Origin of the sequence: Microbacterium sp. 22215, assembly GCF_052045655.1 — a bacterium.
Lineage (GTDB): Bacteria > Actinomycetota > Actinomycetes > Actinomycetales > Microbacteriaceae > Microbacterium > Microbacterium phyllosphaerae.
Genome location: NZ_JBQEPC010000008.1, coordinates 55,907 through 167,988 on the forward strand (window position 1 = coordinate 55,907; position 112,082 = coordinate 167,988).

109 protein-coding genes and 1 riboswitch (2 of these 110 running past the window's edge) are annotated in these 112,082 nt (G+C 69.0%); of the genes, 52 read left to right on the forward strand and 57 right to left on the reverse strand.

Features of this window, described 5'->3' with window-relative positions; genetic code table 11:
* A protein-coding gene (locus tag ACTJKH_RS13495; protein WP_210096041.1) for a FadR/GntR family transcriptional regulator crosses the window boundary here: on the forward strand, positions 1-602 show its 3' portion. It extends 76 nt beyond the left edge of the window; the window shows 602 of its 678 coding nt (coding positions 77-678); its start codon lies off the left edge, out of view; it ends in the stop codon at positions 600-602.
* Positions 603-718: 116 nt separating this feature from the next.
* On the opposite strand, the gene ACTJKH_RS13500 is transcribed toward ACTJKH_RS13495, so the two are convergent.
* Positions 719-1,381 (reverse strand): transaldolase family protein, encoded by a 663-nt coding sequence (locus tag ACTJKH_RS13500; RefSeq protein WP_440737342.1) that lies wholly within the window; start codon positions 1,379-1,381, stop codon positions 719-721.
* A 107-nt stretch (positions 1,382-1,488) separates the two neighbouring features.
* On the opposite strand from ACTJKH_RS13500, the gene ACTJKH_RS13505 reads away from it, so the two are divergent.
* The 5 genes from ACTJKH_RS13505 (at position 1,489) to ACTJKH_RS13525 (ending at position 5,857) form a co-directional block, all read left to right on the forward strand.
* Complete coding sequence (locus tag ACTJKH_RS13505; RefSeq protein ID WP_440737343.1) at positions 1,489-2,439, forward strand: ribokinase; 951 nt, start codon at positions 1,489-1,491, stop codon at positions 2,437-2,439.
* 18 nt (positions 2,440-2,457) lie between these two features.
* Positions 2,458-2,862, forward strand: coding sequence for a D-ribose pyranase (gene rbsD / locus ACTJKH_RS13510; RefSeq protein ID WP_440737344.1), 405 nt, complete (start codon positions 2,458-2,460; stop codon positions 2,860-2,862).
* A 1-nt stretch (position 2,863) separates the two neighbouring features.
* Positions 2,864-3,667, forward strand: a complete 804-nt coding sequence (locus ACTJKH_RS13515; protein WP_440737345.1) for a GntR family transcriptional regulator — start codon at positions 2,864-2,866, stop codon at positions 3,665-3,667.
* A gap of 145 nt (positions 3,668-3,812) precedes the next feature.
* Positions 3,813-4,778, forward strand: a complete 966-nt coding sequence (locus ACTJKH_RS13520) for a hypothetical protein (RefSeq protein ID WP_440737346.1) — start codon at positions 3,813-3,815, stop codon at positions 4,776-4,778.
* A 20-nt stretch (positions 4,779-4,798) separates the two neighbouring features.
* On the forward strand, positions 4,799-5,857 hold the full coding sequence (locus ACTJKH_RS13525) for a PLP-dependent cysteine synthase family protein (RefSeq protein ID WP_440737347.1): 1,059 nt from the start codon (positions 4,799-4,801) through the stop codon (positions 5,855-5,857).
* 52 nt (positions 5,858-5,909) lie between these two features.
* Here the strand turns inward: ACTJKH_RS13525 and ACTJKH_RS13530 are convergent, their stop codons facing one another.
* Positions 5,910-6,236 carry a hypothetical protein gene (locus ACTJKH_RS13530; protein WP_440737348.1) on the reverse strand — a complete coding sequence of 109 codons (327 nt, stop codon included), beginning with the start codon at positions 6,234-6,236 and terminating at the stop codon, positions 5,910-5,912.
* A 448-nt stretch (positions 6,237-6,684) separates the two neighbouring features.
* Between ACTJKH_RS13530 and ACTJKH_RS13535 the strand changes: the two genes are divergently transcribed.
* Both ACTJKH_RS13535 and ACTJKH_RS13540 read left to right on the forward strand, forming a co-directional pair.
* Positions 6,685-7,197, forward strand: a complete 513-nt coding sequence (locus ACTJKH_RS13535) for a glycine cleavage system protein R (RefSeq protein ID WP_440737349.1) — start codon at positions 6,685-6,687, stop codon at positions 7,195-7,197.
* Between the two features lie 11 nt (positions 7,198-7,208).
* Positions 7,209-7,652, forward strand: coding sequence for an N-acetyltransferase family protein (locus ACTJKH_RS13540; RefSeq protein WP_440737350.1), 444 nt, complete (start codon positions 7,209-7,211; stop codon positions 7,650-7,652).
* Positions 7,653-7,889: 237 nt separating this feature from the next.
* Here the strand turns inward: ACTJKH_RS13540 and ACTJKH_RS13545 are convergent, their stop codons facing one another.
* Positions 7,890-8,609 carry a FadR/GntR family transcriptional regulator gene (locus tag ACTJKH_RS13545; RefSeq protein ID WP_440737351.1) on the reverse strand — a complete coding sequence of 240 codons (720 nt, stop codon included), beginning with the start codon at positions 8,607-8,609 and terminating at the stop codon, positions 7,890-7,892.
* A gap of 165 nt (positions 8,610-8,774) precedes the next feature.
* Between ACTJKH_RS13545 and ACTJKH_RS13550 the strand changes: the two genes are divergently transcribed.
* The 4 genes from ACTJKH_RS13550 to ACTJKH_RS13565 are packed head-to-tail and all read left to right on the forward strand — an operon-like array spanning position 8,775 to position 13,241.
* The gene (locus ACTJKH_RS13550; protein WP_440737352.1) at positions 8,775-10,013 is read left to right on the forward strand and encodes an aminotransferase class V-fold PLP-dependent enzyme; all 1,239 of its coding nucleotides are present in this window, start codon (positions 8,775-8,777) and stop codon (positions 10,011-10,013) included.
* Between the two features lie 58 nt (positions 10,014-10,071).
* Entirely contained in the window at positions 10,072-11,385 is a 1,314-nt protein-coding gene (locus ACTJKH_RS13555) for an ABC transporter substrate-binding protein (protein ID WP_210096054.1), read from the forward strand.
* 3 nt (positions 11,386-11,388) lie between these two features.
* The gene (locus ACTJKH_RS13560; protein ID WP_210096055.1) at positions 11,389-12,339 is read left to right on the forward strand and encodes a carbohydrate ABC transporter permease; all 951 of its coding nucleotides are present in this window, start codon (positions 11,389-11,391) and stop codon (positions 12,337-12,339) included.
* A complete protein-coding gene (locus tag ACTJKH_RS13565; RefSeq protein WP_259161644.1) occupies positions 12,336-13,241 on the forward strand; it encodes a carbohydrate ABC transporter permease in 906 nt (301 codons plus the stop codon). The genes ACTJKH_RS13560 and ACTJKH_RS13565 overlap by 4 nt, the downstream gene beginning before the upstream one ends.
* Positions 13,242-13,369: 128 nt before the next feature.
* Here ACTJKH_RS13565 and ACTJKH_RS13570 read toward each other — a convergent pair whose 3' ends face one another.
* From ACTJKH_RS13570 to ACTJKH_RS13580, 3 genes are all read right to left on the reverse strand, one after another.
* Positions 13,370-14,383 carry an aldo/keto reductase family protein gene (locus ACTJKH_RS13570; RefSeq protein ID WP_440737353.1) on the reverse strand — a complete coding sequence of 338 codons (1,014 nt, stop codon included), beginning with the start codon at positions 14,381-14,383 and terminating at the stop codon, positions 13,370-13,372.
* Between the two features lie 53 nt (positions 14,384-14,436).
* The gene (locus tag ACTJKH_RS13575; protein ID WP_440737354.1) at positions 14,437-16,068 is read right to left on the reverse strand and encodes a DUF4407 domain-containing protein; all 1,632 of its coding nucleotides are present in this window, start codon (positions 16,066-16,068) and stop codon (positions 14,437-14,439) included.
* Positions 16,069-16,136: 68 nt separating this feature from the next.
* A complete protein-coding gene (locus ACTJKH_RS13580) occupies positions 16,137-16,715 on the reverse strand; it encodes a TetR/AcrR family transcriptional regulator (protein WP_440737355.1) in 579 nt (192 codons plus the stop codon).
* A 66-nt stretch (positions 16,716-16,781) separates the two neighbouring features.
* On the opposite strand from ACTJKH_RS13580, the gene ACTJKH_RS13585 reads away from it, so the two are divergent.
* A complete protein-coding gene (locus ACTJKH_RS13585; protein WP_440737356.1) occupies positions 16,782-17,423 on the forward strand; it encodes an NAD(P)H-dependent oxidoreductase in 642 nt (213 codons plus the stop codon).
* On the opposite strand, the gene rlmN is transcribed toward ACTJKH_RS13585, so the two are convergent.
* Entirely contained in the window at positions 17,372-18,661 is a 1,290-nt protein-coding gene (gene rlmN, locus ACTJKH_RS13590; protein WP_210096061.1) for a 23S rRNA (adenine(2503)-C(2))-methyltransferase RlmN, read from the reverse strand. The genes ACTJKH_RS13585 and rlmN overlap by 52 nt on opposite strands.
* Before the next feature lie 70 nt (positions 18,662-18,731).
* Between rlmN and ACTJKH_RS13595 the strand changes: the two genes are divergently transcribed.
* From ACTJKH_RS13595 to ACTJKH_RS13610, 4 genes are all read left to right on the forward strand, one after another.
* Positions 18,732-19,286 carry a ribosomal protein L7/L12 gene (locus ACTJKH_RS13595; RefSeq protein WP_440737357.1) on the forward strand — a complete coding sequence of 185 codons (555 nt, stop codon included), beginning with the start codon at positions 18,732-18,734 and terminating at the stop codon, positions 19,284-19,286.
* A 54-nt stretch (positions 19,287-19,340) separates the two neighbouring features.
* The gene (locus ACTJKH_RS13600; RefSeq protein WP_440737358.1) at positions 19,341-19,979 is read left to right on the forward strand and encodes a bifunctional 4-hydroxy-2-oxoglutarate aldolase/2-dehydro-3-deoxy-phosphogluconate aldolase; all 639 of its coding nucleotides are present in this window, start codon (positions 19,341-19,343) and stop codon (positions 19,977-19,979) included.
* Between the two features lie 149 nt (positions 19,980-20,128).
* Positions 20,129-20,716 (forward strand): ankyrin repeat domain-containing protein, encoded by a 588-nt coding sequence (locus ACTJKH_RS13605; protein ID WP_440737359.1) that lies wholly within the window; start codon positions 20,129-20,131, stop codon positions 20,714-20,716.
* A 7-nt stretch (positions 20,717-20,723) separates the two neighbouring features.
* Positions 20,724-21,473, forward strand: a complete 750-nt coding sequence (locus ACTJKH_RS13610; protein WP_440737360.1) for a sulfite exporter TauE/SafE family protein — start codon at positions 20,724-20,726, stop codon at positions 21,471-21,473.
* Positions 21,474-21,517: 44 nt separating this feature from the next.
* Here ACTJKH_RS13610 and ACTJKH_RS13615 read toward each other — a convergent pair whose 3' ends face one another.
* From ACTJKH_RS13615 to ACTJKH_RS13625, 3 genes are all read right to left on the reverse strand, one after another.
* The gene (locus tag ACTJKH_RS13615; RefSeq protein ID WP_440737361.1) at positions 21,518-22,351 is read right to left on the reverse strand and encodes an SDR family oxidoreductase; all 834 of its coding nucleotides are present in this window, start codon (positions 22,349-22,351) and stop codon (positions 21,518-21,520) included.
* An 85-nt stretch (positions 22,352-22,436) separates the two neighbouring features.
* Positions 22,437-23,198 (reverse strand): SDR family NAD(P)-dependent oxidoreductase, encoded by a 762-nt coding sequence (locus tag ACTJKH_RS13620; RefSeq protein ID WP_440737362.1) that lies wholly within the window; start codon positions 23,196-23,198, stop codon positions 22,437-22,439.
* 213 nt (positions 23,199-23,411) lie between these two features.
* Positions 23,412-24,068: a hypothetical protein gene (locus ACTJKH_RS13625; RefSeq protein ID WP_440737363.1), complete on the reverse strand. Its 657-nt coding sequence runs from the start codon at positions 24,066-24,068 to the stop codon at positions 23,412-23,414.
* 135 nt (positions 24,069-24,203) lie between these two features.
* On the opposite strand from ACTJKH_RS13625, the gene ACTJKH_RS13630 reads away from it, so the two are divergent.
* On the forward strand, positions 24,204-24,929 hold the full coding sequence (locus ACTJKH_RS13630; RefSeq protein ID WP_440737364.1) for a phosphotransferase: 726 nt from the start codon (positions 24,204-24,206) through the stop codon (positions 24,927-24,929).
* 75 nt (positions 24,930-25,004) lie between these two features.
* On the opposite strand, the gene ACTJKH_RS13635 is transcribed toward ACTJKH_RS13630, so the two are convergent.
* The 9 genes from ACTJKH_RS13635 to ACTJKH_RS13675 all read right to left on the reverse strand — a co-directional run bounded on the left by ACTJKH_RS13635 (position 25,005) and on the right by ACTJKH_RS13675 (position 34,830).
* A complete protein-coding gene (locus tag ACTJKH_RS13635) occupies positions 25,005-25,478 on the reverse strand; it encodes a hypothetical protein (RefSeq protein WP_440737365.1) in 474 nt (157 codons plus the stop codon).
* Positions 25,479-26,244: 766 nt separating this feature from the next.
* Complete coding sequence (locus tag ACTJKH_RS13640) at positions 26,245-26,718, reverse strand: hypothetical protein (RefSeq protein ID WP_440737366.1); 474 nt, start codon at positions 26,716-26,718, stop codon at positions 26,245-26,247.
* A gap of 3 nt (positions 26,719-26,721) precedes the next feature.
* Positions 26,722-27,891 carry a hypothetical protein gene (locus tag ACTJKH_RS13645; protein WP_440737367.1) on the reverse strand — a complete coding sequence of 390 codons (1,170 nt, stop codon included), beginning with the start codon at positions 27,889-27,891 and terminating at the stop codon, positions 26,722-26,724.
* A gap of 16 nt (positions 27,892-27,907) precedes the next feature.
* On the reverse strand, positions 27,908-29,023 hold the full coding sequence (locus tag ACTJKH_RS13650; RefSeq protein WP_440737368.1) for a hypothetical protein: 1,116 nt from the start codon (positions 29,021-29,023) through the stop codon (positions 27,908-27,910).
* A gap of 205 nt (positions 29,024-29,228) precedes the next feature.
* A complete protein-coding gene (locus ACTJKH_RS13655; protein ID WP_440737369.1) occupies positions 29,229-30,530 on the reverse strand; it encodes a hemolysin family protein in 1,302 nt (433 codons plus the stop codon).
* A 94-nt stretch (positions 30,531-30,624) separates the two neighbouring features.
* Positions 30,625-31,662: a TerC family protein gene (locus ACTJKH_RS13660; protein ID WP_440737370.1), complete on the reverse strand. Its 1,038-nt coding sequence runs from the start codon at positions 31,660-31,662 to the stop codon at positions 30,625-30,627.
* A gap of 257 nt (positions 31,663-31,919) precedes the next feature.
* Entirely contained in the window at positions 31,920-32,717 is a 798-nt protein-coding gene (locus ACTJKH_RS13665) for an energy-coupling factor transporter transmembrane component T family protein (protein ID WP_440737371.1), read from the reverse strand.
* Positions 32,717-34,174: an ABC transporter ATP-binding protein gene (locus ACTJKH_RS13670; RefSeq protein ID WP_440737372.1), complete on the reverse strand. Its 1,458-nt coding sequence runs from the start codon at positions 34,172-34,174 to the stop codon at positions 32,717-32,719. The genes ACTJKH_RS13665 and ACTJKH_RS13670 overlap by 1 nt, the downstream gene beginning before the upstream one ends.
* Entirely contained in the window at positions 34,171-34,830 is a 660-nt protein-coding gene (locus tag ACTJKH_RS13675; protein WP_440737373.1) for an ECF transporter S component, read from the reverse strand. Before ACTJKH_RS13675 ends, ACTJKH_RS13670 begins: the two co-directional genes overlap by 4 nt.
* Positions 34,824-34,933: riboswitch (TPP riboswitch) on the reverse strand. It overlaps the preceding gene by 7 nt.
* Before the next feature lie 82 nt (positions 34,934-35,015).
* Here ACTJKH_RS13675 and ACTJKH_RS13680 point away from each other — a divergent pair.
* Complete coding sequence (locus ACTJKH_RS13680; protein WP_440737374.1) at positions 35,016-36,572, forward strand: D-alanyl-D-alanine carboxypeptidase; 1,557 nt, start codon at positions 35,016-35,018, stop codon at positions 36,570-36,572.
* 140 nt (positions 36,573-36,712) lie between these two features.
* On the opposite strand, the gene ACTJKH_RS13685 is transcribed toward ACTJKH_RS13680, so the two are convergent.
* The 3 genes from ACTJKH_RS13685 to ACTJKH_RS13695 all read right to left on the reverse strand — a co-directional run bounded on the left by ACTJKH_RS13685 (position 36,713) and on the right by ACTJKH_RS13695 (position 41,944).
* Positions 36,713-38,956 (reverse strand): ABC transporter ATP-binding protein, encoded by a 2,244-nt coding sequence (locus tag ACTJKH_RS13685; RefSeq protein WP_440737375.1) that lies wholly within the window; start codon positions 38,954-38,956, stop codon positions 36,713-36,715.
* Entirely contained in the window at positions 38,953-40,680 is a 1,728-nt protein-coding gene (locus ACTJKH_RS13690) for an ABC transporter ATP-binding protein (protein WP_440737376.1), read from the reverse strand. Before ACTJKH_RS13690 ends, ACTJKH_RS13685 begins: the two co-directional genes overlap by 4 nt.
* Before the next feature lie 202 nt (positions 40,681-40,882).
* On the reverse strand, positions 40,883-41,944 hold the full coding sequence (locus ACTJKH_RS13695) for an enoyl-CoA hydratase/isomerase family protein (RefSeq protein WP_440737377.1): 1,062 nt from the start codon (positions 41,942-41,944) through the stop codon (positions 40,883-40,885).
* A gap of 121 nt (positions 41,945-42,065) precedes the next feature.
* On the opposite strand from ACTJKH_RS13695, the gene ACTJKH_RS13700 reads away from it, so the two are divergent.
* Positions 42,066-44,054, forward strand: coding sequence for an ATP-binding cassette domain-containing protein (locus ACTJKH_RS13700; protein WP_440737378.1), 1,989 nt, complete (start codon positions 42,066-42,068; stop codon positions 44,052-44,054).
* Between the two features lie 77 nt (positions 44,055-44,131).
* Here ACTJKH_RS13700 and ACTJKH_RS13705 read toward each other — a convergent pair whose 3' ends face one another.
* Complete coding sequence (locus ACTJKH_RS13705) at positions 44,132-44,581, reverse strand: hypothetical protein (RefSeq protein WP_210096077.1); 450 nt, start codon at positions 44,579-44,581, stop codon at positions 44,132-44,134.
* 145 nt (positions 44,582-44,726) lie between these two features.
* On the opposite strand from ACTJKH_RS13705, the gene ACTJKH_RS13710 reads away from it, so the two are divergent.
* Positions 44,727-46,130, forward strand: coding sequence for a DUF222 domain-containing protein (locus ACTJKH_RS13710; RefSeq protein ID WP_440737379.1), 1,404 nt, complete (start codon positions 44,727-44,729; stop codon positions 46,128-46,130).
* Positions 46,131-46,237: 107 nt separating this feature from the next.
* Here the strand turns inward: ACTJKH_RS13710 and ACTJKH_RS13715 are convergent, their stop codons facing one another.
* The 10 genes from ACTJKH_RS13715 to ACTJKH_RS13760 form a co-directional block, all read right to left on the reverse strand.
* The gene (locus tag ACTJKH_RS13715) at positions 46,238-47,560 is read right to left on the reverse strand and encodes a glutamate-1-semialdehyde 2,1-aminomutase (protein ID WP_440737380.1); all 1,323 of its coding nucleotides are present in this window, start codon (positions 47,558-47,560) and stop codon (positions 46,238-46,240) included.
* Positions 47,561-47,680: 120 nt separating this feature from the next.
* Complete coding sequence (gene hemB / locus ACTJKH_RS13720; protein WP_440737381.1) at positions 47,681-48,658, reverse strand: porphobilinogen synthase; 978 nt, start codon at positions 48,656-48,658, stop codon at positions 47,681-47,683.
* On the reverse strand, positions 48,655-49,446 hold the full coding sequence (locus ACTJKH_RS13725; protein ID WP_259161611.1) for a uroporphyrinogen-III synthase: 792 nt from the start codon (positions 49,444-49,446) through the stop codon (positions 48,655-48,657). Before ACTJKH_RS13725 ends, hemB begins: the two co-directional genes overlap by 4 nt.
* Positions 49,443-50,459 carry a hydroxymethylbilane synthase gene (gene hemC / locus ACTJKH_RS13730; protein ID WP_440737382.1) on the reverse strand — a complete coding sequence of 339 codons (1,017 nt, stop codon included), beginning with the start codon at positions 50,457-50,459 and terminating at the stop codon, positions 49,443-49,445. Before hemC ends, ACTJKH_RS13725 begins: the two co-directional genes overlap by 4 nt.
* Before the next feature lie 7 nt (positions 50,460-50,466).
* Positions 50,467-51,144, reverse strand: coding sequence for a hydrogen peroxide-dependent heme synthase (hemQ, locus tag ACTJKH_RS13735; RefSeq protein WP_440737383.1), 678 nt, complete (start codon positions 51,142-51,144; stop codon positions 50,467-50,469).
* A 102-nt stretch (positions 51,145-51,246) separates the two neighbouring features.
* Positions 51,247-51,528: a hypothetical protein gene (locus tag ACTJKH_RS13740; protein WP_210096084.1), complete on the reverse strand. Its 282-nt coding sequence runs from the start codon at positions 51,526-51,528 to the stop codon at positions 51,247-51,249.
* Positions 51,515-51,922, reverse strand: a complete 408-nt coding sequence (locus ACTJKH_RS13745; protein ID WP_440737384.1) for a phage holin family protein — start codon at positions 51,920-51,922, stop codon at positions 51,515-51,517. Before ACTJKH_RS13745 ends, ACTJKH_RS13740 begins: the two co-directional genes overlap by 14 nt.
* 1 nt (position 51,923) lies before the next feature.
* A complete protein-coding gene (locus ACTJKH_RS13750) occupies positions 51,924-52,346 on the reverse strand; it encodes a hypothetical protein (RefSeq protein WP_440737385.1) in 423 nt (140 codons plus the stop codon).
* 204 nt (positions 52,347-52,550) lie between these two features.
* On the reverse strand, positions 52,551-54,095 hold the full coding sequence (gene hemG, locus ACTJKH_RS13755; RefSeq protein WP_440737386.1) for a protoporphyrinogen oxidase: 1,545 nt from the start codon (positions 54,093-54,095) through the stop codon (positions 52,551-52,553).
* Positions 54,096-54,154: 59 nt separating this feature from the next.
* Positions 54,155-54,493: a metalloregulator ArsR/SmtB family transcription factor gene (locus ACTJKH_RS13760; RefSeq protein WP_440737387.1), complete on the reverse strand. Its 339-nt coding sequence runs from the start codon at positions 54,491-54,493 to the stop codon at positions 54,155-54,157.
* A gap of 66 nt (positions 54,494-54,559) precedes the next feature.
* On the opposite strand from ACTJKH_RS13760, the gene ACTJKH_RS13765 reads away from it, so the two are divergent.
* Entirely contained in the window at positions 54,560-55,465 is a 906-nt protein-coding gene (locus ACTJKH_RS13765) for an NAD(P)H-binding protein (protein ID WP_440737388.1), read from the forward strand.
* A 24-nt stretch (positions 55,466-55,489) separates the two neighbouring features.
* Here the strand turns inward: ACTJKH_RS13765 and hemE are convergent, their stop codons facing one another.
* Positions 55,490-56,512, reverse strand: a complete 1,023-nt coding sequence (hemE, locus tag ACTJKH_RS13770) for a uroporphyrinogen decarboxylase (protein ID WP_440737389.1) — start codon at positions 56,510-56,512, stop codon at positions 55,490-55,492.
* A gap of 61 nt (positions 56,513-56,573) precedes the next feature.
* Here hemE and ACTJKH_RS13775 point away from each other — a divergent pair, with 61 nt between their 5' ends.
* The 3 genes from ACTJKH_RS13775 (at position 56,574) to ACTJKH_RS13785 (ending at position 59,058) form a co-directional block, all read left to right on the forward strand.
* A complete protein-coding gene (locus ACTJKH_RS13775; RefSeq protein ID WP_440737390.1) occupies positions 56,574-57,881 on the forward strand; it encodes a glutamyl-tRNA reductase in 1,308 nt (435 codons plus the stop codon).
* A gap of 144 nt (positions 57,882-58,025) precedes the next feature.
* Complete coding sequence (locus ACTJKH_RS13780; RefSeq protein ID WP_440737391.1) at positions 58,026-58,448, forward strand: hypothetical protein; 423 nt, start codon at positions 58,026-58,028, stop codon at positions 58,446-58,448.
* Positions 58,449-58,485: 37 nt separating this feature from the next.
* On the forward strand, positions 58,486-59,058 hold the full coding sequence (locus tag ACTJKH_RS13785; protein WP_440737392.1) for an HhH-GPD-type base excision DNA repair protein: 573 nt from the start codon (positions 58,486-58,488) through the stop codon (positions 59,056-59,058).
* 121 nt (positions 59,059-59,179) lie between these two features.
* Here the strand turns inward: ACTJKH_RS13785 and ACTJKH_RS13790 are convergent, their stop codons facing one another.
* Together ACTJKH_RS13790 and ACTJKH_RS13795 are read right to left on the reverse strand one after the other, a co-directional pair.
* Positions 59,180-60,565 (reverse strand): glycine--tRNA ligase, encoded by a 1,386-nt coding sequence (locus tag ACTJKH_RS13790; RefSeq protein ID WP_210096093.1) that lies wholly within the window; start codon positions 60,563-60,565, stop codon positions 59,180-59,182.
* Between the two features lie 130 nt (positions 60,566-60,695).
* A complete protein-coding gene (locus ACTJKH_RS13795) occupies positions 60,696-61,385 on the reverse strand; it encodes a GNAT family N-acetyltransferase (protein WP_210096094.1) in 690 nt (229 codons plus the stop codon).
* Between the two features lie 90 nt (positions 61,386-61,475).
* Here ACTJKH_RS13795 and ACTJKH_RS13800 point away from each other — a divergent pair, with 90 nt between their 5' ends.
* Together ACTJKH_RS13800 and ACTJKH_RS13805 are read left to right on the forward strand one after the other, a co-directional pair.
* Positions 61,476-62,939, forward strand: coding sequence for a peptide MFS transporter (locus ACTJKH_RS13800; RefSeq protein ID WP_440737393.1), 1,464 nt, complete (start codon positions 61,476-61,478; stop codon positions 62,937-62,939).
* 67 nt (positions 62,940-63,006) lie between these two features.
* Positions 63,007-64,449, forward strand: coding sequence for an MFS transporter (locus ACTJKH_RS13805; RefSeq protein ID WP_440737394.1), 1,443 nt, complete (start codon positions 63,007-63,009; stop codon positions 64,447-64,449).
* Between the two features lie 24 nt (positions 64,450-64,473).
* Here the strand turns inward: ACTJKH_RS13805 and ACTJKH_RS13810 are convergent, their stop codons facing one another.
* The 4 genes from ACTJKH_RS13810 to ACTJKH_RS13825 all read right to left on the reverse strand — a co-directional run bounded on the left by ACTJKH_RS13810 (position 64,474) and on the right by ACTJKH_RS13825 (position 68,586).
* On the reverse strand, positions 64,474-64,869 hold the full coding sequence (locus tag ACTJKH_RS13810; protein WP_440737395.1) for a hypothetical protein: 396 nt from the start codon (positions 64,867-64,869) through the stop codon (positions 64,474-64,476).
* 42 nt (positions 64,870-64,911) lie between these two features.
* Positions 64,912-65,835, reverse strand: a complete 924-nt coding sequence (locus ACTJKH_RS13815) for a serine hydrolase (RefSeq protein ID WP_440737396.1) — start codon at positions 65,833-65,835, stop codon at positions 64,912-64,914.
* A gap of 179 nt (positions 65,836-66,014) precedes the next feature.
* Positions 66,015-67,979, reverse strand: a complete 1,965-nt coding sequence (locus tag ACTJKH_RS13820; RefSeq protein ID WP_440737397.1) for a M13 family metallopeptidase — start codon at positions 67,977-67,979, stop codon at positions 66,015-66,017.
* A gap of 49 nt (positions 67,980-68,028) precedes the next feature.
* The gene (locus tag ACTJKH_RS13825) at positions 68,029-68,586 is read right to left on the reverse strand and encodes a DUF1992 domain-containing protein (RefSeq protein ID WP_440737398.1); all 558 of its coding nucleotides are present in this window, start codon (positions 68,584-68,586) and stop codon (positions 68,029-68,031) included.
* Positions 68,587-68,675: 89 nt separating this feature from the next.
* Here ACTJKH_RS13825 and ACTJKH_RS13830 point away from each other — a divergent pair, with 89 nt between their 5' ends.
* Both ACTJKH_RS13830 and ACTJKH_RS13835 read left to right on the forward strand, forming a co-directional pair.
* Positions 68,676-69,995: an MATE family efflux transporter gene (locus ACTJKH_RS13830; protein WP_440737399.1), complete on the forward strand. Its 1,320-nt coding sequence runs from the start codon at positions 68,676-68,678 to the stop codon at positions 69,993-69,995.
* A gap of 117 nt (positions 69,996-70,112) precedes the next feature.
* Positions 70,113-70,304, forward strand: coding sequence for a hypothetical protein (locus tag ACTJKH_RS13835; protein WP_194762431.1), 192 nt, complete (start codon positions 70,113-70,115; stop codon positions 70,302-70,304).
* 30 nt (positions 70,305-70,334) lie between these two features.
* Here the strand turns inward: ACTJKH_RS13835 and ACTJKH_RS13840 are convergent, their stop codons facing one another.
* Positions 70,335-70,994: a TrmH family RNA methyltransferase gene (locus ACTJKH_RS13840; protein ID WP_440737400.1), complete on the reverse strand. Its 660-nt coding sequence runs from the start codon at positions 70,992-70,994 to the stop codon at positions 70,335-70,337.
* 70 nt (positions 70,995-71,064) lie between these two features.
* Between ACTJKH_RS13840 and ACTJKH_RS13845 the strand changes: the two genes are divergently transcribed.
* Positions 71,065-72,354, forward strand: a complete 1,290-nt coding sequence (locus ACTJKH_RS13845; protein WP_440737401.1) for an Nramp family divalent metal transporter — start codon at positions 71,065-71,067, stop codon at positions 72,352-72,354.
* A 97-nt stretch (positions 72,355-72,451) separates the two neighbouring features.
* On the opposite strand, the gene ACTJKH_RS13850 is transcribed toward ACTJKH_RS13845, so the two are convergent.
* On the reverse strand, positions 72,452-75,013 hold the full coding sequence (locus ACTJKH_RS13850) for a rhamnogalacturonan lyase (RefSeq protein WP_440737402.1): 2,562 nt from the start codon (positions 75,011-75,013) through the stop codon (positions 72,452-72,454).
* Positions 75,014-75,159: 146 nt separating this feature from the next.
* Between ACTJKH_RS13850 and ACTJKH_RS13855 the strand changes: the two genes are divergently transcribed.
* From ACTJKH_RS13855 to ACTJKH_RS13875, 5 genes are read left to right on the forward strand one after another with little or no spacing between them, the layout of a single operon-like run.
* On the forward strand, positions 75,160-75,462 hold the full coding sequence (locus tag ACTJKH_RS13855) for a hypothetical protein (RefSeq protein WP_210096104.1): 303 nt from the start codon (positions 75,160-75,162) through the stop codon (positions 75,460-75,462).
* 14 nt (positions 75,463-75,476) lie between these two features.
* The gene (locus tag ACTJKH_RS13860) at positions 75,477-76,109 is read left to right on the forward strand and encodes a metal-dependent transcriptional regulator (RefSeq protein ID WP_440737403.1); all 633 of its coding nucleotides are present in this window, start codon (positions 75,477-75,479) and stop codon (positions 76,107-76,109) included.
* Between the two features lie 55 nt (positions 76,110-76,164).
* On the forward strand, positions 76,165-76,974 hold the full coding sequence (locus ACTJKH_RS13865) for an HAD-IIA family hydrolase (RefSeq protein ID WP_056311519.1): 810 nt from the start codon (positions 76,165-76,167) through the stop codon (positions 76,972-76,974).
* Position 76,975: 1 nt separating this feature from the next.
* Entirely contained in the window at positions 76,976-77,545 is a 570-nt protein-coding gene (locus ACTJKH_RS13870; RefSeq protein WP_440737404.1) for a YdeI/OmpD-associated family protein, read from the forward strand.
* A complete protein-coding gene (locus tag ACTJKH_RS13875) occupies positions 77,542-77,706 on the forward strand; it encodes a hypothetical protein (protein WP_440737405.1) in 165 nt (54 codons plus the stop codon). The genes ACTJKH_RS13870 and ACTJKH_RS13875 overlap by 4 nt, the downstream gene beginning before the upstream one ends.
* A gap of 18 nt (positions 77,707-77,724) precedes the next feature.
* On the opposite strand, the gene ACTJKH_RS13880 is transcribed toward ACTJKH_RS13875, so the two are convergent.
* Positions 77,725-78,891 (reverse strand): anhydro-N-acetylmuramic acid kinase, encoded by a 1,167-nt coding sequence (locus tag ACTJKH_RS13880; protein ID WP_440737406.1) that lies wholly within the window; start codon positions 78,889-78,891, stop codon positions 77,725-77,727.
* A gap of 202 nt (positions 78,892-79,093) precedes the next feature.
* Between ACTJKH_RS13880 and ACTJKH_RS13885 the strand changes: the two genes are divergently transcribed.
* Positions 79,094-79,486, forward strand: a complete 393-nt coding sequence (locus tag ACTJKH_RS13885) for a hypothetical protein (RefSeq protein ID WP_440737407.1) — start codon at positions 79,094-79,096, stop codon at positions 79,484-79,486.
* A gap of 19 nt (positions 79,487-79,505) precedes the next feature.
* Here the strand turns inward: ACTJKH_RS13885 and ACTJKH_RS13890 are convergent, their stop codons facing one another.
* Positions 79,506-80,408 (reverse strand): ROK family protein, encoded by a 903-nt coding sequence (locus ACTJKH_RS13890; protein ID WP_440737408.1) that lies wholly within the window; start codon positions 80,406-80,408, stop codon positions 79,506-79,508.
* Complete coding sequence (gene pyrE, locus ACTJKH_RS13895) at positions 80,405-80,965, reverse strand: orotate phosphoribosyltransferase (protein WP_440737409.1); 561 nt, start codon at positions 80,963-80,965, stop codon at positions 80,405-80,407. The genes ACTJKH_RS13890 and pyrE overlap by 4 nt, the downstream gene beginning before the upstream one ends.
* A gap of 37 nt (positions 80,966-81,002) precedes the next feature.
* Between pyrE and ACTJKH_RS13900 the strand changes: the two genes are divergently transcribed.
* Together ACTJKH_RS13900 and ACTJKH_RS13905 are read left to right on the forward strand one after the other, a co-directional pair.
* The gene (locus ACTJKH_RS13900) at positions 81,003-81,851 is read left to right on the forward strand and encodes an exodeoxyribonuclease III (RefSeq protein WP_440737410.1); all 849 of its coding nucleotides are present in this window, start codon (positions 81,003-81,005) and stop codon (positions 81,849-81,851) included.
* A 4-nt stretch (positions 81,852-81,855) separates the two neighbouring features.
* Complete coding sequence (locus tag ACTJKH_RS13905; RefSeq protein WP_440737411.1) at positions 81,856-82,665, forward strand: Cof-type HAD-IIB family hydrolase; 810 nt, start codon at positions 81,856-81,858, stop codon at positions 82,663-82,665.
* Positions 82,666-82,760: 95 nt separating this feature from the next.
* Here ACTJKH_RS13905 and ACTJKH_RS13910 read toward each other — a convergent pair whose 3' ends face one another.
* The 4 genes from ACTJKH_RS13910 to ACTJKH_RS13925 form a co-directional block, all read right to left on the reverse strand.
* Entirely contained in the window at positions 82,761-84,764 is a 2,004-nt protein-coding gene (locus tag ACTJKH_RS13910) for an MSCRAMM family protein (protein WP_440737412.1), read from the reverse strand.
* A 226-nt stretch (positions 84,765-84,990) separates the two neighbouring features.
* Positions 84,991-85,269: a winged helix-turn-helix transcriptional regulator gene (locus tag ACTJKH_RS13915; RefSeq protein WP_440737413.1), complete on the reverse strand. Its 279-nt coding sequence runs from the start codon at positions 85,267-85,269 to the stop codon at positions 84,991-84,993.
* Positions 85,266-85,670: a VOC family protein gene (locus tag ACTJKH_RS13920; RefSeq protein WP_440737414.1), complete on the reverse strand. Its 405-nt coding sequence runs from the start codon at positions 85,668-85,670 to the stop codon at positions 85,266-85,268. Before ACTJKH_RS13920 ends, ACTJKH_RS13915 begins: the two co-directional genes overlap by 4 nt.
* Positions 85,671-85,719: 49 nt before the next feature.
* A complete protein-coding gene (locus ACTJKH_RS13925) occupies positions 85,720-86,925 on the reverse strand; it encodes an MFS transporter (protein WP_440737415.1) in 1,206 nt (401 codons plus the stop codon).
* A gap of 86 nt (positions 86,926-87,011) precedes the next feature.
* Here ACTJKH_RS13925 and ACTJKH_RS13930 point away from each other — a divergent pair, with 86 nt between their 5' ends.
* The 6 genes from ACTJKH_RS13930 (at position 87,012) to ACTJKH_RS13955 (ending at position 93,583) form a co-directional block, all read left to right on the forward strand.
* Positions 87,012-88,331, forward strand: a complete 1,320-nt coding sequence (locus ACTJKH_RS13930) for a sensor histidine kinase (protein ID WP_440737416.1) — start codon at positions 87,012-87,014, stop codon at positions 88,329-88,331.
* The gene (locus ACTJKH_RS13935) at positions 88,328-89,026 is read left to right on the forward strand and encodes a response regulator (protein ID WP_440737417.1); all 699 of its coding nucleotides are present in this window, start codon (positions 88,328-88,330) and stop codon (positions 89,024-89,026) included. The genes ACTJKH_RS13930 and ACTJKH_RS13935 overlap by 4 nt, the downstream gene beginning before the upstream one ends.
* A 24-nt stretch (positions 89,027-89,050) precedes the next feature.
* Positions 89,051-90,223: a benzoate/H(+) symporter BenE family transporter gene (locus tag ACTJKH_RS13940; protein WP_440737418.1), complete on the forward strand. Its 1,173-nt coding sequence runs from the start codon at positions 89,051-89,053 to the stop codon at positions 90,221-90,223.
* Between the two features lie 34 nt (positions 90,224-90,257).
* Entirely contained in the window at positions 90,258-91,460 is a 1,203-nt protein-coding gene (locus ACTJKH_RS13945; RefSeq protein WP_440737419.1) for a hypothetical protein, read from the forward strand.
* A gap of 117 nt (positions 91,461-91,577) precedes the next feature.
* The gene (locus ACTJKH_RS13950; RefSeq protein ID WP_440737420.1) at positions 91,578-92,474 is read left to right on the forward strand and encodes an ABC transporter ATP-binding protein; all 897 of its coding nucleotides are present in this window, start codon (positions 91,578-91,580) and stop codon (positions 92,472-92,474) included.
* 53 nt (positions 92,475-92,527) lie between these two features.
* Positions 92,528-93,583, forward strand: a complete 1,056-nt coding sequence (locus ACTJKH_RS13955; RefSeq protein ID WP_440737437.1) for an ABC transporter permease — start codon at positions 92,528-92,530, stop codon at positions 93,581-93,583.
* Positions 93,584-93,688: 105 nt separating this feature from the next.
* Here ACTJKH_RS13955 and ACTJKH_RS13960 read toward each other — a convergent pair whose 3' ends face one another.
* A complete protein-coding gene (locus tag ACTJKH_RS13960) occupies positions 93,689-97,168 on the reverse strand; it encodes a bifunctional proline dehydrogenase/L-glutamate gamma-semialdehyde dehydrogenase (protein WP_440737421.1) in 3,480 nt (1,159 codons plus the stop codon).
* 148 nt (positions 97,169-97,316) lie between these two features.
* On the opposite strand from ACTJKH_RS13960, the gene ACTJKH_RS13965 reads away from it, so the two are divergent.
* Positions 97,317-98,252 (forward strand): LysR substrate-binding domain-containing protein, encoded by a 936-nt coding sequence (locus ACTJKH_RS13965; RefSeq protein ID WP_440737422.1) that lies wholly within the window; start codon positions 97,317-97,319, stop codon positions 98,250-98,252.
* 65 nt (positions 98,253-98,317) lie between these two features.
* Here the strand turns inward: ACTJKH_RS13965 and ppk2 are convergent, their stop codons facing one another.
* Entirely contained in the window at positions 98,318-99,190 is an 873-nt protein-coding gene (ppk2, locus tag ACTJKH_RS13970) for a polyphosphate kinase 2 (protein ID WP_440737423.1), read from the reverse strand.
* Positions 99,191-99,464: 274 nt separating this feature from the next.
* Between ppk2 and ACTJKH_RS13975 the strand changes: the two genes are divergently transcribed.
* Both ACTJKH_RS13975 and ACTJKH_RS13980 read left to right on the forward strand, forming a co-directional pair.
* Positions 99,465-100,052, forward strand: a complete 588-nt coding sequence (locus ACTJKH_RS13975; RefSeq protein ID WP_259161549.1) for a nitroreductase family protein — start codon at positions 99,465-99,467, stop codon at positions 100,050-100,052.
* A gap of 86 nt (positions 100,053-100,138) precedes the next feature.
* Entirely contained in the window at positions 100,139-101,650 is a 1,512-nt protein-coding gene (locus tag ACTJKH_RS13980; protein ID WP_440737424.1) for an APC family permease, read from the forward strand.
* Between the two features lie 75 nt (positions 101,651-101,725).
* Here ACTJKH_RS13980 and ACTJKH_RS13985 read toward each other — a convergent pair whose 3' ends face one another.
* Positions 101,726-103,945: an ATP-dependent Clp protease ATP-binding subunit gene (locus ACTJKH_RS13985; protein WP_440737425.1), complete on the reverse strand. Its 2,220-nt coding sequence runs from the start codon at positions 103,943-103,945 to the stop codon at positions 101,726-101,728.
* A 78-nt stretch (positions 103,946-104,023) separates the two neighbouring features.
* Positions 104,024-105,238, reverse strand: coding sequence for a bifunctional phosphopantothenoylcysteine decarboxylase/phosphopantothenate--cysteine ligase CoaBC (gene coaBC / locus ACTJKH_RS13990; protein ID WP_440737426.1), 1,215 nt, complete (start codon positions 105,236-105,238; stop codon positions 104,024-104,026).
* Positions 105,239-105,380: 142 nt separating this feature from the next.
* Between coaBC and ACTJKH_RS13995 the strand changes: the two genes are divergently transcribed.
* Positions 105,381-106,082 (forward strand): NRDE family protein, encoded by a 702-nt coding sequence (locus ACTJKH_RS13995; RefSeq protein WP_440737427.1) that lies wholly within the window; start codon positions 105,381-105,383, stop codon positions 106,080-106,082.
* Between the two features lie 41 nt (positions 106,083-106,123).
* On the opposite strand, the gene ACTJKH_RS14000 is transcribed toward ACTJKH_RS13995, so the two are convergent.
* The gene (locus ACTJKH_RS14000) at positions 106,124-107,098 is read right to left on the reverse strand and encodes a GlxA family transcriptional regulator (RefSeq protein WP_210099025.1); all 975 of its coding nucleotides are present in this window, start codon (positions 107,096-107,098) and stop codon (positions 106,124-106,126) included.
* Between the two features lie 91 nt (positions 107,099-107,189).
* Here ACTJKH_RS14000 and ACTJKH_RS14005 point away from each other — a divergent pair, with 91 nt between their 5' ends.
* The 3 genes from ACTJKH_RS14005 to ACTJKH_RS14015 are packed head-to-tail and all read left to right on the forward strand — an operon-like array spanning position 107,190 to position 108,528.
* A complete protein-coding gene (locus ACTJKH_RS14005; RefSeq protein WP_440737428.1) occupies positions 107,190-107,351 on the forward strand; it encodes a hypothetical protein in 162 nt (53 codons plus the stop codon).
* A 54-nt stretch (positions 107,352-107,405) separates the two neighbouring features.
* On the forward strand, positions 107,406-107,933 hold the full coding sequence (locus tag ACTJKH_RS14010) for a hypothetical protein (RefSeq protein ID WP_440737429.1): 528 nt from the start codon (positions 107,406-107,408) through the stop codon (positions 107,931-107,933).
* A 16-nt stretch (positions 107,934-107,949) separates the two neighbouring features.
* Positions 107,950-108,528: a hypothetical protein gene (locus ACTJKH_RS14015; protein WP_440737430.1), complete on the forward strand. Its 579-nt coding sequence runs from the start codon at positions 107,950-107,952 to the stop codon at positions 108,526-108,528.
* Between the two features lie 9 nt (positions 108,529-108,537).
* On the opposite strand, the gene ACTJKH_RS14020 is transcribed toward ACTJKH_RS14015, so the two are convergent.
* Together ACTJKH_RS14020 and ACTJKH_RS14025 are read right to left on the reverse strand one after the other, a co-directional pair.
* Positions 108,538-109,746, reverse strand: coding sequence for a glycosyltransferase (locus ACTJKH_RS14020; RefSeq protein WP_440737431.1), 1,209 nt, complete (start codon positions 109,744-109,746; stop codon positions 108,538-108,540).
* A gap of 11 nt (positions 109,747-109,757) precedes the next feature.
* A complete protein-coding gene (locus ACTJKH_RS14025) occupies positions 109,758-110,984 on the reverse strand; it encodes a glycosyltransferase (RefSeq protein WP_440737432.1) in 1,227 nt (408 codons plus the stop codon).
* Positions 110,985-111,104: 120 nt separating this feature from the next.
* On the opposite strand from ACTJKH_RS14025, the gene ACTJKH_RS14030 reads away from it, so the two are divergent.
* Entirely contained in the window at positions 111,105-111,695 is a 591-nt protein-coding gene (locus ACTJKH_RS14030) for a hypothetical protein (RefSeq protein ID WP_440737433.1), read from the forward strand.
* A 74-nt stretch (positions 111,696-111,769) separates the two neighbouring features.
* On the opposite strand, the gene ACTJKH_RS14035 is transcribed toward ACTJKH_RS14030, so the two are convergent.
* A protein-coding gene (locus ACTJKH_RS14035) for a VOC family protein (RefSeq protein ID WP_440737434.1) crosses the window boundary here: on the reverse strand, positions 111,770-112,082 show its 3' portion. Its footprint extends 50 nt past the window's final position; 313 of the gene's 363 nt are visible here — the last part of the coding sequence; the start codon falls outside the window, past its right edge — the gene reads right to left on this strand; it ends in the stop codon at positions 111,770-111,772.

Here is a 112,082-nt window from a genome sequence, read left to right on the forward strand (position 1 = left end):
TCCCTCCCGAGAAGGAGCTGTCCGAGCGCCTCGGCCTGTCGCGCAACTCGATGCGCGAGGCCGTCAAGGCGCTCGAGGTCATCCGCGTGCTCGACGTGCGCCGCGGCGACGGCACCTATGTCACGAGCCTCGAACCGCACCTGCTGCTCGAGGCGATCTCGTTCGTCGTCGACATGCACGACGACGACTCGATGCTCGAGATCTTCGCGGTGCGACGGATGCTCGAGTCGCAGGCCACGGGCCTCGCCGCGACGCTGGGCACCGACGACGCGATCGCCGAACTCGAGCGCGAGGTCGAGTCGATCGACGCGACCGTCACCGTCGAAGAGCTCGTCGAGCACGACATCCGCTTCCATCGCGAGATCGTGGGCATGGCGGGCAACGCCTACCTCGCGAGCCTGATCGAGCACCTGAGCAGCCAGACCGTGCGCGCGCGGGTATGGCGCGGGCTCACCGAGGGCGGCGCCGTCGAGCGCACCCTCTCGGAGCATCGGGCGATCGCCGACGCCATCGCCCGCCGCGATTCAGGTCTCGCGACCTCGCTCGCGACGGCGCACATCGCCGGGGTCGAGCGGTGGTTGCGTCAGGCGGCAACCGCCTGAGTGGTTCGGTATTCAGCACGGAGCTGTCCCCGGCGACCGCAGATCTGCGAAACCGCGCGGATCCCGTCCGCCTGCGGACACCACCATGCTGAATTGTGAACGAGGCGGCTCGAGGCTCAGGCCCCGAGCCGCACCATCGCCGCGTCGAACTCGGCGGCCGAGCTGTCGCTGACCTCGTGGAACAGCATCTGCTCGATCACGTCGGGCGCGGCCGTGAAGTACGGCACGCCGGCGAGCCGCAGGCCGGTGATGTCGTCGGGTGAGCGCAGGCTCGCGGCGAGCACGTTCGACCCGCTGCCCGCACAGACCTCCTGCATCCGCGCGATCACGGCGTCGCCGTCGATGCCGGCATCCCGCATCCGTCCGAGGTAGGGGGCGATGTACTGCGCACCGATCGAGGCGCACGCGAGCGCCTGCGCGACCGAGTACACGGCGGTGACGAGCACGGTCGCGCCGTCGGCCACCAGCGCGGATGCCGCGGCGAAGCCGTCGCGCGTCGCCGGAACCTTCACGGCCACGCGGTCGCCGAGCGCGCGGATGCCCTCGGCGTTGCGGAGAAAGGATGCGGTGTCGCCGCCCCACGTCTGGAAGAAGATCTCGCGGGCACCCTCGTCTGACCAGCGGGCGTACAGGTCGGGGATCTCGGCGGCGGCGCGGCCGCCCCGCTCGAGGATCGTGGGGTTGGTCGTGACTCCGTGCACGACTCCTGCGGTGAGGAGAGACGAGACGCGGTCGACGTCCGCACTGTCGACGTAGAGACGGGGGGCCAGCGCGGTCATCGGGTCTCCTTGTGCACAACCTGTCGTTACAGGTTCGGATTCGGCTAATGTAATGACAGCCGCGGAGGATGTCAAAGCACCCCGCATCGACGACGATCAGGAGTGCCATGACAGCCGCCACCTCGCCCGATCGCACCGGCGTCGTCATCGTCGGCAGCGTGACCGCAGACGTGACGACCTTCTCGACCCGGCTCCCGGCCCGCGGCGAGACCATCCTCGGAGACGAGTTCACCCTCATGCTCGGTGGCAAGGGCGCGAACCAGGCGGTGGCCGCGGGGCGCTCAGGGGCTCGCACGAGCTTCGTCGGATGCGTCGGAGACGACCTCTTCCACGACCTCGTCGTCGACGGGCTGAGCGAGGCAGGCGTCGACCTCGCCCACCTGCGCACGGTGCCCGGGCCGACCGGCATCGCGCACATCCGCGTCGACGCCTCGGCGCAGAACGACATCGTCATGGTGCCGCTCGCGAACGCCGCGCTCAGCACCGAGCAGATCGACGCGGCGCTGGCCGCCCTCGCGCCGACCACGTCGGTGCTGCTCACCCAGCTCGAGACCCCCTCGGCCCTCACCGCGCACATCACGGCCCGGGGCCGCGAGCACGGCATGACCGTCATCCTCGATCCTGCGCCCGCCGCGCCGCTCGCCGACGAGGTGTGGGCGAGCATCGACATCGTCACTCCGAACGAGACCGAGGCCTCGGTGCTGAGCGGCATCGAGGTGACGGATGCCGATTCCGCCGCGCTGGCCGGACGCTGGTTCCTCGACCGCGGCGTCGGCGCGGCCGTGATCACGCTCGCCGGGCAAGGGTCATGCGTGGTGACGGCAGACGGAGCATCCGTCGTCCCGCCGTTCCCCGTCGAGGCCGTCGACACGACCGCCGCCGGCGACGCCTACGCCGGCTACCTCGGCGCGGCGCTCGCGAACGGGCGGTCGCTGACCGATGCCGTGCGCGTGGCGACCGCCGCCGGAGCCCTCGCCGTGACGAAGCAGGGAGCATCGCCGAGCCTGCCGCTCCGTGCCGAGGTCGAGGCCTTCCTGGCCGCCCGAGAAGCCCACTGACATCCCCCGAGGAGCACCATGCGCAAGACAGCGACGACCATCAATCCGGCCCTCTCCCGGGTGATCAGCGAGACCGGTCACACGGATCTGCTGGTGGTCACCGACGCGGGACTGCCGATTCCGCCGGGGTCCGAGCGCATCGACCTCGCCTACCGCCCCGGTGCTCCCGCGTTCCTCGACGTGCTCGACACCGTGCTCGCCGAGCTCGTCGTCGAGGGAGCGACCGTGTCGGAGGAGGTCGCCGAGAAGAGTCCGGAGGTGCTGGCCGCGCTGCGCGAGCGCTTCGCCGATCAGGACTTCGAGATCGAGCTGATCCCCCACGTGGATTTCAAGGAGCTGACGCATTCGGCGCGGGCGTTCGTGCGCTCGGGAGAGTTCACCCCCTACGCCAACGTGATCCTGCACGCGGGAGTGGCGTACTGACATGAATGACACGATCGACCGTCATTCCGCGGCGCCCATGTACGACCAGCTGCGCCAGCTGATCGTCGACGGCATCACCCGCGACGGGCTGCAGCCGGGCGACCCGCTGCCTGGCGAGCATCGCCTGTGCGAGCGCTACGGCATCTCGCGCACCGTGGTGCGTCAGGCACTGGCTCAGCTCGAGCACGAGGGACTCGTCGAACGGGTGAAGGGCAAAGGCACGTTCGTCTCGCGTCCCCGCACGAGTGAGAGCCTCGTGCACACCCTGATCGGCCTCTACGATGATGTCGAGCGCCGCGGCGGGCACGTGCACAGCGACGTGCTCCGTCATGAGCTGACCGTCGCCGATGACGAGATCGCGTCGGCTCTCGAGGTCGAACCCGGCGCCCCCGTGGTCGTGCTCGAACGCCTCCGCCACGTCGACGGCGAGCCCTGGTCGCTCTCCACGACCTGGATGCCGGATGCCGTCGGCACCGTCACGCTCGACGTCGACCTGTCCGAGGCGTCGCTCTACCGGGTGCTCGCCGACCACGGCATCGTCGCGACCAGCGGCGTGCGCTCGGCCGAGGCGACCGTCGCGACGCACGAGCAGGCGCAGCACCTCGGCGTCAGCGCCGGCTCCGCCCTGCTGCGGTTGCGCAGCGTGAGCCGGGCGGCCGACGGCATCCCGATCGAATACTTCGTCGCGCACCATCGCGGCGACCATTCGCGCTTCGAGTTCCAGCTGCAGCAGGAGCAGTCGCAGGCGTCGCTGCTGCACGTCGACGGCGACGGCGGCACGTCGCGCGCCGGCACCGTCCGCTGAGCACCGTCCGCTGAGCACCGTCCGCTGAGCACTGTCGGCTGAGCACTGTCGATTGCGCACTCACAGCTGAGCACTGCCCGCTGAGGCCGCTAGCCTGGCAGCGGAGGACGCATCGCACCGGGCGATGCGAGCAGGGGGCAGCACGATGGTCGACGACGCGCACTCGAAGAGTTCCGATCCGGATGCGGTCATCCCGCCGCCGCCCGCAGCCGACCGTGGTGACCTCGCGTCGTCCGTTCCCCTCGCGCCACCGCTGAGTGGAGCCCCGACACTTCCCGCGACGCAGCCGCCGGTATCGGGCGGCCCCTTCGGCCCGCCCGCACCCCCGCTGCCGCCGTACGCCGCAGGCCTGCAGCCCGGCGCTCCAGCAGGGCCGCCGGCACCGCCCGCGCCGCCGCTGCCGCCGTACACCGCCGCGCAGCAGCCGGGGCAGTACCCGGGGCAGTACCCAGCCGGGCAACCGGGGCAGTACCCGACCCACTACCCGGTCGGGCAGCAGGCCCCGACGCCCTACGGCGCCGAGTATCCGTACCCCGCCGCGCCCCCGAGCGCACCCTCGCGTTCGGGACGGACCGTCGGCATCGTGATCGCCGCCGTCGCGGCGTTCTTGCTGATCGTCGTCGTCGGCATCGGGGTGGCGGTGAGCCTGCTGCTGGGCTCGAGCAGCGAGCCCGTCTCCGCGCCGGTTCCCACGGTGACGGCCGACACACCCACCGCTCCGTCCGAGGAGCCGAGCACCGACGACCCGCCGACCGACGACTCCGGCGACTCCGGTGATGCCGATGCGTCCGCGATCGGCGACGTGCTCCAGGCGAAGATCGACGAGTACAAGCAGCTCCGAGACAGCGGAGCACTGTGGGAGAAGATTCCCGACAGCGAATTCAACCGCACGGCGGTCTCGGCGTTCCTGTACTTCCTGGTCGACATGAAGTCCGCGACGCTCTGGGGCGTCGATGAGGCCCAGGCGCAGGAGTATCAGGAGCGGATGACGATGCTCGAAGAGCGTCTGCTCGCCGAGGAGCCCCTCGGCGACGACATCAAGATCACCCTCGAAGACAAGGTGTTCACCTACGACGGAACGACGGGCGAGGGCGGCTACACCGCCAAGTAGAGGAGCGTTACGCTCGAAGGATGAGCGACTGGACCAGCACCGCGATCGCCCTGCTGGAAGCCGACGCGAACCGCAGCGCAGACACGCACCTGCACCTCTTCCCGTTGCCGCCCGAATGGGGCATCGATCTGTACCTGAAAGACGAGTCGGTGCATCCCACCGGCTCGCTGAAGCACCGTCTGGCGCGCTCGCTGATCCTGTACGGGCTGGTCAACGGCCGCATCACCGAGCACTCCACGCTCGTCGAGTCGTCGAGCGGGTCGACCGCCGTCTCCGAGGCGTATTTCGCGCGGATGCTGGGCCTGCCGTTCGTGACGGTCGTGCCGCGCTCGACGAGCCAGGAGAAGATCGACCTCATCGAGTTCTACGGCGGGCGCTGCCACTTCGTCGATCGCGCAGAGGACATGTCTCCCGAGGCGCAGCGCCTGGCCTCCGAGTGCCACGGGCACTACCTCGACCAGTTCACGTTCGCCGAACGCGCGACCGACTGGCGGGGCAACAACAACATCGCCGAGAGCGTGTTCAGCCAGCTGTCGCAGGAGCGGCATCCGATCCCCCGCTGGATCGTGGTCGGCGCGGGCACAGGCGGCACGAGCGCCACCTTCGGCCGGTACGTGAAGTACCGCCGCCACGCGACCCAGATCGCGGTCGTCGACCCCGAGGGCTCGGCCTTCTACGACGGATGGGCCGGCACCGTCGACCCGCCCGCCGGTCGACCGAGCCGCATCGAGGGCATCGGCCGGCCGCGCGTCGAGGCCTCGTTCGTGCCGACGGTGATCGACGAGATGATCCGCGTACCGGACGCGGGCTCGATCGCCGCGATCCGGATGCTGCGCGAACGCACACTGCACCTCGCCGGCGGCTCGACCGGCACCAACCTCTACGGCGCCTTCCAGCTCATCGCGCGCATGCGCGCGGCGGGCGAGACCGGCAGCATCGTCACGCTCATCTGCGACAGCGGCATCCGCTACGCCGGCACGTACTTCAACGACGAGTGGGTCGCGGAGCAGGGCTGGGACCTCGCCCCGCACCGCGCCCGCCTCGACCACCTCCTCGGGACGGGCGTCTGGGTCGACTGACCGCGCGGATGTCTCCGACGCCGCCCGAGGTCACCGCCCCGAGGCACCGCCGTCACGCGGTGACGTAACCTCCCGAAGAGCTGTCGCCGCTGAGGCGATAGAGCGGGGCGATCGCCCTCCCGCCCGCACGGCTCCACACGCGTGCCGGCCTCGTCCGCTCAGCATCCGCGTCTCCGTATTCGAGCACCAGCGCGGCCGGGATCCGACCGTCTGCGCACTCGACGACGACGAAGCTCGGGCGCCCGAGTCCACCTGATTCCAGGCGTCCCATGACCCGCGACGGGTCGGTGATGCGGGGCGGCGTCGAGAGCAGATCCGACTCGGTGATGTGCTGCACCGCGGGACCTGCGCCGAGTGCTGCGACCGGGAGCTGAACCATCGAAGCGATCGTCACTCAGATCACGCTCACGGACGCGTCGTGCGCCGTCGGTCGTTCCTGCAGGGCCGCCGCCCACGCCTTCGTATCAGTGAGGTCATGTTCGTCGAGATAGGCCCGGACGACGTCGTGGACGAGGCGGATCTGCGCTTCGGATCCCATCGCGGCCTGCATCATGTCGACCGCCGGCGCCGGCGCTCCGTCGATGCGCTCGAGCGCTTCGCGAACGATGCGTTCGCGCCCCTCGCGCCCCATCGAGCGATCCATCGGCAGTGATCGGCTATCTTTGGCGTGTTCGTGACTCATGTGAGCCTCCTCAGTCAGGGGTGGTGGTGCTTCACGGACAGTGGTGCCNCCCGGCACCACGTTGTTCACCCAGCGTACCTTGTTTTGAATCATTCAAAACAATGCCGGGTCGCGCCGACCTCCGAACGCGCCCTACGCTGGCCGCATGACTACTCTCATCCTCACTGTCGCGGGTGCTGATCGCCCCGGTCTCGTCGCAGCCGTCGCCGATGTCGTCGATGCTCACGGCGGCAACTGGGAGAACAGCTCGCTGGCCGAGCTCGCGGGAACCTTCGCCGGAGTGATCGAGGTGTCGGTCTCGCCCGAGCACTCGGAGGGGCTGCAGGCCGCACTTCGTGAGCTCCAGGGCCAGGGGCTCCTGACGCTGGCGGTGCTCACCGGCGCTCCCGCGATCGACGCCGATGACCAGGTGCTCGAGATCAGCGTGCTCGGCAACGACCGCTCCGGCATCGTCCGCGAGGTGTCGAACGTGCTGAACGCGCACGAGCTCAGCATCGAAGAGCTGGCGACCGAGACCCGGGATGCCGCGATGGCCGGCGGCCGCCTGTTCGAGGCATCCGTGATCGCGCGCGTTCCGGCATCCGTCGACCTCGACGCACTCCGTCGCGACCTTGAGCGCATCGCCACCGAGATCCAGGTCGACATCACCCTCGCCTGACCCGTCACCCCATGCCCGACGACATCAGCCTCTCGATCGCGGACCATCTCACGCCGGGCGACCTCCAGCGCATCGAGACGCTTCTTCCGCAGCTCTCGCGGACCGCCGGATTCGACTCGGAGCGGATGCTCGCGCTGATCGATTCGCCGAATGCAGACCTCTTCCTCGCGCGGGAGTCGGGTCGGATCCTGGGAATGGCGACGCTCGCCACCGCTCCGCTCGTCACCGGATGGCACGCCACCATCGAAGACGTCGTCGTCGATGAGGATGCCCGCGGGCGAGGAATCGCACGACTGCTGCTCGAGGCCATCATCGACGAGACCGGGCGGCGGGGCATCCCGACACTCGATCTGACGTCGCGTCCGTCGCGGGAATCGGCGCTGCGCCTCTATGAGTCGGTCGGGTTCGTGCGCCGCGACACGAACGTCCTGCGCTTCGCTCCGCGATCGGACTGACAGCCGTCCCGATCGGCGGACCACGCCCGTGTACGGCGCCCGATCAGCGGACCTCGTCCCGATCACCAGACGGATCGGCGGGATCGGTCCGCGTATCGGGTCAAGGTTCGCAGATCGGGACCAGTCCCACCGCAGTTCGGTCCGCGTATCGGGTCAAGGTCCGCAGACCGGGACCAGTCCCACCGCAGTTCGGTCCGCAGATCGGGTCAGGGTCCGCAGACCAGGACCAGCATCGACTCACTCAGCCGTCGGCGTCGGCGCAGCCACAGGCGCCGGTGCATCCGTGTCGGTGTACCGCCGCACCCAGTACTCGGTCTGGGCGACGTGAGCGGATGCTGCAGCCGAGGCCGCGACCGGATCCGCCGCCGCGAGTCCGCGGAGGATCGCGCGGTGACCGGCATCCGAATGGAGTTTGAGTTCGGCGGCATCGCCGGCATCCGGGATCCGGTAGGCGCGCGACCGTGAGCGCAGCACGTCGATGAGGCTCGTGAGGGCGTCGTTGCCCGCGACCTCCGAGATCGTCATGTGGAAGGCGTGGTCGAGTCGCGAGTGATCCTCGAAGTCGTCGCTGGCCTCGATCTCGTCGAGAACGCCGCTGAGCTCCTCGATCGTCGCCGCGTCGATGCGGGCTGCGGCGAGCGCGGCCGCGTGCGGTTCGAGCACGCGACGCAGCTCGGTGAGTTCGAGCACCCCGGCCATGGGCAGAAGCCCGACCGTGAGCGACAGGCTGCCGATCAGGTCGGCGGCGCGCAGTTCGCTGACATAGCTGCCCGAGCCATGCCTCGTGTCGAGAACACCGAGCGCGGCCAGCATGCGGATGGCCTCTCGCAGCGATCCGCGTGAGACGCCGAGCGTCTCGCACAGCTCGCCCTCGCTCGGCAGACGATCACCGGGGCGCAGGGCACCGTCGGCGATCAGCGTGCGCAGCCCGTGAAGAGCCGTGTCCAATGCGCTCATGGTCATCCTCCTGACACCGCCCGATCCCCCTGCGAGTCTGTCGGATGCAGGGCCCTCATCAAATTCGTATGACAACTATGTTTCATCCTCACCTTTTCGTAGCCATTTCGAAAGCCGTGTGGCAAAGTTGTGCAACAACTCCCCCTGACGCACCGACGAGGACCGATGCCCGCACCAGCCTTCCCCGCACCGCTCACGCTGAACTCCGGCATCCGAGCCCGTGATGCGTGGCCCCTCGACCCCGACGTGATCCACCTGAACCACGGGTCCTTCGGGGCGGTGCCCACCGCCGTCGTCGAACAGCAGGATGCTCTGCGCCGCCGCGCCGACCTCAGTCCCGTCGAGTGGTTCCCCCGCATCGCCGAGCGGGTGCAGCAGGCCCGCGAGCGCACCGCACCGTTCGTGGGCGCCTACGCCGAAGACAGCGTCTTCGTGCCCAACGCCTCGGCTGCGGCCACCGTGGTCTACAACTCGCTGCGGCTCGAGCTCGGCGACGAGATCCTCGTCACCGACCAGGGATACGGCGCGATCACGATGGGCGCGCAGCGCCTGGCGCGCCGCTTCGGAGCATCCGTCCGTGCCGTCGAGCTGCCGTTGCTGGCCTCCGACGACGAGGTCGTGCAGCGCTTCGCCGATGCACTCACCTCGAGCACGCGCCTCATCGTGGTCGACCAGATCACCTCTCCCACGGCCCGGATGCTGCCCACCCGCCGCATCGCCGAGCTCGCCGCCGAGCGCGGCATCCGCACGCTCGTCGACGGCGCACATGCCCCAGGTCTCGTGCCGGATGCCGCCGCGGTCGCCGGCGGCGACTGGTGGTTCGGCAACCTGCACAAGTGGCCCTGCGCCCCTCGCGGCTCGGCGCTGCTCGTCACGAACGCGCCCGACCGCGACGACCTCTGGCCGCTGATCGACTCGTGGGCCGCGAACGAGCCGTACCCCGAGCGTTTCGACACCCAGGGCACGATCGACGCGACCACCTATCTCGCCACCCCCGCCTCGATCGAGTTCATCGAAGCCGAGTTCGGCTGGCACAACGCCCGACTGGCGATGGCGCAGATGGCGGATGCCGGTGCCGAGATCATCGCCGAGGGCCTGCGCCCCTACGGCGACGAGGACCCGCTCACCCCTCTCCCCTCGCCCGTGCCCTCGATGCGGCTCGTGCGCCTGCCGCTCGGACTCGGCTCCACCCGCGAAGAGGCCGACGCGCTGCGCATGGACCTGCTCGACGAGACCGGCGTCGAGACCGCTTTCACGAGCTTCCGCGGCATCGGCTACTTCCGCCTGTCGGCGCACCTCTACACCGAGGCGTCCGACTTCGAGACCTTCGTCGAGCGCTGCATCCCGCAGATCCTGCGCCGAGCCGGCATCCGCACGAGTGCCGACTCCCTCATCGTTCCCTGACCCGACCCACCACCACCCACCACCACCCGACACACCACCACCAACTGAGAGGCACCTCGTGAAGAAGAACAGAATCTTGACGACCGCCGCGGGAATCGGCACCGTCGCCGCCCTCGCGCTCACCGGCTGTTCCGCAGGCGGCGGCGAATCCGCCGACGGCACCGTCACCCTGCAGATGGTCGAGAGCCTGACCAACCCTGCGCGCACCGACCTGATCCGCGGACTGCTCGACGAGTTCGAGGCCGACAACCCCAAGATCAAGGTCAACCTCGTCTCGCCGCCCACCGAGCAGGCCGACGCGAAGATCCAGCAGATGCTGCAGTCCGGCAAGGGCGTCGACGTCCTCGAGGTCCGCGACATCACAGTCGGTCCGTTCGCGAACAACGGCTGGCTGCACGACATCTCGGGCGACCTCGAGAAGTGGGACGGCTGGGATGCCCTGACCGACAACGCGCAGTCCGCATCCGTGGCCGCCGACGGCAAGAGCTACTTCGTGCCCTACGGCTTCTACGGCCTGTCGCTCTTCTACCGCACCGACCTGGTGAAGGATGCCGGCTTCGACGGCCCGCCGCACAGCTGGAAGGACCTGCTCGAGCAGGCCAGCGCCATCCAGGACCCGTCGAACAACATCTACGGCTACGCGTTCCGCGGCGGCCAGAACGCGAACAGCAACGTCGTCGCGGCGATCGAGGCGTACACGATCGACGACCTCGACGTCGATGACGCGTTCCTGATGGAGGACGGCTCGACGATCTTCGCGGCCCCCGAGGCGCAGGATGCCGTCGACGACTACTTCGACCTCTTCAAGGAGGCATCCCCGCCCTCGGCCGTGTCATGGGGCTACCCCGAGATGGTCGCCGGCTTCACCAACGGCACCACGGCGTTCCTGCTGCAGGACCCCGAGGTCATCGCGACGGTGCAGGACTCGTCGCTCACCGAGGACCAGTGGGACACCGCCCCGCTGCTCGTCGGCCCGTCGGGCAAGGCCGCGCAGCCTCTGGCCGTCGCCGGCTGGGGCGTCGCGGAGAACAGCGAGCACCAGGATGCCGCGGTCAAGCTCGTCGAGTTCCTCTCGTCGGCCGAGCCCGCGACCGAGTTCGCACAGGCCAACAGCCTCGTGCCGATCATCTCGGATGCCGCGGACGACGAGTTCTACTCGACCGGCCCGTGGACCAGCTACGTCACCATGACGGAGGACCCCGAGACGTACGTCAACGTGCGTCAGCCGCGTGGCGTCAGCTGGTGGACCGAGTGGATCCAGAAGTCCGACCAGGACGTGCAGAACGTGCTCCTGGGCAACATGAGCACCTCCGAGCTGCTCGAGTCGTGGGACACCTTCTGGACCGAGAAGTACGCTGCGGAAAAGGGCTGATCCGTGACCCGGACCACTCTCGAAGGGGGCTCCGTCGGCACCGCCGGCGGGGCCTCCCCGGCATCCCGCCGGCGCCGCCCCTTCCGTGGCCGCCATGCGCTGACGCTGCTGGCCTTCATGGCCCCGGCGATCGTGTTCGTGTGCTGGTTCACCTACTGGCCCATGCTGCAGGGTGCACGCATGGCCTTCCACGACTGGAACCTCTGGGACCTCACGTCGACCCCCTGGGTGGGCTTCGACAACTTCGTCACCGTCTTCCAGGACCCGGCCTTCCCCACCGTCGCGTGGAACTCGGTGCTGTGGGTCGTCGGCTCGCTCGTGCCGCAGCTCGTGATCGGCTTCCTGATCGCTCTCGCGCTGCGCAAGCGGTTCCGCTTCCGCGGCCTCTACCAGGCGCTCGTGTTCTTCCCCTGGGCAGTCTCGGGCTTCCTCATCGGGATGCTGTTCCGCTGGATGTTCAACGCCGAATTCGGCGTCGTGAACGACCTGCTCATGAAGGCGGGTGTGATCGACGCCCCGCTGCCCTGGCTGGCCGACCCGAAGCTCGCGATGTTCGCGGTCATCGTCGCCAACATCTGGTACGGCGTGACGTTCTTCGCGATCATGATCCTCGCCGCACTCCAGTCGGTGCCTGACGAGATGCTCGAGGCGGCGAGCCTCGACGGCGCGGGCAAGGTGCGCCAGCTCTTCTCGATCATCATCCCGTACATCTCGATGACGCTGCTGCTGACGATCCTGCTGCGCATCATCTGGATCTTCAACTTCCCCGACATCATCTACGCGATGACGAACGGCGGACCGGCGAACCAGACGCACATCATCACGACGTGGATGATCAACTACACCCAGCAGGGCAACTACGGCATCGCGAGCGCGATCGGACTCATCGTCGTCGCGTTCCTGTTCGTGTTCTGCGCGTTCTACCTGATGGCGATGCGGAGGGTCCAGCGATGACCATCACCGGAACCACGGTCACCGAGACCCGGCGTCTCACCGTCCCCGACCTCGCGAAGGCCCCTCGACCGAAGCGCAAGGTCTCGGTCGGCGGCGTCGTGCGCGTCGTCGGGCTCGGCCTCTGGCTCGTCATCACGCTGTTCCCGCTGTACTGGATCGCGCTGACGTCGTTCAAGTCGCCGGGGACGATCAACTCGTTCCCGATCGAGTACTGGCCCTCAGAGCCCTCGTTCGACAACTACGTGAGCCTGTTCCAGCAGAGCTCGTTCGGGGTCTTCCTCGGCAACTCGGCTCTCGTGGCGACGATCGCGGGTGCGGTGGCGACGCTGATCGCGCTGCTGAGCGCCTACGTGATCGCCCGCTTCGAGTTCCGCGGCAAGGGCACGGTGCTGGTCGCCTTCCTGCTGACGCAGATGATCCCCGCGTTCATCGCGCTCGGACCGCTGTACTCGATGATGACCGACCTCGGCCTGGTCGACACGAAGCCCGGCCTGATCCTCGTGTACATCGCGGTCTGCATCCCGTTCTCCACCGTCATGCTCCGCGGGTTCTTCGAGAACGTCCCCGACGCGCTCGAAGAGGCGGCGATGATCGACGGATGCTCGCGCTTCGGCGCCCTGTTCCGGGTGCTCGTGCCGGTGATGACCCCGGGCATCATCGCGGCGTTCATCTTCAACTTCGTGAACTGCTGGAACGAGCTGTTCCTGTCGGTCGTGCTGATGAACACGGATGAGAACCGCACGGTGCCGTCGGCCCTGAACGGCTTCATCTCCACGTTCAACATCGACTGGGGTTCGATGAGCGCCGCCGCCGTGCTGACGATCCTGCCGACCATGGCGATGTTCGCTCTCGCGAGCCGCTGGATCGTGCAGGGCCTGACCGCCGGAGCCGTCAAGGAATAGGTTTCGAATCGCGCACTTTGCAGAAATCTCCCGCGAGAAACAGCCAAGTGCGCGATTCGAAACCGGATGCGAACCATGACGAAGGCCGCCGTTCATCCGAACGGCGGCCTTCGTCGTGCGTGCGTCTGTCAGACCATGCGGGCCTTCGGCGACATCGAGTACGTGGCCTCGGCGTCGCGGTTGACCGTGTCGCCCAGCGCGGTGTCGATCGCCGCGAGCGTGTCGGCATCGAGCGTCACACCCGAGGCCTTGACCGTGTCGGCGAGCTGCTCGGGGCGCGAGGCGCCGACGAGGGCTGCGGCGACGTTCGGATTCTGCAGCACCCACGCGATCGCGAGCTGCGGCATCGACAGTCCAGCCTCCTCGGCGATCGGCTTGAGGCGCTGCACCGCGGTGAGGATGTCGTCCTTCAGGAAGCTCTTGATGAAGTCCGCGCCGCTGTGCGGGTCGGTGGCGCGCGAGCCGTCCGGTACGGGCTGACCGGGCAGGTACTTGCCCGAGAGCACACCCTGCGCCATCGGCGACCAGACGATCTGCGAGATGCCGAGATCCTGCGACGTCGGCACGACCTTGCCCTCGATCACGCGGTGCAGCATCGAGTACTGGGGCTGGTTCGAGATGAGCTGCACGCCGAGCTCCTTGGCGAGCGCGTGACCGTCCTGCAGCTGCTCGGCCGTCCACTCGGAGACTCCGATGTAGAGAGCCTTGCCCTGGCGGACGACGTCGGCGAAGGCCTGGAACGTCTCTTCCAGCGGGGTCTCGTAGTCGAAGCGGTGGGCCTGGTAGAGGTCGACGTACTCGGTGCCCAGGCGCTTCAGCGAGCCGTTGATCGACTCGAGGATGTGCTTGCGGCTCAGCCCGGTGTCGTTCGGGCCCTTGGGACCGGTCGGGAAGTAGACCTTCGTGAAGATCTCGAGGCTCTCGCGGCGCTGACCTTCGAGCGCCTTGCCGAGCACGACCTCGGCCGCGGTGTTCGCGTACGTGTCTGCGGTGTCGAACGTGGTGATGCCGGCGTCGAGCGCCGCGTGGACGGTCTTGACGGCGGCGTCGTCGCCGACCTGTGAAGCGTGGGTGACCCAGTTGCCGTAGGTGATCTCAGAGACCTTGAGACCGCTGTTGCCGAGATAGCGATAGTTGACCATGTCACAACGCTACCGGCCGCCGCAGGGGTCGGGCCCGGATCCCGTGACCGGTCTCAGACGCGGGGCTCGACCAACTGCTCCTGCTCCTCGAGCGTCTGCGCCTGGGCACGCTTCTCGGCGAGCTCGCGCTCCTCGGCCTGCGCGCGCTCCTGCGCGGCCTGCTCGGCCTCCTTGCGCCCGGCACGGGTCTGCGGCTCGCTCGGCCCTGCTTCGGCTTGGATGCCCTGCGACTGCTCGTTCACGATCGCCGCGCGGTCGCGGAAGCCCTCGGCGGTGACCTTGTCGAGGGCGACCTGCTTGCGGATCGCGGCCGCCTTCTCATACAGCGACGGGTCGCCGTACGACGTGAGCACCTTCACGAGCACCGGCAGCAGCTCGATCATGAAGAACAGCGCGGCGATCAGGATGTGCGCCCACAGGATCGTGGGCTCCTTCTCGCTGAGCCTGTTCAGTCCGCTGATCTGGCTGAGCAGTCCGATCGCGCCCGCGTTGCCGGATGCCACCGACTCGGCGCGCGCGTTGTAGGCGGCGAGCGCGGTGTCGTAGCTGTCGCGCGCGGCGGGCAGCTGAGACTTGGCCTCTTCGCGGTTCTGCGCCTCGGACGTGCTGGTGTTCTCCTTCGCGGCGGTACCGGCAGCGGCGAGCTCCTCGTTGGCGGTGCGCAGCTGTGCGGCGAGCCCGTCGTACGTCTGCTGCGCCTCGGCGAGCTGGGCCTTGGCGGCATCCGAGCTCGCGCCTTCGCCGTTCACGCCGGTGCAGCCGGGAACCGTGCCCGCGCCCTCACCCGTGAGCTCGCACTGGTACAGGATCCGCGCCTGGTCGATCACGGCCTGCTGATCGGTCATCTTGGCGGTGAGGTCGTCGACCGTGGTCTGCGCGGCGGACTCGCTCGCCGACGACGAATCGGTGCCGGCGACGACACCCGTGGCCGCTTGGTTCTCGAGCTCGGCGACGCGGTCGGATGCCGCATCCAGTGCCTTCTTCTCGGGGCCGGTCTCGAGCGCATCCTGGTCGGCCTGCGCCTGTGTGATGTTGGTCGAGGCGACCTCGCGCGAGATGTCGTTCTGGAAGATCTGCAGCACGAGGGGCTCGGCCACGACGAAACCGATGATCGCGGCCATGACGACTCTAGGGATCGCGAGACCGATGAGCTTCCACACGTTCCGCGTCGACGACATGGTCGAGGTGAGGAATCGGTCGAGGTTGAAGATGATCAGCGCCCACACGATCGCGAGCGGCACCGCGAGCCAGATCACGGCCTGGGCGCCCGTGGTCAGGGCGAACAGCATGGAGATCGCCGAGACCAGCGCGGTGCCGGCGAGCACGAAGAACATCTGCACGAATCGAGGGGTCTCGCCGGGCACCCGGTCGAGGATCTCGCCATCCGCTCCGCCGAGGATGGCGAGCGTGCGCAGACGCGATCCGGGCACGCGTGGCGTGCGCTCACGCGGCTGACGGCGGGGCTTCGGCTCACGCGCCGGACGGGCGGATGCCGCGGCATCCGTCTCCTGCTCCGGCTCGGCCGCGGGCGTCGGGTCGGCCTGCTGCGGCGCCTGCAGATCGGCGCCGGTGGGCTCGTACGCGCGCAGGAAGTCGAGGTCGTCCGTGTCAGCGTTCGGGTCGCTGTCGAGGATGATCCGACCCTGCGAGTCGAACCGTCCCGGGCGGTGAGCGGAATAGGGCATCCCGACAATCTACGAAAGGTCGCCTGTGGAAAACGTGCACGAACCCTGTGTCTCCGCCCCTGCGACGATCAGAGGAGTCGATGAGGCAGCATGCGACCGAGCGCCTCAGAGCTCGCGGCGAGCGCGTCGTCGAGCGAGAAATGCCCTGCCGCACACAGTGTTCCGAGTCCGTGCACGAGACCCCAGACCCCGGTGACGCCGCTCTCGCTGTCGAGGCCTGCGGCGACGGATGCGGTCGACAGCAGCTCTTCGAGCTCGGCGATCAGCGGCGCCATGGTCTCGCTGGGCTCCCCGGGGATGCACACGGTCGGGTCGTAGATCACGTCGAATCCGTGAGGGTGCTCGACCGCGAAGCGGATGTACGCGGCACCGCCCTCGATCGCGGCGGATCGCGGATCGGAGGCCTCTTCGATCGCCGCGCGCACCGCGACGACGAGGTCGGCCATGCTCCGCTCGGCGAGCACCTTGAGCAGCCCCCGACGGTCGGAGAAGTGGTGGTACGGGGCGTTGTGGCTCACATCGGCCGCGCGAGCGACCTCGCGCAGGCTGATCTCCTGGGCCGGCTTGTCGACGAGCAGCTGCATCGCCGCAGCCTCGAGGGCGTGGGCGAGGTCGCCGTGGTGATAGCCGGATCGGGAACTTGACACAAGCAACATTGTTGCCTATCTTGACAGTGTCCACCACTGCTTGACACTGTCAACATAGGAGCTCGCATGTCCACCGCACTGATCATCGACGGCCACCCCGACGCCCGGTCTCTCACCGCAGAACTCGCTCGGCGCTACGCCGCAGCGCACGGCGATGCACGCATCCTCGCGCTGCGCGACCTCGAGTTCGACCCGTCCCTGCGCTTCGGCTACCGCGAGCGCATGCAGCTCGAGCCCGACCTCATCGACGCCAAGCGCGCGCTCGCAGAGGCCGCGAACGTCGTGGTGTTCACTCCGCTGTGGTGGGGATCCGTGCCCGCCCTGCTCAAGGGCTTCTTCGATCGAGCACTGCTCCCCCAGCAGGAGTACCGCTACACGAAGCTCGGGCTGCCCGAGGGGCTGCTGCCGGCGCGCAACGGCCGCCTGTTCCTGCTCGCCGACACCCCGTGGTTCCTCACGCCGTTCACCGGGCTTCCCGCGCAGACGCACGTCGCCCGCGGCACGCTGCGGTTCTGCGGCGTCCGCTCGGTGCGCACGACCAGGATGCTGGGCGTCAAGGACGCGAGGCCTGAGCGCATCGAGTCATGGCTCGAGCGGGCCGAGTCGCTCGGCCGCCGAGACGGCCTCCGCGATCGCGCGAACGGCGCGGGCGGGGCTCAGGCCATCGCGGCCGACGCCGCTTCGTCCTCGGTCGTCGCGACGAGCTGACCGCAGGCACCGTCGATCTCCTTGCCGCGGGTGTCGCGCAGGGTGGTCGGGATGCCGGCGTCGTTGAGCCGGCGCACGAACTCGTTCTGCGCCTCGCGGGTCGACGAGGTCCAGATCGAGCCGGGGGTCGGGTTCAGCGGGATCGGGTTGACGTGCACCCAGCCGCGACCGCGCTCGTTGAGCTTGTCGGCGAGCAGGTCGGCACGCCAGGCGTGATCGTTCATGTCCTTGATCAGCGCGTACTCGATAGAGACGCGACGGCCCGTCTTCTCGTAGTAGTACCGAGCGGCGTCGAGGGCCTCATCGACCTTCCAGCGCGAGTTCACGGGGATGAGCTCATCGCGCAGGTGATCGTCGGGTGCATGCAGCGACAGAGCGAAGGTCACCGGGATGCCCTCGTCGGCGAGCTTCTTGATCGCCGGCACGAGTCCGACCGTCGACACCGTGATGCCGCGAGCGCTCATGCCCAGGCCGTCGGGCTGCGGTGCGACCATCGAGCGCACGGCATCCATCACGCGCTTGTAGTTGGCGAGCGGCTCACCCATGCCCATGAAGACGATGTTCGAGACGCGCTCCATCGAGTGGTCGTCGGACTTCTTGCCGCCGAGGCCGCCCTCGGCGATCAGCCGGTTGGCGCGGACGATCTGCTCGATGATCTCGGCGGTCGACATGTTGCGCGTGAGACCCGCCTGACCGGTGGCGCAGAACGGGCAGTTCATGCCGCATCCGGCCTGCGACGAGACGCACAGCGTGATGCGTCCGGGGTAGCGCATGAGCACCGACTCGACCAGGGCGCCGTCGTGCAGGCGCCACAGGAACTTGATCGTGTCTCCGCGGTCGGTCTCGAGGCGGCGCACCTCGGTCAGCAGCGGCGGCAGCATGCCGGCGACGAGCTGCTCACGGGTGTCGGCCGGGAGGTCGGTCATCTCGGCGGCATCCGACGTGTAGTGGCGGAAGTAGTGGGTCGAGAGCTGCTTCGCGCGGAATCCGGGGAGGCCCAGCTCCTTGACCTTCTCGACGCGCTCAGCCGGAGTGAGGTCGGCGAGGTGCACCGGCGGCTTGCCGCGCTTGGGGCTCGCGAACTGCAGCAGCGGCCGCCCCTCGGCATCCTTCTGCTGGGTCCAGCCCTCGGTCGCGGGGCGCACCTGCGGAGCCTTGGTGGAACGGACGGCTCCCGAACGGGACGACGCGGGTGCCGTGGCGGGGCGCGTCTCGCGCGTGCGGGGAGTCTCGGTCATACCTCCAGGGTACGCGGTGCCGGGTGGGAAGGCCCTGGGGCGGGGGCACACGCGTCCCTAGACTGAGCGAATGGACCTCTTCATCGCCGTCGGCAGCGTCATCGTGGTCATCGGCCTGGGTGCGGTGATCGTCGGGGCGGCGTTGAGATCCATGCGCCCCAAGGCTCCGGAGGCCCAGGTCTACACACCCTCGCCGACGATGGCGCGGTCTGTCGCCTCCACCTCCACGTCGACCGCGTCGGCCTCGCAGCTCACGCCCGCGGCGATCGCCGAGATCGACCGCCTGGTCGCTGCAGACAAGAAGATCCACGCCATCAAGCTCTACCGCGAGAACACGGGGGTAGGCCTGAAAGAGGCGAAGGACCGGATCGATCACTGGTCGGTCAGCACCACGGCTCCTCATCTCGCGGCCGTCTCGAACGCCTCGGCCGCGTACTCGTCGATCACCGCCACGCCGTCGTCGGTGCGTGGCGCCCTCCCGTCGTCCGTCGCGACAGAGGTCGACCGGCTCGTCGCGGCCGATCAGAAGATCCACGCGATCAAGCTCGTCCGCGAGCACACGGGCCTCGGGCTCAAGGAGTCGAAGGACGTCGTCGAGGCCTGGCCGCATCCGCGTCACTTGTAATTACAGGTTGCGGTCGGGGAGAATGGGGACGAACCCCACTCGAAGGAGCCCTCGATGCCCGACCGTCTCTCCCGCGCCCGCGCCACCGGAGTGCTCGCTGTGCTGCGCGCACCGTCGCCCGATCTCGCCCTCGAGGCCTCCGAGGCGATCATCCGCGGAGGAGTGACCGGCATCGAGGTGACCTTCTCGACCCCCGATGCCCCCGCGGTGATCCGCGAGCTCATCGCTCGCCATGGCGACGCCGCCTATATCGGCGCCGGCACGGTCACCACCGCCGAGCAGGCCTCCCTCGCCGCGGATGCCGGTGCAGAATTCCTCGTGAGCCCCGGGACGCTCCCCACGCTGACCCGCGCGATGCTCGACACCGGACGCGTCGTGATGACCGGCGCCATGACCCCGACCGAGGTCATGGGCGCGCTCGAGCTCGGAGTCGACGTCGTCAAGATCTTCCCGGCCTCCCTCGGCGGCCCCTCGTATCTCGGCGCGCTGCGCGGGCCGTTCCCGGATGCACCGCTGATGCCGACCGGCGGCGTCAGCCCCGACAACCTCGCCGACTGGTTCCGCGCCGGAGCCGTCGCGGTGGGTGCGGGCGGCGACCTCGCGAACGGCGCCTCGCTCAAGGCATCCGACTGGGCCGACATCGAGCAGCGCTCAGCCCGCTTCGCCGCAGCGCTCGCTGCCACCCGCAGCTGATCCGGTTCTCATGCGAGTTTGGTATACCAGAACGCATGAGAACCCGAAGGATGCTGGTCGTTACCGCCCTCGCGAGCGTGCTCACGCTGGGAGCGACGGCCTGCACTTCGCCACTCGCCAGCCCGCCGCCTTCGTCTGAGGAGTCCTCCATGTCTGACAGCACTCGTGATCTCTTCGACGCCGCCGCCGCGGGTGACGCGGATGCCGTGCGCACCGGCCTCGCCGCTGGAGCCGACATCGAGGCCCGTGGTGACGGCGGCATGACGGCACTCGTTGCCGCGACCAAGGCGAATCACGTCGACGCGGCCCGGGTGCTCATCGAGGCCGGAGCCGACGTGAACGCGAAGGACGACATCCACGACTCGGCCTATCTGTATGCGGGCGCCCGCGGACACGACGAGATCCTGCAACTCACGCTCGAGAACGGCGCCGACCTCGCGAGCACGAATCGCTTCGGGGGCACCGCGCTGATCCCGGCATCCGAGCGCGGGCTGCTCTCGACCATCGGCATCCTGCTCGACGCGGGCGTCGACCCGAACCACATCAACAATCTGAACTGGACGGCCCTGCACGAGGCGATCGTCCTCGGCGACGGCTCGGCCACGTACGTCGAGGTCGTGCGCGCACTGATCGCCGGCGGCGCCGACATCACGATCCGCGACGGTGACGGCGTGCTGCCCCGCGACCTCGCCGCCGCCCGCGGCTACGACGACATCGTCGCCCTGCTGGAACGCTGATGACCCGGTGATCGAACTCGCACCTCTCGCCTGGGCGGCGCTCGGCCTCGCGGCCGTCACGATCGGCATCTCGAAGACCGCGCTCCCCGGCGGCAGCATCCTGGCCATCGCGCCCTTCGCAACCGTGCTGCCCGCGCGCACGTCGACCGCGGCGATGCTCCTGCTGCTCATCGTCGGCGACGTGTTCGCGCTCATCACCTACCGCCGTCACGCGCACTGGCCGACTCTGCTGCGTCTCGCCCCCGCGGTCATCGCCGGGCTCGTCGCCGGGTTCGCGTTCCTCGCGCTCGCGGGTGACGGGATCGTGCGGCGGGCGATCGGCGTGATCCTGCTCGCGATGATCGCCGTCACCCTGTGGCGCCGATGGCGACAGAATAGAGCGAATGCCGTGGCACCCGCTCCCGGCGGCCTGGTGCTCTCGGGGGTCTACGGCACCCTCGGCGGCTTCACGACCATGGTCGCGAACGCCGGCGGACCCGTCATGTCGATGTACTTCCTCGCGACCCGCACACCCGTGCAGGTGTTCCTCGGCACCTCGGCCTGGTTCTTCGCGATCATCAACCTCGTGAAGATCCCGTTCCTCGCAGGGCTCGGCCTGTTCGAGGGACACGTGCTGCTGATGGATGCCGTGCTCGCGCCGCTCGTCGTGATCGGCGCTCTCGCCGGCATCCGTCTCGCGAAGCGCATGAACCAGGTGCTGTTCGACCGCATCGTGATCGTGCTGACGATCGCCGGCGCGCTCTACCTGCTGTTCTGACCGGGCGCCGCGCTCACTCCGACCCGGCCCCGCCTGACCCGGGCTCAGTCGAGGAAGATGTCGGGGAAGAGCCGGTCGTCCGGCGTTCCGGGCACCGCCGCGTAGCGCGAGAAGTCGGTCACGCCGTCGGCTTCGAGCACGTCCTCGACGATCAGCGTCTGCCCCGTGTATTCGGCGGCGGGCTTGAGCAGCACCGCGTAGGCGGCATCCGCATAGATGTCGGCCGTGCGGCTCGCGGCCATGACCTTGTCGCCGCCGAGCAGGTTCTGCACCGCAGCCGTGGCGATCGTGGTGCGCGGCCACAGCGTGTTGGCGGCGATGCCGTCGCGGGCGAACTCGGCTGCGAGACCGAGCGTCACCATCGTCATGCCGAACTTCGCGAGCGTGTACCCGGTGTGCGCGCCGAGCCACTTCGGCGTCGGGTTCAGGGGCGGTGACAGCGAGAGGATGTGCGGGTTCTCGGCATCCTTGAGGATCGGCACGGCGGCGCGCGACAGCATGAACGTGCCGCGGACGTTGACGTCCTGCATCAGGTCGTACTTCTTCGCGCCGAGGTCGAGCGAGCGCGAGAGGTCGATGACGCTGGCGTTGTTGATGACGATGTCGATGCCGCCGAACTCGCCCTGGGTCTTGAGCACGGCTTCGGTGATGTCATCGTCGTCGCGCACGTCGCCGACGATCGGCAACGCCCGTCCGCCCGCGGCCCGGATCTGCTCGGCCGCGGAGTGCACCGTGCCCTCGAGCTTGGGGTGCGGGGTGTCGGTCTTCGCGAGCATCGCGATGTTCGCGCCGTCAGCCGCGGCGCGCAGGGCGATCGCGAGGCCGATGCCGCGGCTGCCGCCCGACATGAGGATGGTCTTGCCTGCCAGTGTGCTCATCAGCCACCTTCTCGTTCGAATCGCGTGAATTGCAGTTTTGCGGGCTCGAATCTCACCAAGTGCGCGATTCGAACGCCGGGAAGTTCTACTTCGGCGCCATCCGGATGGCACCGTCGAGGCGGATCGTCTCGCCGTTGAGGTAGCCGTTCTCGACGATCTGCTGCACGAGGGCGGCGTACTCGTCGGAGCGGCCGAGCCGCGAGGGGAACGGCACCTGCTGACCGAGTGAGTCCTGCGCCGCCTGCGGCAGACCCATCAGCATCGGGGTCTCCATGATGCCGGGGGCGATGGTGCAGACGCGGATGCCGTAGCGGGCGAGCTCACGAGCCACGGGAAGGGTCATGGCGTGGACGCCGCCCTTCGAGGCGGAGTACGCGGGCTGGCCGATCTGACCGTCGAAGGCGGCGACGCTCGCGGTGTTCACGATGACGCCGCGGTCGCCGTCATCCGTCGCGTCGTTCTTCGCGATCACGGCGGACGCCTGCGAGAGCACGTTGAACGTGCCGACGAGGTTGATGCGGACGATGCGCTCGAAGTCGGCGAGCACAGCCGGGTTGCCGTCGCGGTCGAGCACCTTCGCGGGTGGGGCGATGCCGGCGCAGTTGACCACGATGCGAAGAGGCGCTGCGGCCTGAGCGGCGGCGGCGGCTGCGGCCGCGTCATCCGCGCTGGTGACATCTCCGGCAGCGAACACTCCGCCGAGCTCGTCGGCGATCTCCGCTCCGGCTGACGACGGGAGGTCGAGGATGGTCACGACGGCACCGGCCGCGGCCAGTCGGCGTGCGGTGGCGAGGCCCAGACCGGACGCACCTCCGGTGATGAGAGCACTCGAGCCCTGGATCTGCATGCGGTTCTCCTTCGAAACGTGTGCGACTCGGTGTCAGTTTACCTGATCCCGAGTATCAGCTGATCGCGCGGCCGAGCTGCCGGCGACCAGCCGTCGATCCGAGCCTACGACACCCCCGCTGACGCGCACCGGGGCGAAGGAGCACCCCGGTCACACACACGACGAAGGGAGAGGACCCCCACAGTCCTCCCCCTCCGTCGCGGCTCTGTGCGCTCAGACCTCGATCTGAGCGGCGATCCCCTTGAGCTTGTGACGCGCGAGGGCGAGGTTCGCCGCCGCCCGGTTCAGCACGAGGTAGATGAACAGCCCGTTCGCGCTGGTCGTGTTCAGCACGTTGATGAGGTGGTACTGCGAGCTCAGCGTGATGAGGATGTCGTCGATCTCGTCGGTCACCCCGAGATCGCGCATCGTGGCGAGCTTCGCGCGCACGACGTTGGAGTTGCCGGCCGCGGCGATGCCGAGGTCGAACGACGGGTTGCCGCCCTGGGCGAGCGCCATACCGCTGCCGTAGTCGACGATCGCGGCGCCGGTCGCGCCCTCGATGGCCAGCAGCTGCTGCAGGGCGTCGTCAAGTGAACTCATGTCGTACTGCTCCTCTAGGGTCTTGCGTGATTCGCCGACCGGTTCGTCGGCGCGATCGTCGGGTGGTCCGTCGACCGTGGCCTCCGTGCCGCCTTCGGCCCAGATCCATTGCACGAACTGGTCGAGGTCATGCTCGGAGGGCTCCTGCGATGAGATCGCCGGTGCCTTGGGCAGACCGACCGAGAGTCCCGGCGCCGCATCCGAACCGTCGGTCGCGGAGTCCGGCGATGCGGCGTCGGCATCGCTGCCGTGCCTTCGCCACCACTGCGACCGGGACGAAACGCGCACGAAGACCTCTGTGTGTCGATGGATGGGTGAAGAGGCCGCCGACGGCGGCCCGAACCGACACTAACCGCGGGCGAGCCCCCGGAACCGGGAGAATATGTGCATACCGATATACGCTCTGACCGGGGGAACCGACGTATGAGCATTCCGGACGTATCGACAGAGATCCCGGCACGCGCGCGCGCACTCGCGGGCACCGCGGCGCTGAGCCCGGTCTGGCTGAACGGCATCGGCGGACTCACGTTCCGCACCGACGACGGCCGCTACATCAAGTGGGGTCCGCACGACGCCGAGGCGAACATGCGCGACGAGGCCGAGCGCATGCGCTGGGCGCGGCAATGGATCGTCGTGCCCGAGGTTCTCGCACAGGGGCAGGATGCCGATCACGAGTGGCTCGTCACGGCGGCGCTGCCCGGTCACAGCGCCGTGGACGCGAGGTGGATGGACGAGCCCGCGACAGCGGTGCGCGCTGTCGGAGAGGCGCTGCGCACCCTGCATGACGCGCTGCCGGTCGCCGAGTGCCCGTGGACCTGGGACCCCGCGTGGAGGATCGCGAACGCCGAAGAGCGAGGCGTCACCGTGCCCGCGGACCTGCGCGACCCTCCGCCCGTCGACCTGCTCGTCGTCTGTCACGGCGACACCTGCATGCCGAACACCCTGCTCGACGACGATGGTCGCCCGCTCGCGTACGTCGACATGGCCGCTCTCGGCACGGCCGACCGCTGGGCCGACATCGCGGTCGCCTCGATGAGCACCCGTTGGAACTTCGGTCCCGGGTGGGAGGACGCGCTCATCGAGGCGTACGGGGTTGAACCCGACCGGGAGCGGCTCGAGTACTACCGCCGGCTGTGGAACGAGAGCTGAGTCGTCACCCCGGCCCGCCCGTCCCGAAGCAGAATCGCCTGTCGACCGCCGACACTCGCCACAACCGGCCCGGCCCTACGCAAGCCCGACGCCGATGAGGATGACAACGACCGCAAGTCCGTATGCGAGGGCATACTCGACGATCACGCGCCGGCGCTCCGGAGGCAACTTTGGCAGACGTCCTTCGACAGGCTCGGAACCGGCCGAAGAGTCGTGACCGCAGGTGTCGTCGTGGTTCTCAACAGGCTCATCTTCGCGTCCCACGCGGACGCGGCCGATTACCAGTCGAACTGCCGCGGTCAATGCCAAAGCAACGCCGATCCCGACGACCAAGACTCCGGGCACCCTCCAGCCATCGACCGGAAGGCACTTCTCCACCCACCCCAGCAGCCAATCCCCACTGACAAGCAAAGCTGCCACGCCGATGACACCCGCGAACCACAGAGGCGTCGCGTTCGCGAGGCTCCTCTGGAAGCCGCCGCCATCTCGGTAGACGGCGCGCATAAGCAGTATCAACCAGGAGCTGAGAACGGTTGCCGCGACCCCCATCCCGAAGCCCAGAAGGTACGAAAACCCCGAGGGAAAACAACTCGAATCCACTAACGCATCACCAGTAGTAGTTGAACATGATGGAGCGACCGACACCCTGGGGACACGGGCCATGAAATCCGGGAGCATCACTCGACATGCTGCGGGCCACCCTCTCGACCGACTCGAAGCGAGCGGCGAGGGCCGATCCCCGCGCCCTCTTCGATCCCGAGCCAACGATTCAGACTCTCTGCGATTCTTCGCGCTGTGCACAGATTGCATGCGGTACCGCCAAGGCGGACTCGACGGCCGCCTTGGAATTCCAGGATCAGCTCACCGCTCTGCAACCGCCCGCCGTACACAGTCCACCCGAGGACGAAAAAGAAACCGTAATAGGGTTCGGCGCGGAAGCGAGCGACAGCTCGCCTCCGATACTCGCGCCGAGACAACCACGAGGTGACCCTGACATGCTCTTCCGCGACACGAAGCCCGGTCAGAAACACTCTGACCCAGAGCCATAGACACACTGCAAGAGCCCCGACAACGATGACCCATACGATGACGGGAGCATCCGTCGCAGGGCCAAGCAACAAGATCAAGGGGCAAATGCCGAGGAACACGGAAGAGGCCCCGAGTCGCCTCGCCCGTTCGGCGCGCGCCCTCTTGCCCAAGGCGTCATCCGGCGGTGGCATCGAACCTCCATACTCGGAACGCCCCACAGAGGTTCGCAGACTTGCACCTCTTCGCCATCCAGTGCAACTGGGTCCCACGGGGAGCGAAGAGAAGGTCAGCGAGGGTTTAGACCGAGGGCTTCGCGCATGCTCCGCGCGAGTCGAAGAACTGCATTTCTGCGCCCAACCGTACACGGTAGATACATCAGGCGCCCTCCGACGAGCTCCAGCTCGATCATGCGAATAGAACCCACAATCGGCAACCATCCGACTCCCGCACCACCCAACCCGAAATAGCGCTGCTTGTTGACCACCGACACCTCGCCTTCAACGAAACGATAGGTGCGAAACCACGAGGACACGACCACCAGTCCCGCGCTCATCGACACGCCGAGGAACAGTGACCGCGTGAACGCCGCGAGCGCGATGCCATACACGGGCGCGCCGATCCACCAGAATGGCGATCCCCAGCTCAGAGCCGCGATGAACCCACTCCACACCGAGCCCCACAAGAAGCTTCCCACTCGGGCCCCGATCGCCGGCACCGTCACCCACTCCGACCGATTTCTGTCTGCGGCTTCCCGTTCCACGGTTCAGCCGGCGGATCGCAGGTGGCGCAGTTGAGTGGCGGTGTCAGACCCGAGGATCGTTCGCGCGAGGGATGCCACCTGTTCAGCTTGTTCGCGTGTCGGAAAGTAGACCGCGGTGAAGTCACCTTCCGAATCGGGTTCGGGGTCGAGCGTGGCGCCCTGGGCACGGAGCTCTGCGACGGCGCTGAGGATCAGGAGCTCGCCGTGCCTCCCACCCGCGACCGCGCCCTCGAGCTCGTCCACGGATGCGGCCAGGTTCTCGAACCGTGACATGAACACGCCCCACGACTCACCATCGCCCGCGTCGTCGACCACGATCTCCTCCGCATCACTGCCACGCGGGGCGTCGTCGACGATCCATCCCGCAGCCCGCCATCTCGCAATCACCTCTGCCGGCGGATACGGGGACAGATCGATCAGGAAAGCCCAAGGCAAGGCGGGAACCAGATCCCATGGCTCCCCGGTCCCGACCCCCTTGAACCGCAGTTTCGACAGCTTCGGCAGCTTGGAGAGCACGGATAGCGCGGAGACATCATCACAGCTCGTGACCTCGAGTTCGGTGAGGTTCGTCATCGCGGACAGCTGGCCGAGGTCGAACTGCGCCGGCCCCCGACGCTCCAGTCGTCTGATCGCTTCCGGGTGAGCAAACTCCGGCAGAGTGATCTGGGATCGCCCTCCCTCCTGCTCGAAGTATTCAACGGGCGCGGTCACGCGCGCGAAAGACTTCGGGATAGCGCCCCATACCTGCAGAAAACGCAGACCTGGATTGCGAAGAACCGATGAGACCCCTCTCTTGATGTCCCCGCGGAACTCTTCAAGGCTCGAAAGGAGGGAGAGATCGAGAACGTCGGCGCACTGGCCCACGGTGAACTCGAAAGAGCGTAGATTGCGCGCCCCCGAGAGTACGTCAAGTCCGGTGATTCGATTGGCTGTTGCGAGCTGCAGATCGCGAAGCTCCGAGATCAAAGGCGCCAAGCGTGCCAGCGATGTCGTTGTTCCGGTCCCCGAGCCTCCCATAATCGAGAGGCGCAGGCCCGCATCCACGGCAGCACGGAGCTCATCGATGCTGACGTCGTCCAGATTGTCTGAATCCAGGCCGTACTCCCGACCCTCTGTGCCATCGAGTCGAAACCACGTGCCGATGTTCTCCCGTTTGAGACTGACGTCGTTCACTTGCTCTCCTTCACCATCAGCGGTTCGTAATTCGCCGCGTTCCGCCACTGCGGCCCCATCCGCTGGCACCGGCCGCACGCTGTGCGAACGATCTGATCGTTTGAGCGAAACCGTTCGTACCTTGGTTGTTCCGCACCGTGCGGCCGTTGTGCGCCGGATCGGTAAATTTCGGCGGCAGGGGACTCTTAATCGAGACTCGAGTCCGATTCCGCAGCTCCACGGTTTGTAACAAGGTTCTCATCTTTCTTGTCTCGATTGAGAACATGGTTGCCCTCGAGGTACCAGGCTTGACCCAATCGACTTCGACTTTGAGCACAGACCGGGTGCCTATCCAGCCGCGTGCGTGCTCTAGCATTCGTCGGTGTACGTTGTTCGACATTCCGACGTACGCGGTGCCATCGGTGAGGTAGATGGTGTAGATGCCGGGGCGCCGCCAGTCATCGGAATCTTCGGACGCACGCCCTGAAGTATCGTGAGCGCCGATCGGGTCGGTGGGCCAGACGTAGTCGTTGTCGACGCCGCCTTCGACGGGGTCGACTTGCAGGAAGCGTCCGAGTGCGGGCACGTACACCCGCGCACCCATTTCGATAACGAGGGCTGTCGACTCCGCTTCCACGGGCTTGCGCACGCCCTGATGCCATCCGCTGCCCGTCTCAGACTGGTCAGCCCGGTTCGCGGTCACCGTGCCGATCGCGAAGGTGCTCATGTCCTGGGGCTGCCCGAACGGGTCGAAGAGCTGAATGTCGCTGTGACCGGTGCCGTTACCTGTTACGAGTGTGTGGCCCAGTAGCTTCGGGTACTGCCAGGATGGCGACGCCGCCAAGGTCACGGAGACTCCACCGGGGAGTGCGATCGATCGCGTCAGCACATCGCCGGTCTTGGTCGCGAAGGGCACGTCATCACCCGCGGAGTACAAGTACGTGGTCGTCGCCGCAGGATCACCGGCCGCTGCACCGAGCGGGTCCACGGTGCGGGAGACGACGCGACCATCGGCATCCCGAGCGATACTCGTCGTCGTGCCGTCCGCATATGTCGAGCTCGCGTGCCGACCGGTCGCGTCGTATGTCAGGACCACGTCGCCGAGCTTGGTGGTGTTTCCCGCCGCGTCGTAGGTGATGTCCGATGCGGCCAACCCGTTCGCGATCGAGTCCGCGCCGGGCGCGGGGTTCGCGACGGTCGCCGGCAGTAGACGGTCTGCCCAGTCGCACTGGTAGCTCGTTGAGGTGGTGACGGCGGGCCCGCCGGCGCGTGGGGTGCAGACGTCGGTCAGGCTCGTCCGATTGCGCGGACCGGAGCGGCTCGAGTACTACCGCCGGCTCTGGAACGAGACCTGAGTCTCACTCCCCAGACGCTGAGGGCGCATCCGCATCCGCATCCTCATGCAGCACGACCCGGATCTCTGCGATCCGTCGCCGGTCGATCGCCGTCACGCGGATCGTCGCGCCGGGCACCTCGACCGAGTCGCCGACCACCGCGAGGCGTCCGAGCATCTCGGTCACGAATCCGGCGACCGTGTCGGAGGCCCCGCGGGGCAGCTCGATGCCGGTGATCTCGGCGAAGTCCTGCAGGTTGAGGCGACCGTCGAGTGCGCCGCCGGCATCCGGCATCCGCTCTTCGGTGTCGTACTCGTCGAAGATCTCGCCGACGACCTCCTCCACGAGGTCCTCGAGGGTGACGATGCCGTCGGTTCCGCCGTACTCGTCGACGACCACGGCGATCTGGTGGCCGGCCGCGCGCATACGGGTCAGCGTCGGCAGCACACCGGCCGTCGAGGGCACGTACTCGACGGGGCGCATGAGGCCCTGCACCGAGCGCGTCGCGTCCTCGGCCGCCGCCTCGAACAGGTCGCGCACGTGCACGAAGCCGACGATGTCGTCGAGCGAGGCGTCGATCACGGGGTACCGCGAGAACGGCAGCTCCCGCACCTGCGTGATGGCGTCCGCAAGCGTCGATGCACCGTCGAGCGCGACCACCTCGGGGCGAGGCCGCATGACCTCGCTGACCTGACGCCCGCGCAGTGACAGCACGTCGTCGAGGATCCGCCGCTCGTCGTCGGGCAGGCTCTGGTGCGTCGCGACGATGTCGCGCAGCTCCTCGTCGCTGAGCTCGTCGGCCGTCTTGTGGGGGTCCCCGCCGAGCAGACGCACGAGCGCGTTGGTCGAGATCGAGAGCAGCCAGATCACCGGACGCATGACGGTGGCGAAGCCGTCGAGCACCGGCGCGACCGCGTAGGCGAACTGCGCGTTGCGCTGGATCGCGAGACGCTTGGGTACCAGCTCGCCGAGCACGAGCGACAGGTACGCGATCACCAGCGTCAGCAGCACGGTCGCGAGCGTCATGGCCAGCGGGGCCGCGACGCCGAGGTTCTCGAGCAGCGGCGCCACCGACGGGGCGATCGATGTCGCGCCGTAGGCCGCCGAGGCGAATCCGGCGACGGTGACGCCGATCTGCACGGCCGACAGGAAGGTGTTGGGGTTGCGGGCGAGGCCCGCGACCTTCTCGCCGCGTTTGCCTCGGGCGGCGATCGCGTTGAGCTGGCTCTCGCGCAGCGTGACCAGGGCCATCTCGGTCGCGGCGAACACTCCGCCGACGAGCACGAAGACGAACACCAGGGCGATGTTCAGTGCGAGGTCGCCCATCAGCGGGTCACCTCACGAGCTGCGAGGGCGCCCGAGGTCATTCGGGCGCCGGGTCTGTCAGGGTCTGCGGACGCGTCGGATCGGCGCGAGGTGTTCACGAGTGTTCCTTTTCGGTGTCGGTGGTGAGCGGAGCAGAGGTGGAGGAGGAGTTGTCGAGCGCGTCGCGCTTGTCGTCGCGGCGCGTCTTCATGAGGCTCGCGACGGTGGCGACGGCGATCGTCGCGCCGATGAACACGAGCGAGAACCAGATCGGGATCTCGGGAGCCCACAGCATCGGCTCGCCGCCGTTGATGAACGGCAGCTCGTTGACGTGCATCGCGTGCAGCACGAGCTTGACGCCGATGAAGGCGAGGATGACCGCGAGGCCCTGCGCGAGGTACACGAGGCGCTGCAGCAGACCGCCGATGAGGAAGTACAGCTGGCGCAGACCCATGAGGGCGAAGGCGTTGGCCGTGAAGACGATGTACGCCTCTTCGGTCAGACCGTAGATCGCGGGGATCGAGTCGACGGCGAAGATCAGGTCGACGAAGCCGATCGCGATGATCACGAGGAACATCGGGGTGAAGAAGCGCTTGCCGTCGCGCTGCACGGTCAGGCGGTCGCCGTTGTACTCATCGCTCACCGGCAGGATGCGGCGCACGAAGCGCATGAAGCGACCGTTGGCCGGGTCGGACTCGCCGTGTGCGAAGGCCTGGCGGTACGCGAGGAACAGCAGCAGGGCGCCGAACAGGTAGAAGATCCACGAGAAGTTCTCGATCAGCGTGGCGCCCAGGGCGATGAACCCACCGCGCATGATCAGCGCGATCACGATGCCGATCATCAGCACCTTCTGCTGATACATCCGCGGCACGGCGAACCCGGTCATCACGATCAGGAAGACGAAGAGGTTGTCGATCGACAGCGCCTTCTCGGTGAGGTACCCGGCGAAGTACTCGCCGCCGTACGTCCACCCCGAGACGGTGCCGATGCCGACGCCGAACAGCAGCGCGAGACCGATGTAGAAGGCCGACCAGCGGGCGGACTCGCCGATGGTGGGCTCATGCGGCTTCCGCACGTGCGCGAAGAACTCGTACACGAAGAAGGCGATCGTGACGGCGATCGTGATGATCCACACGAGGGGCGTGATGTTCAAGGAGGTCTCCAAAAGACGTAGGCGTGACGATGTCGACGCCAAGGTCTTCTCCATCTTCGAGAACGAAGACCGGGGACCCGGGATGCAGGGACATCCGTAATGACGAGCCGCCCGTGGTGGAGTACTCCCCTTGGGTTCATTCGATGCTAGCGAATACATCGGCATTCCGGCTATGAGAAAGCTGAGTATGCGCTGACGGTGTACGCGCCCGCCGTGCGCACCGGCTGTGGGATGCCGGTGGGCGGCGAGCTCGCGGCTCAGGCGGTCGGGCCGAGGATGAAGTTCCACGCCCCCGTCAGCACCGCCGTGGCGATCGCGACGACCGGGATGACTGCGGCGAGAGCGACGAGCAGGGTGTCTCGCCGATCCCAGACCGACTCCCTGGCCCACGACCTCGGTCCGTTGCCCCCGAACCCGCGGGCCTCCATGGCGGTCGCCAACGATGACCCGCGACGGATCGCGAGCACGAACAGCGCGAACGCCATGCCGAAGGCCCGACGCACGCGCCCCTCATCGGCGACGCCGCGCGCCCGCCGCGCGAGAGCGAGGGCCCGCCAGTCCTCGACGAGCAGTCCGAGCATCCGCATCCCGGCCAGCGCGCCGACCACGAATCTCGCCGGCAGCTTGATCCGCTGAGCGAGGTCGTCCGCGAGATCCGTCGGATCGACGGTGATGAAGAGCACCACCGCGGGAAGGCCGATCGCGAGCACGCGCACCGCGGTCGCCGCAGCCAGCGCGAGCGATCCGTCGCTGACGCGCATCACGAACCACTCGACATGGATCGTGCCGCTGGTGGCGCCGTAGAGCGCGATGGTCACGGCGCTCAGCGGCGCGGCGATCCACAGCACGGCCGTGCGGGTCCAGAACTCCTTCGCCCGGAGGCCCGCGAGCAACAGCAGTGGGATCTCGAGCAGCAGGGCGACGGATGCCGAGACGACGTCGATCGTCAGCACGAGGGGCAGAGCGATGAGCAGCGCCGCGGCGAGTTTGGCCAGGGCGGAGCGCGGCGCGATCGGTCCCGGTCGGTCGACGCGAGCGGTGAGCCGATCGATCATCAGCGCACCTCGATCCGTCGAGCGTGCAGGGCGTCGAGCACGGCCTCGTCATGGCTGATCGCGACGACCGCGGTGCCCTCGTCGCGCAGACGGGCGATGAGACCGACGAGCTCGGCCCAGGTCGTCGCATCCTGACCGAACGTGGGCTCGTCGAGCACCAGCAGCCTGGGGCGGGTGGCGAGTGCCGCGGCCACCGTGAGCCGCCTCTTCTCTCCGCCCGAGAGTGTGTACGGATTCGCACCGGCCAGGGCGGTGAGCCGCAGCCGTTCGAGGAGGTCGTCGACCCGCACGGCGATCTCGGGCTCGGGGACCTTCAGAGCTCGCGGGCCGACCGACAGCTCGTCGCGCACGGTCTTCGCGAGCAGCTGATGCTCGGGCGTCTGCAACACGGTGGCGATGCGGGTGAGCAGCGCACGCGACGACCAGCGGAAGGGGTCGCTCTTCTCCCCCGCGGCGAGCGCCGGCAGTGCCGAGACACGACCGCTCTCGGCGGGGATGAGTCCCGCGAGCGTCAGCCCGAGCGTCGACTTGCCCGCGCCGTTGGCGCCCGTCACACCGAGCGCCTCGCCGGCGCTCACGTCGAGATCGAAGGGTCCGGCCACGGCGAGTCCCCGGCGTCGCGACACGGTGAGCCCGCGCGCCTCGAGCAGGGGTTCCCCGGGTGGGCGCGACGGTGCGGGCGGAGTGGCCGGCGGATGCCCCGGAACCCAGACTCCGGATGCCGCGAGCTCGGCGCCGCGTGCACCGAGCACCTCATCCGGAGTGCCGTCGGCGAGGACGACCGTCCCCTCGGGGTCGGCACCGAGCACGATCACTCGGGTGACCAGCGGCAGCCAGACGTCGATGCGATGCTCGATCACGACGAGGGTCGCACCACTGACATCGAGCGCCGCGGCGACGGCATCCCGCACATCCTGCACGCCCTGGGGGTCGAGGTTGGCGGTCGGCTCGTCGAGCAGGATCGCACCCGGCCGCATCGCGAGCACACCGGCAAGTGCGAGACGCTGCTTCTGGCCGCCCGACAGCGCCGCGGTCGAGCGATCGAGCGCGACGTCGAGCTCGACGGCATCCAGAGCCTGCCGCACCCGCTGCCAGATCTCGTCGCGAGGGACTCCGAGGTTCTCGCACCCGAAGGCGACGTCGTCGCCCACCCGGGCGAGGATCGTCTGGGTGTCGGGGTCTTGCAGCACCATGCCGACGCGTCCGCGGGCCTCGGTCGGCGGCTTCCCGTCGACCAGCAGCGCACCCCGCGTCTCGCCCTCGTCGGCGCCGCCGAGCACGCCGCCGAAACCCTGCAGCAGAGTGGACTTGCCCGAGCCGGAGGCGCCGAGCAGAAGCACCCGCTCCCCCGGCTCGATGCGCAGGTCGACGTCGCGCACCGCCCAGCGCAGCCGCGTCGCGTACCGCCACCCCCAGCCGCGGGCTTCGAGGGTGGCGGGCGTCGTGGGCGAGGTCACACCCGTGCGGTGACCTCGCGGCCGGCGGCGAACCGGCTCAGGGCTCCCGTCGCCGCGAGTCCCCGGGCGATCAGCCAGGCACCGAGTCCCGCGATCACGGCACCCGAGATGGTGGTCGAGACGATGTAGACCGTGGTGAAGAGCGTGTCGGCGCCCGCGTACCAGAGGATGCGATCGTTGATGCCGCAGGCGAGGCCCGCTCCCGCTCCCGCCAGCATCACGACCGGCAGCCGCCAGACGCCGTAGAGGAAGATCAGGAAGATCAACTCGGCGCCGAGACCCTGCACGAGACCCGAGACGATGGTCAGCGGCCCCCACGCGTTGCCGACAAGAGCCGAGATGATGGCGGCGACCAGCTCGGTGTAGAGCGCAGCGCCGGGCTTGCGGATGATGAGACCGCCGAGCACGCCGGCGATCAGCCAGGGCCCCGCGAGCAACCCCTGCACGCCGGGGAGGAGCGGGGTGAGGATGCTGCTCGGCACCTCGTAGCCGACGTTCCAGAGCAGGAAGACCAGCGCGCAGGCGACCGCGATGACGCTGGCGACGACGATGTCGACGACCCTCCAGCGCCAGAGCTCGGGACGACCGAGGCCCTTCGATGCGGAGGCGGTGGCGTACGGCGATTCCGTGGTGGATCCGGACGTGGATGTACTCATCAGTGACTCCTCCCTGCGCTGGCATGACCCAGATCAGGTTCGACGGTCGAAGCGCGATTCGCTCCCTCTCAGCCCGGCTCGCCGGACTCCCGTGGTTGTGCTGTCGATCTTACCCAGTGCCGACACTCGCGTCTGCTCCTGTTGCAGCGCCGCGGATCTGAGCGCGAGTTCGGTACCGTGAGGAGGTGACCGCTCCTGACTCCGCCGAGGCCACTGCTTCCGATGCGCCCGCCGACGCGTCGTCCGATGGCAGCGACACGGAGGCGACGACACCGGTCGACCGCAGCGAAGCCGTCGATGCGGAGGCGACGGCGTCTGTCGCGGATAGCGACTCCGCGGATGCTCCTGACGAGCTCGACGACGCCCCCGATGTGCAGTGGGCGGAGGGCGCCAGCGGAGGGACCCCTCTGACGTGGGTCGACCCCGCGATCGTCGCGCAGCGGACGACGGATGGGTCGCTCGACGATGACGCCGACGCCGCGACCGGAAGTGCACTTCTGCAGGGCGCGCGACTGCGCCCGGCGATCGCGCGCCCCGGACTCCTCGTTCCCCTGGGCGTGCTCGTCGGACTCGTCGCCGCCTATGCGGGGACGACTCTGCTCTGGCCGCTGCACGAGGTGCCGCCGACGGTCCAGGCGGTCGAGCTCGTACCGGCCGCCGCCCCTGCGGCCACGGTCACCTGGCCCACACAGGGAAGCGCAGCAGTCGGCGTCGGTGGTCTCTCGACCAGCTCGTCGTCTCTCGACGCTGCGGCGATCGCGAGCGTCACGAAGGTGGTCTCGAGCCTGATGGTGCTCGATCAGATGCCGCTGGCCGTGGGCGAGCAGGGTCCTGAATTCCGGTTCACCTGGTCCGACAGCATGGAGTACTGGGAGTACCGTCGCTCGGATCAGTCGGCGCTCGACGTACCCGTGGACGGCACCCTCACCGAGTTCCAGCTCCTGCAGGGCACGCTCCTGGGTTCGGCGAACAACTACATCGACCGCCTTGCGCGCGAGATCTGGGGATCGGAGTCGGCCTTCACGTCGGCTGCCGCCACCTGGCTGCGCGATCGGGGACTCGACGGGATCACGATCATCACGCCCTCCGGGTTCGACGACCGCAACAGAGCCACGCCCGAGTCGCTCGTCGCTCTCGCCGAGCTGGCGATGCAGAATCCCGTGTTCGCGGGAATCGTCGGCACGCCGTCGGTCGACCTCCCCGGCGCCGGAACCGTGAAGAACACGAACGGGATGCTGGCGGATGCCGGTGTCGTAGGCGTCAAGACCGGCACGCTCGGCGACAGCTGGAACCTGCTGACGGCGAAGGACATCACCATCGACGACACGACGGTGCACCTGTACGCCGCCGTGCTCGGGCAGGCCGATGACAAGCAGCGGCTCGCCCAGACCCGATCGCTGTTCTCGCAGGTGGAGGCCGGGCTGCAGGCGCAGGCTCCCGCCGTCGCGAAGGGCACGGTCGTCGGCGAGGTCACCACACTGTGGGGCACGACGACGGACGTCGTGACGGATGCCGATGCCGACGTCGTGCTGTGGAACGGCGCGACCGCGCAGACGACGTCGACATTCCACCTCGGAGACAGTCGCGAGTCGGGCGATGAGATCGGCACGATGACGAGCACCGGCCCGCTGAACACCGTCACCACCTCGGTCTCGCTGGCGGATGACGTCGAGGCGCCGAGCCCGTGGTGGCGTCTGACCCATCCTTTCGAGCTCCTCGGCATCACCGACGAGCAGCGCTGAGCGGGTCTCGCCCTCTCTGCACGACAGGCGCGCCTCTGGACGACAGGCGCCTCTGTCCACGACAGACGCCTCTGTCCACGACAGACGCCCCGCCCCGAGTGAACGGGGCGGGGCGTCTGACTGTTCACGCCGTGTGCGCGTCAGGCGTTCTGCTCACCGGCATCCGGCCGTTCGACGATCGCCTGTGCTGCCGCCGCCTCGGCGCCGGGCACCTGCGCACCGACCGAGACGCCGACCTGTGCGGCCGCAGCCTCGTCGTCGGCGTCACCGCTGACGACCACCGGGGTCGTGCCGGTGAGCGAGTCCTCGGCATCGATGTCGGTCGCCGCCTGCTCGAACTGCGACTGGTACAGGCGCCAGTAGGCGCCCTGCGCCGAGATCAGCTCGTCGTGCGTGCCCTTCTCGACGATGTCGCCGTGCTCCATCACGAGGATGAGGTCGGCGTCGCGGATGGTCGACAGGCGGTGCGCGATCACGAACGAGGTGCGTCCCTGTCGCAGGGCCGCCATCGCGTGCTGCAGCAGCAGCTCGGTGCGGGTGTCGACCGCCGACGTCGCCTCGTCGAGGATCAGGATCGACGGCTGGGCGACGAAAGCCCGCGCGATCGTGATGAGCTGCCGCTCACCCGCCGAGACGTTCGACGCGTCCTCGTCGAGAACCGTGTCGTACCCCTCGGGGAGGGCGTGCACGAAGCGGTCGACGTACGTCGCCTTCGCGGCCTCGAGCACTTCGTCGTCGGTCGCCCTGGAGCGACCGTACCTGATGTTCTCGCGGATGCTTCCGGCGAACAGCCACGGGTCCTGCAGCACCATGCCGGTGCGTGACCGCAGCTGGTCGCGCGTGACCTCGGAGATGTCCTGACCGTCGAGCAGGATGCGCCCGCCGTTCAGCTCGTAGAACCGCATGATCAGGTTGACGAGGGTCGTCTTGCCGGCTCCCGTGGGCCCGACGATCGCGACGGTCTGGCCCGGCTCGACCCGGAACGAGAGGTCCGTGATGAGCGGGCGCTCGGGGGTGTACGAGAACGCGACGTTCTCGAACTCCACGACGCCCTTGCCATCGGCGAGCGCCGGAGCGTTCGCCTCGTCGGCCTCCTGCTCTTCGGTGTCGAGCAGCTCGAACACCCGCTCGGCCGACGCCGTTCCGGACTGCACGACCGCAGCCATGCCACCCAGTTCCGACAGCGGCTGCGTGAACTGCTGCGAGTACTGGATGAAGGCCTGCACGTCACCGAGACGCAGCTGTCCGTTCGCGACCATGAGACCACCGAGCACGGCGATGCCCACGTAGGTGAGGCTGCCGACGAAGGTCATCGCGGGCATGATGATGCCCGAGAGGAACTGCGCCTTGAAGCTCGCCTGGAACAGCTCCTCGTTCTCGTCCTTGAACTTGTCGAGGGCGTCCTGCTCGCGTCCGAAGACCTTCACGAGTGCGTGTCCCGAGAACGCCTCCTCGACGCGCGCGTTCAGACGGCCGACCTTGCGCCACTGCGTTCCGAACGCCTTCTGCGACCGCGGTCCGATCACGCCGAAGATCACACCCATCAGCGGGAGCGCGACGAGAGCGACGAGCGCGAGCTGCCAGGAGATCGAGAACATCAGCACCAGCACGCCCACGACCGTGAGCACGGCCGTGATCGCACCCGACAGCGACTGCTGCATGGTCTGGGTGATGTTGTCGATGTCGTTCGTGACGCGCGAGATCAGGTCACCGCGCTGCACCTTGTCGAAGTACGACAGCGGCAGACGGTTGATCTTCGCCTCGACCTGCTCGCGCAGGCGCCACATGGTGCGCACCATGATGACGTTGATCACATAGCCCTGGATCCAGCTGAGGAACGCGGCGGTGACGTAGATCGCGAGGACCGCGATGATGACCCACCGCAGCGCGTCGAAGTCCACGCCGTCGCCCACCCGGAAGTCGCCGAGGGCCGAGACCTGGTTCGCGAAGTCGTCCTGTCCGCCCTGGCGGAGGAGGTCGACCACGTCGTCCTTCGGCGTTCCGGCCGGGAAGCCCGGGGAGTCGCCGTTCGGCATCCCGAGCTGCACCGAGATGAAGCCCTTGTAGATGAGGTTCGTGGCCTCACCGAGAACCTTCGGAGCGGCGACCGTGAGCACGACGCCCACGGCACCGGCGATCGACACCAGGACGAACCAGACGGCCGACGGCTTGAGCAGCCCGATCATCCGCGTGAAGCTCTTGCCGAAGTTGTCGGCCTTGCCCGGCGCGACGCTGTCCCAGCCGCCGCCGTTCTGCCGTGCCTTCTCGGCGAGTTCGGCCTCGTACTTCTCTTCGTCGGTGAGTTCCGGCTCGACCGTGGTCGCCGCTGCGGCCTGCGCCGCAGCGCGACCGCGGCGGGTCTTGGGTGCGTTCTGCTCGCTCATGCGTCCACCCCCAGCTGCGACTCGACGATCTCTCGATAGGTCGAGCTCGTCTCGAGGAGTTCCTCGTGAGTGCCGACGCCGACCATGGTGCCCCCTTCGAGCACGACGATGCGATCCGCATCGGTGATGGACGAGACGCGCTGCGCGACCACGATCTTGGTCACATGCGGCAGTTCTCGCCACAGCGCCTGCCGAAGCCGCGCGTCGGTCGTGAGGTCGAGCGCCGAGAACGAGTCGTCGAACACGAGGATCTGCGGCTGGCGCACGATCGCGCGAGCGATCGCGAGACGCTGGCGCTGACCGCCGGAGACGTTCGTGCCGCCCTGGGTGATGCGCGACTCGAGCCCGTCGGGCATCTCCTCGACGAAGTCACGGCCCTGAGCGATCTCGAGCGCGTGCCACAGCTCGTCGTCCGTCGCGTCCTCACGGCCGTAGCGCAGGTTGGAAGCGACGGTTCCGGTGAAGAGGAACGGGCGCTGCGGCACGAGGCCGATGGTCGCCCACAGCGATTCGACATCGGCCTCACGGACGTCGGAGCCGCCGACGAAGACAGCGCCTCCCGAGACGTCGAAGAGCCGCGGGATCAGCGAGACGAGGGTCGTCTTGCCCGCGCCGGTCGAGCCGACGATCGCGACGGTCTCGCCCGGCTCAGCAGCGAAGCTGATCCCCGTGAGCACCGGCGAATCCGCACCGGGGTAGGTGAACTCGACGCCGTCGAACGCGACGGATCCCGGCGTCGGGAAGTCGGTCACACCGTTCTCCGGGCGCTCCATGCTCGACGTCGTGTCGAGGACCTCTCCGATGCGCTCGGCCGAGACGGCCGCGCGCGGGATCATGATCGCCATGAAGCTGGCCATGATGACGCCACCCATGATCTGACCGATGTACTGCATGAAGGCGAAGATCGTGCCGACCTGCACCGTGCCGCTGTTGACCTCGATGCCGCCGAACCACACGACGGCCACGATCGTGACGTTGAGGATCAGCATGAACAGCGGGAACAGCAGGACGAAGAGCGAGCCGACCTTGCGTCCGACCACCATGATGTCGGTGTTCGCGCCGCGGAAGCGCTCCTCCTCGATGCGCTCGCGCACGAACGCGCGCACGACCCGCACCCCGGTCAGCTGCTCGCGCATGACGCGGTTCACGGTGTCGAGCTTGCCCTGGTAGCTGCGGAACAGCGGCACCATGCGGCTGACCACGAGGCCGGCGACGATCAGCAGCAGCGGCACGGAGACGGCGATGAGCCAGCTCAGCCCGATGTTCGTCTGCACGGCGAAGATGATGCCGCCGATCGCGAGCAGGGGCGCGGTGACGAGCATCGTGGCGCCCATCATCGCGAGCATCTGCACCTGCTGGACGTCGTTCGTGTTGCGGGTGATGAGGGATCCGGCGCCGAACTGCGAGACCTCGCGCTCGGAGAATCCGCTCACCTTGCCGAACACATCGGCGCGGATGTCGCGGCCGGCGCCCATCGACGCCCGGGCCGCGAAGTAGGTGGCGATGACCGACGCGACGATCTGGCCGAGCGACACGGCGAGCATGAGAAGCCCGGTGCGCCAGATGTAGTCGGTGTCGGACTGCGCGACGCCCTTGTTGATGATGTCTTCGTTGAGACGCGGGAGGTAGAGGGTGGCGATCGCGCTGGCGAACTGGAAGACCAGCACGGCCAGCAGGAGCCACTTATAGCGGGACAGGTATCGGACGAGAATTTTTCCCAGCACAGGCGGACTTTCTAGGAAGGATGAAGCGGCGGATCTCCCGGACGGGCGGGACGCGGGCCGACGATCGCGCACATGCAAGGGTGCCACGAACCGGGGACATTCGTATCCCCCTGCAGGTGGACCTTCGCTGACAGCGAACCATTTCCCGCGCGGCCAGCGGTTTATGCACCGCGGTGAGGAACCGCAGATATATCGATACTTCTCAGAAGAGCGGGCGATCCGGCACGAAATCGCGAGCCTCGGCCCCTGCATCCGGAGCCAGATCGGCGATGGACGCGGGGTTCCACTTCGGATTGCGATCCTTGTCGACGAGCTGCGCCCTGATGCCCTCCACGAGGTCGGGGTGTCGCGTCACGAACCACATGACCCGTCGGTACTCTCCTTCGAGCGCAGCGCGGAGGTTCGGAAGAGCCCGCGCCTCGCGGACGGCGTCGAGGGTCACCGCGAGGCCCGTCGGCGCCAGGCTCTCGAGCAGCTCTGCGGTCGCCGTGGCATCCGCCGTTCCCTGCTCCTGCAGGCGTGCGACGATCTCGGCGACGCTGTCGGCGGAGAACGCCTCGTCGATCCATGCACGCGAGGCGGGCAGTTCCGACGGATCCGGGGTCTCGTCGAACAACAGGACGATCTCGGCCGGGCCCGTGGGGTCCGCGCGGTACGCGAGCGCCTCGCGCAGCGCGTCGAGGCGGTCGGAGGGCACGAAGTGGTCGGCGAAGCCGAGCAGCACGGCATCCGCTCCGTTCATGGTGCCGCCGGTGAGGCCGAAGTACTCGCCGAAACGACCGGGAGCCTGCCCCAGCAGCCAGGTGCCCCCGACATCCGGGGTGAAGCCGATGCGCGTCTCGGGCATCGCGAGCTTCGAACGCTCGGTGACGATTCGGATGGCCGCGTGGCCGGAGAGACCGATGCCTCCACCCATGGTGATGCCGTCGGCCAGGCTGACCACGGGCTTCGAGTACTCGGCGATCATCGCGTTCAGGGCGTACTCGGCGCGGAAGAACTCGGCGGTCTCGTCGGCACGGCCCGCGACGATCTGCGCATGCAGCCCTCTGACGTCTCCCCCCGCGCACATGCCGCGCTCGCCTTCGCCGTCGATCAGCACGATCTGCACGTCGGTGTCGTCGCGCCACGCCTCGAGCGCCTGCGTGAGCAGCTCGATCATGCCGAGATCGAGTGCGTTGATGGCTTCGGGCCTGTTGAGCGTGAGCCGTCCGAGTGCGCCTTCAGTGCGGACGAGGACCCGGGGAGCGGCGGTGGAATCGGTCACGGGTGCCACGTTACCCCTCGACCGCAGCCTTGCATTCGGGTGGGTTTGTAGGGTAAATGCGCGATCCGGCGGCTTTTCCGGCAGGATAGAGAGAACTGCCCACTGCAACGAGAGGTCGCAGATGCCCGACGGACAGGTGCTCGAGTTCACGCGCGTCACCAAGCGATTCAATGACGTGACGGCGGTGTCCGACTTCTCCGCGCGAGTCGAGCCCGGTGTCGTGACCGCTTTCCTCGGCCCGAACGGAGCCGGGAAGACGACGACACTGCGCATCCTCCTCGGTCAGGTCCGCGCCAACTCCGGCACGGCCACGATCGGCGGCGTCGCGTTCCCCGACCTGCGCCACCCCCTGCGCACGATCGGCTCGGTGCTCGAGGAGACGGTCTACCGCCCTCGCCGCTCGGCGGGGCGCCAGCTGACCATCGCGGCCAAGGCCAACGGCATCCCGCTGTCGCGCGTCGACGAGGTCCTCTCGCTCGTCGGTCTCGAGCACGAGAGCGAAGGACGCATCGGCAGCTTCTCGCTCGGAATGCGCCAGCGCCTGAGCGTCGCCCACGCCCTGCTCGGAGACCCCGGCGCCCTCGTGTTCGACGAACCGGCCAACGGACTCGACCCCGAAGGCATCCGCTGGATGCGTCTGCTCATGCGCCGCCTGGCCGACGAGGGCCGCACGGTTCTCGTCTCCTCGCACGTGCTGAGTGAGATCGAGCAGGTCGCCGATCACGTGCTCGTGCTCTCGAAGGGGCAGCTCATGCTGTCGAGCGGCATCGAGAAGCTCGCCGACCCGTCCGCCGGGTCGGTCGTCGTGGATGCCGCAGACCGGGCCGCCCTCAAGGCCGCCCTCTCGACTGCCGGCCTCGAGGTCGAGGTCCTGCGCTCCGGACTCACCGTCCGCGGCAGCAACGCCGGCAAGGTCGGCGCGATCGCCGCATCGGCCGGCATCGCCCTGACCACCCTGGTGCAGCGCGGCCCGACCCTCGAGGACGTGTTCATCGAGCTCGTGCGCGGCGGCACGCTCGCGCCTCACGCCATCGCGGCCGCCTCGCAGTTCATCGCTCCTGAGGCCGAGCCGTCGGAGGCGGCGCTCGACGCAGCTCCCGCGACCACGGTGATTCCTGCGGTCGTCGAACCCGCCGTCGCGACCTCTCCCGAGACGGTGAACGCCGACGACGGATCGGATGACGCTGACGATGCACCTGCGGACGACGCGGCGAACGTGGACGAGGGAGCGGAACCTCTCGAGGCCGATGCCTCTGAGACTGCTCCCGCTGCGGACGCGCCCGTGGACGCTGCGGATTCGGATGCCTCGCAGACCGACGCCGCTGCCGCGGATGCCGCTGAGGCCAGGGCCGACGACGCGGCTTACGCCGCGGCTGCGGCACGCGACGTCGAGCACGCGGCGGCAGAACTCGGGTACGCGGCCGATGCATCCGACGCGAACGACGCGGAAGACGCCGCCGACGTCGCCTCTGAGGCCGCCGAGTCGCAAGAGCAGGCCGGGCACGACGTGGATGCGGCATCCGAGGGCGAGGAGGCGACCTCCGAGGAGGGCGCACGCCCTTCGTTCGATGACATCCTGTTCGGAACCGCGCCGGTGAACGATGCGGAACCGTCTGCGGATGCGGACACCGGTTCGCGCTCCGAGAACGGGTCTGCGCCCGCGGACGAGGGTCTCGACGAGCACTCCGGCGTCGAGTTCTTCTCCGAGGTACCGGCATCCGAGGAGTCGGTGTCCGGTGACGATGCCGATTCAGCTGCCGGCGAGGCGGACGCATCGGACGACGACCCGCGCTCCGCGGCTGTCACGTCGATGCTCGCCGCAGCCGCTCGCGCCTACTACGACGACGAGCCGAAGGACTACCCGCTCGGGGTTTCGGACGCTTCCGAGTCGGACGCCTCCGAGCCGGACGAGGCACATTCGGATGAGGCACAGCCGGACGATGCTGCCGTCGAGCCCTCGGAGAACAGCGAGTCGGGCGTGCAGGACGCGACCGACGCACAGGAGCACCACGAGGGCGAGAACCACGGCGGTGAGCACCACGAGGGTGAGCACCACGAGGGTGAGCACCACGACGGTGAGCACCACGAGGGTGAGCACCACCAGTCCTGAGGCTTCGACGCCGCACTTCATGCGAACGCCCTCCGCGCCGAAAGGCTGCGGAGGGCGTTGCTCGTTCCGGAGGGCGGTCAGGCCGGCCGAGGGCGGATCACCGGGCGACGGCTGCCCTTCGACACGGGGGTCGGCGACGTGGCGACGATCTCCTCGACATCCGCGGGCTCGTCCGAGACGTCGAGCCTGAGGGCCTGCGTCAGCGCGAGGCCGTGCTTGGTCGTGAGGATGAGGCGACGGTACTGCTCGTCACCCGACAGGTCGATGACCACGCTGGGGCGGCGGCGGCGGATCAGCACGAAGTCCACGCTTCCTGCCGCCTTCCACGTTCCTGCGGCGAGCACACCGGGAATGTGCGTGCCGGGGTTCGGTACGCCGCGGAGCCAGGCCCAGGCGTCATCCACCAGCTGCACCTTGGTGATCGTCTCGCGCACGAGCCGCACGTTGTCACGGTGGAAGCTCGCTGCACGCTCGATCGGCGAGAGCACGATCTCGAGTTGCGTCTGGTCCAGCAGCAACGTCACCATGCGTCCAGTCTGCCAGCGGCACCCTCACAGATGTCTGTGTCTTGCTCACAGGAAGGCAACGATCCGTTGTCGGTTCCCACGATTCCACCTCTCTTCCATTCCGGTGTTCCGCTCGAGTTTCGAACAAATCTACTAGACTCGGAGCATGACATCCGCCAGCGACAACGGTCTCGAGCAGCGCAGAGAGCTGCTCGATTCGTGGGTCGAGACGCGGCGCCAGATCGCCCGTCTCGAGGCCGAGGCCGCGGGCCTTCTCGCCGAGCGGATGCAGCTGGGTCGAGCCGAGTCCGACGAGCATCCCTACCACCGAGATGCGATTCACCGATCGATGATCGCGGAGTATGCGGCCGCCGGCCGTATGACTCAGGGCAGCGTCGAGTACGCCTTCACGGATGCCGGCTTCCTCGACACCAGCCACCCCCTCGTGCAGCAGGCGTTCCGTGAGGGGCGCGTCACGGCCGCCCACATCCGCGAGATCGTGCGCGCGGCGGGGGTCGTTCGCGAAGCGGTGAACAACGGGCAAGCGGATGCCGACGCGCTCACGCTCTACGACACCGTCGCCGTCATCGTCGCCGAGCGCGAGACCGCGGCGCGCACGCGTGTGCATCTGCGCGAGCTCGCAGCGGCGCTGTCGGGCTCGACGACCACCGAGCGTCACGCTCGGGCACGAGCCGAGCGCACCGTCACGCTGCGGCCAGCGGGCGACGGGCTCGCCGTGCTGACGATCGTGCTGCCCGAGCATCTCGCGGCGGCGATCCTCGACCGCCTCACGCAGCTCGCGCGAGCGGTGATCGCCGGGCGCAGAGACCACGAGCCCGTCCTCGAACCGACAGACGACGGGGAGAACCCGATCTATCCCGAGGACATCGCTCAAGACGACCCCTCGCGAGACGACTATGCGATCTTCGGCGACGGAACATTCACGACGGATCCGACGGGCCCAGAGGTCGAGCACATCCCGGCAGACACTCGCACGATCGATCAGGTGCGCACCGACCTGCTGATCGACCTCCTGCTCGCGTCCGACCCGAGCGCCGCGAACGGCTCAGGACTCGACAACATCCAGGGCCGGATCCACGTCACCGTGGCGGCCACCACTCTTGCCGGGTGTGACGATCGCTCCGCGCAGCTCGACGGGCACGGCCCTCTGCACCCCGACATCGCACGAGACCTCGCAGGCCGGAATGGCGGGTGGTCCCGGTTGTTCCTCGATCCGACCGGCCTGGTCGTAGAGACCGACAGTTACACGCCCACGGAAGCCATGCGACGGTTCCTGCGCGCTCGAGACCAGCACTGCCGGTTCCCCGGATGCAGGATGCCGGCGCATCGGTGTCAGATCGACCACACGTTCGATCACGCGAAGGGTGGCAGAACGGAGATCCACAATCTGGGTCATCTCTGCGCGACCCACCACGTACTCAAGCATCCCGACATCGCAGACGATCATCGATGGACGGCCCGTCAGCTGCCCGACGGAACGGTCGACTGGCATAGCCCGCTCGGACGCACCTATCGCGACTCGCCACCTCGACGCGTCATGTTCGTCTGACGCCCGCACAGGAACAGGACCGGGCCAGTCGAAGAGCCGGTCAGAGTCGCGTCACGCTGACGCCGGTCAGAGTCTCGCGTCAGAGGCTGAAGTCGGTGAGCGTCGCGTCACGCCGACGCTGCGGCCGCCGCAGCCGCGGCGATCGGCAGTGCCGCCTCGATGCGCTGCAGTTCCTCGTCGCCGTGTGCGGCGGTGAGGAACCATGCTTCGAACACACTCGGCGGCAAGGCGATGCCCTGCTCACGCATGGCGTGGAAGAACGGGGCGTAGCGGAACGACTCCTGAGCCTGCGCCTCCGCATATGTGCGGGGTGCAGAGGCGCGGAACGACGCGCTGAACAGGTTGCCCGCATGGGCCACGGCGTGCGAGACTCCGGCATCCGTCAGCGCGGCGTCCAGCGCACGAGCGACACGGGCCGCCGCGGCATCGACCGTCGCATACACCTCGGGGGTCGCCAGACGCAGCGTCGCGAGTCCTGCCGCCACCGAGAGCGGGTTACCCGAGAGCGTGCCCGCCTGGTAGACCGGGCCGAGGGGCGCCAGCATATCCATGACCTCTGCGCGGCCACCGAGCGCAGCCAGCGGCATGCCTCCGCCGACGACCTTGCCGAACGTGATGATGTCCGGCAGGTAGTCCTCTCCGGCCGCTGCCTGGAGTCCCCAGAAGCCGGCCGGATGCACGCGGAAGCCCGTCAGCACCTCGTCGAGGATCAGCAGAGCGCCATGCGCGTGGGCAGTGTCGGCCAGCAGACGGTTGAAGCCCGGCAGCGGCGGGACCACGCCCATGTTGGCGGCCGCCGCCTCGACGATCACCGCGGCGATGCGATCGCCGTGCTCGGCGAAGACCGCCGCCAGCGCATCCGGGTCGTTGTAGTCGATCACCAGCGTCTGCGCCGCGATCGGAGCCGGAACGCCCGCAGAACCCGGCAGTGCGAGCGTCGCGACACCCGAGCCCGCCGCGGCGAGGAGGCCGTCGGAGTGCCCGTGGTAGTGGCCCGCGAACTTCACCAGCAGGTCGCGCCCGGTCGCGCCGCGCGCGAGGCGGATCGCCGTCATGGTGGCCTCGGTGCCCGTCGACACCAGGCGCACACGCTCGATGGGCCGGACCTCGCCGAACCGCACGCGGTCGGCGATCAGAGCCGCGAGTTCGACCTCGCCCTCGGTCGGAGCTCCGAACGACAGCCCCCGGGTGGCAGCCTCCTGCACCGCGGCGACGACCTCGGGCTGCGCGTGCCCGAGCAGCGCAGGACCCCACGAGGCGACCAGGTCGACATACTCGTTGCCCGCGGCATCCGTCACCGTCGCGCCCTTCGCAGACGCGAGGAAACGCGGCGTGCCGCCGACGGACCCGTATGCGCGCACCGGCGAGTTCACTCCGCCGGGGATCACCGTTCGGGCAGCGGAGAACAGGTCGTCATTGCGGTCGGTCACAGCACACTCCTCAGCGATGCGCGGAGCTCTCCCGGCATCTCTTCCAGGCTAGTCCGCCCACCTGTGCACGAGTCTCAGACGAGACCGGGACCGAGACCCACACCACGAAGAGAGCCTCGGTCAGCCGCGGAGCCAGCGGGCGGCTTCGGTCGCCCAGTAGGTGAGCACGACGTCGGCACCCGCGCGACGGATCGACAGCAGCGACTCGAGAACCGACGCGCGGCGATCGATCCAGCCGTTCGCGGCGGCGGCCTCGATCATGGCGTACTCGCCCGACACCTGGTATGCCCACACCGGAATATGCACGGTGTCACGAACCTCGCGCAGCACGTCGAGGAAGGCCATGGCGGGCTTCACCATGACGATGTCCGCACCCTCCTCCTCGTCGACGACCGCCTCGCGCACGCCCTCGCGGCGGTTGCCGGGATCGAGCTGGTAGGTGCGGCGGTCGCCCGTGAGCTGAGAGTCGACGGCCTCGCGGAACGGGCCGTAGAACGCGCTCGCGTACTTCGCGGCGTAGGCGAGCAGCAGGGTGTCGGTGAAGCCCTCGGCATCCAGCGCCTTGCGGATCACGCCGACCTGGCCGTCCATCATTCCCGACAGCCCCAACAGCTGAGATCCCGCGCGGGCCTGGGCGAGTGCCATCGAGGTGTAGCGCTCGAGCGTGGCGTCGTTGTCGACCGAACCGTCTGCTGCGAGAACGCCGCAGTGCCCGTGGTCGGTGAACTCGTCGAGGCACAGGTCGGTCTGCACGACGAGCGCGTCGCCGACCTCGGCGGCGAGCACCTCGGTCGCGACGTTCAGGATGCCCTTCGGGTCGTCCGCGCCCGAGCCCTGCGCATCGCGCACGGCGGGAACACCGAACAGCATCACGCCGCCGACACCCGCGTCGGCGGCCTCGGTCGCGACCTTCCGCAGGGAGTCGAGCGAATGCTGGGCGACCCCGGGCATGGAGCCGATCGGCGCGGCCTCGGTGATCCCCTCGCGCACGAACAGCGGCAGCACCAGCTGGCGCGGCTCGAGCGACGTCTCACGGACCAGACCGCGAACCGCCGGGGACTGACGCAGTCGGCGCAGTCGGACGTCGGGGAAACTCACGGTGCCAGCTCGTCAGCCGCGTGCGGGAGGGTGAAGGTCGACACCGCGTCGATCAGCGCATCCACCGTCTGCTTGTCGGCGACGACCGTGATCGGGAGGCCCGCCTTTCCGGCATCCTTCGCGGTCCGCGGACCGATCGCCGCCAGAAGCGTCTCGTCGGGGATCTCGGGGAACTGCTCGCGCACCTGCGCCGCGACGGAACCACTCGTGATGAGAATGGCGTTGATGCGGCCGTTCTCGACGTCGCGCTTGATGCGATCCGTCACCGGCACACCGACCGTGCGATACGCCACGACGCTGTCGACGTCGTGGCCGGCCTCCTGCAGCAGCACGCTGAGCACGGGCTTCGCGATCTCGCTGCGCAGGGCCAGGATGCGGCGGGGCTGCGTCTCGAGAGCGATGAGCTGCTCGGCCATGCCCTCGGCGGAGTTGTCCTGCTCGGGGACGAGAGCGACCTCGTAGCCGACCGCCTGCAAGGCAGCAGCCGTGGTCTCACCGACAGCGGCGATCTTCGTGCCGCGCGGCACCACGGCCCGGTGCGCGAACATCACGTCGACGGTGGTCGCGCTGGTCACGGTCAGCCAGTCGTACGACCCGCCCGCGAGCTGCGCGAGCGCGACGTCGAGGGCTGCTTGATCCGTGGTCGGCGCGAAGTTGATCAGCGGCGCGACAACGGGCACGGCGCCCTGCGCGCGCAGGCTCGCTGCGACACCGTCGCCCCACGGGCCTCCGCGGGGTACGAGGATGCGCCAGCCGTCCAGCGGTCGGTCCTGCTTCGAATTGGTCATGATGAGGAATGCTCTCGGGAGACGAGGTCGGCCGCCCCTTGCTCGAGCAGCCGATGGGCGACAGACAACCCGAGCTCGCGTGCCGCGTGCATCGGGTCTGCACCACCGGCAGCATCCGCTCCGTTGCCGCTGCCGTTCCGACGAATATACTCCCCGTTCAGACCTTCGGTGACGTCGAGACCGATACGCCGGGTCCCGTCGGCCGCGTAGACGACCGTCCTGACGCGGATCTCGTCGCCGTCGAGCACCGCATGAGCGGCCATCGGCGCCTGACATCCGGCGTCGAGCCCTTCGAGCACGGCGCGCTCGACCGTGACGGCCACGCGGGTCGCCTCGTCGTCGAGCTCGGCGAGGGCGGCGAGCAGCTCGTCCGGAGCATCCGACCGCGTCTCCACCGCGAGCGACCCCTGGCCCGGGGCGGTCGGCCACTCGGCGAGCCCGAGCTCCTCACGACGCAGCGGCGAGTCGGATCCGAGGCGCGAGAGTCCGGCGGCCGCGAGGATGACCGCATCGAGCTCTCCCGATGCGACCCGCTGCAGTCGGGAGTCCACGTTGCCGCGGATGTCGACCACTTCGGCGTGCGGCGCCCTGCGGCGCACCTGCGCGATGCGGCGAGGGGATCCGGTGCCGACCTTGCTGCCGGAGCGCAGCTCATGGAGCGGTGTCCCGCCGCGCGTGATCACGACATCGCGCGCATCCTCGCGGACCGGGGTCGCGGCGATGACGAGACCGGTGGGAATCGCAGTGGGCAGGTCCTTCAGCGAGTGGACGAGGAAGTCGCACTCCCCCGCGAGCAGCGCCTCACGCAGGCGCGTGGCGAAGATTCCCTGCCCGCCGATCTCGGACAGCGATGCGCGGTTCGTGTCGCCCTCGCTGGTGATCGGAACGAGCTCGACCGCTCGTCCGGAGATCTTCTCGAGGGCGGCGGCGACGTGACCCGACTGCGCCTGCGCGAGGGCGCTGCGGCGGGTGCCGAGTCGGATCGGGGCGGTCCGTGTGCTCTGGATGCTCATCGTCGGCCTACTGCAGCACGTCCGCGATCTCGTCGAACCGGAGTCGACGCCCGGTGTAGAACGGGATCTCCTCCTTCACGTACAGACGCGCGTCGGTGTAGCGCAGGTCGCGCATGAGGTCGACGAGCTCGGTGACCTCGTCTGCCTCGAGCGGCAGGATCCACTCGTAGTCGCCCAGCGCGAACGCCGCGACCGTGTTCGCGATGACTCCCGTGAACGCGGCACCCTTGCGGCCATGGTCGGCGAGCATCTTGCGACGCTCCTCCTCGGGCGCGAGGTACCACTCGGGGGTGCGCACGAACGGGTACAGGCACAGCCAGTCCTTGGGCTCGACGCCGCGCAGGAATCCGGGCACGTGCGAGCGGTTGAACTCGGCGTCGCGGTGCACGCCCATGACGTTCCAGACGGGCAGCAGCGTGCGCAGCAGCTCGGTGCGGCGGAGGCGTCGGAGCGCCTTCTGCAGGTCTTCCGCGGTGTCGCCGTGCAGCCAGACGAGGAGGTCGGCGTCGGCCTTCAGGCCCGAGACGTCGTAGAAGCCGCGGACCGTGACGCCGGAATCCTCGATGTACGAGACGATCGTCTCCAGCTCGGTGGAGTCGGATTCGGTGACCGGAACATCGGGGTTTCGTCGCCAGACGGCCCAGAGGGTGAAGCCGGACGGGTTCTCTTCGCGCTCATCGGACATACGACCAGTCTGCCCCCTTTGCAGAGCACTCGCGAACGCGAGTCAGGATGCTGCCACGAAGGCCCGTCGGACCCTCGGAACGAGTAGGCGTTCGATCGTCGGTCAGCGCGAGAGAGCGCGGGCGATCACCCAGACGGCTCCGCCGACGACTGCGGCGACACCGACGGCCGCGGCGATCGCTGCCGCAGGATTGCGGTCGGCGAACACGCGGGCCTTGGCCGCGGCACGCTTGGAGGCCTTGTCGATCCGCCTCGGGAAGTTGCCCTTGACCTCGATCGCCGCGAGCGCCGCCTTCAGTTCGGCGCGAGCCGACTCGACGGGGTCGACGATCCCGGCGGGAACCGCCGTCTTGGGCAGCGACCTCGTGATGTCAGAGTTCGTCATCGCCGGCCTCCTTCACGAGTCGGATGTCCTCGCCGACCGCCTGCGCGGGGTTCTTCCGGGCGAGCACCTTGCGGAACTTCAGGATGCCGAGCAGCGCGAACAGCAGCACGGCGAGGATCAGGATGCCGAGCACGGCGAGCGCCGACAGCCAGACCGGCCACCACGACGAGAGACCTGCGATCGCGAACACCAGGATCACCGGCACCGCCCAGAACAGGAAGAACAGCGCGACCAGGAACCAGACGGATCCGATGCCCGCGTCCTTCGCGGTTCTCGAGACCCAGGCCTTGGCGGCGTTGATCTCGGCCTTGACCAGACTGCTGATGAGCTCGGGGAGATCGCCGATCAGAGACAGCAGGCTGTCGTCGGCGCGGTCGCGGTATCCGCGGGGCACGTCAGCTCCCGGACTTCGCAGTGGTGGAGCGCGAGGATGCCGGCTTCTTCGCCGCCGGCTTCTTCGCGGCGGGCTTCTTCGCGGTGTCCTTGGCCTCGTCGACCGCGTCCTCGGTCGCGTCGACGATGTCCTCGGCGGCCTTCCGACCCGCAGCGACGGCCGAGTCGAGGCGCTGTCCGGCGGTCTTGTCGCCGCCGCTCGCCGACTTGACGACCTTCTGCACGCCGGTCCAGATCGCACCGGGCACGGCCGCGGCCTTGTCGCCGACATAGCCCTTGACCTTCTCGACCTGCTCCTGCACGGGATCGAGGTGCCAGACCTTGAGCCACTGAGTCTTGATCTGCTCGTAGCGCTCGCGTCCTGCGCGCGTTCCGATGACGTATCCCACGCCGAGTCCTACGACGAGTCCGATCTTCCCCTTCATGGGGTCTCCTCACGTTGTTCCGGTATGAACGCCTGGGGCGAACCGGCGGCTCGGCGCCGCCTGCCAGGTGTCAAGCGTAGCCCCGTATGCCGAATTCGGCATCTGACTCGAAGAGGGTTGACAGTGGAGCGACTTTCGGCATCACCGAACGACCCTCGCCGCTCCGCACCGGGCAGCGGTGCCGCCGCGGCGTTCGAGGTCGGGTCAGTCCCAGAGCAGGCTCCGACGAAGACGGTCGGCTTCGTCGCGCGCATCCGGGATCACCTGCGCCAGCCCGGTACCGGCGAGCCACGCGCCCGCCGCCGCGAGCCCGGGCACGGCCCGGATGGCGGCGCGGGCGGCTTCCCGTCGCTCGCCGGAGCCGATGATCGACGCCGGCTGCGACTGCACGTACCGCGCACGGTGCGCGGCCACGAGGGCGCTCTCGGGCAGCGCGACGCCGAGCAGGGCGGATGCCTCACGCAGTGCGATCCGAGCGGCCGCGGTGTCGTCGAGGCCGGCGGTTGCGGCCGGTTCGCCCTGGGCTCCGAACGAGACGCGCAGGAGGTGCCGCCCACCCGCCGCTTCCCGCACCCAGTCCCACTTGGCGCTCGAGTGGGTCAGCGCCTTGGCCGTATGGCTTCCCGGCACCGTCAGCACACCGGTTCCGCGAGGAGCCCCTGCGAGCGCTGCGGCGGTGAGCAGCAGCGTCACGATCTCGATCTCGGGCGCATCCGCCGCGGCCGTCTCGGCGAGCGCCGGCACGGCCCGCTCGAGCAGCCGCCGCGCGACCGCCTCAGACGTGGCGATCACGACGCCGTCCGCGACGAGTTCCAGATCTTCCCTGTCCCCGGCATCTGGTTCGTCGCCCGTCTCGACACCGGTCTTCGCGTCGGCCCGCACGGTCCACGTTGCTGCGGTCTTCGTGATCTGCGTCACGCGGGCATCGGTGCGGACGACCCCGCCGAGCTTCTCGATGTCTGCGACCAGGGCCTCAACGAGGGTCATCATCCCGCCATCCAGACCCTCGACCGCAGCTCCGGGGGCCTGAGCTGCGCGCGCCGCCTGGGCCGCCCTCGCCGCGCTCTGCTCCCGCAGCGCCTGGACGGCGCCCGACAGCGAGCCGACGCTCGTCAGCGCGGCGTTCAGCCCCGGTGCGGCGATGTCGACGTCGACGTCGTCGGGCGAGGCGGAGTACACCCCGGTCGTCACGGGCGCCACGAGACGGTCGCGGACTTTCGTCCCCATGCGCGAGGCGACCAGCTTGCCGAGGCTGTGGTTGTGGCCGATCGTCAGCGGCGGGCGGACACGGTCGAGGTACGCGCGCCACGCCCCGGACCATCCGATGATGCGACGGACGTCCTCCTGGAAGGGGTTGCCGGGGATGCCGAGGATGCCGCCGACGGGCAGCGGAGCCGCACCGACTCCGGGGATGCCGGCGAGCCAGGCGCCCCCCGCGGCAGGGGCCACGATGCGGTCGGCGAGACCGAGTTCGGAGATCAAGGCGCGCACCCCGCCACCCCTCGTCGCATAGCTCTCGGCACCGGCGTCGACCACGACCCCGTCGAGTTCGGCCCGGCGGATCGCTCCGCCCACGGCATCCGACCCCTCCAGCAGTGTCACGCGCATGCCGACCTTGACGCACTCACGGGCCGCGATCAGCCCGCCGATGCCTCCGCCGACCACGACGATGTGTCGCTTCGCCGCGCGGGCGGCCAGGTCGGCGGGCTCGGCACGGGCCGACTCATGGTTCGCGGGCTTCGAGGTCATGGGTCAATCCTTTCACCCGTGGCCTGGACGACTCTCGGTCGCCGGCCGGACAAACCGGATCAGGCGTCCGCAGAGGCGGCTGCGCCTCGACCGGTGCCGCGCTTGCGCACCTCGCGGAGCACCATCTGCTCGGGGCACACGGTCGAGAGGAAGTCGCCGACCGACAGCGCCAGGCGCTCGCCCACCAGCGAGTAGAGGATGCGGTTGGCATCGCGTCGCTCGCTGACGAGACCGGCCTGACGCAGCACGCTGAGGTGCCGCGAGATGGTCGGCCCGCTCGCCGAGAACCGCGAGGCGATCTCTCCCGCGGCGAGTTCGCCCTCTTTGAGGTCCTGGAGGATCTGACGCCGGGTCGGGTGGGCCAACGCGGCGAAGATATCTGACGCGCTATCTGCCATGTTTGCAATATAGCACCCGAGCTAGATACTGTTTAGCCCAGTAGCTAATGAGCGAAGGAGTGTCCCATGAAGGTGGCGATCACCGGCGGTACCGGATTCGTAGGACGGAACCTGGCCGAGCGCCTGCCAGATGCCGTCGTCGTCTCACGTCGGAGCGGCGTCGAGATCGGCGACGTCGACGCCCTCGCCGCGGCGTTCGCGGGCTGTGACGCCATCGCCCACTGCGCGGGGATCAACAGGGAGATCGGTGACCAGACGTTCCAGCACGTGCACGTCGACGGAACGCGGGCCATCGTCGAAGCCGCACGGCGCGCGGGCGTTCGCCGCATCGTGATGGTGAGTTTCCTCCGAGCCCGACCAGCGTGCGGATCGCCGTACCACGAGTCGAAGTGGGAGGCCGAGGAGATCATCCGTGGATCCGGCATCGACCACACGATTCTGAAATCCGGGATGATCTACGGCCCCGGAGACCACATGGTCGATCACGTCACGAGGGCCGTACGCACGGTTCCGCTCTTCTGGACCGTCGGGTTCCGCGAGCGCACCGCACGGCCCGTCCCCGTCGACGACGCCGTCGACGTGCTCGTCGCTGCATTGGAGGGACGCATCCCCGACCCGACGGTAGCCGTCATGGGCGCCGACGAGGTCACCCTCGGAGAGGCGATCCGGCGCATCGCCCGCGTGGCGGGTCGCCGTCCCGCGTTCGTACCGGTGCCGACGTGGAGCATACGGATCCTCGCTCAGCTCACGGAGTGGCTGATGGTGGTCCCCCTGGTCGCCAAGGCCCAGGCGCGGATGCTCGCAGAGGGCGTGAGCGAGGCGATGCCGCCCGCTCCGGAACCGCCGATCGACATCCGCCCGACGCGCTCCTTCAGCGATGCCCGCATCCGCGCCGCACTCCCCGAGGGGCGGTTCACCATCGATGACCTGAGGGCCACGCGCTGGTTCCGGCTTCGAGCCGCGCGGTCTTGAGCCGGGCGGTCGGCTCCGAAAGCGTCAGATCGAGTGCACCAGCTCGACGATGCGGGTGAGCTGATCGGGGTCGGTCTCGGGCGGAACGCCGTGGCCGAGGTTCACGATGTGGCCACGGGCGGCACGCCCGCGCTCGACCACGTCGCGCACATGAGCCTCGAGGACCGGCCACGGAGCCGACAGCAGTGCCGGGTCGATGTTGCCCTGCACCGAGACGTCGGGTCCGAGGATCGCCGCGGCCTCGTCCAGAGGCAGCCGCCAGTCGACACCCACGCCGTCCGCGATGCCGCCCAGACGCATGTCCGCGAGGAACGGCCCGGTGCCCACACCGAAGTGGATGCTCGGCACGCCGATGCCCTCGAGAGCCACGTGGGAGTGCGGGGCGACGAAGGCGCGGTAGTCGGCGGTGCTCAGCGAGCCCGCCCACGAGTCGAACAGCTGCACGACGGATGCTCCGGCGTCGCGCTGGATCTCGAGGAAGCGCCGCGAGACCTGCGCCAGCCAGCCGGCCAGCCTGTTCCACGACTCGGGGTCGGAATGCATCATGGCCCTGGCGCGCAGGTGCTCCTTCGAGGGCCCGCCCTCGACGAGGTAGGCCGCCAGCGTGAACGGCGCGCCGGCGAAGCCGATCAGCGGGGTGTCGCCGAGCTCCGCGGTGACGATGCCCACGGCCGCGGCGATCGCGGTGCCGTCGAGCGAGAGCGGGTCGATCGCCGTGATGCGGTCGACGTCGGCCGCCGTGCGCACGGGGTTCGCGAAGACGGGTCCGCGTCCGGGCTCGATCTCGACATCGACCCCGGCGAGACGCAGCGGGATGACGATGTCGCTGAAGAACACCGCGGCGTCCACGCCGTGACGACGCACCGGCTGCAGGGTGATCTCGGCGGCGAGGTCGGGCGTGAGGCAGGCGTCCAGCATCCGGGTCCCGACGCGCAGCTCGCGGTACTCGGGAAGCGACCTCCCCGCCTGTCGCATGAACCACACGGGGGCATGCTCGGGTCGGGGGCCGGTGAGGGCGCGCAGCAGTGGAGCGTCGGAGAGGGCCATGCATCCATCCTCCCATCCGGTTCTGGGCCGACCTGCATGAAGCCTCAGGTAGAATCGATGCGTGCTGCTGGTTGTCTCGGCGAGTCACAAGACCGCCTCCTTCGAATTGCTCGAACGCCTGAGCCGCACCCCCGATGATGTCGCCTCCACCGTTGTGGACATGGCGACCTGCGTGCAGGGTGCGGTCGTTCTTGCTACCTGCAACCGCTTCGAGGCCTACGTCGAGATGGACGAGCCCGTGACCGCAGCGGGTGCCATCGGGGTCGAGGCCGTGCTCGAAGCCGTCGAATCCTCGACCGGCATCAGCACCGCAGAACTCGACGGCGCCTACGAGGTGCACTCCGGCCGCCGGGTCGCCGAACACCTCTTCTCGGTGGCCTCCGGTCTCGAATCCGTCGTCTCCGGCGAGGGTGAGATCGCCGGCCAGGTGCGCCGGGCGCTGAAGTCCGCTCGCAAGGAGGGCACCACGTCGCCCGAACTGGAGCGTCTGTTCCAGCGCGCCAGCCAGGCGCAGCGCAAGGTGAAGAACGTCACGGCCCTCGGTCGCGCCGGCCGCTCGCTCGTCCGCCTCGCCCTCGAGCTCGCCGACAGCCGCATCGCCGACTGGTCGACCGAGCGCGTGCTGCTCGTCGGCACCGGCGCCTACGCCGCGGTCACGCTCGCGACGCTCCGCGAGCGCGGCGCCGTCAACATCTCGGTCTACTCGCCCTCCGGTCGTGCCGAGAAGTTCGCCGCGAAGCACGGCATCCGCCCTGTGTTCGACGAGGACTACGCCCGCGTCGCCTCGCGCTCGAGCCTGCTGATCACCTGCACGGCCGCCACGGAGCCGGTGCTGACGCCCGAGCATCTGCAGGCTCCGACCGGGATCGCGCCCGAGGGCTGCCCCGTGGGCTCGCACAGCCAGATGGTCGTCGACCTCGGCATGCCCCGCAACGTCGACCCGGCCGTCGCCACGCTCGAAGGCGTCGCCCTGCTCGACCTCGAGACCATCAGCCTGCACGCCCCCCTCGAAGAGCTGCAGGCCACGGATGCCGCCCGCTCGGTCGTGCGCGAGGCCGCCGACACCTTCCACGTCGTCGGCAGCCGCCAGAGCGTCACTCCCTCGGTCGTGGCGCTGCGTTCGCACATGTTCGCACTGCTCGAGGCCGAGATCGGCCGCGCCCGCGCCCGTGGCGACGAAGACGGCAAGGTCGAGCAGGCACTGCGCCACCTCACCGGCGTTCTGCTCCACACCCCCACCACGCGAGCGCACGAGCTCGCGGCGACCGGGCAGGCGGATGAGTTCGCCGCCGCTCTCTCGACGCTCTACGGCATCCAGCCGGTCGAGCCCGCGCAGTCGTCCGACGCGGGCACCGCCGCGACCGCCTGAGCCACCACCCTCACTGCACACCCAGTCTCGACGGAGAGATCTCCCCCGACGCTGGCACTCTCCCCTCGGATGCCTCCGCCGCGTCGCGCGTGCTTCATATCGTCGAACCATGACAAAGCCCATCCCCGGACGCAGACTGGGAGGATGCTCGTGGACCCGAATCTGATCGGCATCATCATCGCCCTCTTCGCGTTCACCGCCACCGTGCTCGGCGGGGTTTCGCGGATGCTCGCCAGGCAGTCGCGAGGGCTGGATGCCCGCTTCGACAGAATCGATGAACGGTTCACGAAGGTCGAGACGCAGATCACCGACATCCGGGCCGAGCTGAAAGACGACATCGCCGAACTCCGGGTGGAGCTCAAGGGCGACATCGCCGAACTCCGGGTGGAGCTCAAGGGCGACATCGCCGAACTCCGAGTCGAGCTCAAAGACGACATCGCCGAACTCCGGAACGAACTCAAGACGGAGATCGCGGGCGTCAAGACGGAACTCAAGGCCGACATCGCGGACGTCAGAGTGTCGATCGCTCGCCTCGAGGGTCCGCTGCCCAAGCTGCAGAGGATCTGACTGCGCGTCGCCCGGACCGGGATGACAGACTGAACGCATGGCCCTTCACATCACCGGAGACACCGCCGCGGACGCCCTGCTCACCGACAACCCGCTCGCTCTGCTGGTCGGGATGCTGCTGGATCAGCAGGTCCCGATGGAGACCGCGTTCGCAGGCCCGCTCAAGATCGAGCAGCGCACCGGCGCCGCGGATGCGACCGCCATCGCCGGCATGGACCCTGACGAGTTCCTCGAGGCATTCAAGACGACTCCGGCCGTGCACCGGTTCCCCGGTTCGATGGCGACCCGCGTGCAGGCGCTGTGCCAGGAGCTCGTGGATCAGTGGGGCGGAGACGCGTCGGCGATCTGGACCGACGGGAACCCCTCTGGTGCCGAGGTTCTGAAGAGACTCAAGGCACTGCCGGGCTTCGGCGAGCAGAAGGCCAAGATCTTCCTCGCGCTGCTCGGCAAGCAGTACGGCTTCACCGGTGCAGGCTGGCGCGAGGCCGCCGGCGACTACGGCGTCGAGGGCTCGTTCCGGAGCGTCGCCGACATCGTCTCGCCCGAGTCGCTGACCAAGGTGCGCGAGCACAAGAAGGCGATGAAGGCAGCGGCGAAAGCGAAGGCATGAAGCCCACCACTGTCACGACCGGTACCCGGGCGGCACGGAACAGGTGCAGCTGACCGTCACCGGATGACGAGAGAGGCCCGCCACCCTGTCGGGCAGCGGGCCTCTCACTCAGGCGACCGGGTCAGGCACCCTTGAGGCGCTCGGCCAGGTACTGGTGCAGCTCATCGATCGAGACGCGCTCCTGCGCCATGGTGTCGCGGTCGCGCACGGTGACGGCGCGATCGTCGAGCGAGTCGAAGTCGATCGTGACGCAGAACGGTGTGCCGATCTCATCCTGTCGGCGGTAGCGACGACCGATGGCGCCCGCGTCGTCGAAGTCGACGGCCCACGAGCTGCGCAGCGTGTCGGCGACCTCGCGCGCCAGCGGCGACAGTCGCTCGTTGCGGCTCAGCGGCAGCACCGCGGCCTTGACCGGTGCGAGACGCGGGTCGAGCTTGAGAACGGTGCGGACGTCGGTGCCGCCCTTGGCGTTCGGCACCTCCTCTTCGCGGTAGGCGTCGACGAGGAACGCCATCATGGCGCGGGTGAGGCCGAACGACGGCTCGATCACATACGGGGTGTACCGGTCGCCCGTGGCCTGGTCGAAGTAGGTCAGGCTCTGCCCCGAGGCCTCGCTGTGGCTCGACAGGTCGTAGTCGGTGCGGTTGGCGACGCCCATGAGCTCGCCCCACTCCTTGCCCGTGAAACCGAAGCGGTACTCGACGTCGATCGTGCCGGCGGAGTAGTGCGCCCGGTCGTCTTCGGGCACGTCGAACTGCCGCATGTTCTCGGGGTCGATACCGAGGTCGATGAACCAGTTCCAGCAGGCCTCGACCCAGTGCTCGAACCACTCCTGCGCCTCGGCCGGCGGCGTGAAGAACTCGATCTCCATCTGCTCGAACTCGCGCGTGCGGAAGATGAAGTTACCCGGCGTGATCTCGTTGCGGAACGCCTTGCCGACCTGGCCGATGCCGAACGGCGGCTTCTTGCGGCTGGCGGTGAGCACGTTCGAGAAGTTCACGAAGATGCCCTGCGCGGTCTCGGGGCGCAGGAAGTGCAGGCCCGACTCGTCGTCGACGACACCCAGGTACGTCTTGACGAGACCCGAGAACGACTTCGGCTCGGTGTACTGACCCTTCGTGCCGCAGTTCGGGCAGGGCACGTCGGCGAGGCCGTTCTCGGCCTTGCGTCCCTTGCGCGCCTCGAAATCCTCGATGAGGTTGTCGGCGCGGAAGCGCTTGTGACAGCTCAGGCATTCGACCAGCGGGTCGGTGAAGGTGGCGACGTGACCCGACGCCTCCCACACGCGCTTGGGCAGGATGATGCTGGAGTCGAGACCCACCATGTCGCCACGACCACGGACGAACGTCTGCCACCACTGACGGCGGATGTTCTCTTTGAGCTCCGTACCGAGGGGCCCGTAGTCCCACGCGGACCGCGAACCGCCGTAGATCTCACCCGCCTGGAAGACGAACCCGCGGTGGCGGGCAAGGGCGATGACCTTGTCAAGACGGGACTGTTCGGCCACGGTGGCTCCAATGGTCGGCGGTGGGAAAGCCCGTGATCACGGGCACATCAATCCTATCCGCGACCGGTTCCCCGAAGCACCGGGCCTGCGCCCCTCGCGCCCCGACCCCCGCCGTGACTCATGCGGTGACTCAGGCCGTGAAGAGGTAGCCCTTCTCGACGTCGAAGCCCGCGAGGGTGAGACCGCTGCCCAGGAGCCCTTCCATCTGCGCGCGCAGGCGGGTGCGCCACTCGTGCGCAGCATCCGGATCCTCCACCCGGATCGTCTCGATGTCCGAGGGGATCTCGAGCGTCTCGACGACGGCATCGGATGCCGGGGGCTTGGCGATGTCGGCCAGCGCCCACTCGACGTCGAGCCGGTCGCTCTCGTCGCCGGCGTCTCCGCCCCCGAAGATGCCGTATCGGTTGACGGAGTACCCGGTCACCCGTGCGCCGAGCACCGTGAGGAAGAAGTGCGCGTTGCGGGCGACGAGCGGGTCGAACGTCCAGGTGATGCGGCCCACGTCACGAGAGAAGGCCCACTGGCGCTGGTGCTCCTTGAGCTCCCGACCCCAGCCGCGACCGCGGTAATCGGGCAGCAATGCCGTGATGTGCGAATGCATCGCACGGCGCGCCGGAGCGCCGAAGAAGGCGATCGAGGCGCCGACCATGCGTTCCTCTCCCCCCTCGGCGTCGAAGAGTCCGACGACGTAGTTGCCGGACTGCTGCAGGGCACGCAGGGTTCCCGCGTCGATGACTCGCTCGGGTCCACGGATGGAGTCGAGCAGGCTCTGCGCGTCGATGATGAGTTCAACGGTGTCCAGATCACGGATGGTTCGCACGCCCCCAGTCTGCCCCTCCCGCCGCCGATTTCGGAATCGTGCGATGCGAACGGCTGGGATCAGCGCCGTGACGGGGCGTACCGTGGAGGGATGGCATCCAGCGAGACCACCGCCGACAAGTCCGACACCCGGTTCTTCGGCCAGCCCTGGGCACTCGTCCACATCTTCGGCGTCGAGATGTGGGAGCGGTTCAGCTTCTACGGCATGCAGGGCATCCTGCTCATCTACCTGTACTTCTCGGTCAGCGAGGGAGGCCTCGGCCTGTCGCAGGCCGTCGCCGGTGGCATCGTCGGCGCGTACGGCGGGTCGGTCTACCTCTCCACCATCCTCGGCGCCTGGATCGCCGACCGGATGCTGGGCTCGGAGCGTGTGCTGTTCCTCAGTGCGATCGTGATCGTCGCCGGCCACGTCGCCCTCGCCCTGCTCCCCGGGTTCCTCGGCGTGGGCGTCGGCCTCGTGCTGGTCGCCCTCGGCTCGGGCGGGCTCAAGGCCAACGCGACCTCCGTGGTCGGCACGCTCTACAGCGCCGACGACTCCCGCCGCGATGCCGGGTTCTCGCTCTTCTACCTCGGCATCAACCTCGGTGCCTTCCTCGGCCCGATCCTGACCGGCATCCTGCAGTCGTCGCTCGGCTTCCACTACGGCTTCGGTCTCGCCGCGATCGGTATGACGCTCGGACTCGTGCAGTACTCGTTCGGGCGCCGGGCCCTTCCCGACGAGGCACGTCGCGTGCCCAACCCGCTGCCCTCCTCGCGCTACCCGCTCGTCGCGATCATCGCGCTGGCCGCGATCGCCCTGATCGTCGTGCTCGTGCTCGTGGGCGTCATCCAGGCCGACAACCTGTCGACCATCGTCATCATCGGCACGGTCGTCGCGGTCGTCGCCTACTTCGCCGTCATCCTCAGCAGCCGCCGGATCGACGGCACCGAGCGCTCGCGGGTGTGGGGCTTCCTGCCCCTGTTCGTCACCAGTGTCGCCTTCTGGTCGCTGTACCAGCAGCAGTTCACAGTGCTCACGGTCTACTCCGACGAGCGACTCGATCGCAACATCTTCGGATTCGAGATGCCCGTCTCCTGGGTGCAGTCGATCAACCCGGTGTTCATCATCATCCTGTCGGGCGTGTTCGCGGCGATCTGGACCCGCCTCGGCACCCGCCAGCCGTCGACACCGGTGAAGTTCGCCCTCGGCGCGATCATCATGGGTGCGGCGTTCCTCCTCTTCCTCCCCTTCGCGGGCGGCGGGGCGAACTCCACCCCGCTGATCGCGATCGTCGGCATCCTGCTGGTGTTCACCATCGCCGAGCTGCTGATCTCCCCGGTCGGTCTCTCGGTGACGACGAAGCTCGCGCCGAAGACGTTCCACACGCAGATGGTCGCGCTGTTCTTCCTGTCGATCGCGCTGGGCACCGCGATCTCGGGCTGGCTCGTGCAGTTCTACGACCCGACGAACGAGGTGCCGTACTTCTCGATCCTCGGTGGGATCGCGATCCTGGTCGGGCTCGGACTGCTGCTCTCGGTCAAGCCCGTGCTGCGACTCATGAAGGGCGTGAGCTGACTCATCGCGACAGCTCTCGATGATCTGCGCGCGCCTCGGGTGCCTCGGACGCCGATAGCCTGAAGCGATGGGAGAGAACGAAGATCGCGCGCGCAGAAGACTCTCCCGAACACCTCCGAAGTGGGCGATCGTCGCGGTCCTGGCGTTCGCCGGACTCTGCTCGTCGTTCATGTTCACGCTCGTCGTGCCGCTGCAGGCCGAGTTGCCCCGCCTGCTGAACGCATCGCGCGAAGACACCACCTGGGTCGTCACGATCACCCTGCTCGTCGCGGCCGTCGCGACCCCGATCTCGGGCCGCCTCGGCGACATGTACGGCAAGCGCCGCGTCGTGATCGTGCTGCTCGGTCTGCTCATCCTCGGATCACTGATCGCCGCGCTCTCGGGCTCGATCGTCGGCGTCATCATCGGCCGAGCACTCCAGGGCGCGGTCACCGGAGTGGTCCCGCTGGGAATCGCGATCATGCGCGATGTACTTCCCCCCGAGCGTCTGGGCACGGCCGTCGCGCTGATGAGCGCCACGATGGGCGTCGGCGGTGCGATCGGGATGCCGGTGGCCGCCCTCCTGGCCGTGAACGCCGACTGGCACTGGCTGTTCTGGCTCGCCGCCGGACTCGGAGTCGTCGGCCTCGCTCTCATTCTCCTGGTGATCCCTGAGGACGTGCTGCGGTTCCCCGGCCGCCTCGACGTGCTCGGCGCGATCGGACTCGCGATCGGACTCACCGGCATCCTGCTGTTCGTCTCGCGCGGAGCCGAATGGGGGTGGACCGCACCGTTGACCCTCACCTGCATCATCGGCGGTGTCGGCGTGCTGCTGATCTGGGGCTGGTATCAGCTGCGCACGACGGATCCGCTGCTCGACCTGCGCGTCGCCGCGCGCCCCGCCGTGCTGTTCACGAACATCGCCGCGATCGGCATGGGCTTCGCGCTGTTCGCGTCGAACGTGACGTTCCCGCAGCTGCTCGAGGGCCCCGCCGCCTCAGGCGCCGGCTTCGGACTCGACATGGTGTCGGCCTCGCTCATCATCATGCCCGCCGGGCTCGTGATGATGGTCATCTCGCCGCTGTCGGGGTGGCTCGAGCGCACGGTCGGCCCTCGCCCCCTCTTCACGGTGGGTGCCGGAGCCATCATGCTCGCCTACGTGTTCGTGCTGCTGTGGTCGAGCGAGGTCTGGCACATCCTGGTCGGCAACCTGCTGATCGGCGTCGGCATCGGGTTCACCTTCGCCGCGATGCCGATGATCATCATGCGGTCGGTGCCGGCGAACGAGACGGGCGCATCGAACGGGCTGAACGCGCTCTTCCGCTCTGTCGGCACGTCCAGCGCCTCGGCCGTGATGGGAGGAGTGCTCGCCGCGATGAGCATCGACGTCGCAGGCGTCTCCGTCCCCACGCGGGCCGCGTTCGACGTGTGCTTCTGGCTGGCGATCGCCGCCGGCATCGTGGCGCTGGTGCTGTCGCTCTTCATCCCGCGTCAGCGCGCGGCAGAGCAGCATCCGTCGCTGCCGAGCTAACCGTCAGCCCAGCGCCGATCGCGATCACATCACACGCGGGTCGGGGTCCGTCTCTCGCGGCGGCCGCAACCGCGAAGGGATCGGCCACTCGAGCACGTACTGCTGCACCGGCGGACGGGTGACGTCTCCGAAATCGTCGATCTTCACGACGATGCGGCCGGGAACGCCGTCGTCGTCGGGAGTGACCTCGAGGATGCGCACGCGAAGCGGGCGCTTTGCCTCGCCCTCGAGCATCCACGGGTCTGCGAGCCACGAGATCCCGCGTTCCTCGAGCGCGGCCTCCGCGTCGAGCCACTCCGTGGGAGCGGATGCCCGGCGACCGAGCACGTCGATCGCCACCCATTCGTCGCCCTCCGGGCGGATCCATCCGAGCAGCTCGCGATCGTCGCGGCGATGCGGGGTCCAGTCGGGGCGGGGCATGCCTCCAGGCTAGCGACGCCTCGCGAGGGGCGCCTGGCGACCTCAGTGCGTGTATTCCATGAGCTCGACCCCGAGCACGCGGAAGGCGTCGTGGGCGCGCAGCCGGTGCGTGATCGACAGGTCGTCGAAGCACACGATCAGCGAGTAGGCGACGCCCGCACGGGGTCCGGCGAGCACGCCCGCCTCAGCGCGCACGCCGCGGTCGCGCCCGGTCTTGTTGATGAACAGCAGGCCATGCGCGTCGTGGTCGTGGGCGAACGGGTCGAGGCCGGTCGACGCCGCGACCAGGCTGAGATCCTGGTTGAGACTGAGCCACTCGGAGACCTGGGCGCTCACCGACGCGCCGACCACCTGGGAGTTGACGAGGGCGGAGAAGAGCCCGGCGAGTTCCCGCGCCGAGCCGACCGCCACCTGAGGTGCGTCATCGGGACCGCGCTCGTCGCGGAACCTGTCGAGCAGCGCCGTGCGGCGAAGACCGAGCGACTCGATCCGCTCGCGCACCCGGTCATGACCGACCCGCTGCAGCAGCGCGTTCACCGCGATCGCGTCTCCGGCGGTCGCGGCGAGCACTGCGAGGTCTTCGAGCGGGAGCGCGGGGGCATGCAGATGACGCCACAGACCCGAAGTCGACACCGAGTCGATCGCGCTGCGTTCGACGATCTCGAGGGGGTCGAGGGTGCCTGCCTCGAAAGCCGAGGCGACCTCGATGAGGAGGGGGACGACGCCGAGACCCGCGACCGGCATCGTGACGTGATCATCGCCCGAGAGCACGTGCACGTGGCTGTCGAGATCGACGACATGCACCGAGACCTGCGCTCCCGCGTCGGCCAGCTGTTCGAGCGCCCGCAGCGTCGAGGTGAACGAGCGCCGCCCCGCTGCGGCACGACGCGGCAAGCGTCGGCTGGTCCGCTGAGAGCGGCGCAGCGAGGCCAGGGACGGCCCGTCGACAGGCTCGGGAGCACCCACGCGTGATCCTTAAAGGGGGGTTGGATTTGCGGGATGCTGCAGGGTTCATCCCCCGCAGCACGGATATCGTAACCCCCTCAGGTGAGGATGCCCTACATACTCCGGTATTCGGTCATCAGATCGTCACGTGGAGGTCAGCAGGGCATCCACCCGCAGCGGATCCGGCTACCAGCGCGACCTCACCAGATCGTGACGCGCGAGTCCTGCGGCAGCCACAGTGCGTCTGATTCCGCGACGTCGAAGGCCTCGTAGAACGCATCGATGTTGCGGACGATCTGGTTGCAGCGGAACTCGTTGGGCGAGTGCGGGTCGATCGTCAGCAGTCTCAGGGTCTCGGCGTCGCGGCTCTTCTGCTGCCACACCTGCGCCCATGACAGCAGCAGTCGCTGCACGCCCGTGTAGCCGTCGATGACCGGCGCCTCCGCACCGTCGAGCGAGAGCTCATAGGCTTTGAGCGCGATGCCGAGGCCGCCGAGGTCTCCGATGTTCTCGCCGATCGTGAGAGCGCCGTTGACGTGGTGCGCGGCGTCGAGCCCCTCGGGCACGAGCTCGTCGTACTGGGCGATGAGAGCCTTGGTGCGCTCCTCGAATGCCGAGCGGTCGGCATCCGTCCACCAGTCCTCGAGCTTGCCCGCGCCGTCGTAGCGGCTGCCCTGGTCGTCGAAGCCGTGCCCGATCTCGTGGCCGATGACCGCGCCGATGCCGCCGTAGTTCGCTGCGGCATCGCGGGAGACGTCGAAGAACGGGTACTGCAGGATCGCCGCCGGGAAGACGATCTCGTTCATCGACGGGTTGTAGTACGCGTTGACCATCTGCGGAGGCATGTGCCACTCGTCGCGGTCGATCGGCTTGCCGACCTTCGCGACGTTGCGGTCGTGCTCGAAGATCGCCGCGCGGCGCACGTTGCCGAACAGGTCGTCGCGGTCGATCACGAGGCTCGAGTAGTCGCGCCAGACCGTGGGGTGACCGATCTTGGGGGTGAACGAGTCGAGCTTCGCGAGCGCCCGCTCACGGGTCTCGGCCGTCATCCACTCGAGGTCGGTGATGCTCCGGCGGTACGCCTCGATGAGGTGGGCGACGAGCTCGTCCATCGCGGCCTTCGCCGTCGGCGGGTAGTGGCGCTCGACGTAGACCTTGCCGATCGCCTCGCTCAGCGCGCTCTCGGTGACCGAGACGCCGCGCTTCCAGCGCTCTCGGATCGTGGGGACGCCGGTGAGCTCGGTGCCGTAGAACGAGAAGTTCTCCTGCACGACGTCGTCGGTGAGATACGGAGCGGCGGCGTGCACGACCTGCGCCCGCAGCCACGCCTTCCAGTCGTCGAGGCGCTCAGCGGTGAGCAGCGTGCCGAGCCCTTCGAGGAAGCTCGGCTGCGAGACGACGATCTCGGCGAACGCCTCGGGGTGCTCGGGGGCGACCGCGTCGCGCCACGGCCGGAGGTCGACGCCGGCGAGCTCCTGCAGCTCGGCCCACGTCTTGAGGTTGTACGTCGCGACGGCATCACGGCTGCGCACATTGTCCCAGTGGTGCCCGGCGAGCTCGGTCTCGAGGGCGATCGAACGGTCGGCGGTCGCCGCCGCGTCAGGGATGCCGGCGAGGGTCAGCAGGCGCTCGAGGTGCGCGCGGTAGGCGGCGCGGGTCTCGGCGAACGTGTCGAGGCGGAAATAGCTCTCGTCGGGCAGCGACAGGCCCGACTGCACGACGACGGGCAGGTAGCGCTCGGGGTTGCCCGGGTCGCCGTCGACGTAGAAGCCGATCAGGTGCGCTCGTCCGTCGCGGTCGTACGAGCCGACCGTGCGGAGGAAGGTCGCGACGCTGTCGATCGCATCGATCTCGGAGAGCGTCTCCGCGAGCGGCGTGACCCCGGCGGCGGCGATGCGCTCGGTGTCCATGAAGCTCGCGAACAGATCGCCGATCTTGCGTGCGAGGGTGCCGTCCTCGGCATCCTGCGACTCCTCGATGATCGCGCGGACGTCTTTCTCGGCCTGCTCGGCGAGCAGGTGGAACGACCCCCAGCGTGCCTTGTCACCGGGGATCTCGGTGCGCGCGAGCCACGCGCCGTTGACGTGACGATAGAGGTCGTCCTGCGGGCGGATGTCGGAGCTGAACTCGGAGGTCTCAAGGCCAGAGGGAAGCACGTCGGTCATGCGAACAGCCTATGCGGCGCTCCGACATTCGGGTGGGATCGCCGGATGCTCACGCCTTGCGGCGGATGCCGAAGCGTCGTCGCCGCGGCTGCTCCGGCGCCTCCGCCGCACGGCCGGCGAACCGGGCGGCCCGGCGGTCGGCCCAGGCGGCGACCTCGGCGTCGACGTCGCGCGGTTCCGTGACCACCGGAGGACCCCCCTGCAGCTGACGGCGGGCCTCGATCACACGCCTGTTGAAGTCCACGAGCACCTCGCGCACGTCGGCCTCGCGCCCCAGCAGATCGAGCTGATCGTCTAGTTCGCGGTCCTCGGTGCGCAGCAGGATCGCCGGCGGCCCGAGCCCCGTCAGGTTCTCCTGCTCGATCTTGCGGCGGATCCACCAGTCGGGATCGTGGTGCGTGCCCAGACCCTCGAGAGGCTTGCCCGCACCCGGCAGATCGTCGAAGTCGCCGCGGCGGATCGCGACCTGGATGGCCGTCTCGATGAACGCCGCCCGATCGGTCGCGGCGGCGATCCCCGCAGCCGTGCCGGACTCGGCATCCTCCTCCGCGCCGTCGCTCTGCTGTCGCGCGCGGTATCTCGCCGCGGCCTCGCGTGGATCCGTCATGACGCACCTCCGTGGCATCCGGTGCTTCCAGGGTACGACGCGCGTCACCCTGCGATCGCGCCGTCGGCACCAGCCCATAGGCTCGGAGGATGACCGAGCGCACCCTCAACCGTGAGATCCTGCGCCTCGCCGTCCCCGCCCTCGGCGCACTGATCGCCGAGCCCGCATTCCTCATCGTCGACGCCGCCCTCGTCGGGCACCTCGGCACCACCCCGCTGGCCGGCCTCGGCATCGCCGGAGCCGTGCTGCAGACCATCGTCGGCCTCATGGTCTTCCTCGCCTACTCGACCACCCCGGCTGTCGCGCGACTCTTCGGTGCGGGCCGACCGGGCGAAGCCGTCTCGGTCGGCATCAACGGCATGTGGCTGGCGCTCGCGATCGGCGCCGTGCTGGCCGCGGCAGGCGCCGCCTCCTCGCCGTGGCTCGTGTCGCTGTTCGGGGCGAGCGAGGCCGTGTCCGCGCAGGCGAACGACTACCTCGTCATCTCGATGTGGGGCCTACCCGCCATGCTCATCGTGTTCGCCGCGACCGGACTCCTGCGCGGGATGCAGGACACCGTGACTCCACTGTGGATCGCTGGGCTCGGTTTCGGTGCGAACGCGTTGCTCAACGTCGTCTTCATCTACGGGCTCGGCTGGGGCATCGCCGGTTCCGCAGCGGGAACCGTCGTGGCGCAGTGGGGCATGGTCGGCGCGTACGTGCTGGTGATCCGCCGGCTCGCCGCGACGCATGACGCATCACTGCGGGCGCGAAGAGACGGCATGGGGAGCACGGCCCGCTCGGGCGGCTGGTTGTTCCTGCGCACGGTGAGCCTGCGGGCGGCTCTCCTCGTGACCGTCGCGGTGGCCACGGGCATCGGCACGGACGAGCTCGCCGGATGGCAGATCGTCTTCACGATCTTCTCGGCGGCGGCCTTCGCACTCGATGCCCTGGCGATCGCCGCGCAGGCGCTGATCGGCAAGGAGCTCGGCGCGGGTGATGAACGGCAGGTGCATCGGGTCCTCCGGCGCACGGTCGCCTGGGGCGCCTGGTTCGGCGTCGTGGTCGGGGCGCTCATCGCGGCGCTCTCGGGCGTGCTCGGCATCGTGTTCACGGGCGACCCGGCGGTCGCCGCCCTCGTGCAGCCGGCACTCCTGATCCTCGCGGTCGCCCAGCCGATCGCCGGCGTCGTCTTCGTGCTCGACGGTGTGCTCATGGGCGCGAACGACGCGCGCTACCTCGCACTCGCGGGCGGGCTCAACCTGCTGCCGTTCCTGCCCGCGCTGTGGATCATCGCCGCGACGGGGGTCGACGGTGCCGCCGGTCTCATCTGGCTCGCCGTCGCGTTCTTCGGCGTCTACCTGCTCGCACGACTCGGCACTCTCGGCTGGCGCGTGCGATCCGGGCGCTGGATCTCGGCCGGCGTCTAGCCCTGCACGATCCGTCGGGATCCGAGGTTCTCCACGTATCCCGGAATCCCGGCGAAGTGGGCCGGCCCAGGCCTGGCATTCTCGTTCCGGGCGAACGAGAATCGGAGCGTGCTGACCATGAACGAACCTCAGGTGTGGGTGCTGATCGGCGTCTTCGCCGCGACGATGTTCGGCATGGTCACGGTCGTATCGACGCTGTTCATCCACGTCGTGAAGACCGAGATCCGGAGCGTTCATCACCGTATCGACACACTCGACCGTGATGTGACCGCGCTCTACCGGAACACCTTCGGGATCGACAGGGACTGACGCCCGAGCGCCGGAAGCGCACGGGACACGTCAGTCGGCGTACCTCCGGCACCATTCGTACATGATCACGGCGGCTGCCGCACTGGCGTTGATCGATCGGGTCGAACCGTACTGCGTGATCTCGATATGGGCGGATGCTGCGGCGAGCGCGGCATCCGACAGACCCGGCCCCTCCTGTCCGAACAGCAGCACGCAGGTCTGCGGCAGCTCGGCGCGATCCACGGGCACGGCGCCGTCGACGTTGTCGACAGCGATGATCGGGATGCCCTCGGCTGCCGCCCATGCCGCGAAGGTCTCCACGTCCTCGTGGTGCACGACGTGCTGGTAGCGGTCGGTGACCATGGCACCGCGCTTGTTCCAGCGACGGCGACCGATGATGTGCACGGTGTCGGCGAGGAACGCGTTCGCGCTGCGCACGATCGAGCCGATGTTCATGTCGTGCTGCCAGTTCTCGATCGCGACGTGGAACGGATGCCGCTGCGTGTCGAGATCGGCGACGATCGCCTCCATCCGCCAGTAGCGGTAGCGATCGATCACGTTGCGGGTGTCTCCGGCCTCCAGCAGTGCGGGATCGTACTGCTCCCCCTGGGGCCATTCGGATTCGCCGCCCGGCCACGGGCCGACCCCGTATCCGGGCTGCGCCGACGATCCGCCTGTCTCCGCTGTCTCCGCGGGCGCCTGCTCTTCCATTCCGTCAGGCTATCCGTCACTCGACGGTGAGCATATTTAGGTACACCGAAAAATCCGCTACGATTTCGGCATGCCTAAAAATGTTGCCCTTGATGAGGTGACCCCCGCCGCTCGCGCCACCGCCCCCCGCAGTCTCTGGCTGCTCGGCCCCGCCCTGGTCGCCGGCGTCGCCTACCTCGACCCCGGGAACGTCGCGAGCAACATGACCGCGGGCGCCCAGTACGGGTACCTGCTGGTCTGGGTCGTGATCGCGGGCAACGTCATGGCCTGGCTGATCCAGTACCTCTCGGCGAAGCTCGGCGTGGTCACGGGGCAGAGCCTTCCCGAGGTGCTGGGCGCACGCCTCACGAAGCCGTGGGCTCGACGGGCCTATTGGCTGCAGGCCGAGCTCGTCGCGATGGCGACCGACCTGGCCGAGGTCATCGGCGGTGCGGTCGCTCTCTACCTGTTGTTCGACATCCCCCTGCTGCTGGGCGGGGTCATCACCGGAGCCGTGTCGATGATCCTGTTGACGGTGCAGAGCCGCCGCGGCGCGCGGCCCTTCGAGTTCGTGATCATCGGGCTCATGGTGATCATCGCAGTCGGCTTCATCGCCGGGCTCTTCGTCGCCCCACCCGACGCGGCCAGCGTGATCGGCGGGCTCGTGCCCCGCTTCGAGGGCACCGGATCCGTGCTGCTGGCGGCATCCATCCTCGGCGCGACGATCATGCCGCACGCGATCTACGCGCACTCGTCACTGACCCGTGATCGGTTCGGCTCTGCGGCCGCGCACGCGCCGACCGAGGCGGCGCGCATCGAGACGTCGCGCATCCGCCGGCTGCTCACCGCCACCCGCTGGGACGTGTCGATCGCGATGCTGATCGCGGGCACGGTGAACCTCGGAATCCTGCTGCTCGCCGCTGCCAACCTCGCCGGCGTCGAGGGGACCGACTCGCTCGAGGGCGCACACGCCGCACTGGCAGCGGGTCTCGGCCCGGTCGTGGCCACGTTCTTCGCGGTCGGCCTGCTGGCCTCGGGCCTCGCCTCGACCTCGGTCGGCGCCTATGCGGGAGCGGAGATCATGCACGGCCTGCTGCACGTGCGCATCCCGCTGCTCGCGAGACGCCTGGTGACGCTGATCCCCGCGCTCGTGATCCTCGGCATCGGGGTCGACCCGACGCTGGCGCTGGTGCTCAGCCAGGTCGTGCTGTCGTTCGGCATCCCGTTCGCACTGATCCCGCTCGTCGCGCTCACCGCCCAGCGACGCACGCTCGGGCCCTGGGCGAACCGGGTATGGACGACGGCGGCAGGCATCGTGGCATCCGTTCTGCTCATCGCTCTCAACGGCGCCCTGCTCTGGCTCGTGCTGACGGGGGCCTGAACCGGCACGCACGAGCAGCCTTCACGATGAATGCAGAACCGCCCCGAGCCGGCACGGGAAGGAGTCGGCTCGGGGCGGCGGTCTGCCACCGCGCGGGTCAGCGCTTGCGGAGTGTCTCCGTCCACTGCGAGGTCGCACCGTCGGCGATCCGGTAGCCGGCATCCGGCACCGCGACGACGGTGACCTCGCCCGTGACGCGCACCGTGCCGTTGCGCGCCTCGACCTTCTCGCCGTTCACGTAGTAGGTGATGCCCTTGACGTTCGTCGGCACCTTCACCTCGTCGCGCGAGGTGCCCGGCTTGTCGGTGAACTTCGGTGCCTTGGGCGTCACCGGAGCGGTCAGCACAGGAACGTTCGCCCAGTCGAGGTCGCTCGCGAAGTAGAACGAGGTGTACGCCGGCTGGTTGTACGTCGTCTGCTGGCGAGCGGTCTCGACGCGGTACTGCACGTCATGCATGAGGGTCGTGAGCTTGTGCGTGGTCGGCTCCGTGGTCGTGTAGAACCGCAGCGCACTCGAGTCGGCCGTGCGCACCAGCAGTTCCTCACGCCAGTCTCCGAGAACGTCGGCGACGAGCGAGGGGTTGCCCTTCGTGCCGTTGTTCGTGAGCGTGCCGGCGGCCGTGAGAAGGGTGCCGCGCGTCCAGTCGTCGATGGTCGGCGTCTGGGTTCCGCTGCCGTTGACGATCTGGGTGGTCATGTCGCCCGCCCAGCGGATCGACATGTTCGTGCCCGGGGTCTCCGGCTGGAGCACCTCTCCCGTCGCGCTCAGCAGACCGCTGCCCTCGGTGCCGCCGGGCATGCTCGACCACACCTCGATGCCGGGAACGTCCGGACGGACGTCGCCGATCATCGCGCGGCCCGTGTCTCGGCCCGAGTAGGCACCGAACAGCGACTCCCCGGTCGCGGCATCGCGCAGGACGGACCCGTAGGGGGCCGAGGTGGCGCCCTCGTGCGCCGTCCAGATCTCGAGTCCGGGGCGGCTGGGGTCGATGTCGGTCACGTGCATCGCATCGCCGTGTCCGAGTCGCACGGTCGCTCCGGGGTCGGCGCTGCCCTCGGGGAGCACGTCGAACGAGCTGTACAGCAAGCTGCCGTCGTCGTCGATCGTCGCCGATCCGTACACGAGCTCCTGCTTGCCGTCGGCATCCACGTCGGCGAAGCTCAGCGAGTGGTCGCCCTGGGTCGTGATCGTGCCGAACTCGGGGTCGGTGCCGTCACGGCCGTGCGGGGAGTCGTTGAACGGGTTCGTCATCGGCGCATGACCGCTGTCGACATCCCACCGTTCCTTGAGGCGCTTGCCGTCCCAGTCGAAGGCGGTGACGGTCGTGCGCGTGTAGTACCCGCGGGCGAAGACGGCAGACGGATGCTGACCGTCGAGGTAGCCGACACCCGACAGGAACCGGTCGACACGGTTGGCCGGCTCGATGCGCGACATGGCGTAGTCGCCCCACAGCAGACCGTCGTCTCCGCGCTCGGTCGGATACGGGATCGTCTGCAGCTCCTTGCCCGTCGCGCTGTCGAAGACGGTGAGATACTCGGGCCCGTCGACGATGAATCCTTCGAACTCGCGCAGCAGATTGCGAGCGCTGCGGCTCGGCGCGTACACGTCGATGAAGGTGTCGGCGAGCTCCTCGGCACTCTCGCGCGTCAGAGGGTACTCATGCGTGACCGGCATGCCCCAGGCCTCTTCGAGTGTCGCCGGCCACTGCCCCGAGACGACCTCGTCTCGGTCGCTCCAGCCGAGGAACATCTCGACGAGGTGCTCCTCATAGTCGGCGGCGCTCAGCCGGTAGTCGTCGTCGTTCGAGTACCCGGCCTTGCGGTCGGCCTTGGGAAGCGTGATGTACGACTCCTTCTGCACGGATCCGTCGGCGGCGAACTGCACCGACTTCGTGCCCGGCGCCGTCTTCAGCATCGTCTCGGAGCGGCCGTCGCCATCGAAGTCGTAGACGAGGAACTGCGTGTAGTGCGCACCTGCGCGGATGTTGACGCCGAGATCCAGGCGGTTGAGCAGCGTGCCGTCGAGCTCGTACGTGTCGAGGTAGACCGGACCCGTATAGCCGCGCTGCGACACGTCCTTCGAGTTCGACGGGTCCCACTTCACGACGTACTCGTACTGACCGTCGCCGTCGACATCGCCGACCGAGACGTCGTTCGCCGAGTACGTGTAGGCCTCGCCCTTCGGCGTGACGCCGTCGGCGGGCTTCTGCAGCGGCAAGTCGTGGTGCCCCTCCGCCCAGGCGGTGACGGATGCCGACGCGGATGCCGCCAGCTCCACGCCGTTCACGATCGGGACCACCGAGTACTCCGAGGTCGCCGACCCGTCGGCATCCGCGTAGTTCGTGCTGTCGGTGACCGTCGCCACGCGAGCGCCGTCGCGGTACACCGCGAAGTCGGGGCCGGCGAGGCCTGTCGCCGTGGCACCGGTCGCCTCGGTGGCGAGCAGTCTCCAACTGAGGAACACGCCGTCGGTGGTCGAGACGGCGACCAGGCCGCGGTCGAGGGCCTCCAGCTGCGGCGTCTGGGAGCCGGGGCCATGCCGGCCGGTGTCGGGAGCCGTGGGCGATGCCGCCCCCGCGCTCTGCGCGCCACCCACGAGGAGGCACCCTGCGGCGGCGACCGCCACGGCAGCGCGGAATGATCGGTGTCGGATATTCATCGTCGAAATCCTTCTCTGGGCGTGAAGCCCGCTCGGATAGCGTTTTCCCGTGCCCGGTCGAAGCTACCCGCCGAGGCTGCGTGCGTCAAGGAACGCGACCGGATTGAGACGATTCACAGGGGCCGCCGGCGATTAGGCTCGAAGACATGTCTGCCGAAACCGCGCGCCGTAACGTCCGCATCCTCACCTGGATCGGAATCGCGACCGGCGTGATCGGCGGCCTCCTCGTCGCGTTCCCGAAGACACTGGGTCCCGCAAGCCCGTGGGTGCAGCTCGCACTGGGCGTCGCGACGCTCGTGCTCGCGTTCCGCGCCCGCAAGATCGGCATCGCCGAGGTCGAGGGATTCGACGGGCGCCTCTCGCTGTTCGCCGCACTTCTCGGCTTCCTCATCGTCTTCTTCGCCGGACAGGTCGCCTTCGGAATCCTCGTCGACGTCGCCAACCCCTGATCTAGGCTGGACTCGTGGCATCCCCGGCAGCAGACGACTACCTCAAGACCGTCTACGCGCACACCGAATGGCAGGATGCGCCGATCACCCCGTCGGTGCTCGCGGCGAAGCTCGGCATCGCCCCCTCGTCGGTCACCGAGATGGTGAAGAAGCTCGCCGCCGCCGGACTCGTCTCGCACGTGCCGTACGGCGCGGTGCGCCTGACGGACGCCGGCACGCAGCGCGCACTGGCGATGGTGCGCCGCCACCGGCTGATCGAGACCTGGCTCGTGCAGGAGTTCGAGTACGGGTGGGACGAGGTGCACGACGAGGCCGAGGTGCTCGAGCACACCATCAGCGACCGACTGCTCGAAGGCATCGACGCGCGCCTCGGACGACCCCGATTCGACCCCCACGGCGATGCGATCCCGGATGCCGCGGGAGTCGTCGACCGCGAGCCCTTCGTGCTGCTCGCCGATGCACCGACCGGCCACACCGGCAGGGTGCTGCGCGTCGACGACCGCGACCCCGAACTGCTGCGCGCACTGGAGGCGGCGGGTGTCTCCGTCGCCGCGACCGTCACGATCACGGCATCCGGCGTCGACCTCGAGGGTGTCGAGACCGCTCTACCCGACGGTGCGGCGCACGTGGTCTGGCTGAGCGCCTGAGAACCCCGTCAGAACCTGACACCTGCCCGTAACCGCGGGCGAATAGGCTGTGCACATGGCACACCGCGATGACATCGAATGCTGGCTCACCGACATGGACGGCGTGCTCGTCCATGAGAACGACGCCATCCCCGGAGCTGCCGAACTGCTGGCCGGTTGGGAGCAGAACGAGATCCCGTATCTGGTTCTGACGAACAACTCAATCTTCACCGCGCGCGACCTCTCCGCCCGTCTGCGGGCCAGCGGCCTGACCGTGCCGGAGGAGCGCATCTGGACCTCGGCCCTCGCGACCGCCGACTTCCTCGCCCAGCAGCTGCCGGGCGGCTCCGCCTTCGTGATCGGCGAGGCCGGCATCCTCACCGCGCTGCACGAGGCCGGGTTCATCATGACCGAGACGAATCCCGACTTCGTCGTCGTCGGCGAGACCCGCAACTACTCGTTCGAGGCGATCACCAAGGCGATCCGCCTCATCATCAGGGGCGCGCGCTTCATCGTCACCAACCCGGATGCCACCGGCCCCTCCGCCGACGGCGTCATGCCCGCCACCGGCGCGATCGCCGCCCTCATCACCAAGGCCACCGGCAAGGAGCCGTACGTGGTCGGCAAGCCCAACCCGATGATGTTCCGCTCGGCGCTGAACAAGATCGGGGCGCACTCGAAGAAGACCGGCATGATCGGTGACCGTATGGACACCGACATCATCGCCGGCATCGAGGCGGGCCTGCACACCGTGCTCGTGATGACCGGCATCAGCGACGAGGCCGAGGTCGAGAAGTACCCGTTCCGCCCCGACGAGATCGTCGACTCCGTCGCCGACCTGCTGCCGACGGTCACCGAGTCGATCCCGACGCTCGACGAGGACTGACATGGGCGCGCTCGACGAGGGAGAGCGGGTCGTCGCAGCGGATGCGGCCACCTGGCGCGCCTGGCTCGAGGAGCATCACGAGCGCACCGCCGGAGTCTGGCTGCTGAGCGTGCGCGGCTCGCGCGCCGACGGCGTCGGCTACGAGGACGCCGTGCGACAGGCACTCTGCTTCGGCTGGATCGACGGGCCCGTGCGCACGTTCGACGATCAGACCGTCGGACAGTGGTTCTCTCCGCGGCGCCGCGGCAGCGGCTGGGCGGCGACGAACAAAGCGCGTCTGGTCGACCTCGAGGACGCAGGGCTGCTCGCCCCCGCCGGCATCCGCGTGCTCGAGGCTGCGAAGGCCGACGGGTCCTGGACCGTGCTCGACGGTCCGGAGGCGGGCATCGAACCGCCCGAGCTCACTGCGGCTCTGGATGCCGTGCCCGCTGCGCGCGCGCACTGGGATGCCTTCCCGAAGTCGGTCAGGAAGTTCGGCCTGACACACATCGCGGTGGCGAAACGAGCCGAGACGCGCGCCGCGCGGATCGCCAAGATCGTGGCGGATGCCGCGGAGGGGAAGCGCCCATGAATCAGTCGGACCTGCTGTTCCTGGTGGTGACCCTGATCCTGCTCAGCACGCTGATCGTGGTCGTCGTGCAGTTCTGGCGCTCCCGCCGCGGAGGCGGCGAGGGCGACGGCCGCGCCGGCTGGTGGGAAGGCCCCTGGGACGACGACGACCGCAAGCGCTGAGCGTCGTCGGTCTCGGAGTCAGCCGAGAGTCAGACTGCGCACGCGCTCGACCGGCTCCGGCATCCGCAGCGGACCCGCACCCGGCGTGATCGTGCCGAGGATGCGCGGCTCCCGAGCCCCGGTGCCTCCGGGCGTCACGGCGGCGACGCCGTGCATGGTGCACCAGCCGATGAGGGCGAACAGGATCGCCTCCTTGCTGTCGACGGACGCCCCGAGCTCGTCGGCGAGCACGACCTCGACCCCGGGAAGCGCCTCGCGCAGGCCCTGCATGATCAGCGGGTTGTGGCACCCGCCGCCCGACACGGCGAGGAAGCGGATGCCGGCGGCCCGGACGTCCTGAGCGACCGTGCGCACCGTCAGCTCGGTGAGCGTGCGCACGAGATCCGGGACGGAGAGTTCACGGCCCGTGCCGGTGAGGCGATCGACGTGCGCACGCACGTAGTCGAGGTGGAAGTGCTCCTTGCCGGTGCTCTTGGGGGCTGAGAGCGCGTAGTACGGGTCGGCGAGGAGAGCTGCGAGGAGATCCTCGTCGACGGCGCCGGTGCGCGCGATCGCGGCATCCGCGTCGTAGCCGCGCTCGTTCAGGCCCTCGGCCACGACGACCGCGTCGACCAGGGCGTTCGCCGGCCCGATGTCGTAGGCGGACAGGCCGTCGGGGCCCACCACCGTCATGTTCGCGATGCCGCCGAGGTTCACCGCCGCCGAGACTCCTGCGCGACCGCGGAGCAGCAGCTCGTCGAGGAACGAGACGAGCGGTGCACCGTGACCGCCCGCGGCGATGTCGCGGATGCGGACGTCGGAGACGACCGGCGCACCCACGCGCTCCGCGATCCAGGCGGGTTGACCGATCTGCAGGGTGCCGAGCGCGTGGCCCGCGTCGACCCAGTGGAACACCGTCTGTCCGTGCGTGCACACCGCGTCGACTCCCCCGACCGCGGAGGATGCCGACGCCGCGACCTCGGCGAAGGCCTGGCCGATGAGAGTGTCGAGCTCGCAGACCTCCGCGAACGTGGTCGGCGCGGGCGGCAGCGCAGCCACGAGACGAGCCCGCAGCTCGGGGTCGTACGGAACGCTGTCCTCGTGCAGGACGGTGCCGCGCAGCTCTCCGTCGCTCTCCTCGAAGTCCACGACCGTGACGTCGATGCCGTCGTGTGAGGTGCCCGAGAGCAGTCCGAGTACGCGCATGCGTGATCCTTCCGTCGCCTGCTACGAGCGTAGGCCGATTTTGTTAGGGAGGCGAACGGAAGGTGCCGATCTTTTCTGCACGATCACGTACTGAATCGCGTTCTCCACGCCGGCCGGTGCTGTACCTGCCTACTCGGCACGCCCTCTCCTACGGCTGCGTAGCATTCTGCGAGACCCCACCCTCCACCCGCAGAATGGGAGCATGTTCGTGTCCGCAGAGACCATTGCGATCGTCCTCAGCGCAGTCGTCCTGCTGCTGGCTATGGGCGGCACCATGTTCGCGGGCTTCGCCTGGTGCATCCGCAGATCCGACGCCCTCCGCACCGATCTCGTCGGAGTCGAGACGTCGCTCGGTGCGCGTATCTACGGAGTGGAACAGAGGCTGACCGCCCGCATCGACGCGGTCGCGGCCGACCTCAGAGGCGTCGAGAAGTCGCTCGGAGCACGGATCGATGCGGTCGCTTCCGACCTCAGAGGCGTCGAGACGTCGCTCGGAGCACGCATCGATGCGGTCGCTGCCGACACGACCGAGCTCAAGATCGCGATGGCCAGACTCGAAGGACCGCAACGCCATCTGATCGTCGCGTCGCGCTGACCTGCCCGGCGCCGAGGCGTCAGCGCAGGACGAGCGCCGCGGCGCCGATGAGCGGGCCCTCGTCGCCCAGCCCTGAGCGCACGACGCGGGTGCGACGCGAGTACTCATGCGCGGCGCCCGCGGTGAGGGCCTGCTGTACGAGGTCGATGTAGTCGGCCGAGACGCGAGAGAAACCGCCACCGATCGCGACGGTGTCGAGGTCGACGAGGGTCGCGGCATCCGCCAGAGCTTCGCCGACGGCCTTCGCCGACCGCTCGATCGCGGCGCGGGCGATGGAGTCGCCGGCAGCAGCATCCCGCGCCAGGTCTTCGCCCGTCGCTCCCGTCCAGCCCTGCTGCTGCGCCCAGGCGGCACTCGCCGGCCCCGAAGCGATCTCCTCGAGCGTCAGCCCGCCTTCGCGGCGCACCTGTCCGAGGTGTCCGGCGTTGCCGGTGGCGCCCGGGATGTAGGCGCCGTTGACGACGAATCCTCCGCCCACGCCCGTCGAAACGACGATCGACAGCGATGCCCCGGCATCCTGCGTGGCACCCAGCCACGATTCGGCGAGCGCGAGCGCGCCCCCGTCATGGCCGAGCACCGTCGGAACCTCGCGCCCCAGAGCGGCGGATGCCGCAGCGCGCACGGACTCCTCGAGTCCGAACCCCCGGGCGAGCGGCATGTTCACCGGCATGATCGCGCCGGCTCCGCGGTCGATCGGGCCGGCGCTGCCTGCCCCCGCGCCGACGAGCTCGGCATCCGCGGGAAGCGCGGCGAGCGCGTGCGTCACGATCGCGACCACGGCGAGGTTCAGCGACTCGAGCGTCGCCTCGCGACCGGTCGCGTGGCGCGAACGGCTGCCGTCGAGCAGAGTGCCGTGCTCATCGACGAGCGCGGCCTCCATCTTGGTGCCGCCGACGTCGACGGCGAGTGCGTAGCGGGTCACTGGGGGTCGAGTCCGAGGTCGTCGAGGTCGAAGGCGGCGCGCCACTCGAGACCCTCGGCTTCGATCGCGGCCTGCGCCCCGGTCTTGCGGTCGACGATCACGGCGACGGCGACGATCTCGGCGCCCTCCTTGCGCAGCGCCTCGACGGCCTTGAGCGCGGACTGGCCGGTGGTCGAGGTGTCTTCGAGCACGACGACGCGCTTGCCCTTGACGTCGGCGCCCTCGATCTGGCGGCCACGGCCGTGGTCCTTCGGCTCCTTGCGCACGACGAAGGCGTCGAGCGGCTTGTCGGTCGCCACGGACGCGTGCAGCACCGAGTTGGCGATGGGGTCGGCGCCGAGCGTCAGGCCACCGACCGCGACCACGTCGAGGTCGCCGATCAGGTCGAGCATGATGCGGCCGATCGCGGGGGCCGCGCGGTGGTCGAGGGTGAGCTTGCGCATGTCGACGTAGTACGTCGCCTTCTTGCCGCTCGAGAGGGTGAAGTCTCCGTGGAACACCGCCTCGTCCGTGATCAGGTCGAGGAGGGTCTGGCGGTCTGCGTCGAGTGCGGTCACGGCATCCAGTGTAGGAGGTGGGCCCTAGGCTTGACGCATGCGCTTGGCCACCTGGAACGTCAACTCCATCCGCACCCGTGTCACCCGCACCGTCGAGTTCGCCGTCCGCGAGGACATCGACGTGCTGGCGATGCAGGAGATCAAGTGCAAGCCCGAGCAGTTCCCTTATGGGCCGTTCGAAGAGGCCGGCTACCACGTCGAGGTGCACGGACTGAATCAGTGGAACGGCGTCGCCATCGCGAGCCGCCTGCCGATCACCGACGTGCGCACCGCGTTCGACGGCATGCCCGGGTTCGCCAAGGGGCATGAGGGGCCGGATGCTCCGCTCGAAGCACGCGCCCTGGGCGTGCTCGTCGACGGCGTGCGCGTGTGGAGCCTGTACGTGCCGAACGGCCGCTCGCTCGACGACCCGCACTACACGTACAAGCTGCACTGGCTCGAACAGCTGAAGAAGTCCACGGCCGCCGAGCTCGCGGCGAGCCCCGATCTGCCTCTCGCGCTGGTCGGCGACTTCAACATCATCCCGTTCGACAAGGACAACGGAGACCCCGACATCGTCGAGGGAGTCTCCACCCACGTGTCTCCCGAAGAGCGTCAGGCGTTCTTCGCGTTCGCCGATGCGGGCCTCACCGACGTGGTGCGACCGCTGATCCCCGAGGGATTCACGTACTGGGACTACCAGCGCCTGAAGTTCCCGCGCAACGAGGGCGTGCGCATCGACTTCGTCCTCGGGTCGAAGACGCTCGCGGATGCGGTCACCAACGCCTCCATCCACCGCGACGAGCGCAAGGGCGAGCAGCCCAGCGACCACGTGCCGGTGGTCGTCGAGTTCGACCTCGGCGGCGGCGCCGAGGACGACGACGACCTGCCGATGATCTTCTCCTGAGCCGGTGCCTCTCCGCCTGATCGCCACCGATCTCGACGGGACCCTGCTCGACTCCTCGTCCACGGTCACCCGCCGCACGAGGGCCGCCCTCGATCAGGCGCGTGCCCGCGGCATCCACGTGGTGCCCGTGACGGCCCGTCAGCCGATCGGACTGCGTGCGATCGCGAGCGGTGCGGGGTTCGACGGCTGGGCACTGTGCAGCAACGGCGCGTATGCCACGAACCTCACCGATGGACGGATGCTGTTCGCCGAAGAGCTTCCGCCCGAGACGATCCGCACGCTCGCCGACGCGCTGCGAGCGAGTGTGCCGGGGCTCCTCTTCGCGAGCGTGCGCGAGGGCGGCGAGACGTTCGTCGCCCAGCACGGCTACGCCGAGATCGCCGACCTCGCGGACCACAAACGCGATCCGCGCACGATGGGCGGCGTCGGCCTCGATCAGGTGCTCGGCGCGCCCAGTCTGAAGCTCGTGATCCGGCATCCCGAGATCGCACCCACGGCGCTGTTCCAGGCGCTGTGCGATCTCGGCCTGACCGGTTTCGAGGCCACCCTGTCGGGCGCCCCGTTCGTGGAGGTCATGGCCGAGGGCGTCACCAAGGCCACGGGACTCGCGCGCCTCTGCGAGCACCTCGAGATCGAGCGCCGCGACGTGATCGCCTTCGGAGACGCGCTCAACGACGTCGAGATGCTCCGCTGGGCAGGTCACGGCGTCGCGATGGCCGACGCAGGCGATGTCGTGCAGGACGCGGCAGACGAGACCACAGCGTCGAATGACGATGACGGCGTCGCGAGGGTCATCGAGCGACTGCTCGGCTGACCGCCGGGAACGCCGGGAGCCCGTTCACTCCGCCGAGAACGCCGAGAGCCCGGTCGCTCCGAAGGGAACGGCCGGGCTCTCGTGTCGTGCCGGGGTCAGCTGTGCGCGCGGCGGCGCCGCACGAGGCCGAGCCCCGTGAGCAGCAGCGCCGCCGCCATCATCACGGCGAACGACGGCAGTTCGGCGCCGGTGGTCGCGAGAACATCCTCACCGCCGGCGACCGCACCCCCCGAGGATGCCGTCACGGTGAGGGCGACGCTGGCGATGACTGCTCCCGACGCATCGAGCGCGACGAGCGTGTGCGCCCCCGCGGGTGTGCCTGCGGGAACCCGCAGCGACCCCGTGAGCGCACCGCCCTCATCGGCGGTGAGGGACCCGAGGGCCACCGGGTCGGAGTGCAGCTCGAATGCGACCTTCTGGCCCGGAGCGAAACCGGTGCCGGAGACCGTGATCTCCTTGCCCGCTCGGATCGATGCGGCGGAGAGCGTCAGCGCCGGCTTCGGCTCGGGCGCGGTGCCCGCGATGAGCGTGAAGTCGATGCCGGTGAGCGTAGCGCGTCCGACGGCGACGACAGGCGTCGCCTCGGCGGCCGTCGCGACTCCGTCGAAGTACTGCGGCGCGGCGGTCGTGGTGCTGCCGGGGAAGCTCGCGGAGGCCTTCAGGACGTAGGTCCCCTCGGGCACGACGAGCTTGTATGCGCCGGTGTTCGGGTTGGCCTCGGCCGTGCGGACGAGCTCTCCGTCGGCCCAGGCCTCGACCACGACCTTCCGGTCTTCGTCGGAGTCGAGTGCCACCGTGCCGGTGATCGTCGACACCACCTCGAGCGCAGCCGAGATGCCCTCGACCTCCTCATTCGCGCCGACGGTGACGAAGGTCGCGTCCTCCCACTCTCGCGCACCCTCCCAGTACTCCTCCATCACGCCCGTCTCATAGGCGTGGAAGAGCACCCGGTAGGTGCCCGGCGTGACGGCGATGCGATAGTTGCCCTCGCTGTCGGTGTCGATGTACGGATCCTCGACCGCATTGTTCACGTCGTACAGAATGACGGCCGCGCTGACGGGTGAGCCGTCGGCGCTCTTGGTCACCGTGCCGCTGATGTACCCGACGCCGCCGAGCTGCGCATCCACGTTCCCGACGGACTCCTTCTCGGTGACAGTGACGAGAGTCGCACCGTTCCAGCTGTACGAGTCCTTCCAGTACTCGGAGACCAGCGCGGGGTCGGGCGAGCCGAAGCGCACCCGGTACGAACCCGCGGGAAGGCCTCCGAGGCTGTACTCGCCCGTGGCGCCGGTCTCGGTCGCGCCGACGATCTCGTTGTTCGCGTCGATCGCCGAGACGTTGACGCCTTCGATCGGAGCTCCGTCATCGGCTCGGGTCACGACACCCTCGATCGCGCCGCCTTCCGTCAACGACGCGTCGATGCCGACCACGGCGGTGCCGTCGGTGACGATGCGCGTCGCGGAGTCGTAGTCCGTGGTGTCCTCCCAGTACTCGCGCTTCAGGTCGGTGCCGTCGGCGAAGAAGGAGACCACGTACGAGTCATCCGCGAGACCGGGGAGTGTGTACGCGCCCGTCTGGTCGGTGGTCGTCGACGCCCAGCCGCCACCCCATCCCTGCGCGGTCACGGTGACGCCGGCGGCGGGAGTTCCGTCATCCTCGCGCGTGACCGTGCCGCTGATCGAGCCGGTGGGCGCAGGGGCCAGAGCGGCATCGATTCCGGTCACGGCTGCGCCGTCGACGACCGCGATGCGCTCCGCTCGCCACTGATCCCTCGTGTCGTTCCAGTACTCGGCGGTGAAGCTGGCGTCCGCGGTGGAGAAGCGCACGACATAATCGCCGTCGACGAGGCCGTCGAGGGAGTAGCCGCCGATCTCGTCGGTCACGGCATCCGCGGATCCGAGCCCGTCGTCGGTCTCGGCATGGACCGAGACGCCCTCGAGTGCCGAGCCGTCCACCGTCGAGGTCACCACTCCCGTGATCGACCCCGTACCCGCGACCGGCTCGTCCTCTGCCATCGCCGTCGTGGCGCCGCCGAGCGCGAGCGCGACGGCCACCGCCCCGCTCAGCGCAGCCCGAATGAATGCGCGACGTCGCGCCATGTCCCCACCCTCCGAAGGAGGTCGTGCGCGCGATGTCCTCACGGTGCCGCTCGACCTCGGTCCAATGCCGATGTACAGGCGGCAGCGTTCCCTTCGAATCTAGGCGATCAGCACACAGGAGGGGAATAGTCGATTCGAAGGATCAATCCTCGAACGTGCCGACCTCGTGCCGAGCAGGATCGGATACACCCACAGGTTGAGCTCGTCGAAGAGCCCGCCCGGGGATCTACTCTTCTCGACCCCACCGGCCGAGGGCATCGATCGCGTCGCGCAACGCGATGCCCCGATCGGTCAGTGCGTAGGCACGCGTGTTGTGCCCAAGGGGCAGCCGGGTCAGCACCCCTGCCGCCTCGAGCTCCCTCAGGCGGGTCGCGAGCATGTTCGTCGGCACCCCGAGATCGCGCTGCAGATCGCCGTACCTCTGCGGCCCGTCGAGCAGCCGTTCCACGATGAGGAGAGCCCACCGGGCCCCGACGACATCGAGGGCTGTGGCGAGGTCACTCACGCCTGCGGGTCGGATTCCGGCTTCATCCAGAACGGCGAATAGTGGTAGCCGTCGGGGTCGTCGAACTGGCGCTGGTACATGAACGGGTAGTCGTCCGTGTCGCCGACGTGCCCACCGGCGGCAGCGGCGCGCTCGACGAGAGCATCGACCGCCTCCCGGCTGTCGAGGTCGAACGAGACCGTCACCTTGGAGGGGGTGCCGGGTCCGCCGATCAGCTCCTCGGTGCCGCCGACGCTCGCGTACATCTCGCGACTGCCGAGCATGACGTACTGCTCGGGCGCGATCGCGAAGCACGACACGTTGTGATCGGACATCTCGGCGTTGAGGGTCCAGCCGAGGGCGGTGTAGAACGCTGTGGCCCGGTCGACGCTCTCGACGGGGCAGGTGATGAAGAGGCTCATGTGCTGATACTTGCAAAATGCAAGTGGCTCGTCAAGGGCATCTCGATGGTCATCTCATCCGTGCGACTTCGTCCGCGGCATCAGGGCCCGAGCGACGCCGGAGCCCCACCAGTGCGAGCGCGCCCGCCCCTGCCGTGAGGGCCGCGACGACCCCGAGACCCACTCCCGGGACGGACGCCGTCGCCACGGCGCCCGCGACGAGCGGGCCACCGGCGTCCCCCAGCTCGCGACCGAGCTCGGCGCTGCCCATCGTGCGTCCCATGCGCTGAAGAGGCGTCGACGATGCGAGGTGCGAGAACGCGATCGGTGTCGCGACGCCGACCCCGACGCCGACGAGCAGCGCGGTGGAGACGAGCGCGACCGGCACCTGTGTCACCGCGGCGAGCGCGATGCCCGCGGCGATGAGCGCGAGTCCTCCGGCCGTGCCCAGCCGCACCGAGATGCGTCCACGATCGTGGGCAGCGCCGACGAAGGGCTGCGTGACGCTCGAAGCGAGCGCGAGCACGGTCACGATCGCCATGCTCCACACCGTGTCGAGTCCGGCCTGTCGACCGAGCAACGGCAGGAAGCCGACGGCCACCGCCAGCGCCCCGGTGGTCGCGGCCAGCACGAGCGTCGGGACGACGAAGCCGGGCGCGGTCAGTTCACGGCCGAGGTCCACGAGGGTGACGCGCGTGCGCGGCAGCACCGGGACGGCGGGCACAGCCACCGCCACCCAGACGGCCGCCCCGAGTCCGAGCACCGCGAGCGCCCAGAACAGCGCCGGCATTCCACCCCACACGACGAGCACGGCGCCCAGGAGCGGACCGAGCGCGTAGCCGAGGCTCTTCCAGGACCCGTACCGCCCGAAGTACTTCCCTCGCGTGGCATCGTCGGTGAGCCGGGCGACCGCCGCCGACGACGAGGGGGAGAACGCGGATGCCGCCGCACCCTGACCGAAACGACCGATGACGAGTCCGAGCATCCCCGGCACGACGGCTCCGACGACCGAGAACGCCGAGAACGCGAGAAGCCCTCCGACGATCACCGGGCGCACGCCGACCCGGTCGCTCAGCGCGCCGAAGAACGGCTTGAGCAGCACCTCGGCGAGGTCGTACAGAGCGAGTGTCAGACCGAATGCGAGCAGCGTCCAGCCGATGTCCTCGGTCTCGGCGCCGAGGGCCGCAGCGATGCCGTGCGCGCCGAAGGCCGTGGTGAAGCCGGCGAGGTACAGCGGCGCGAGTCGGGGCGTCGCGAGCGGCGGAGTCGAGGTCACGGTCGATTGTCCCAGTTGCAGGTCGGACGACGTGATCCCCCGCACGGGGGATGCCGCCGCATCCGCCTTCGATCTACGGTGGGGGGATGCCCGCCGCGCCGTTCCTCCGCACGCCCAGTGTCCGCGAGCAGCGCAGCGACCTCGTGCTCGCTGCGGTCATGTTCGTGGGCGCGGTGCTGAGCGCCGCTCTGTCGACGGTCGCCGAGATCTACGGCGACACCCGGGCCGAGCCGTGGACGGCGCTCGTGTACGCGCTCGCCGTCACCGCACCGCTCGCCGTGCGGCGTCGCTGGCCGGGCGCCGTGGCCGTGGCGATCTGCGCCGCCTACTTCCTCGCGATCTCGTTCCAGGTGCCCGAGATCTACGTCGGCAACATCGCCATGTTCGTCTCGCTGTACACGGTGGGCGCGTGGATGAACAACCGCCGAGCCGCGATGATCGTGCGCGTCTCGATCATCGTCGGCATGTTCATCTGGCTCATCATCACGATGTATCGCCAGGCGATCGAGGAGGCCGACAAGGCCGAGGTCGCCGCCGGTCTGCTCTCGCCCTATCTGGCCTTCATGCTCATCCAGCTGCTGCTGAACGTGCTCTACTTCGGCGGCGCCTATTACTTCGGCGAGCGCTCATGGCATGCCGCGCAGGAGCGCCAGGTGCTCGAAGAGCGAACCGCCGAGCTCGAGCGGGAGCGCGAGGTCACAGCGGCGCAGGCCGTCGCCCTCGACCGCGTGCGCATCGCGCGCGAGCTGCACGACGTGGTCGCGCATCACGTCTCGGTGATGGGTGTGCAGGCGGGGGCCGCTCGGCTGGTGATCGATCACGACCCGGAGAAGTCGAAGAGCATCCTGACCGGGATCGAGGGGTCGGCCCGCGATGCCATCCACGAGCTGCGGCAGCTGCTCGAGACCCTGCGCTCGCCCGGCAGCGAGACGCCGGATGCCGCGTCGACCGTGGCCCTCGACGACATCCGCGCGCTGGTCGAGGCCTCGGTCGAGGCGGGACTGCCGACCGTGTACACGGTCATCGGGGAGCCCGCGGCCGTCCCCTCCCTCGTCGCCGTGAACCTGTACCGGATCACGCAGGAGTCGCTGACGAACGCCCGCCGTCACGCAGGACTCGGAGCCACGGCAGACGTGCGGGTCCGGTACGACGACGAGGGCGTCGAGGTCGAGATCGTCAACACGGGCCGCACGGTGACGGCGCTGCGTCCGGGGCTGGGTCAGCTCGGCATGCGCGAGCGCGCGGCCGCGTCGGGCGGCACCCTCGAGGTGACCCCTCGCCCCTCGGGAGGGCTGCGCGTGCGGGCCCGCGTGCCTCTGACCGGCACAGCGCCTCTGCCCGGCACAGCGCCTCTGCCCGGCACAGCGCCGCTGACCGCCACGACCGAGACGAGCACCGCCTCATGACCACGCCCACTCCCCCGATCCGGGTGCTCCTCGTCGACGATCACGTGATGCTGCGTGCCGGTTTCCGCACGATCCTCGACACCCAGCCCGACATCACCGTCGTGGGTGAGGCGGCGACCGGCGCCGAAGCGGTGGCCCAGGCATCCGCCCTCCACCCCGACGTGATCACGATGGATGTGCAGATGCCCGACATGGACGGCATCGAGGCGACCCGGCGGATCGTCGCCGATCCCGCGATCTCCGCCGCCATCGCGATCGTGACGACCTTCGACCGGGACGACTACCTCTATCAGGCGCTCGATGCCGGAGCGAGCGGCTTCCTGCTCAAGAACGCCGGCGCCGAAGACCTGATCGCCGCGGTCCGCGCGCTCGCGGTCGGCGACGGGATGCTCGCACCCGAGGTCACGCGTCGGGTGCTCGCCCGGTTCGCCCACACGTCCGCGCCGACGGCAGCTCCGGCATCCGCCCCCGCCGTCAGCGTCCCGGCGCCTGCGCTGCTCACCGACCCGCTCACCGAGCGCGAGGCCGAGGTTCTCGCTCTGCTCGCGGATGCCCGCAGCAACGCCGAGATCGCGAGCGCCCTGTTCATCGGCGAGGCGACCGTGAAGACCCACGTCTCGCGGATCCTGCAGAAGCTCGGCGCCCGCGACCGCGTGCAGGCCGTCGTGCTCGCACACCGCATGGGACTCGCGTAACCCCGGCCCCGATACGCTCGGAGGATGCCGACCGCCGCACCGCTCTCCCGACCGATCCTGGCCGGGGTCGTCACCGCGCTGGTCGGATTCACGAGCTCGTTCGCCGTCGTGCTCACCGGCCTCAGCGCCGTGGGGGCGACACCGGCGCAGGCGGCCAGCGGGCTGCTCGCGGTCAGCCTCACCATGGGACTCGCGTGCATCGTGCTCGCCTGGCGGTATCGGATGCCGATCACGGTCGCGTGGTCGACGCCCGGAGCCGCGCTGCTCGCCGCGACCGGCGTCGTCGACGGCGGCTGGTCGGCGGCCGTCGGAGCGTTCCTCGTCACGGCGGCATTGATCCTGCTCACGGCGCTCTGGCCGGCGCTCGGCGCGCTGATCGCCCGCATCCCTCCGTCCATCGCGCAGGCGATGCTCGCAGGCGTCCTGCTGCCGCTGTGCCTCGCGCCGATCACCGGTCTCGTCGCCAACCCGTGGGGCGTCATCCCCGTTGTGCTCACCTGGTTGGTCTTCGCGCGTCTCGCACCGCGCTGGGCCGTTCCGCTCGCTTTCCTCGCCGCTGCGGTCGTCGTCACCGTCTCGCTCGTCCAGGAGGGCGCTCCGGTCGACGCAGGGCTGCTCGTACCGGGGTTCGCCTTCACGGCCCCCACGTTCACCGTCGGCGCCATGATCGGTGTCGCCCTGCCCCTGTTCATCGTCACCATGGCGTCGCAGAACGTGCCCGGCATCGCGATCATGCGCAGCTTCGGCTACGAGGTCCCCTGGCGTCCGGCGATGCTCGTCACCGGGGTCGGCACCGCGCTCGGCGCCACAGCAGGCGGCCACGCGATCAACCTCGCGGCCATCAGCGCCGCGCTCGCCGCCTCCCCCGACGCCGACCCCGACCCGAAGCGGCGCTGGATCGCCGGCGTCTCGACCGGCGCGTCCTACCTCGTGCTCGGTGGTTTCTCCGCCGCATTCGCCGCGCTCGTGCTGCTCGCGCCGGAGGCCGTCATCCCCGCAGTGGCCGGCCTCGCGCTGTTCGCGGCGTTCGGGTCGGCCGTGCAGCAGGCGATCGACGATCCCGGCGAGCGCATCCCCGCCGTCGTGACGTTCCTGGTGGCGGCATCCGGCATCTCGCTGCTGGGGGTCAGCGCCGCGTTCTGGGCGCTCGTCGCGGGACTCGTCGTTCGCACGGCCCTGCACGCCGGGCGCCGCTGAGGCCCCGATCCATCGCCTCGGCTAGCGTGGGGGCGTGACCGTTCCCGCACCAGCGCCCGTCCCGTCGGCCGGCCCTCCCGCCGGTCATTTCGACGCCCGCCCGCTGCTCGAGCCGGTGAATCCCGCCGAGGTCGATGCGTTCGCGCGCGCCCAGCGCACCGCCCACCCCAGCTCTGCCGGTCAGATCATCGCGTGGGTGTTCGCCGGCTTCGCACTGCTGTGCGTGGTGCCCGTCATCGCGATCATGATCATGGGCCTGGGCTATGCGATCGGTCGGGGAACGGGAGTCGCGATCGGCGGGGTCCTCGGCCTGCTGCTGCTCGCCGGACTGGTCGTGGGAATCGTGATGCTCGTGCGCCGTGGCATCCGCACCCGCAATCTGACGCGGTTCCGTCTCGCCCGCTTCGCGCAGGCGAATGCGATGAGCTACTTCGGTCGCATCGACGACCCACCGCTGCCGGGCATGATCTTCTCGAGCGGGTCGGCCCGGATGTCGACCGATGTGCTGCGCGGCGTCGACCCCCGATTCGTCGAGTTCGGCAATTACCAGTACACGACGAGCAACGGCAAGCAGTCGCAGACGCATCGGTGGGGGTACGTCGCCGTCAAGCTCGACGTGCCACTGCCGAACATCGTGCTCGACGCCCTCGGCAACAACACCCTCGGCAGCACGATCGCCGGCGCCTTCAGCGGCGACCAGCGGCTCTCGCTCGAGGGCGACTTCGACCGCTACTTCTCGCTGTACTGCCCGGCGGGCTACGAGGTCGACGCGCTCTACCTCTTCACGCCCGACGTCATGGCGCGCTTCATCGATCACGCCGCGCAGCTCGACGTCGAGATCGTCGACGACTGGCTCTTCCTCTACGCCCGTCGCGAGATCTCGACGCTCGACCCGGCGACCTGGGCCTGGCTGTTCGGCGCGGTCGGCGCTCTGCTGACCAAGCTCGACCAGTGGGCCCGCTGGCGTGACGATCGCCTGCGGCTCGCCGCGCCTGCCCCGCAGCATCCGCCGCTCCCCGCGTACGGAGCAGCAGCACCGGTGCCCGCTGGTTCCCCCGCACTGCCGTTCGCGGCCCCGCAGGCCCTGCTGACCCCGCCACCGGGCGTCGCCCCGCCGGGCCAGCGGCTCAGGCGCCGGAGCCCCTGGCTGATCGTCGGCATCATCGTCGGCGTCATGTTCGTGGTGACCATGGCGCCCTTCGCGATCGGCATCTTCTCGTTCCTGTTCCTGGGCTGAGGCACGCCACTCCCCCGCACGGTGGATGAGCGCGCCATCGGATGACGCGCAGATCACCCGCACAGATCCGCCACAGGGGGGATGCCGCGACGCCATGCCCCGCCATAGCGTGAGGGCATGACCACAGGAAAGCTCCTACTGACCGGGATCACCAAGAGCTACGGCTCTCGGCGCGTGCTCGACGACGTCTCGTTCGAGGTGGCCCCCGGGCGCCTCACCGGGTTCGTCGGCGGCAACGGCGCCGGCAAGACCACGACCATGCGCATCGTCCTCGGACTCCTCAGCGCCGACGGCGGAACCGTCGAACTCGACGGCAAGACCCTCACCTCCGCCGACCGGCGGCTCTTCGGATACATGCCGGAGGAGCGGGGCCTGTACCCCAAGATGAAGGTGCTCGAGCAGATCGTGTACCTCGCCCGTCTGCACGGCTTCAGCAAGACGGATGCCGCCACCCGCGCGACCGCGCTGCTCACCGAGCTCGGACTCGAGGAGCGCCTGGGCGACACGATCGAGTCGCTCTCGCTCGGCAACCAGCAGCGCGCGCAGATCGCCGCATCCCTCGTGCACGACCCCGAGGTGCTGATCCTCGACGAGCCGTTCTCGGGCCTCGACCCGCTCGCGGTCGACGTGGTCGCCTCAGTGCTCCAGGCCTCGGCCGCGAAGGGCGCATCGATCCTCTTCTCGTCGCACCAGCTCGATGTCGTCGAACGGCTGTGCGACGACCTCGTGATCCTCGCCGCGGGCACGATCCGCGCCTCCGGATCCCGTGACGCGCTCCGCGCCCAGCACGCGGGCAGCCGCTACGAGCTCGTCTCGGCGGGAGACGCCGGGTGGCTGCGCGCCGAGCCCGGCGTCACCGTGCTCGACTTCGAGGGCGGTTACGCACTGTTCGACGCCGACGACGCAGAGGTCGCCCAGCGCGTGCTGCGCACCGCCGTCGACCGCGGCGACGTGGCGAGCTTCGCCCCCCAGCATCCGTCCCTCGCACAGATCTTCAAGGAGGTCATCCAGTGAGCACCTCGAACACCACCGGATCCACCGGCTCCGGCTCCGGCTCCCAGGCCTCGATGATCTGGCTCGTCGCCGAGCGCGAGATCGGGTCGAAGCTGCGCAGCAAGGCGTTCCTGATCTCGACGGGCGTCCTGCTGCTCATCGCGCTCGCGGGCATCGTGATCGGCGGCTTCGCGAGCAAGAACACGGATGCGATGCCCGTCGCCGTGACGTCCGAGACGGCATCCCTGGTGTCGGCGCTCCCCGACATCGACGTCACCGAGGTGCCGGACCAGGCCGCGGCCGAGGAGCTGCTGCGTGACGAGAAGGTCGACGCCGCCGTTCTGCCGGGCGACGGACCGACAGGTCTCACCGTCGTGGCCCTCAAGGATGCCCCGACGAGTCTCGTGTCGGCGCTGTCCCAGGCTCCGACGGTCGAGATCCTCGAACCCGCCACGACCAACCCGCTGCTGCGCTACTTCATCGCGATCGCCTTCGGCATCGTGTTCATGGGAGCCGCGGCGACCTTCGGCGGAACGATCGCCCAGAGCATCGTCGAGGAGAAGCAGACCCGCGTGGTCGAGATCCTGCTGTCGACCATCTCGGCGCGCACGCTGCTCGCCGGCAAGGTGATCGGCAACACGATCCTCGCGATGGGTCAGATCCTCGCCCTGGCCGCGGTCGCCACGATCGGGCTGATAGCCACCGGCCAGCGCGAGGTGCTGTCGACGCTCGGCGCCCCGATCATCTGGTTCGCGGTGTTCTTCCTGTTCGGGTTCATCCTGCTCGCGGCGATGTTCGCGGCGGCGGCATCCATGGTCTCCCGTCAGGAGGACATCGGCTCGACCACGACCCCCATCACGATGCTGATCATGGCCCCGTACGTGCTCGTGATCATCTTCAACGACAACCCGCTGGTGTTGACGATCATGTCGTACGTGCCGTTCTCGGCGCCGGTCGGCATGCCGATGCGACTGTTCGTGGGCGAGGCGCAGTGGTGGGAGCCTCTGCTGAGCCTCGTGATCCTGCTCGCGAGCTGCGTCGCCGCGATCGTCGTCGGCGCGAAGATCTACGAGAACTCGCTGCTGCGCATGGGCTCGCGGGTCAAGCTCGGCGAGGCCCTGCGCGGCTGAGGTCGCTCGGATCACCCCGCCATCGACGAGGCCCCACCCCGCAGACATCTGCAGGGTGGGGCCTCGTCGTTCCGGCGGTCAGACCCGGGTCAGATCAGACCCGGGTCAGATCAGACCCTCCGACAGGGTGGTGGGGTTGCCGAACCGGTGGTTCGTGATCGACACGGCCTGCTCGTGCAGGAACGGCAGCATCTCGACGCGGCCCGCACCCGTGACGGCGTGCGACCAGACGGCGACGTCCGGGGTTCCACCGAGAGCCTCGAACAGGGCCGACGCGTCACCGCCGACGAGGCGCACGCGCTGCCAGCTGTGCTCGGCCTTCGCCGCAGCCTTGGCGAAGCGCTTGACCCACGCCGCATCCTTCTCGTGCGTGACCGTGATGCCCTGGGCGCGCAGCGCCTTCTCGACCCGCGAGGGCAGAGCAGGGGCAGACACGGTGAACGGGCTGCCGCTGCGCAGGGCTGCGGCGATCACGCGGATGCCGTCGGCCAGCGCCGCGTCCTCACCGATGCGCACGTCGGCGGCGACCGGGCGGTACCGGAACACGTTGCGCTCGACGCCGAGGCCGGACTTGTCGCTGACCGCGCCGAACTCGGTGGTCCAGGCCCGCTCGTCGGCGGCGGCGGCGCGGTGCAGCCACTCGATCTCGACGGCGCCGAGGTCGGAGCCGGCAGCGGTCAGCAGCGCGTCGACCGCGGGGATCACGGCAGCACCCGGTGCGGCCGCCGGCAGCTCGGCAGGAGCCCAGTCACCGAGGCCGAACAGGTAGTTCGGTCCACCGGCCTTGGCTCCGGCGCCGACGGCCGAGCGCTTCCATCCGCCGAACGGCTGGCGCTGCACGATCGCGCCGGTGATGCCGCGGTTGACGTAGAGGTTTCCGGCGTCGACACGGTCGAGCCAGGTGGCGACCTCCTCGGAGTCGAGCGAGTGGATGCCGGCGGTGAGGCCGTAGTCCACCGCATTCTGCAGTCGGATCGCCTCGTCGAGGTCCTTCGCGTGCATGATGCCGAGCACGGGTCCGAAGAACTCGGTGAGGTGGGTGGTCGATCCCGGTGCGACGCCGATCTTGACGCCGGGCGTCCACTGCTTTCCCTCGTCGTCGAGCTTGCGGGGCTCCACGAGCCAGCGCTCGCCCCGCTCGAGGGTCGTCAGCGCGGTCAGCAGCTTGCCGTTCGCCGGCTCGATGATCGGCCCCATCTGGGTCGCCGGGTCTTCGGGCAGACCGACGCGCATCGAGGTGACGGCGTCGACCAGCTGGCGCTCGAACCGCTCTGAGTCGGCCACGGAGCCGACCAGGATCGCAAGCGATGCGGCCGAGCACTTCTGGCCGGCGTGACCGAAGGCGCTGCGGGCGACGTCGGCAGCCGCGAGGTCGAGGTCGGCCGACGGCGTGACGATGATCGCGTTCTTGCCACTGGTCTCGGCGAGCAGCGGCAGGTCGGAGCGGAACGACCGGAACAGCTGCGCCGTCTCGTACGCGCCGGTGAGGATGACGCGGTCGACCTCGGGGCTGGCGACCAGGCGCGTGCCGAGGTCGCGGTTCGCGAGGTCGACGAGCGCGAGCAGGTCGCGCGGCACGCCCGCAGCCCACAGCGCCTCGACCATCACGGCACCGCAGCGCTGGGTCAGCTTGGCGGGCTTGATGACCACACCCGAGCCGGAGGCGAGACCGGCGAGCACTCCCCCCGCGGGGATCGCGACGGGGAAGTTCCACGGCGGCGTCACCACGGTCACCTTCGAGGGCACGAACTCGGCGCCGTCGACGGTCTCGAGGTCGAGCGCGCGCTCGGCGTAGTAGTGGGCGAAGTCGATCGCCTCGGAGACCTCGGGGTCGGCCTCGGCGATCGTCTTGCCGGCCTCGTGGGCCATGATCTCGATCAGCTGACCGCGTCGGGCAGCGAGCTCGTCGCCCGCGCGGTGCAGCACGGCGGCGCGCTCGGCGGCGGGCAGCGCGGCCCACCGGACGGCGGCGGCGGATGCCGCGGCGAAGATGCCGTCGAGCTCATCGGTCGTCTCGACCCTGGCGAGGGCGATCGAGTCGAGGCCGAGCGTCGAGTCGACCGACCGCGCCAGGATCTCACGGCCCCAGGTGCGGTTCGCGGCGATCGCCGGGTCGCTGTCGGGCTGGTTCTCGAAGCCGGTGGTCACGGCATCCGACTGTGCTTCCGCCTCCGCGGCACGGTCCTGCACGCGGTTCGACGACGGCACCGAGCGGTCTGCCTCGAGCCCTGCCAGCGAGCGCTCGAAACGCTCGCGCTCACGGGTGAGCAGCGCGGGGTCGGAGGCCAGCTCGAACACGGCCGACATGAAGTTCTCGGGGCTCGCGTTCTCTTCGAGACGGCGCACGAGGTAGGCGATCGCGACGTCGAACTCGGCCGGGTTCACGACCGGCGTGTACAGCAGCAGCTGGCCGACGTCCTTGCGGACCGCCTCGGCCTGACCGGTCGCCATGCCGAGGAGCATCTCGTACTCCACGGCATCCGTCACGTTCCGGGCCTTGGCGAGCAGCCACGTGTAGGCGATGTCGAACAGGTTGTGTCCCGCGACGCCGATGCGCACGGCATCCAGTCGCTCCGGCGTCATCGACCAGTCGAGCACACGCTTGTAGTTCGTGTCGGAGTCCTGCTTGGTGCCGTAGGTCGCGAGAGGCCAGCCGTGCACCTTCGAGTCGACCTCTTCCATGGCGAGGTTGGCGCCCTTGACGACGCGCACCTTGATGGGCGCTCCGCCCTTAGCCCGGCGGGCGGCGGCCCACTCCTGCAGCCGCTGCATCGCGCCGAGCGCGTCGGGCAGGTAGGCCTGCAGCACGATGCCGGCCTCGAGATGCTCGAAGCCGGGCTGGTCGAGGATGCTGGTGAACGCCGCGATCGTCAGGTCGAGGTCGCGGAACTCCTCCATGTCGAGGTTGATGAACTTCGTCCTGCCCGCGGCCTCCGACGAGGCGGCCAGCTCGTAGAGCGGGGTCAGCTTGGTGACGACGTCGGCCACGGCCTCGTCGAACGACCACATCGACAGCTGGCTGACGACGCTCGACACCTTGATCGAGACGTAGTCCACGTCCTTGCGCGCCAGGAAGTCGTAGGTGCCCTGCAGGCGTCGACCGGCCTCGCGCTCACCGAGCACCGCCTCGCCGAGCAGGTTGAGGTTCAGGCGGTTGCCGCTCTTGCGCAGCTTGGCGATCGCGGGGCCGAGCTTCGAGGGGGTCGCGTCGAGCACGAGGTGTCCGACCATCGCGCGCAGCACGCGGCGCGAGATCGGCACGACGACGCCGGGCAGCTTGGGAGCCCAGAAGCCGCCGGTCCTGATGGCGGCACGCAGGTAGCCGGGCAGCAGCGACGGGGTGATCTCCGACAGCTCGGCGAGGGTGCGGCCGGCGACGCTGAGGTCTTCGGGGCGCATCACGCCGTCGACGAAGCCGACGGTGAACGCGAGTCCGTTCGGGTCCTTGAGCACCTCGGCGAGGCGCTGCGCGGCGGGCTCGACGGGGTGCGTCTCGCTCTCGGCGAGCCAGCGCTGCACGAGGGCGGCGACCTCTTCGGTGCGCGGCGTCGTGTCGGGAGTGGTGGTGTCGGCGACGACAGTCATCAGGGGGTACCTTCCAGGGGATCGCACACCCGGGTACGTGTGCGGCTCGATCATTCTCAGGCGCGCGAGTAGGCTACGTCTATCAACCGATCCGAGTGATTTCTGTTCAGTTGAACTGAACGATTCACGGGGTCTGGAAAGGGTGCGGATGCTCGACGTCAACCGACTGCGGATGCTGGTCGAGCTGTCCCGCCGAGGAACCCTCTCGGCCGTCGCCGACGCTTTCTCCTACAGCAAGGCATCGGTGTCGCAGCAGCTGAGCGCTCTGGAACGGGAGGTGGGCGTCCCGCTGCTGCGCAGGGTCGGCCGCGGCGTGCAGTTCACCCCGCAGGGCAACGTCCTCGTGGCGGAGGCCATCGGCATCCTCGACCAGCTCGAACACGCCGAGGTCGCCGTCGCCGAGTCGCTCACCGAGGTCACCGGCACCGTCCACATCGCCGTGTTCCAGTCGACCGCGCACTCGCTGCTCCCCGGCGCGCTCAACGCGCTGCGCGAGCAGCATCCGGCCCTGCGCGTCGAGGTCACCGAGAGCGACCCCGAGACCGGGCTCGTCGGCGTCTCGAGCCGCGACTTCGATCTGATCCTCGCCGAGCAGTATCCCGGACGCACCCGACCGATCCACGCCGACCTCGACCGGGTGGTGCTCGTGCACGACTCGATCGCGCTGGCCCGGCGGCCGGGCACGCCGGAGACTGCGGATGCCACAGCTGCCGATGCCGATGCCGATGCGACAGCGGCGCTGTGGTCGACGAGGGACGAGCCCTGGGTGCTCGAGCCCGCGGGCACGGCGTCACGAGCGTGGGCCGAGCAGCTGTGTCGCACTGCCGGCTTCGAACCCGATGTGCGCTTCGAGGTCGCCGACCTCACCGCCCATGTGCGTCTCATCCGCGCCGGCCTCGCGGTCGGGCTGCTCCCCGAGCTCGTCTGGGCGGGAGAGCCGCCGACGGTCGCGCTCACCCCACTGCCCGACGAGCCCCGTCGGGAGATCTTCTCGTCGGCGCGGCGCGTGTCAGCCGCGGCGCCGTCGATCCGCGCGGTGCGGCGAGCGCTGGCATCCGCCGCCTCTCGCAATCTGCTCGACTGAGCAGTCCAGGGCACGGCGCCGGCTCTCGCGTGGTCGGGCGCGCGGGCTCGTGCGATCGGTCGCGCCTAGAGCGTCGCCGCGTGGTCGGGGACGAAAGCATGCTCGTCGATCGGCGGACGCGGGGCACCCGACGCCGCGGGGCGGTCGGGGAAGTGGACCTCTTCGGGGTCGAGCCGGCGGTAGGGGATCTGACTCAGCAGATGGTGGATGGTGTTGAGTCGCGCGGCCTTCTTGTCGTCGCTGTCGATCGACCACCAGGGCGCGGCCTCGCGATCGGTGATGTCGAACATCGCATCCTTGGCCTGTGAGTAGTCCTCCCAGCGGGAGATGGAGGCCAGGTCGGTGTCGGAGAGCTTCCACCGTCGCATCGGATCGTTCAAGCGCGACCGGAACCTCTTCTCCTGTTCGGTGTCGGACACCGAGTACCAGTACTTCAGCAGGATGATCCCGTCGTCGACCAGCATCTGCTCGACGACGGGGACCTGCGCGAGGAAGCGGTCGTACTCCTCGTCCGTGCAGTAGCCCATCACCTTCTCGACGCCGGCGCGGTTGTACCAGGACCGATCCATCAGCACGATCTCGCCCGTGGTGGGGAGCCGCTCGATGTACCGCTGGAAGTACCACTGGCCCTTCTCGCGTTCCGACGGCTGCGGCAGGGCGACCACCCGGGCGTGACGCGGGTTGAGGTACTGCATCACGCGCTTGATCGCACCGCCCTTGCCCGCCGCATCGCGGCCCTCGAAGATCACGAGAATCCGCGCATCTGACGCGATGACCCACTGCTGCATGCTGACGAGCTCGATCTGCAGGCGCCTCAGCTCCTTCTCGTACCGCTTCTTGTCGAGCCGTGTGTGCGTCTTCCTCTTGTCATGATGCTTGTGCTTCTCGTCATGGGTCTTGGTCTTCGTCTTGGTCTTGGTCTTGGTCTTGCCGGCCATCGTGTTCTTCCCGTCCGTGGCGTGGGTGACGGGCGGCCGCCCCACGCCCGATCTCGCGAGACAACCAGACCGGCACAGCTCGCAGAACCCCCTTGCTTTCGGAGGCCGCAGCGGATTCCCATCGAACAGGCGCGCAGAAGCCCGGCATCCGCCCGCGGCACGCCCTTCGGTAAAGTCATACGGCGTCATCGGGAATATGCGTTCACATGCATTCGTTGAGACCCTCGTACCCGGACGAAGGAGTCCGATCGACTCCTTTCCGAAAGGCACTTCCGTGAGCACTCCCGTGATCGACCGCACCGCCCCCACCGAGCACCCCGTCCTCGACGTCCTCGCCGGGCGCTGGAGCCCGCGCGCCTACGACGCCGAGAACACGATCGACGACGCCAAGCTGAACGCCGCCCTCGAGGCCGCGCGCTGGTCACCGTCCGCATACAACCTGCAGCCGTGGCGCTTCATCGTCGCTCGCCGCGGCACCGCGCTGTTCGACCAGGTGGTCAGCTCCCTCGTCGAGTTCAACCAGCTCTGGGCGTCGAAGGCCTCGGCCCTCATCGTCGCGATCGCCGAGACCGAGTCCGAAGAGGGCAAGGCCATCAGCCACGCGGTCTACGACCTCGGCCAGGCCGTCGCCCACTTCTCGGTGCAGGCGCACCACGAGGGTCTCCTCGTGCACCAGATGAGCGGCTTCGACCCTGAGGTCGTCCGCGAGTTCGCAGACCTGTCGCCGCGTTTCTCGGCCATCACCGTGATCGCCGTCGGCGAGTACGGCGACGCCGCCGGCCTTCCCGAGGGTCTCCAGCAGGGCGAGACCGCACCGCGCGTGCGTCGCCCGATCGACGAGACGGTCATCCTCAGCGCCTGACACCCAGCCGCACCGCCGAAGGGCGCCACCCGATATACCGGGTGGCGCCCTTCGTGCGTGGGCCGCCCAGACCTAGACTCGTCCGCATGGCGATTCAGCGAAGGATCAAATCGGTCGAGCAGTCGATGGCCGAGACGCACGACGAGAAACGCTCGCTGAAGCGCTCGCTCGGCGTCTGGGACCTGGCGGTCATGGGCGTCGCGGTTGCCGTCGGCGCGGGCATCTTCTCGGTCGGCGCCGAGGCGTCGGCGCGGCACGCCGGCCCCGCGGTGATCATCTCGTTCATCATCGCCGCGGCCGTGTGCGGTCTCGCGATCCTCTGCTACGCCGAGTTCGCGTCATCCATCCCCGTCGCCGGCTCCGCCTACACGTTCACCTACTCGACGTTGGGCGAGTTCCTCGCGTGGATCATCGGCTGGGACCTCATCCTCGAGATGCTCATGGCCTCGGCGGTGATCGCGAAGTACTGGGGCGTCTACCTCGGCGACGCCGTCTCGCTGTTCGATCTCGAGATCCCGATGACCCTGCAGCTCGGCCCGCTGTCGTTCGACTGGGGCCCCGTCGTCATCGTCGCGATCTTCACGGTGCTGCTCGCCCTCGGCACCCAGCTGTCGAGCCGGGTGAACAGTGTGTTCACGGTGATCAAGGTCGCGATCGTGCTGTTCGTCATCGTCGTCGGGTTCTTCTTCATCAACGGCGCCAACTACACCCCGTTCGTGCCTCCCGCGCAGTCGGGTGCCGCCTCCGAGAGCGCGTGGACGCAGTCGCTCTTCTCGTTCATGACCGGCTCCGACCCGACGATGTACGGCGTCTTCGGCATCCTCAGCGGCGCGGCGCTGGTGTTCTTCGCGTTCATCGGCTTCGACGTCGTCGCGACCAGCGCCGAGGAGACCAAGGACCCCAAGCGCACGGTGCCCCGCGGCATCATCCTCGGCCTGATCATCGTCACCGTGCTCTATGTGATGGTCGCGATCGTCATCACCGGCATGGTGTCGTACACCGAGCTGGCGAAACTCGACGAGCCGTCGCTCGCGAGCGCGTTCGAGCTGGTCGGCGCCACCTGGGCCGCTCAGGTCATCGCGATCGGCAGCCTGGTCGGTCTCACCACCGTGGTCATGGTGCTGCTCATGGGCCTCGCCCGCGTCGTGTTCGCGATGAGCCGCGACGGCCTGCTCCCCCGCTCGCTCAGCGTCACCGACGCCAAGCGGGGAACACCGATCCGCATCCAGCTGATCGTCGGCGTGATCATCGCGATCATCGCGGGCTTCACCGACGTGCAGGTGCTCGGCGACATGATCAACATCGGCACCCTGTCGGCGTTCGTGCTCGTGAGCATCGGCGTGCCGATCCTGCGCAAGAGCCGCCCCGACCTCGAGCGTCCGTTCACGGTGCCGCTGTCGCCGTGGCTGCCCTGGATCTCGGCGATCGCCTGCTTCTGGCTGATGCTCAACCTCAGCACCGAGACCTGGGTGCGCTTCGCGATCTGGCTGGCGCTCGGCCTCATCATCTACTTCGCGTACTCGCGGCGCCACTCGATCATCGGCCGCGAACTCGAAGCCGATGCGCTCAAGGGGATTCGCCGACCGACAGCAGGTTGACGCGATCCGGACACGGAAGAGGGGCGGATGNTCCGCCCCTCTTCCGTGTGTCTGCAGTCGCCCGCTCGCCGCGCTCTAGTCGTCGAGGAGCTCGGCCTCGATCACGTCGTCGTCGTCCGGCCCGGTTCCCGTGTCGGGCTCCGGGGCGGTCGACGTCAGCACGAGACCCGTGCCGTCGGCCGCCACGTCGACGCGCACCAGGTCGCCGTCGTGCACCCCACCCGAGAGCAGCGCCGTCGCCAGCTTGTTCTGCACCTCGGTCTGGATCAGGCGTCGCAGCGGACGGGCGCCGAACATCGGGTCGTATCCGCGCTCGGCGAGCCACGATCGGGCGTCCGGAGTGACCGCGAGCGTGAGCCGACGATCGCGCAGCCGGTTGTGCAGCTGATCGATCGAGAGCTCGACGATCTGCGCGAGGTCGTCCTGGCTGAGCGCCGAGAACATCACGATGTCGTCGAGGCGGTTGAGGAACTCGGGTCGGAACGCCTGGTGCACGAGCGCCATCACCTGCTCGCGCTTCTCGTCGGGCGACAGCGTCGGATCGATGAGGATCGGCGACCCGAGGTTCGACGTGAGGATCAGGATGACGTTCGAGAAGTCGACCGTCCGGCCCTGACCGTCGGTCAGACGACCGTCGTCGAGCACCTGCAGCAGCACGTCGAACACCTCGGGATGCGCCTTCTCGACCTCGTCGAGCAGCACGACGCTGTAGGGGCGACGCCGCACGGCCTCGGTCAGCTGACCGCCCTGCTCGTAGCCGACGTACCCGGGAGGGGCGCCGACGAGCCGGGAGACGGAGTGCTTCTCGCCGTACTCCGACATGTCGATGCGCACCATGGCGCGCTCGTCGTCGAACAGGAAGTCGGCCAGAGCCTTCGCCAGCTCGGTCTTTCCGACGCCCGTCGGGCCGAGGAACAGGAACGATCCGGTCGGCCGACCGGGGTCACTGATGCCCGCCCGCGAGCGCCGCACGGCATCGGACACCGCCTTGACGGCATCCTTCTGCCCGATGAGGCGCTTGCCGAGCTCGGATTCGAGGTGCAGCAGCCGCTCGCTCTCACCCTGCAGCAGACGGCCGACGGGGATGCCGGTCCACGCCGCGATCACGGCGGCGATGTCCTCGTCGGTGACCTGCTCGTTGACCATGCGCCCCTCTGTCGAGACCGCGGCCTCGGCCTGCTCGGCTTCGGCGATCTCGCGCTCGAGGCGCTTGATGGTCTCGTATTCGAGCTTCGAGGCACGCGTGTAGTCGGCCTCACGCATGGCGAGATCGCGCTGCGTGACCGCGTCGTCGAGCTTCTTCTTCAGATCGCCGACGCGGTTCAGACCCTGGCGCTCGCGTGCCCAGCGGGCTTCGAGCTCGGCCAGCTGCGCTTCCATGCCCACGAGCTGCTCGCGAAGAGCCGCGAGTCGCTCTTTCGAGGCGGCATCCTTCTCGCGCTTGAGAGCGAGCTCTTCGAGCTTCATGCGGTCGACCTGGCGCTTGAGCTGGTCGATCTCGACGGGAGACGAATCGATCTCCATCTTGAGACGCGACATCGACTCGTCGATCAGGTCGATCGCCTTGTCGGGGAGCTGCCGCGCGGGCAGGTACCGGTTCGACAGTGCAGCGGCGGCGACCAGCGCGCTGTCGGCGATCGTCACCCCGTGGTGCGCCTCGTACCGGCCCTTGAGTCCACGGAGGATCGCGATGGTGTCCTCGACCGTGGGTTCACCGACATAGACCTGCTGGAAGCGGCGCTCGAGCGCCGCATCCTTCTCGATGAACTCGCGGTACTCGTTGAGCGTCGTCGCGCCGATCAGGCGCAGCTCGCCCCGGGCGAGCATCGGCTTGAGCATGTTCGACGCGGCCACCGAGCCTTCGCCGCCGCCCGCTCCCATGAGCACGTGCAGCTCGTCGATGAACGTGATGACCTGCCCGTCGGACTCGGTGATCTCTTTCAGGACGCTCTTCAGGCGCTCCTCGAACTGGCCGCGGTACATGGCCCCGGCGACGAGGGCCGAGATGTCGAGCGACACCAGCTCCTTGTCCTTGAGAGACTCGGCGACGTCGCCCGCGACGATGCGCTGGGCGAGTCCCTCGACGACGGCGGTCTTGCCGACGCCCGGCTCGCCGATCAGCACCGGGTTGTTCTTCGTGCGGCGCGTGAGCACCTGACTGACGCGGCGGATCTCACTGTCGCGTCCGATCACGGGGTCGAGCTTGCCCTGGCGGGCGCGGTCGGTGAGGTTGATCCCGAACTGCTCGAGGGCGGACTGCTGGTCGTCGTTCTGCGTGCTCTGTGGGCTGGGCATGGGTTCCTCCTGGGGAGACTCCTTCTGATCACTGTCTTGTTGTCATGGTCCGCAAAGTTGAGTGGACTTGACTCAAGTTTAGCGCATACTGCGCACGGCATCCAGGATCGCTCGTGCGACCGCGTGCTTAGAGCCTGACGCGGATGACACGACCGCGCCACCCCCTCCGACGATCTCGACGGCGTTGTCCCTCTTCTCGAAGCCGTGCTCGGCGTTCGCGAGGTTGACGGCGAGCAGGTCGACGCCCTTGCGCTCGCGCTTGCGGCGAGCGCGATCCAGCCGCTCGTCCGCGTCCTCGGAGGTCTCGGCCGCGAACGCGACGATCGTCTGCCGCTCCGGCGCGTGACCGTCGGCACGGAGAGCCGCCAGCGCTCCGACGACATCCTCGTTCTCGACGAGCTCGAGGTGCGTCAGCACACCCTGCTCCTTCGTGAGCTTCTGATCCGACACGGATGCGGGTCGATAGTCGGCGACCGCGGCCGCCATGATCACGATGTCCGCGCTCGCGGAGGCATCCTTCATCGCTGTCGAGAGCTCGGCGGCGGTTCCCACCGACACCACGCGGACCGACGGATGCCGCGCCTCGGCCAGCACGTCGGCCGAGACGTTCGCGGCGACGACCGTCACGTCGGCTCCTCGAGCGGCGGCCTCCGCCGCGAGCGCGATGCCCTGCCGGCCGCTCGATCGGTTTCCGAGGAACCGCACGGGATCGATGGGCTCGCGGGTGCCACCGGCCGAGATCGCGACGCGCAGTCCGGCGAGGTCCCGCGGTGCGAGCAGGGCGAGGGCGGCCTCGACGATGACCTCAGGCTCCGACATCCGACCCGGACCGCTGTCGCCTCCGGCGAGCTCGCCGTCAGCCGGGCCGACCAGGTGCACACCGCGTGACGCGAGGGTCGCGACGTTCGCCTGCGTGGCCGCATTGCGCCACATCTCGGCGTGCATGGCGGGCGCGAGGACGACAGGAGCCTCGGTGGCGAGCAGCGTGGTGCCGAGCAGGTCGTCGGCGATGCCCGCGGTGATCTTCGCGACCGTGTTGGCGGTGGCCGGAGCCACGATCACCAGGTCGGCGTTCTGACCGAGAGCCACGTGCCGCACGCGGGCGACGTCGTCGTGCACGCTGGTCGTGACCGGATGCCGGCTGAGCGCCTCCCACGTCGGTGTGCCGACGAAGCGCAGTGCGTCCTCCGTCGGCACCACGGTCACGTCATGACCCGCCTTGGTCAGCAGACGCACCAGGTGCACTGTCTTGTATGCGGCGATGCCACCTGTAACCCCGACGACGATGTTCACGGTTCGATTCTGCCGCAGCATCCACCCCACCGGGGCTGAGCCGGGGATGCCGCACGGACCGAAACGGGAGATGCCGGCGCAGGACGCCGCCAGACGCCGGCCGCACGATCCCGCCCCGCAGCGCCGACCTAGACTTGACCCCGTGTGCACCGTGGTGATCGATGTGGCCGGCCCCGACTCCGCGCGTCTGCTCGCGGTGCGCGATGAGGATCCGCAGCGCGAGTGGGATGCTCTCGGCGAGTGGTGGCCGGACGCGCACCCCGGGGTCTCGGGCATCCGCGACCGACGGGCGGGTGGCGCCTGGCTCGCGGTCGACCCTTCCGAGCGCCGCCTCGCCGTGCTGCTCAACCGCGCCGACGTGGTCGATCTCGCCGGCGACGCGGCTGTCTCTCGCGGCTCGCTCGCACTGGAGTCCGTGGCGGACCGCTCCCCCGTCGCGCCGCTGCCGATGCACGGCTTCAATCTGCTCGAGGTGCGCCCCGAGGGGTCGCGTGTGCTGAGCTGGGATGGTGTCGAGCTGCGCGAAACGCCGATCGACGACGGCATCCACATGATCGCCCACGACGATCTCGATGACCTCGGGACCCCTCGCATCGCCGCCTGGCTGCCCGAGTTCCGCGCCCTCGGCCCGGCCGCCGAGAGCACGGACTGGACAGGAGAGTGGACCTCTCTGCTCGCATCGTCGACGCGACTCGACCCCGAAGACGACCGCGCGATCATCCGCGACAATCGGCCCCACGGATACCCCACGCAGTCGCTGCTCTACTGCACGGCATCCGTCACACCGGCAGGGGTTGAGGTCGACTACCGCGCCCTCCCGAGCCCCGGCCACTGGGACCACTGAAGCTCCGTCCGGGCAGCGCCGCCCCGGCGCGCTGAGACCGATCAGGCCGCGGAGGACTCCGCGTCGTCCACGCAGGAGAAGCGCGCTCGATAGGCGGTCGGGGTCGTGCCGAGCACGCGCGAGAAGTTCTGCCTCAGCACCGCGGCCGACCCGAAGCCGCATTCGTCGGCGATCTGCTCGAGCGACAGGTCGCTGCGCTCCAGCAGGCGCTGGGCGTGCAGCACCCGCTGGCGGGCCAGCCAGGCCGCAGGTGTCGCGCCGTACTCGGCCTTGAACCGGCGGGCGAAGGTGCGCGGCGACATGAGCGCGCGGGCCGCGAGCTGATCGACACCGAGGTCGTCGCGCAGGTGCTCGACCGCCCAGTCGGCGACCGCCGCGAGCGAGTCGCTCTGGACCACCGGGATCGGGCGGTCGATGAACTGCGCCTGCCCACCGTCGCGCTGAGGCGGCACCACCATACGCCGGGCGATCCGGTTGGTGAGCTCGGCGCCGAGCTCCTGACGCAGCAGGTGCAGGCAGGCATCGATGCCCGCGGCGGTGCCCGCGCTCGTGATGATCCGCCCGTCCTGCACGAAGAGCACGTCGGGGTCGATGTCGATCTGCGGATACATCTCGGCCATGATGTCGGCATACATCCAGTGCGTGGTGGCGCGACGACCGTCGAGCACCCCTGCCGCACCGAGGATGAACGACGCACTGCAGATGGTCAGCAGCCAGGCGCCGCGCGCCACCGCGTCGCGGGCGACGTCGAGCAGCAGCGGATCGATGTTCGGCCAGTACTCGCGCGGCACCGGGCAGAGCACGACGAGATCGGCCTCGTACGCGAACGAGAGATCGTGCTCGACGTTGATCGAGAATCCGAGCTTGGACTTCACGACCCCGGGATGCGGCGCGATGACCCGGAAGTCGAAGTTCGGCACTCCGTCGTTCGATCGGTCGAGGCCGAACGCCTCGCAGGCGAGACCGAACTCGAACGGCGCGAATCCGTCTTGGACGACGCAGGCGACGGTCTTCATCATGGCGCTCTCCCGAGGTTGGCAGTTTTCCTGCGGTCGCAGTCTATCCTGCCACTCGTGGCGGAACAAGAGCGAACGTAGCGTTTCTGCCATGTTCATTCTCATCGCACTCCTCGCCCTCGGCGTGTGGGCGCTCGTCGCCACCGTCATCGAACTCCGCCGCGACGGATACCGCCGCATTCCCACCGACTGGTCCCGCGTCGCCGAGCAGGACTCACTCGACCGAGCCGAAGCGGGGCACGTCTACCGCTGACGTTCGGCGAGCCCCTCTATCCGCCCGGCGAATCGCGCGGCTACGCTCGACACCATGAGCGAGCCTCAGCAGCCCCCCGCGCAGCCGTACGGAACTCCCCCACATCCGGCGCCACAGCAGCACCCGGCACCGCAGCAGTACCCGGCACCGCAGCAGTACCCGGCGCCACAGCAGCACCCGGCACCGCAGCAGTTCGCGGGACAGCCCTACGGCTCGCAGCACCCTCCCGCATCCGCTTATCCCGGCCCTGCGGCCGCGAGCCCGAGCCGCGGCGGGTCGCTGGGCCGCCTCGCCTTCATCATCTCGCTCGTGGCTCTCGGGATCGGTCTCCTCGTCACGCTCTCCTTCCCCCTCGTCATCCGCTCGTTCTACGACGCGTCCGGGATCGGCGCCTTCAGCGCGATCGGCAACGGGCTGGTGCTGGTCGTCTCCGTCGTGGCGCTCATCCTGGGCCTGATGTCGATGCGGCGCCCGGGCCAGCAGATCCTCGCAGGGATCGCCATCGGCATCAGCGCATCGGCGATCGCCGGAATCGTGATGTCGTGGTTGTCGAACCTCGCCTTCGCGCTCGCCTACAACTGACCGGGAGCACCTCCTCATGAGCGAATCACAGCCCTCCGCCGGCACACACCACCTTCCCCAGGGCCAGCAGTTCCCACCGGCACCGCAACCGGGACAGCCGTACTCCGCGCCGGGACAGCAGTACCAGAACTCAGGACAGCCGTATCCGCCCGTATCTCAGCCGACTCAGCCCTCAGACCGGCCGTCTCAGTCCGCGCAGCCCGGCCAGCCATACGCCCAGCCCGGCCAGCCATACGGCACGCCGTACCCCACCGTCGGGACGGGGACTCCCGGCTCTTCGAAGGGAGCGAACCCCCTCGGCCGTACCGCCTTCCTCGTGGCGGTGCTCTCCGTCGGATTCGGACTGGTCTCCCAGCTGCTGCTGCAGTTCCTCTACGCGAACTCGATCATCGACTGGATGGCGATGGGCGCGGTGCCGAGCATCCTGAACTTTCTCGTGTTCGTGGGCGCCGCGACCGGAATCGTGCTGGGCATCGCGGCACTGCGGCGTCCGGCACCGCACCTGCTCGCCGCGATCGCGATCGGTCTGGCCGTGAACACGATTCTGGGGACGCTCGCTTCGGGGCTCTCGAGCGTGTTCTACAACTTCTTCTGACGCGCCCGATCAGCCGGCGAGCACGCGCTCGTAGACCTCGATCATCGCGGCCGTGCGCGACGACTGCCGGAATGCCTCCGAGACCTCGCGCATCGGCACAGGCGCGTCGCCCGCAGCGATGTCGGATGCCGCCCGGCGCAGCGTGTCGATGAGACCCGCTTTGCGCTGCTCCTCGGTGCCCGCTGCTCCGGGAACGGCCCAGAGACCGCCGCCGAGCTCGGCCGCGATGTCGGGGTCGCTGATCACCGAGGGCGTGCCGAGCGTCGCCGCTTCGAACGGCGTCATGCCCTGCGTCTCGAAACCGATCGACGTCTGCACGAGAGCGTCCGCGGCGGCGATCCGCGCCAAAGTGTCCTGGTAGCTCAGCTTGCCGGCGAAACGCACGTTCGCCGTCCCCGCGACGATCTTCTCTGCGGCGGGCCGCTGCGCACCGCCGCCGATGATCTCGAGATCGGCATCGACCCCTGATTCGACGAACGCCTGCAGGAAGGGCAGCAGCCGCTTCTCGGGGCTCATGCGGCCGAGCCACACGAACCGGGGGCGACCGGGCGCGCGCTCCGCGGGAGCTGAGGCGAGGGTCTCTTCGCGCACGTCATCGTCGATGCCGTTCCAGACGACGTCGACCGGGCTGAACACGCCGTGCTCCTCGAGGCGGCGTGCGAAGTGGGTCGAGGGAGCGGTCACAGCCGAGGCTCCGCTCGCGATGCCGCGCAGGAACGCCCAGCCGTCACTGCCGTCGACACGCGAGGATGCGACTCCGTGCAGCGCTCGGCGCCGCCAGAGGTTCAGCACCCCGAGCACAGGGCGGTGCAGCGGCGTCACCGCGGCGATGCCGACGTCGACCCTGTTGTGCATGGTGTGCACCACGGGGATGCCGTGCCGCGCAGCGTAACGGTGACCGATGAACGCGCCCCAGAAGTCTGCCTGCACGTGCACGAGGTCGACCGGCGGGCGGTGTGTCATCGCACGGTCGAGGAACCGATCGGTCGCTCGCCCCGGCCAGCTCATCGAGTACTCGCGGTCGAGGGTGATCGGCACGGACGGCAGATCGACGTTCGCGGGGTCCGACGCGTCGGATGCGCGCGATCCGTGCATCTTCGGGGCGACCACGGTCACCGTGTGGCCGGCGCGCTCGAGGAACTCGCGCTGCAGCCGCATCGACACCTGAGCGCCGCCGAGCGAGTCCAGGTGCTGATCGCCGAAGAAGACGATGTGCATCGCGCGCACCGTCACTCGGGCAGCGGCTCGTCGCGGTACAGCGCCTCGAACGTATCGAGGGTGCGGTTGATGTCGTGGATCGCGACGCCGTCGAGAGATGCCTGCTGCATCCGCGCGTACTCGGCCGGCGACGCGGTGAGCACGTCGGTCAGCCGCGCTGCGAGAGCGTCGGCGTCGCCCGGCTCGAACAGGTAGCCGTTCTCACCGTCGTGCACGAGGTGCGGCAGCGCGACCGCATCCGCGGCGACGATCGGGAGCGCGGACGCCATCGCCTCCATTGTCGCGATCGACTGCAGCTCGGCGATCGAGGCGATCGTGAACACCGAGGCGCGTGACAGCAGCGCCCGGAGCTCTTCGTCGGTCGTGCGGCCGTGGAAGGTCACCCGATCCGCGAGACCCAGCTGGGTCGTGAGGTTCTCGAGCTGCTTGCGCTGGTCGCCGCCTCCGACGATGTCGAAGGTCGTGTCGAGCGCCGGGTCGAGCTTCGTCATGGCCTCGAGGATCACCTCGACCTGCTTCTCGGCGGTCAGGCGGCCGACGAAGATGATGCGGTTCTTCTCGCGGGGGGCGATCACCGGCGTGTACTGCGTGCGGTCGATGCCGCAGCTCACGGGGATGACGTTCTCGACGGCGACGGTGCGTTCGAGGAAGTCGGCGGCGCGACGCGTGGGCGTGGTGATCGCGCGAGTCAGGGCGAACGTGCGCTTCGCGTCACCCCAGGCCCAGCGCAGCACGAGGTCATCGACCCATTTGGGCATCGTGGTGTGGTCGAGGATGTTCTCGGCCATCACGTGGTTCGTGGCGATCACCGGGATGCCGCGCTCGTGCGCGATCCGGGCGAGGCCGCGGCCGATCACGATGTGCGACTGGATGTGCACCACGTCGGGCTGCACGCTGTCGAAGATCTTGCGGGCATAGTGCTTCACACGCCACGGCCAGACGAAGCGCAGCCAGTCGTGGGGGGCCCAGCGCACCGACGGAAGGCGGTGCATCGTCATCGGCTCGCCCTCGATCACCTCGGTCTGCGCGGGCGTGCGGCGGTAGGCCACGTTCGGAGCGACGACGTGGACGTCTTCACCCCGCTGCACGAGCCCTGCCGCGAGGCGTTCGGCGAAGCGGGCTGCGCCGTTGATGTCGGGCGCGAAGGTGTCGCATCCGATCAGGATGCGCAGGGGACGCTGCCCGGGGCCGGGGGCGACGTCGGGAGCACTCGTCGGATCGGAGGTAGAGGAGGACATTCTGCCTTACGGTACGGCGGTCAAAGAGCCCGATCGGGCGCTGGCCACTCTACCCGAGGGGCCTGATCGAGCCTCCGAGGCATACCGGCATCCCTCAGCCTCACCCCCTAGCGTGGAGGTATGCGACTGACAGCCGACGCCGACCCCCAGCAGTGGATCCCCGTCACGGACTCGCTCGGCTGGAAGGGGCGGCGTCATCGCAAGGCCGCCATCCGGATGCTGCTGGGGCAGGTGAACTCGGCGATCGGCGTCACCGAGCGGCCCGGCTCTCGGTTCGGCGCCTGGGCGATGAGCCAGGCTACTCCTCTGCTGATGCGCAGGGCCGACGGTCGCGTGCTCGTGTGGACGTGGAAGGCCGACCCCGAGCTCGTCGTCGCGATGGCCACGGTGCAGGCGCTGACCCCCGAGGTGCGCATCGCCCGGGCATCCATGCCGATGGACTACGACGACACCGTGTCGTTCTCGAGCCGCTGGCTGGGTGCGGGCGAGAAGCTCGTGGTGGCGATGCCGCCGTCGCCCGCCACGCCGCCGTTCGCCACCTACACCTGGGACACGGGCACTCATCTGGTTACGCTGACGGCGGTCTGCAGCGAACGTGAGCGCTTCGGGACTCTCGACGGCGCGCTCGACGACCTGGCTCGCAGCATCCGCATCGCCGATGAGCTGTCGGGCGGCGAGTCGCCCGACGTGCTTCGCCTCGGACCCGCCTGAACTCGGGCCCGCATGGACTCGGACCCGCATGGACTCGGGCCAGCCTGAGTGCGGTTCTCCTGAGCGCGGTTTTCTTACCAGGCCGGCGGTTGCCACAGTTCGATCGCGAGACCTTCGGGGTCGTGGATGCGGGCGAAGGTGCCGTATTCGGCAGTGTTCCACTCATCGCGTCGCTCGACCGGAATCCCTGAGGCGTCCAGCCGCGTGACGAGCTCCTCGATGTTCGACACTCTGAGATTGAGCATGAACTGCTGATCGGGAGCGAAGTAGTCGCTGTCCGCCGCGAACGGTGCGAAGACTGTCATGCCTGCCTCCTGCTGCCACATGCCGTCGCGCCCTGCCCCGATTCCGAGATGCTCGCGGTACCAGGCGGCTCGAGCCTCCGGA

What these genes read in the sequence shown, in the direction of transcription:
- ACTJKH_RS13500 (WP_440737342.1), bottom strand. Translation starts at nt 1,381, where the DNA reads ATGACCGCGCTGGCCCCCCGTCTCTACGTCGACAGTGCGGACGTCGAC.
- ACTJKH_RS13505 (WP_440737343.1), top strand. Translation starts at nt 1,489, where the DNA reads ATGACAGCCGCCACCTCGCCCGATCGCACCGGCGTCGTCATCGTCGGC.
- rbsD (WP_440737344.1), top strand. Translation starts at nt 2,458, where the DNA reads ATGCGCAAGACAGCGACGACCATCAATCCGGCCCTCTCCCGGGTGATC.
- ACTJKH_RS13515 (WP_440737345.1), top strand. Translation starts at nt 2,864, where the DNA reads ATGAATGACACGATCGACCGTCATTCCGCGGCGCCCATGTACGACCAG.
- ACTJKH_RS13520 (WP_440737346.1), top strand. Translation starts at nt 3,813, where the DNA reads ATGGTCGACGACGCGCACTCGAAGAGTTCCGATCCGGATGCGGTCATC.
- ACTJKH_RS13525 (WP_440737347.1), top strand. Translation starts at nt 4,799, where the DNA reads ATGAGCGACTGGACCAGCACCGCGATCGCCCTGCTGGAAGCCGACGCG.
- ACTJKH_RS13530 (WP_440737348.1), bottom strand. Translation starts at nt 6,236, where the DNA reads ATGGTTCAGCTCCCGGTCGCAGCACTCGGCGCAGGTCCCGCGGTGCAG.
- ACTJKH_RS13535 (WP_440737349.1), top strand. Translation starts at nt 6,685, where the DNA reads ATGACTACTCTCATCCTCACTGTCGCGGGTGCTGATCGCCCCGGTCTC.
- ACTJKH_RS13540 (WP_440737350.1), top strand. Translation starts at nt 7,209, where the DNA reads ATGCCCGACGACATCAGCCTCTCGATCGCGGACCATCTCACGCCGGGC.
- ACTJKH_RS13545 (WP_440737351.1), bottom strand. Translation starts at nt 8,609, where the DNA reads ATGAGCGCATTGGACACGGCTCTTCACGGGCTGCGCACGCTGATCGCC.
- ACTJKH_RS13550 (WP_440737352.1), top strand. Translation starts at nt 8,775, where the DNA reads ATGCCCGCACCAGCCTTCCCCGCACCGCTCACGCTGAACTCCGGCATC.
- ACTJKH_RS13565 (WP_259161644.1), top strand. Translation starts at nt 12,336, where the DNA reads ATGACCATCACCGGAACCACGGTCACCGAGACCCGGCGTCTCACCGTC.
- ACTJKH_RS13570 (WP_440737353.1), bottom strand. Translation starts at nt 14,383, where the DNA reads ATGGTCAACTATCGCTATCTCGGCAACAGCGGTCTCAAGGTCTCTGAG.
- ACTJKH_RS13575 (WP_440737354.1), bottom strand. Translation starts at nt 16,068, where the DNA reads ATGCCCTATTCCGCTCACCGCCCGGGACGGTTCGACTCGCAGGGTCGG.
- ACTJKH_RS13585 (WP_440737356.1), top strand. Translation starts at nt 16,782, where the DNA reads ATGTCCACCGCACTGATCATCGACGGCCACCCCGACGCCCGGTCTCTC.
- rlmN (WP_210096061.1), bottom strand. Translation starts at nt 18,661, where the DNA reads ATGACCGAGACTCCCCGCACGCGCGAGACGCGCCCCGCCACGGCACCC.
- ACTJKH_RS13595 (WP_440737357.1), top strand. Translation starts at nt 18,732, where the DNA reads ATGGACCTCTTCATCGCCGTCGGCAGCGTCATCGTGGTCATCGGCCTG.
- ACTJKH_RS13600 (WP_440737358.1), top strand. Translation starts at nt 19,341, where the DNA reads ATGCCCGACCGTCTCTCCCGCGCCCGCGCCACCGGAGTGCTCGCTGTG.
- ACTJKH_RS13605 (WP_440737359.1), top strand. Translation starts at nt 20,129, where the DNA reads ATGTCTGACAGCACTCGTGATCTCTTCGACGCCGCCGCCGCGGGTGAC.
- ACTJKH_RS13615 (WP_440737361.1), bottom strand. Translation starts at nt 22,351, where the DNA reads ATGAGCACACTGGCAGGCAAGACCATCCTCATGTCGGGCGGCAGCCGC.
- ACTJKH_RS13620 (WP_440737362.1), bottom strand. Translation starts at nt 23,198, where the DNA reads ATGCAGATCCAGGGCTCGAGTGCTCTCATCACCGGAGGTGCGTCCGGT.
- ACTJKH_RS13630 (WP_440737364.1), top strand. Translation starts at nt 24,204, where the DNA reads ATGAGCATTCCGGACGTATCGACAGAGATCCCGGCACGCGCGCGCGCA.
- ACTJKH_RS13635 (WP_440737365.1), bottom strand. Translation starts at nt 25,478, where the DNA reads ATGGGGGTCGCGGCAACCGTTCTCAGCTCCTGGTTGATACTGCTTATG.
- ACTJKH_RS13655 (WP_440737369.1), bottom strand. Translation starts at nt 30,530, where the DNA reads ATGGGCGACCTCGCACTGAACATCGCCCTGGTGTTCGTCTTCGTGCTC.
- ACTJKH_RS13665 (WP_440737371.1), bottom strand. Translation starts at nt 32,717, where the DNA reads ATGATCGATCGGCTCACCGCTCGCGTCGACCGACCGGGACCGATCGCG.
- ACTJKH_RS13675 (WP_440737373.1), bottom strand. Translation starts at nt 34,830, where the DNA reads ATGAGTACATCCACGTCCGGATCCACCACGGAATCGCCGTACGCCACC.
- ACTJKH_RS13685 (WP_440737375.1), bottom strand. Translation starts at nt 38,956, where the DNA reads ATGAGCGAGCAGAACGCACCCAAGACCCGCCGCGGTCGCGCTGCGGCG.
- ACTJKH_RS13700 (WP_440737378.1), top strand. Translation starts at nt 42,066, where the DNA reads ATGCCCGACGGACAGGTGCTCGAGTTCACGCGCGTCACCAAGCGATTC.
- ACTJKH_RS13705 (WP_210096077.1), bottom strand. Translation starts at nt 44,581, where the DNA reads ATGGTGACGTTGCTGCTGGACCAGACGCAACTCGAGATCGTGCTCTCG.
- ACTJKH_RS13710 (WP_440737379.1), top strand. Translation starts at nt 44,727, where the DNA reads ATGACATCCGCCAGCGACAACGGTCTCGAGCAGCGCAGAGAGCTGCTC.
- ACTJKH_RS13725 (WP_259161611.1), bottom strand. Translation starts at nt 49,446, where the DNA reads ATGACCAATTCGAAGCAGGACCGACCGCTGGACGGCTGGCGCATCCTC.
- hemC (WP_440737382.1), bottom strand. Translation starts at nt 50,459, where the DNA reads ATGAGCATCCAGAGCACACGGACCGCCCCGATCCGACTCGGCACCCGC.
- hemQ (WP_440737383.1), bottom strand. Translation starts at nt 51,144, where the DNA reads ATGTCCGATGAGCGCGAAGAGAACCCGTCCGGCTTCACCCTCTGGGCC.
- ACTJKH_RS13740 (WP_210096084.1), bottom strand. Translation starts at nt 51,528, where the DNA reads ATGACGAACTCTGACATCACGAGGTCGCTGCCCAAGACGGCGGTTCCC.
- ACTJKH_RS13750 (WP_440737385.1), bottom strand. Translation starts at nt 52,346, where the DNA reads ATGAAGGGGAAGATCGGACTCGTCGTAGGACTCGGCGTGGGATACGTC.
- hemG (WP_440737386.1), bottom strand. Translation starts at nt 54,095, where the DNA reads ATGACCTCGAAGCCCGCGAACCATGAGTCGGCCCGTGCCGAGCCCGCC.
- ACTJKH_RS13760 (WP_440737387.1), bottom strand. Translation starts at nt 54,493, where the DNA reads ATGGCAGATAGCGCGTCAGATATCTTCGCCGCGTTGGCCCACCCGACC.
- ACTJKH_RS13765 (WP_440737388.1), top strand. Translation starts at nt 54,560, where the DNA reads ATGAAGGTGGCGATCACCGGCGGTACCGGATTCGTAGGACGGAACCTG.
- hemE (WP_440737389.1), bottom strand. Translation starts at nt 56,512, where the DNA reads ATGGCCCTCTCCGACGCTCCACTGCTGCGCGCCCTCACCGGCCCCCGA.
- ACTJKH_RS13780 (WP_440737391.1), top strand. Translation starts at nt 58,026, where the DNA reads ATGCTCGTGGACCCGAATCTGATCGGCATCATCATCGCCCTCTTCGCG.
- ACTJKH_RS13785 (WP_440737392.1), top strand. Translation starts at nt 58,486, where the DNA reads ATGGCCCTTCACATCACCGGAGACACCGCCGCGGACGCCCTGCTCACC.
- ACTJKH_RS13800 (WP_440737393.1), top strand. Translation starts at nt 61,476, where the DNA reads ATGGCATCCAGCGAGACCACCGCCGACAAGTCCGACACCCGGTTCTTC.
- ACTJKH_RS13805 (WP_440737394.1), top strand. Translation starts at nt 63,007, where the DNA reads ATGGGAGAGAACGAAGATCGCGCGCGCAGAAGACTCTCCCGAACACCT.
- ACTJKH_RS13810 (WP_440737395.1), bottom strand. Translation starts at nt 64,869, where the DNA reads ATGCCCCGCCCCGACTGGACCCCGCATCGCCGCGACGATCGCGAGCTG.
- ACTJKH_RS13820 (WP_440737397.1), bottom strand. Translation starts at nt 67,979, where the DNA reads ATGACCGACGTGCTTCCCTCTGGCCTTGAGACCTCCGAGTTCAGCTCC.
- ACTJKH_RS13825 (WP_440737398.1), bottom strand. Translation starts at nt 68,586, where the DNA reads ATGACGGATCCACGCGAGGCCGCGGCGAGATACCGCGCGCGACAGCAG.
- ACTJKH_RS13830 (WP_440737399.1), top strand. Translation starts at nt 68,676, where the DNA reads ATGACCGAGCGCACCCTCAACCGTGAGATCCTGCGCCTCGCCGTCCCC.
- ACTJKH_RS13835 (WP_194762431.1), top strand. Translation starts at nt 70,113, where the DNA reads ATGAACGAACCTCAGGTGTGGGTGCTGATCGGCGTCTTCGCCGCGACG.
- ACTJKH_RS13840 (WP_440737400.1), bottom strand. Translation starts at nt 70,994, where the DNA reads ATGGAAGAGCAGGCGCCCGCGGAGACAGCGGAGACAGGCGGATCGTCG.
- ACTJKH_RS13845 (WP_440737401.1), top strand. Translation starts at nt 71,065, where the DNA reads ATGCCTAAAAATGTTGCCCTTGATGAGGTGACCCCCGCCGCTCGCGCC.
- ACTJKH_RS13850 (WP_440737402.1), bottom strand. Translation starts at nt 75,013, where the DNA reads ATGAATATCCGACACCGATCATTCCGCGCTGCCGTGGCGGTCGCCGCC.
- ACTJKH_RS13855 (WP_210096104.1), top strand. Translation starts at nt 75,160, where the DNA reads ATGTCTGCCGAAACCGCGCGCCGTAACGTCCGCATCCTCACCTGGATC.
- ACTJKH_RS13865 (WP_056311519.1), top strand. Translation starts at nt 76,165, where the DNA reads ATGGCACACCGCGATGACATCGAATGCTGGCTCACCGACATGGACGGC.
- ACTJKH_RS13870 (WP_440737404.1), top strand. Translation starts at nt 76,976, where the DNA reads ATGGGCGCGCTCGACGAGGGAGAGCGGGTCGTCGCAGCGGATGCGGCC.
- ACTJKH_RS13875 (WP_440737405.1), top strand. Translation starts at nt 77,542, where the DNA reads ATGAATCAGTCGGACCTGCTGTTCCTGGTGGTGACCCTGATCCTGCTC.
- ACTJKH_RS13880 (WP_440737406.1), bottom strand. Translation starts at nt 78,891, where the DNA reads ATGCGCGTACTCGGACTGCTCTCGGGCACCTCACACGACGGCATCGAC.
- ACTJKH_RS13885 (WP_440737407.1), top strand. Translation starts at nt 79,094, where the DNA reads ATGTTCGTGTCCGCAGAGACCATTGCGATCGTCCTCAGCGCAGTCGTC.
- ACTJKH_RS13900 (WP_440737410.1), top strand. Translation starts at nt 81,003, where the DNA reads ATGCGCTTGGCCACCTGGAACGTCAACTCCATCCGCACCCGTGTCACC.
- ACTJKH_RS13910 (WP_440737412.1), bottom strand. Translation starts at nt 84,764, where the DNA reads ATGGCGCGACGTCGCGCATTCATTCGGGCTGCGCTGAGCGGGGCGGTG.
- ACTJKH_RS13920 (WP_440737414.1), bottom strand. Translation starts at nt 85,670, where the DNA reads ATGAGCCTCTTCATCACCTGCCCCGTCGAGAGCGTCGACCGGGCCACA.
- ACTJKH_RS13930 (WP_440737416.1), top strand. Translation starts at nt 87,012, where the DNA reads ATGCCCGCCGCGCCGTTCCTCCGCACGCCCAGTGTCCGCGAGCAGCGC.
- ACTJKH_RS13935 (WP_440737417.1), top strand. Translation starts at nt 88,328, where the DNA reads ATGACCACGCCCACTCCCCCGATCCGGGTGCTCCTCGTCGACGATCAC.
- ACTJKH_RS13940 (WP_440737418.1), top strand. Translation starts at nt 89,051, where the DNA reads ATGCCGACCGCCGCACCGCTCTCCCGACCGATCCTGGCCGGGGTCGTC.
- ACTJKH_RS13950 (WP_440737420.1), top strand. Translation starts at nt 91,578, where the DNA reads ATGACCACAGGAAAGCTCCTACTGACCGGGATCACCAAGAGCTACGGC.
- ACTJKH_RS13955 (WP_440737437.1), top strand. Translation starts at nt 92,528, where the DNA reads ATGATCTGGCTCGTCGCCGAGCGCGAGATCGGGTCGAAGCTGCGCAGC.
- ACTJKH_RS13960 (WP_440737421.1), bottom strand. Translation starts at nt 97,168, where the DNA reads ATGACTGTCGTCGCCGACACCACCACTCCCGACACGACGCCGCGCACC.
- ACTJKH_RS13965 (WP_440737422.1), top strand. Translation starts at nt 97,317, where the DNA reads ATGCTCGACGTCAACCGACTGCGGATGCTGGTCGAGCTGTCCCGCCGA.
- ppk2 (WP_440737423.1), bottom strand. Translation starts at nt 99,190, where the DNA reads ATGGCCGGCAAGACCAAGACCAAGACCAAGACGAAGACCAAGACCCAT.
- ACTJKH_RS13980 (WP_440737424.1), top strand. Translation starts at nt 100,139, where the DNA reads ATGGCGATTCAGCGAAGGATCAAATCGGTCGAGCAGTCGATGGCCGAG.
- ACTJKH_RS13985 (WP_440737425.1), bottom strand. Translation starts at nt 103,945, where the DNA reads ATGCCCAGCCCACAGAGCACGCAGAACGACGACCAGCAGTCCGCCCTC.
- ACTJKH_RS14000 (WP_210099025.1), bottom strand. Translation starts at nt 107,098, where the DNA reads ATGAAGACCGTCGCCTGCGTCGTCCAAGACGGATTCGCGCCGTTCGAG.
- ACTJKH_RS14005 (WP_440737428.1), top strand. Translation starts at nt 107,190, where the DNA reads ATGTTCATTCTCATCGCACTCCTCGCCCTCGGCGTGTGGGCGCTCGTC.
- ACTJKH_RS14010 (WP_440737429.1), top strand. Translation starts at nt 107,406, where the DNA reads ATGAGCGAGCCTCAGCAGCCCCCCGCGCAGCCGTACGGAACTCCCCCA.
- ACTJKH_RS14015 (WP_440737430.1), top strand. Translation starts at nt 107,950, where the DNA reads ATGAGCGAATCACAGCCCTCCGCCGGCACACACCACCTTCCCCAGGGC.
- ACTJKH_RS14020 (WP_440737431.1), bottom strand. Translation starts at nt 109,746, where the DNA reads ATGCACATCGTCTTCTTCGGCGATCAGCACCTGGACTCGCTCGGCGGC.
- ACTJKH_RS14025 (WP_440737432.1), bottom strand. Translation starts at nt 110,984, where the DNA reads ATGTCCTCCTCTACCTCCGATCCGACGAGTGCTCCCGACGTCGCCCCC.
- ACTJKH_RS14030 (WP_440737433.1), top strand. Translation starts at nt 111,105, where the DNA reads ATGCGACTGACAGCCGACGCCGACCCCCAGCAGTGGATCCCCGTCACG.